The sequence below is a fragment of the Sphingobium sp. MP9-4 genome (assembly GCF_005281675.1).
GTDB classification, from domain to species: domain Bacteria; phylum Pseudomonadota; class Alphaproteobacteria; order Sphingomonadales; family Sphingomonadaceae; genus Sphingobium; species Sphingobium yanoikuyae.
The window spans coordinates 1-115343 of the sequence record NZ_LUFI01000104.1 but is presented as its reverse complement, the minus strand read 5'-3'; the positions used below and the strand labels follow the sequence as shown (position 1 = coordinate 115343).

81 protein-coding genes, 1 tRNA gene and 1 pseudogene (1 of these 83 running past the window's edge) are annotated in these 115343 nt (G+C 65.9%); 32 read left to right on the top strand and 51 right to left on the bottom strand.

The window, feature by feature from the left end; genetic code table 11:
• Both A0U87_RS25675 and A0U87_RS25670 read left to right on the top strand, forming a co-directional pair.
• Positions 1-1374: the 3' portion of a peptidase gene (locus A0U87_RS25675; protein ID WP_048937427.1), read on the top strand. It extends 126 nt beyond the left edge of the window; the window shows 1374 of its 1500 coding nt (coding positions 127-1500); its start codon lies off the left edge, out of view; it ends in the stop codon at positions 1372-1374.
• A complete protein-coding gene (locus tag A0U87_RS25670) occupies positions 1371-2423 on the top strand; it encodes a HoxN/HupN/NixA family nickel/cobalt transporter (RefSeq protein ID WP_037508315.1) in 1053 nt (350 codons plus the stop codon). The genes A0U87_RS25675 and A0U87_RS25670 overlap by 4 nt, the downstream gene beginning before the upstream one ends.
• A gap of 51 nt (positions 2424-2474) precedes the next feature.
• On the opposite strand, the gene A0U87_RS25665 is transcribed toward A0U87_RS25670, so the two are convergent.
• The 4 genes from A0U87_RS25665 to A0U87_RS25650 are packed head-to-tail and all read right to left on the bottom strand — an operon-like array spanning position 2475 to position 9049.
• A complete protein-coding gene (locus A0U87_RS25665) occupies positions 2475-3221 on the bottom strand; it encodes an SDR family NAD(P)-dependent oxidoreductase (RefSeq protein WP_010339677.1) in 747 nt (248 codons plus the stop codon).
• A gap of 39 nt (positions 3222-3260) precedes the next feature.
• Positions 3261-4667 (bottom strand): efflux transporter outer membrane subunit, encoded by a 1407-nt coding sequence (locus tag A0U87_RS25660; protein WP_122928356.1) that lies wholly within the window; start codon positions 4665-4667, stop codon positions 3261-3263.
• On the bottom strand, positions 4657-5862 hold the full coding sequence (locus A0U87_RS25655; protein ID WP_048937425.1) for an efflux RND transporter periplasmic adaptor subunit: 1206 nt from the start codon (positions 5860-5862) through the stop codon (positions 4657-4659). The genes A0U87_RS25660 and A0U87_RS25655 overlap by 11 nt, the downstream gene beginning before the upstream one ends.
• Positions 5855-9049 carry an efflux RND transporter permease subunit gene (locus A0U87_RS25650; protein WP_048937424.1) on the bottom strand — a complete coding sequence of 1065 codons (3195 nt, stop codon included), beginning with the start codon at positions 9047-9049 and terminating at the stop codon, positions 5855-5857. Before A0U87_RS25650 ends, A0U87_RS25655 begins: the two co-directional genes overlap by 8 nt.
• A gap of 329 nt (positions 9050-9378) precedes the next feature.
• Here A0U87_RS25650 and A0U87_RS25645 point away from each other — a divergent pair, with 329 nt between their 5' ends.
• Positions 9379-10275, top strand: a complete 897-nt coding sequence (locus tag A0U87_RS25645) for a LysR substrate-binding domain-containing protein (RefSeq protein ID WP_048937423.1) — start codon at positions 9379-9381, stop codon at positions 10273-10275.
• 6 nt (positions 10276-10281) lie between these two features.
• Here A0U87_RS25645 and A0U87_RS25640 read toward each other — a convergent pair whose 3' ends face one another.
• From A0U87_RS25640 to A0U87_RS25600, 9 genes are all read right to left on the bottom strand, one after another.
• Positions 10282-13485 (bottom strand): amidohydrolase family protein, encoded by a 3204-nt coding sequence (locus A0U87_RS25640; RefSeq protein ID WP_048937422.1) that lies wholly within the window; start codon positions 13483-13485, stop codon positions 10282-10284.
• An 83-nt stretch (positions 13486-13568) separates the two neighbouring features.
• Positions 13569-15812 carry a TonB-dependent receptor gene (locus A0U87_RS25635; RefSeq protein WP_048937421.1) on the bottom strand — a complete coding sequence of 748 codons (2244 nt, stop codon included), beginning with the start codon at positions 15810-15812 and terminating at the stop codon, positions 13569-13571.
• Between the two features lie 64 nt (positions 15813-15876).
• Entirely contained in the window at positions 15877-17562 is a 1686-nt protein-coding gene (locus tag A0U87_RS25630; protein ID WP_048937420.1) for an amidohydrolase, read from the bottom strand.
• On the bottom strand, positions 17559-18191 hold the full coding sequence (locus A0U87_RS25625) for an FMN-binding negative transcriptional regulator (RefSeq protein ID WP_048937419.1): 633 nt from the start codon (positions 18189-18191) through the stop codon (positions 17559-17561). The genes A0U87_RS25630 and A0U87_RS25625 overlap by 4 nt, the downstream gene beginning before the upstream one ends.
• 67 nt (positions 18192-18258) lie before the next feature.
• Positions 18259-19731, bottom strand: coding sequence for a PLP-dependent aminotransferase family protein (locus A0U87_RS25620; RefSeq protein WP_048937418.1), 1473 nt, complete (start codon positions 19729-19731; stop codon positions 18259-18261).
• 11 nt (positions 19732-19742) lie between these two features.
• Complete coding sequence (locus A0U87_RS25615) at positions 19743-20615, bottom strand: ROK family protein (protein WP_048937417.1); 873 nt, start codon at positions 20613-20615, stop codon at positions 19743-19745.
• Positions 20616-20619: 4 nt separating this feature from the next.
• On the bottom strand, positions 20620-21744 hold the full coding sequence (locus A0U87_RS25610; RefSeq protein ID WP_048937416.1) for a membrane dipeptidase: 1125 nt from the start codon (positions 21742-21744) through the stop codon (positions 20620-20622).
• Complete coding sequence (locus tag A0U87_RS25605; protein WP_048937415.1) at positions 21741-23105, bottom strand: amidohydrolase family protein; 1365 nt, start codon at positions 23103-23105, stop codon at positions 21741-21743. The genes A0U87_RS25610 and A0U87_RS25605 overlap by 4 nt, the downstream gene beginning before the upstream one ends.
• Before the next feature lie 9 nt (positions 23106-23114).
• Positions 23115-25277: a penicillin acylase family protein gene (locus tag A0U87_RS25600; RefSeq protein WP_048937414.1), complete on the bottom strand. Its 2163-nt coding sequence runs from the start codon at positions 25275-25277 to the stop codon at positions 23115-23117.
• A gap of 66 nt (positions 25278-25343) precedes the next feature.
• Here A0U87_RS25600 and A0U87_RS25595 point away from each other — a divergent pair, with 66 nt between their 5' ends.
• From A0U87_RS25595 to A0U87_RS25565, 7 genes are all read left to right on the top strand, one after another.
• Positions 25344-26621: an amidohydrolase family protein gene (locus A0U87_RS25595; protein ID WP_122928834.1), complete on the top strand. Its 1278-nt coding sequence runs from the start codon at positions 25344-25346 to the stop codon at positions 26619-26621.
• Positions 26618-27943, top strand: coding sequence for a peptide MFS transporter (locus tag A0U87_RS25590; protein ID WP_137406123.1), 1326 nt, complete (start codon positions 26618-26620; stop codon positions 27941-27943). The genes A0U87_RS25595 and A0U87_RS25590 overlap by 4 nt, the downstream gene beginning before the upstream one ends.
• A gap of 96 nt (positions 27944-28039) precedes the next feature.
• Positions 28040-30232, top strand: coding sequence for a hypothetical protein (locus A0U87_RS25585; protein ID WP_234415719.1), 2193 nt, complete (start codon positions 28040-28042; stop codon positions 30230-30232).
• 61 nt (positions 30233-30293) lie between these two features.
• Complete coding sequence (locus tag A0U87_RS25580) at positions 30294-30608, top strand: hypothetical protein (RefSeq protein ID WP_004208507.1); 315 nt, start codon at positions 30294-30296, stop codon at positions 30606-30608.
• 106 nt (positions 30609-30714) lie between these two features.
• Positions 30715-30984, top strand: a complete 270-nt coding sequence (locus A0U87_RS25575) for a hypothetical protein (protein WP_048937411.1) — start codon at positions 30715-30717, stop codon at positions 30982-30984.
• 14 nt (positions 30985-30998) lie between these two features.
• Positions 30999-32177 carry a YcaO-like family protein gene (locus tag A0U87_RS25570; protein ID WP_048937410.1) on the top strand — a complete coding sequence of 393 codons (1179 nt, stop codon included), beginning with the start codon at positions 30999-31001 and terminating at the stop codon, positions 32175-32177.
• The gene (locus tag A0U87_RS25565; RefSeq protein ID WP_048937409.1) at positions 32174-32866 is read left to right on the top strand and encodes a TfuA-like protein; all 693 of its coding nucleotides are present in this window, start codon (positions 32174-32176) and stop codon (positions 32864-32866) included. The genes A0U87_RS25570 and A0U87_RS25565 overlap by 4 nt, the downstream gene beginning before the upstream one ends.
• On the opposite strand, the gene A0U87_RS25560 is transcribed toward A0U87_RS25565, so the two are convergent.
• The 8 genes from A0U87_RS25560 to araD1 all read right to left on the bottom strand — a co-directional run bounded on the left by A0U87_RS25560 (position 32853) and on the right by araD1 (position 46340).
• Positions 32853-34877, bottom strand: coding sequence for a trifolitoxin synthesis, TfuA (locus A0U87_RS25560; RefSeq protein WP_122928353.1), 2025 nt, complete (start codon positions 34875-34877; stop codon positions 32853-32855). The genes A0U87_RS25565 and A0U87_RS25560 overlap by 14 nt on opposite strands.
• A 117-nt stretch (positions 34878-34994) precedes the next feature.
• Positions 34995-37025, bottom strand: a complete 2031-nt coding sequence (locus A0U87_RS25555) for a discoidin domain-containing protein (protein ID WP_048937408.1) — start codon at positions 37023-37025, stop codon at positions 34995-34997.
• A 121-nt stretch (positions 37026-37146) separates the two neighbouring features.
• The gene (locus tag A0U87_RS25550) at positions 37147-39975 is read right to left on the bottom strand and encodes a TonB-dependent receptor (RefSeq protein ID WP_010338082.1); all 2829 of its coding nucleotides are present in this window, start codon (positions 39973-39975) and stop codon (positions 37147-37149) included.
• Between the two features lie 259 nt (positions 39976-40234).
• Complete coding sequence (locus A0U87_RS25545) at positions 40235-41668, bottom strand: glycoside hydrolase family 43 protein (protein WP_048937407.1); 1434 nt, start codon at positions 41666-41668, stop codon at positions 40235-40237.
• Between the two features lie 52 nt (positions 41669-41720).
• On the bottom strand, positions 41721-42749 hold the full coding sequence (locus tag A0U87_RS25540) for an arabinan endo-1,5-alpha-L-arabinosidase (RefSeq protein WP_048937406.1): 1029 nt from the start codon (positions 42747-42749) through the stop codon (positions 41721-41723).
• A gap of 82 nt (positions 42750-42831) precedes the next feature.
• Positions 42832-44397 carry an alpha-L-arabinofuranosidase C-terminal domain-containing protein gene (locus A0U87_RS25535; protein ID WP_048937405.1) on the bottom strand — a complete coding sequence of 522 codons (1566 nt, stop codon included), beginning with the start codon at positions 44395-44397 and terminating at the stop codon, positions 42832-42834.
• A 19-nt stretch (positions 44398-44416) separates the two neighbouring features.
• Positions 44417-45343: a Gfo/Idh/MocA family oxidoreductase gene (locus A0U87_RS25530; protein ID WP_048937404.1), complete on the bottom strand. Its 927-nt coding sequence runs from the start codon at positions 45341-45343 to the stop codon at positions 44417-44419.
• A gap of 4 nt (positions 45344-45347) precedes the next feature.
• Positions 45348-46340 (bottom strand): AraD1 family protein, encoded by a 993-nt coding sequence (gene araD1, locus A0U87_RS25525; RefSeq protein ID WP_137406122.1) that lies wholly within the window; start codon positions 46338-46340, stop codon positions 45348-45350.
• A 231-nt stretch (positions 46341-46571) separates the two neighbouring features.
• On the opposite strand from araD1, the gene A0U87_RS25520 reads away from it, so the two are divergent.
• On the top strand, positions 46572-47339 hold the full coding sequence (locus tag A0U87_RS25520; RefSeq protein WP_010338088.1) for a FadR/GntR family transcriptional regulator: 768 nt from the start codon (positions 46572-46574) through the stop codon (positions 47337-47339).
• 97 nt (positions 47340-47436) lie between these two features.
• Here A0U87_RS25520 and A0U87_RS25515 read toward each other — a convergent pair whose 3' ends face one another.
• Entirely contained in the window at positions 47437-48741 is a 1305-nt protein-coding gene (locus A0U87_RS25515; RefSeq protein ID WP_004208494.1) for a sugar MFS transporter, read from the bottom strand.
• Positions 48742-48866: 125 nt separating this feature from the next.
• On the opposite strand from A0U87_RS25515, the gene A0U87_RS25510 reads away from it, so the two are divergent.
• Both A0U87_RS25510 and A0U87_RS25505 read left to right on the top strand, forming a co-directional pair.
• Positions 48867-50015, top strand: coding sequence for an aldose epimerase family protein (locus A0U87_RS25510; protein ID WP_048937403.1), 1149 nt, complete (start codon positions 48867-48869; stop codon positions 50013-50015).
• Position 50016: 1 nt separating this feature from the next.
• On the top strand, positions 50017-50877 hold the full coding sequence (locus A0U87_RS25505; protein ID WP_137406121.1) for an SMP-30/gluconolactonase/LRE family protein: 861 nt from the start codon (positions 50017-50019) through the stop codon (positions 50875-50877).
• A gap of 253 nt (positions 50878-51130) precedes the next feature.
• Here the strand turns inward: A0U87_RS25505 and A0U87_RS25500 are convergent, their stop codons facing one another.
• The 5 genes from A0U87_RS25500 to A0U87_RS25480 form a co-directional block, all read right to left on the bottom strand.
• Positions 51131-52531: a HAMP domain-containing sensor histidine kinase gene (locus A0U87_RS25500; RefSeq protein ID WP_048937401.1), complete on the bottom strand. Its 1401-nt coding sequence runs from the start codon at positions 52529-52531 to the stop codon at positions 51131-51133.
• Positions 52524-53210: a response regulator transcription factor gene (locus tag A0U87_RS25495; protein WP_004208490.1), complete on the bottom strand. Its 687-nt coding sequence runs from the start codon at positions 53208-53210 to the stop codon at positions 52524-52526. Before A0U87_RS25495 ends, A0U87_RS25500 begins: the two co-directional genes overlap by 8 nt.
• Positions 53211-53222: 12 nt before the next feature.
• Positions 53223-53627 (bottom strand): PDZ domain-containing protein, encoded by a 405-nt coding sequence (locus A0U87_RS25490; RefSeq protein ID WP_010338093.1) that lies wholly within the window; start codon positions 53625-53627, stop codon positions 53223-53225.
• A 64-nt stretch (positions 53628-53691) separates the two neighbouring features.
• Positions 53692-57021: a glycosyltransferase gene (locus A0U87_RS25485; RefSeq protein WP_048937400.1), complete on the bottom strand. Its 3330-nt coding sequence runs from the start codon at positions 57019-57021 to the stop codon at positions 53692-53694.
• A 104-nt stretch (positions 57022-57125) separates the two neighbouring features.
• On the bottom strand, positions 57126-57377 hold the full coding sequence (locus A0U87_RS25480; protein ID WP_048937399.1) for a hypothetical protein: 252 nt from the start codon (positions 57375-57377) through the stop codon (positions 57126-57128).
• A gap of 227 nt (positions 57378-57604) precedes the next feature.
• On the opposite strand from A0U87_RS25480, the gene A0U87_RS25475 reads away from it, so the two are divergent.
• A complete protein-coding gene (locus A0U87_RS25475; protein ID WP_048937398.1) occupies positions 57605-59503 on the top strand; it encodes a potassium transporter Kup in 1899 nt (632 codons plus the stop codon).
• 113 nt (positions 59504-59616) lie between these two features.
• On the opposite strand, the gene A0U87_RS25470 is transcribed toward A0U87_RS25475, so the two are convergent.
• From A0U87_RS25470 to kdpF, 6 genes are read right to left on the bottom strand one after another with little or no spacing between them, the layout of a single operon-like run.
• Complete coding sequence (locus A0U87_RS25470; protein WP_004208485.1) at positions 59617-60312, bottom strand: response regulator transcription factor; 696 nt, start codon at positions 60310-60312, stop codon at positions 59617-59619.
• Entirely contained in the window at positions 60309-62969 is a 2661-nt protein-coding gene (locus tag A0U87_RS25465) for a sensor histidine kinase KdpD (RefSeq protein WP_048937397.1), read from the bottom strand. Before A0U87_RS25465 ends, A0U87_RS25470 begins: the two co-directional genes overlap by 4 nt.
• The gene (kdpC, locus tag A0U87_RS25460; protein WP_048937396.1) at positions 62966-63556 is read right to left on the bottom strand and encodes a potassium-transporting ATPase subunit KdpC; all 591 of its coding nucleotides are present in this window, start codon (positions 63554-63556) and stop codon (positions 62966-62968) included. Before kdpC ends, A0U87_RS25465 begins: the two co-directional genes overlap by 4 nt.
• Before the next feature lie 14 nt (positions 63557-63570).
• The gene (kdpB, locus tag A0U87_RS25455) at positions 63571-65607 is read right to left on the bottom strand and encodes a potassium-transporting ATPase subunit KdpB (protein WP_048937395.1); all 2037 of its coding nucleotides are present in this window, start codon (positions 65605-65607) and stop codon (positions 63571-63573) included.
• 12 nt (positions 65608-65619) lie between these two features.
• Positions 65620-67323, bottom strand: a complete 1704-nt coding sequence (kdpA, locus tag A0U87_RS25450; protein ID WP_137406120.1) for a potassium-transporting ATPase subunit KdpA — start codon at positions 67321-67323, stop codon at positions 65620-65622.
• 12 nt (positions 67324-67335) lie between these two features.
• A complete protein-coding gene (kdpF, locus tag A0U87_RS25445) occupies positions 67336-67425 on the bottom strand; it encodes a K(+)-transporting ATPase subunit F (RefSeq protein ID WP_048937393.1) in 90 nt (29 codons plus the stop codon).
• Positions 67426-67920: 495 nt separating this feature from the next.
• Between kdpF and A0U87_RS26395 the strand changes: the two genes are divergently transcribed.
• Together A0U87_RS26395 and A0U87_RS25440 are read left to right on the top strand one after the other, a co-directional pair.
• Positions 67921-68088, top strand: a complete 168-nt coding sequence (locus A0U87_RS26395) for a hypothetical protein (RefSeq protein WP_164488896.1) — start codon at positions 67921-67923, stop codon at positions 68086-68088.
• 123 nt (positions 68089-68211) lie between these two features.
• Positions 68212-68805, top strand: coding sequence for a nitroreductase family protein (locus A0U87_RS25440; RefSeq protein WP_048937454.1), 594 nt, complete (start codon positions 68212-68214; stop codon positions 68803-68805).
• Positions 68806-68845: 40 nt separating this feature from the next.
• Here the strand turns inward: A0U87_RS25440 and A0U87_RS25435 are convergent, their stop codons facing one another.
• The 16 genes from A0U87_RS25435 to hflK all read right to left on the bottom strand — a co-directional run bounded on the left by A0U87_RS25435 (position 68846) and on the right by hflK (position 96015).
• Positions 68846-70252, bottom strand: coding sequence for a TolC family protein (locus A0U87_RS25435; protein WP_048937391.1), 1407 nt, complete (start codon positions 70250-70252; stop codon positions 68846-68848).
• 11 nt (positions 70253-70263) lie between these two features.
• Positions 70264-73452, bottom strand: coding sequence for a multidrug efflux RND transporter permease subunit (locus A0U87_RS25430; protein WP_048937390.1), 3189 nt, complete (start codon positions 73450-73452; stop codon positions 70264-70266).
• 199 nt (positions 73453-73651) lie between these two features.
• The gene (locus A0U87_RS25425; protein ID WP_137406119.1) at positions 73652-74914 is read right to left on the bottom strand and encodes an efflux RND transporter periplasmic adaptor subunit; all 1263 of its coding nucleotides are present in this window, start codon (positions 74912-74914) and stop codon (positions 73652-73654) included.
• A 3-nt stretch (positions 74915-74917) separates the two neighbouring features.
• Positions 74918-75331, bottom strand: a complete 414-nt coding sequence (locus A0U87_RS25420; protein ID WP_048937388.1) for a hypothetical protein — start codon at positions 75329-75331, stop codon at positions 74918-74920.
• Positions 75332-75719: 388 nt separating this feature from the next.
• Positions 75720-76331, bottom strand: coding sequence for a TetR/AcrR family transcriptional regulator (locus A0U87_RS25415; protein ID WP_026109006.1), 612 nt, complete (start codon positions 76329-76331; stop codon positions 75720-75722).
• An 89-nt stretch (positions 76332-76420) separates the two neighbouring features.
• Positions 76421-76494, bottom strand: a tRNA-Gln gene (locus tag A0U87_RS25410).
• A 243-nt stretch (positions 76495-76737) separates the two neighbouring features.
• Complete coding sequence (gene rpoC, locus A0U87_RS25405) at positions 76738-80994, bottom strand: DNA-directed RNA polymerase subunit beta' (protein ID WP_004208472.1); 4257 nt, start codon at positions 80992-80994, stop codon at positions 76738-76740.
• 79 nt (positions 80995-81073) lie between these two features.
• Positions 81074-85231, bottom strand: a complete 4158-nt coding sequence (gene rpoB / locus A0U87_RS25400) for a DNA-directed RNA polymerase subunit beta (protein WP_004208471.1) — start codon at positions 85229-85231, stop codon at positions 81074-81076.
• A gap of 306 nt (positions 85232-85537) precedes the next feature.
• A complete protein-coding gene (locus A0U87_RS25395; protein WP_048939299.1) occupies positions 85538-86881 on the bottom strand; it encodes an aminotransferase class V-fold PLP-dependent enzyme in 1344 nt (447 codons plus the stop codon).
• Positions 86882-86953: 72 nt separating this feature from the next.
• Positions 86954-88339 (bottom strand): cell wall hydrolase, encoded by a 1386-nt coding sequence (locus A0U87_RS25390; RefSeq protein ID WP_048939298.1) that lies wholly within the window; start codon positions 88337-88339, stop codon positions 86954-86956.
• Between the two features lie 19 nt (positions 88340-88358).
• The gene (gene cysK / locus A0U87_RS25385; protein ID WP_048939297.1) at positions 88359-89276 is read right to left on the bottom strand and encodes a cysteine synthase A; all 918 of its coding nucleotides are present in this window, start codon (positions 89274-89276) and stop codon (positions 88359-88361) included.
• Positions 89273-90577 carry an MFS transporter gene (locus A0U87_RS25380; RefSeq protein ID WP_137406118.1) on the bottom strand — a complete coding sequence of 435 codons (1305 nt, stop codon included), beginning with the start codon at positions 90575-90577 and terminating at the stop codon, positions 89273-89275. Before A0U87_RS25380 ends, cysK begins: the two co-directional genes overlap by 4 nt.
• An 85-nt stretch (positions 90578-90662) precedes the next feature.
• The gene (locus A0U87_RS25375) at positions 90663-92294 is read right to left on the bottom strand and encodes a helicase HerA-like domain-containing protein (RefSeq protein ID WP_137406117.1); all 1632 of its coding nucleotides are present in this window, start codon (positions 92292-92294) and stop codon (positions 90663-90665) included.
• A 117-nt stretch (positions 92295-92411) separates the two neighbouring features.
• The gene (locus tag A0U87_RS25370) at positions 92412-93920 is read right to left on the bottom strand and encodes a Do family serine endopeptidase (RefSeq protein ID WP_017500403.1); all 1509 of its coding nucleotides are present in this window, start codon (positions 93918-93920) and stop codon (positions 92412-92414) included.
• A 128-nt stretch (positions 93921-94048) separates the two neighbouring features.
• Complete coding sequence (locus A0U87_RS25365) at positions 94049-94888, bottom strand: protease modulator HflC (protein WP_004208464.1); 840 nt, start codon at positions 94886-94888, stop codon at positions 94049-94051.
• Positions 94885-96015, bottom strand: coding sequence for an FtsH protease activity modulator HflK (gene hflK / locus A0U87_RS25360; protein WP_170978473.1), 1131 nt, complete (start codon positions 96013-96015; stop codon positions 94885-94887). The genes A0U87_RS25365 and hflK overlap by 4 nt, the downstream gene beginning before the upstream one ends.
• A gap of 73 nt (positions 96016-96088) precedes the next feature.
• On the opposite strand from hflK, the gene A0U87_RS25355 reads away from it, so the two are divergent.
• Complete coding sequence (locus A0U87_RS25355) at positions 96089-97054, top strand: Mrp/NBP35 family ATP-binding protein (RefSeq protein WP_048939294.1); 966 nt, start codon at positions 96089-96091, stop codon at positions 97052-97054.
• On the opposite strand, the gene A0U87_RS25350 is transcribed toward A0U87_RS25355, so the two are convergent.
• Together A0U87_RS25350 and A0U87_RS25345 are read right to left on the bottom strand one after the other, a co-directional pair.
• The gene (locus A0U87_RS25350) at positions 97055-97513 is read right to left on the bottom strand and encodes a GNAT family N-acetyltransferase (protein ID WP_048939293.1); all 459 of its coding nucleotides are present in this window, start codon (positions 97511-97513) and stop codon (positions 97055-97057) included. It abuts the gene before it with no gap.
• Positions 97514-97562: 49 nt separating this feature from the next.
• Positions 97563-98240 carry a hypothetical protein gene (locus A0U87_RS25345; RefSeq protein WP_048939292.1) on the bottom strand — a complete coding sequence of 226 codons (678 nt, stop codon included), beginning with the start codon at positions 98238-98240 and terminating at the stop codon, positions 97563-97565.
• 162 nt (positions 98241-98402) lie between these two features.
• Between A0U87_RS25345 and A0U87_RS25340 the strand changes: the two genes are divergently transcribed.
• The 15 genes and pseudogenes from A0U87_RS25340 to A0U87_RS25270 all read left to right on the top strand — a co-directional run.
• On the top strand, positions 98403-98837 hold the full coding sequence (locus tag A0U87_RS25340; RefSeq protein ID WP_017500408.1) for a CoA-binding protein: 435 nt from the start codon (positions 98403-98405) through the stop codon (positions 98835-98837).
• Positions 98838-98876: 39 nt separating this feature from the next.
• The gene (locus A0U87_RS25335) at positions 98877-101156 is read left to right on the top strand and encodes a molybdopterin cofactor-binding domain-containing protein (protein WP_137406116.1); all 2280 of its coding nucleotides are present in this window, start codon (positions 98877-98879) and stop codon (positions 101154-101156) included.
• Complete coding sequence (gene hemH, locus A0U87_RS25330) at positions 101156-102163, top strand: ferrochelatase (RefSeq protein ID WP_048937658.1); 1008 nt, start codon at positions 101156-101158, stop codon at positions 102161-102163. Before A0U87_RS25335 ends, hemH begins: the two co-directional genes overlap by 1 nt.
• 19 nt (positions 102164-102182) lie before the next feature.
• Entirely contained in the window at positions 102183-102905 is a 723-nt protein-coding gene (gene phbB / locus A0U87_RS25325; RefSeq protein ID WP_004208456.1) for an acetoacetyl-CoA reductase, read from the top strand.
• Positions 102905-103195, top strand: a complete 291-nt coding sequence (locus A0U87_RS25320) for a ribbon-helix-helix domain-containing protein (RefSeq protein WP_048937657.1) — start codon at positions 102905-102907, stop codon at positions 103193-103195. The genes phbB and A0U87_RS25320 overlap by 1 nt, the downstream gene beginning before the upstream one ends.
• 147 nt (positions 103196-103342) lie before the next feature.
• Positions 103343-104110, top strand: coding sequence for an energy transducer TonB (locus tag A0U87_RS25315; RefSeq protein ID WP_048937656.1), 768 nt, complete (start codon positions 103343-103345; stop codon positions 104108-104110).
• Between the two features lie 83 nt (positions 104111-104193).
• Entirely contained in the window at positions 104194-104877 is a 684-nt protein-coding gene (locus A0U87_RS25310; protein WP_010335919.1) for a Fe2+-dependent dioxygenase, read from the top strand.
• A 282-nt stretch (positions 104878-105159) separates the two neighbouring features.
• The gene (locus tag A0U87_RS25305) at positions 105160-106794 is read left to right on the top strand and encodes a TldD/PmbA family protein (RefSeq protein ID WP_048937655.1); all 1635 of its coding nucleotides are present in this window, start codon (positions 105160-105162) and stop codon (positions 106792-106794) included.
• A 20-nt stretch (positions 106795-106814) separates the two neighbouring features.
• Positions 106815-108149 carry a TldD/PmbA family protein gene (locus tag A0U87_RS25300; protein ID WP_010335921.1) on the top strand — a complete coding sequence of 445 codons (1335 nt, stop codon included), beginning with the start codon at positions 106815-106817 and terminating at the stop codon, positions 108147-108149.
• A gap of 167 nt (positions 108150-108316) precedes the next feature.
• A complete protein-coding gene (locus tag A0U87_RS25295; RefSeq protein WP_048937671.1) occupies positions 108317-109012 on the top strand; it encodes a DUF4159 domain-containing protein in 696 nt (231 codons plus the stop codon).
• A gap of 168 nt (positions 109013-109180) precedes the next feature.
• Positions 109181-110170: a MoxR family ATPase gene (locus A0U87_RS25290; protein ID WP_048937654.1), complete on the top strand. Its 990-nt coding sequence runs from the start codon at positions 109181-109183 to the stop codon at positions 110168-110170.
• Positions 110171-110185: 15 nt separating this feature from the next.
• Entirely contained in the window at positions 110186-111079 is an 894-nt protein-coding gene (locus A0U87_RS25285; protein WP_048937653.1) for a DUF58 domain-containing protein, read from the top strand.
• Positions 111076-112239, top strand: a complete 1164-nt coding sequence (locus tag A0U87_RS25280) for a BatA domain-containing protein (protein ID WP_137406115.1) — start codon at positions 111076-111078, stop codon at positions 112237-112239. The genes A0U87_RS25285 and A0U87_RS25280 overlap by 4 nt, the downstream gene beginning before the upstream one ends.
• Positions 112236-114335, top strand: coding sequence for a DUF4175 family protein (locus tag A0U87_RS25275; protein WP_048937651.1), 2100 nt, complete (start codon positions 112236-112238; stop codon positions 114333-114335). The genes A0U87_RS25280 and A0U87_RS25275 overlap by 4 nt, the downstream gene beginning before the upstream one ends.
• Positions 114332-115343 (top strand): annotated as a pseudogene (locus A0U87_RS25270) (carboxypeptidase regulatory-like domain-containing protein); the annotation flags it as partial. The gene A0U87_RS25275 and the pseudogene A0U87_RS25270, both read left to right, overlap by 4 nt.

The window sequence follows — 115343 nt, the reverse complement described above, 5'->3', positions numbered from 1 at the left end:
CAGCTTGGGGGGCTTACGCCCCTCAAGCTGTCGGCTGAAAGGGCGGGGATGTTGCCCGACGCCATGATGCTGTCCGCCGCCCGGATCGAGATGATGGCGGGGTGGCCCGTATTGCGGGTGACGCCCGCGCTCGATCCGACGCGCACCATTCCCCAGATGCGAGTATCCGCTGGCACCCATGACTGGGCGTCGGGGAAAGCGGTCGAGCAGGTCGATCCGCAAAATATCCACAGGATCGCGCGCGAATTCGGACGCAACAGCGCCATTGCCGGCCCGGTCGGGCAGGTCGCCCAGACGGAGATGGACCAGTGGACGGTCCAGACCTTCCGCCGCAATGCGCCGCTCTACCGTGTCGATTACGCCGATGCGGCCGGGACGCAGGCCTATGTCTCGGGCAAGAGCGGGGAAGTGGTGCAGCTCACCACCCGTTTCCAGCGCTTCTGGGGCTGGCTCGGCGCGGTGCCGCACTGGCTCTATCCCACGATCCTGCGGCAGGATGGCGCGCTGTGGAGCCAGGTCGTCATCTGGACCTCGCTGATCGGCTGCTTCCTCACGATCACGGGCCTGTGGGTCGGCATCGCCCGGCTGCGCCGTCGCCGCGACGGCAGCATCGGATCGCCCTATCGCGGCCTGTGGTGGTGGCATCATATGGCCGGGCTGTTCTTCGGCATCCTGACGCTGACCTGGGTGGCGAGCGGGCTGCTGTCGATGAACCCCTGGGGGCTGCTCGACAGCGAGGCGATGATGACGGAGCGCCAGCGGTTGAACGGCGACTTCGCCTGGGGCGATGCGCGCCGGGCGATCGCGGCGCTGCCCGCCTTGCCGACGGGTATCGTCCGGCTGGAGGTAGTGCCTGTTGCCGGTGCCATCCATCTGGTGGCGATCGATCGCGCTGGCAAGGCGCAGCGTTTCGACGCTGCTGGCCGGCTTGCCGCTTTGTCCGAAGCGGGGTTGCGCGCGGCGCTCCAGGATGGCTCGCCGATCGGCTCGATCGTCCTGCTGCGCCAGGAGGATGCCTATTATTACGGTCACAAGGCTAGCGTCGCCCTGCCGGTATGGCGCGTCATCCTGGCCGATGACCAGGCGACACGCCTCTATGTCGATCCCGCGTCCGGCCGTCTGATCCGCGCCTTCGACCGCAATGGCCGGGCCTTCCGCTGGATGCAGGACGGGCTGCACCGGCTCGACTTCCCGCTGCTGCGCACCCGTCCCTGGTGGGATCTGATCGTCCTGCCGCTGCTCGCCATGGTCACGCTCGTTTGCGGGACGGGGACGTGGATGGGCCTTTCCAAGCTGCGGCGCGATCTGCGCCGCGTCCGCAATCGCCGGCGGCGCGCCCGCGCCCTACGGCCCCTGATCGGAGAAACCGCATGACCGCCACCCCTTTGCAGGCGTCGCTTCGGCGACGCAGCGTGCCGCTGATCGCGGCGCTCGTCCTTGCCAATCTGGCCGTCTGGGGCTGGGCCTTCGCCCTGTTCGGCGACCGGCCGGTGATGATGGGCACGGCCCTGCTCGCCTGGGGCCTTGGCCTGCGCCATGCGGTCGATGCCGATCATATCGCCGCGATCGATAATGTGACGCGCAAGCTGATGCAGGATGGTCAGCGGCCGCTGACCGTGGGCCTGTGGTTCGCGATCGGCCATAGCGCGATCGTGCTGATCGCCGCGCTGGGCCTTGCCTATGCGGTCAGTGCGCTGGCCGGGCTGGAGCGGTTCCGCGCTGCCGGCGGCGTGGTGGCGACGCTGATTTCCGCCACCTTCCTGTTCGCTATCGCGATCATGAATCTGGTGATCCTGCGCCAGGTCTGGGTCACCTTCCGTCGGGTGCAGGCGGGCGGCACATATGTCGAGGCGGATCTCGACATGCTGACCGGCGGGCGCGGGCCGCTGTCGCGCCTGTTTCGTCCGGTCTTCCGCCTGATCTCGCGCCCCTGGCAGATGGCGCCGCTCGGCTTCCTCTTTGGCCTCGGCTTCGACACCGCGACCGAAGTGGCGATATTGGGCCTCTCCGCCGCGCAGGCGAGTGACGGCTTTGCGCTCGGCCCGGTGCTGGTTCTGCCCCTGCTGTTCGCGGCGGGCATGGCGCTGGTCGATACGGTCGACGGCATGCTGATGATGGGCGCCTATCAATGGGCGTTCGTGAAGCCGCTGCGCAAGCTCTACTACAACATCGTCATCACCGCCCTGTCGGCGGCCGTGGCGATCGGCATCGGCACGATCGAGACGCTGGCGCTGCTGGGCGACAAGCTGGGCCTCTCCGGCGGCATCTGGGACGTTGCCGCCACGCTGGGCGAGCATTTCAATGATCTGGGCTTCGCGATCATCGGCCTGTTCATCGCCTGCTGGATCGCCAGCGCGCTCTTCTATCGCTGGAAGGGCTATGACGCGATCGAACTGACCCCGGCGGGCGAGGTGCGGGCTTAGCCTATTCCGTTCGGGCTGAGCTTCGGTTTCGCCCAGCCCGAACGGCAGTTTTTACCCCTCGCGCGCGACCTGGAAGCCGGCGAAGGACTGGCTGACCGGCATCAGTTCCAGCGTGTTGATGTTGAGATGCGCCGGCTGGTTCGCGACCCAGAGCAGGGTGGCGGCGATATCCTCCGCCGTCATCGGATTGGCATTGCCATAGAGGGTGTCGGACGCCTGCTGGCTGCCGGTGCGGATCAGCGTGAATTCGGTCTCGACCATGCCCGGCTCGATCGAGGTGACGCGCACGCCGGTGCCGTGCAGGTCCGACCGCAGGCCGAGCGAGAATTGGCGCACGAACGCCTTGGTGCCGCCATAGACATTGCCGCCGGTGTAGGGATAGGTCGCCGCGACCGAACTCAGATTGATGATCCCGCCCTTGCGCGCGACGAGGCCCGGCAACAGCTTGTGGGTGACGGTGACGAGGCCGGTGATGTTGGTCTCGATCATCTGCTGCCACTGGGCGAGGTCGGCCGACTGGGCCGGCGCAGTGCCGAGCGCCAGGCCGGCATTGTTGACCAGCATGTCGATCGCGCGGAAGGCTTCGGGCAGGCTGGCCAGCGCCGCATCGATCGCGGCTTCATCGCGCATGTCGAACACCAGCGGGCAGAAGGCGTCACCGATTTCGGCGGCCAGCTTTTCCAGCCGATCGGCGCGACGGCCGGTGCCGATCACCTGCCAGCCATCGGCGGCAAAGGCGCGGACGGCGGCTTCGCCGATGCCGGCGGTCGCGCCGGTGATGAGGACGGTCTTGGTCATGGGGCGCTCCTGTCTTTTGTCGTCAGCCCAATAGCGAGATCAGGCGGCCCCGCCCAGCGCCTTCACCAGCGCGACGCTGGCGCGCATCCGCTGGGTCTGAGCGATCAGCACCGCGCGCTGGGCGTCAAGCGCGTCGGTCTGGGCCGTCACCACCTCCAGATAGTCCGACGCGCCATCGCGATAGCGGGTCAGTGCCAGATCGCTGGTGCGCTGCGCGGCGTCGGCGGCGCTGCGCTGATGGCCGATCTGGTCGGACAGGTGATGATTGGCGGCAACCGCATCCTCGACCTGGCGGAAGGCGGTCAGCACCGTGTCGCGATAGCCGGCAGCCAGTTCCTCATACTCCGCGCGCGACATCTTCACCTGCGCGCGGCGCTTGCCGCCGTCGAACAGGTTGAGCAGCGCCGATGCTGGACCAAGGCCCCAGAAGCTGTTGGGGGTGGAGAACAGGTCGCCATGGGTGGTTTCCCAGCCGCCGGTCAGGCCCAGCGTCAGCGTCGGGAAGAAGGCCGCCTTGGCGACGCCGATGCGCGCATTGGCGGCGAACATGCGCCGTTCGGCCGCCGCGATGTCGGGCCGGCGTTCCAGCAGTTGCGAGGGCGCGCCGGTCGGCACGTCCGGCGCGGCGAGCGGCTGGGTGCGGGCGGCGATGCTGAAGTCCGACGCGATCGCGCCGACCAGCGCGGCGATCTCATGCTCGGTCGCGGCGCGTTCATTGGCGATGGCGGAGATGTCCGCCTTCGCATTGTCCAGCACCGTCTTGGCGCGATTGACGTCGATGCCCGACGACACGCCGCCCTTGTGGCGCCGGTCGGTCAGGTCATAGGCCTTGCCGAAGGCTTCGACCGTCTGGTGCAGCAGTTCCGCCTGTGCATCCAGCCCGCGCAGCCGCGCATAGGCGTCGGCGACCGCCGCCTGCAGGCTGAGCCTGGCGGAGGCGAGATCGGCATTGCTGGCGTCGGCATCGGCCCGCGCCGCCTTCACGCTGTTGCGGATGCGGCCCCACAGGTCGAGCTCATAGTCGAGGCTGCCGCCTACCACATAGTCATTATAGGTAACGGCGCTGCCATTGCCCTGGAATCGGTTGCCCGACACGCGGCGGCGGCTGGCATCGGCGCCGGCACTGATTTGCGGGAACAGGTCGGCATTTTCCACCCGTGCGGCGGCGCGCGCCTGGTCGTAGCGGGCCAGCGCGGCGGCCAAAGTCGGGCTGGCCTGCTCGGCGCGGGTTTCCAGATCATTGAGGACGGGATCGTTGAACGCCTCCCACCAATTGCCGCGCGGTGTGGCATCGGCCGGCTGGGCGGCGGTCCAGCCCGCCACTTCCTTATATTCGGCGGGGGCGCTCGTCTGGGGCGGCTGATAGGCCGGCGCCATCGAACAGCCGGCCAGCAAGACCGCCGCCAATGTCACGCCTGCGCCGCCGATCCGGCGGTCAGCGCGCATGCGTCGCACCCTTTCCGCCGGCGGGCGCCGACGCCTGCACCTTCACCATGTCGCCGGTGCGGATCGCATCGGGAGGGGTGTCGACGATCCGGTCATTGGGGCTGAGGCCGCTGGCGATCTGCACCGTGGCGCCCTCGTCACGGGCGATGGCGACCGGCTTCATGGTGATGCGATTGTCCGCACCCACCACGGCGACGCTGGGGCCGTTGTTGCTGTAGAGGATCGCGCTGCCCGGCAGGGTCATGCCATTGCCTTGGCCGGCGCCGACCTTGAAGCTGACCTGGGCGAAGGCACCCGGCTTCAATGCGCCGTCGGGATTTTCCGCCTGCAGCTGGACCAGCACGGCGCCCGACTGCGCATCGACCGCGCCTGAACTGCTGGTCAGGGTCGCGTTGAAGCTGCGGCCGGGATATTCGGGCAGGGTCAGGGTCGCGCCCATGCCCGGCCGGACCGAGGCGGAATAGCCCTGTGGCACGCGGACATAGATGCGCATGCGATGGACGTCGGACACGGTGAACAAAGGCTGGGCGGCGGCATTGCCGGACACCACCAGTGCGCCGATCTGGGCCGAACGGCTGGTGACGACGCCGTCGAATGGCGCGGCGAGGCGGGTGAAGCCCTGCTGGGCCTTCAGTCGCTTGACGTTGGCGAGCGCCGCGTTGGAGACGGCGGTGCGGGCGGCAAGATCGCCGGCCTTCTCGTCGGCTTCCTGGCGCGAGACGGCGTCCTGCGCCAGCATCGCGCTCCAGCGCTTCGAGGTGGTTTCGGCGAGGCGCTGGTTGGCGAGCGCGGTCTGATAATCGGCCTGCGCGGCGGCGACCTGCTGGTCGAGGTCTGGCGCGTCGAGCACGGCGAGCGGCTGGCCCGCGCGCACCCGGTCGCCGATATCGGCCAGCCAGCGGCGGACATAGCCATTGGTGCGGGCATAGATGGCGGCGCTGTTATAGGCCTGCACATTGCCGGGCAGGACCAGGTCATTGCCCTCGCCATTCACCGTCGGCTTGACCACCGCGACGGTCGGCACCGATGCGTCGGCGGCGGTTTCGCGCAGTTCGTTGGTGGCGCTGATGCGCGAGGCGACGCCCACGCCGACCACGACGAGCGCGACAACGGCCGCGCCGATGCCGATCTTCTTCAGCGTGCCGCTGTCGGGGCCGGCCTGCTCGGGATTTTCGATGCTGTTATGGTCAGACATGGCTCGGCTGCATTTCCATGTTGTTGGCCTTCGCAGCCTTGCGGCCGTGGACGAAGGCGAAGACGGTGGGGACGAAGAAGAGGGTGGCGATGGTGGCGCAGATCAGGCCGCCGACGACGGCGCGGCCCAGCGGGGCATTTTGTTCGCCGCCTTCGCCCAGGCCCAGGGCCATCGGACCCATGCCGATGATCATGGCGAGCGCGGTCATCAGCACCGGGCGGAAGCGGACCATGCCGGCCTCCAGCGCAGCCTTGGTCGCGTCGCCCAGTTCAGCGAGCCGTTCGCGGGCGAAGCTGACGACCAGGATGGAGTTGGCGGTCGCCACGCCCATGCACATGATCGCGCCGGTCAGTGCCGGCACCGACAGGGTGGTGCCGGTCATGAACAGCATCCAGATGATGCCGGCCAGCGCCGCGGGCAGGGCGGTGATGATGACGAACGGGTCGACCCAGCTCTGGAAGTTGACGACGATCAGCAGGTAGATGAGCACGATCGCACCGGCGAGGCCGAAGCCAAGGCCCGAGAAGGCGGTGTTCATCGTCGCATATTGGCCGCGAATGGTGATGGTGGCGCCCTTGGGCTCCTCCGCCTTCAGCGACTTGATCGCCCGGTCGATGTCGCCCGCCACCGCGCCCAGGTCACGGCCCTGCGTGGTGGCGAAGATGTCGAGCACCGGTGCGATATTATAGTGCGACACGACCGGCACGGTGTTGGAGCGGACGATGGTCGCCAGGCCGCCCAGCGGCTGAACCGCGCTGGCGCCCGCACCCGACACCGGGACGTTGGACAGGTCGCTCATCGACCCGACCAGATATTCGGGCGCCTGCGCGACGACCGGATATTGGACGCCATTCTGCGGGTTCACGAAGAAGACCGGTGCGGTCTGCGAGGTGCCGGCCAGCGAGCTGGCAAGGCTGGTGGTCACGTCCCGTTCGGTCAGGCCATATTGGCCGACGCGGGAGCGATCGACATCGACATCCAGCTGCGGCGCACGTCCGGGCTGCTGGATGCGGGCGTCGGCCAGGCCCGGAATGGTGGTGATCTTCGCCAGCAGCTTCTGCGCATAGGCGCGGTTCGCCTCCGCATCCTTGCCCGCGATCTGGATGTCGATCGGCGCGGGCGCGCCAAAGTTCAGGATCTGGCTGGTGATGTCGGCGGGCAGGAAGGCGAAGGTCGTGCCGGGGAAGCGGCGCGGCAGTTCACGGCGCAGCTGCGAGACGAACTCGTCGGTCGGGCGATGGCCCTTGTTGAGCGCGATCAGCATGTCGCCGTCCTGCGGACCGATGGTGCCGCTGTTGTTGTAGACGGTGTTGATGGAGCTGACCGGCAGGCCGATATTGTCGGTGATCGATCCCAGCTGGTCGGCCGGGATGATCTTGCGCACTTCGCGTCCGATCTGGTCGAAGCGGGCGGCCGTATCCTCGATCCGGGCGCCGACCGGCACGCGGATATGCATGGCGATCTGGCCGGAATCGACCGAGGGGAAGAAGTTGCTGCCCAGGAACGGCAGCAGGCCGAAGGACAGCACCACGACGGCCATGAAGCCGATCAGGAAGGGCTTGCGGGCGCCCAGCGCGCGGTGCAGCATCCCGACATAGGAGGTGCGGACCTTCTCGAACCGATATTCGAAGCCGCGCTGGAAGCGGACGAACGGGTTCCTGGACGTCGCGGTGCCGGCCAGATGCTCGTCCTCGTCACCGACATGGTGCGGTTTCAGCAGATACATCGCCATGGTCGGCACCAGCGTGCGCGACAGGATGAACGACGCGATCATCGCGAACACCACCGACAGCGCCATCGGCACGAACAGGAAGCCGGCGACGCCGGGCAGGAAGAACATCGGCACGAACACGATGCAGATGCAGAGCAGCGAGACGAAGGCCGGCGTCACGATCTGTGCCGCGCCGTCCAGGATCGCCTCGATCACGCCCTTGCCCTGTTCCAGGTGCCAGTTGATATTCTCGATCGTCACGGTCGCGTCGTCGACCAGGATGCCGACCGCCAGCGCGAGGCCGCCCAGCGTCATGACGTTGAGGGTCTGGCCGAACATTGCCAGCGCCGCGATCGCCGCCAGAATGGCGAGCGGGATCGACAGCGCGATGATGACGGTCGAGCGCCAGCTGCCCAGGAACAGCAGGATCATCAGCGAGGTGAGCGCTGCGGCGATCGCGCCTTCATGGATGACGCCCTCGACCGCGGCCTTCACGAACAGCGACTGGTCGCCGATCGGCAGGATCTTGAGCGTGTCGGGCAGGGTAGCCGAAATCTTCGGCAGCGCCTGCTTCACCCCGTCGACGATGGCGAGGGTGGAGGTGCTGCCGTTTTTCAGCACGGTCAGCAGCGCGGAACGGCTGCCTTCCACATGGACGATATTCTGCTGCGGACCGGCGCCGTCGCGGACATAGGCGACGTCGCGCATGTAGATGGTCGCGCCGTTCACCACCTTGACCGGCAGGTCGTTGAGCGCGGCGATCGATTCCGGCGCATTGTTCAGGCGGACGCTATATTGGGTCGCGCCGATCTTGACGAAGCCGGCCGGGTTGATCTGGTTCTGCGCGGCGATGGCGTTGCCGACATCCTGCGCCGACAGCCCCTTGGACTGGAGCGCCAGCGGGTTGAGGTCGATCTGCACCTGGCGCTGCTTGCCGCCCGAGGGGAAGGGCATGGCGAGGCCGGGGATGGTCACCAGCTGCGGCCGGATCTGGTTCTGGCCAAGGTCGAACAATTGCTGTTCCGACAGGCCCTTGCCCGACAGCGCGAGCTGCAGGATCGGCACGGTCGATGCGCTGTAGTTCAGGATCAGCGGCGGGGTGACGCCCGGCGGCATCTGGCGCAGCACGGTTTGCGAGATCGACGTCACCTGCGCGGTGGCGGTGCGGATGTCGGCGCCGGGCTGGAAATAGATCTTGATGACGCCAATGCCCTGCAGCGACTGGCTTTCAATATGTTCGATGTCGTTGACCGTGGTGGTCAGCACGCGCTCATAGGGGCCGACGATGCGGCCCGACATGTCCTCGGGCGACAGGCCGGCATATTGGAAGGCGACCGCGATCACCGGGATGCGGATATTGGGGAACATGTCGACCGGGGTGCGCGCGGCGGACAGGATGCCCACGATCGCGATCAGGATCGCCATGACAATGAAGGTCAGCGGGCGATGCAGGGCAACCTTGACGATACCGATCATTCACGACTCCCGGCGCATCTCCCGGCGGAACGATGCCGGGGTGCGAAAATTTGGCGCCTCTCCAGAAGGAATGCCCTTATTTTACGGGTTCTGCAGCCGGGTTGCCAGAGCGGCATGGCGGCATGAGCCTATGAACGGCATTCATGAATGTGACGGCAATCCGCTGGTCGGCCGCAATATGACACGCGCAGCGGGATCGGGGGCGAATCCGCGCACAATGCCATGGGACGATGAGGACCACCGCCACATCCGCGATGGGCCATGCGCCCTTGGACATTCTGCGTCTAATATATAATATGGCATAATCGATATTTCTGACGAATGGATCAATGGATCTCCGCCATCTCCGCTATTTCCTGACTGTTGCCGAGGAAATGCATTTCGGCCGGGCCGCGCTGCGCCTGGGCATATCGCAACCGCCGCTCAGCCAGCAGATCAGGGCGCTGGAGGAGGAACTGGGCGTGCGCCTGTTCGACCGCACTAGCCGCCGTGTCCGCCTGACCGAAGCGGGGCGGCTGTTCGAGCCGGAGGCGCGGGCGACATTGGTGCAGGCGGATCGCGCCAGCCAGACCGCGCGCCGGGCGCAGCGTGGCGAGATCGGCCATCTGGGTCTGGGCTTCACCGCGTCCGGCCCGTTCGTGCCGCAGATCGCCAGCGCCCTCTATCGCTTTCGCCAGACCTATCCGCAGGTCGAACTGATCCTGCGCGAACAGGGGCGCGACGAGCAGATCGAGAATGTGCGCAACCATCAGCTCGACATCGGCCTGGTGCGCGACTTCCTGCCGCCGGTCCTGCCCGAGGACATGGTGTCGCACTGCCTGTTGACCGAGGATATGCTGCTGGCGCTGCGCGACGATCATCCGCTGGCATTGCGCAAAGAAGATCCCAGCATCACCGATCTCGCCGGCGAGCCGCTGGTCCTCTATGGCGCGCCCAATGGTGCGGGCTTTACCGAGCATTTCTTCGCCCAGTGCGAGGCGGCGGGGTTCGTGCCGCGGATCGCGCATGAGGCGCGCAGCCTGGCGACCTTGCTGGGCCTCGTCTCCGCCGGGTTCGGCCCGACCGTGATCGCGCGGTCGATGGCCCGGCTGCATGTCGACAATGTCGTCAACCGCCGCTTCACCTCGCCCGTCACCAGTTCGCTATGGATGATCCACCATCGCACCCTGTCGCCCCCGGCCGAGGCGTTCCGTGCGACCGTGCTGGAGGACAGCCCGACGCGCTGACATGGCTCAGGGCGTCGGGGTGGCACCATCCTGCGCGAACCAGGGTTCGGCCAGTCTGGCTGGCGTCGGCCAGATTTCGTCCAACGTCGCGGGATCATAGAGCCGGCCATTCTTCATGACGGCGCCGATCTTCTGCGCATTGGCGATGTCGGCCAGCGGGTCGGCGTCCAGGATCAGCAGGTCGGCAAACTTGCCCGGCTCCAGGCTGCCGACATCGTCGCTATGGCCGATCACCTCGGCCGACCCGATCGTCGCAGCCTTCAGCGCCTCCATCGGCGTCGCGCCGCCAGCGGCAAAGGCCTGCAATTCCCACTGATAGCCCAGCCCCTGGATCTCGCCATGGCTGCCAAGGCCGACGAGGCCGCCGGCGCGCTGGATCTTCACCGCGTCGGCCGCGATCTGCTGCCAGCTCTGCGCTTCGGGCGGCATCCAGTGGCGGTTGCGCAGCTTGTCGCTGACGATGCCGGCCGGCACGAAATGGGTCCATTTCGCATCATCCTGTGGCCGCTTGTTGATGATGAAGTCGAACAGCGCCGGGGTGGTGCCATAGGCGACGAGGATGGTCGGCGTGTAGCTGGTGCGGCTCTGCGCGAACAGGCGGACGATATCCTCGCGCAGCGGCGATACCGGGATGCTGTGCTCATTGCCGGAAAAGCCGTCGATCGCGTGGGTCAGGTTCAGCACCATGTCGCTCGCGCCTTCGGTCGTGGGCATCATGCCCAGTTCCGCCGCTGCCTCGACCATGAACTGGCGTTGGGCGCGGTCGCCGATCATGTAGCTCTTGATATTGCGGGTGCGATAATGGTCGCGATAGCGGGTGAGGACGTCGACCGCATCCTGCTTGCTGTGGATTTCCGCGTTCACGAACACGCCCGGCCCGGTCGACCAGGCGCGCGGCCCCCGCATCATGCCGGCATCGATCATGTCCTGATAGGCGAAGATGTCGGTGGTGAAGGGCTGCGGGTCGAGCGCCGACGTGACACCGAAGGCGAGGTTTGCGGCAAAGTCCCAATGGCCGCGTTCCTGGATGCCGCGCCGTATCTCGAACCAATGGGCATGGGTGTCGACGAAGCCGGGGACGATATATTTGCCGCTCACATCGCGGATCGTCGCGCCCTGTGGCACGGCGACCGATCCGCTGGCGCCGACCGCGACGATGCGATTGTCGGTGATGACGATGTCGGCATTGCGGATCACATCCTGCCCGCCCGCCATCGGCATGACGGTCGCGCCGCGCAGCACGACGCTGCCGCGGGGCACATCGCGCGGCAGTTCGACCGGCAATGCGAAGCTCTGCGCCACCGCCTCGGCCGTGCCCGGCGCAGCAGACAGCGCCTGAACGGTCGGCAACCGGCGGAAGGTCGATCCGACCGACCAGGTGACGGTCGCGCCCCTGTCGGCCCAGTCGATGAAATCGGCGCCGACCCGTGTCAGCTTGCGTCGCGCCACCGCCGGCGTGTCGAGATTGACGGTCGCCGGCTCGCCGCCATTGGCCGGCGGGATATCGACCAGATAGGCCTGGCTGAACGACTTGATGAGTGCGCGTCTGCCGTCCGGGCTGATCCGCACATCCTCGACCGGCGCCGGGCCGGGGAAATATTGGCCCAGCCCATGGGCCAGCACGCGCAACAGTGGCTGCGGATCGCCCCCCGCCAGCGGCACCGATGACAAGCCGCCGGCGCCGTAGAAATAGAGGGTGTCACTTTCGCCGCCGAACTGCGGCTGGCGCGCACCCATGGCATGGGCGACCAGCCGCGCTGCGCCGCCGCCGACGGGCATGCGGATGATGTCGGTCGGGCGCGCGGGATCGATCTCCGACGCGGTGCGCAGCCGGTCATACTGGTTCGCGCGCAACGCCACCAAGCCCTTGCCATCGGGGGTAAAGACGGGCTGGCTGTAAAAGGCCGGGACCTGGGTCAGCCGACGCGCCGTGCCGCCCGTCGCCGGGATCGTCCAGACATGGCCGCCTTCCTTGGCGGTCCAGCTGACATAGGCGATGCTCTTGCCATCGGGCGACCAGCTCGGCTGGAAGGCATCGGCCGCGACAAGGCGTTTGGGTGTCATGTTCGCTGTCAGCTTCTGGACATACAGCCCGCCCAGAGCGGTGAAGGCGACGCTGCCGCCGTCGGGCGACTGGCGCGGCGCCTGCACCACGCGGACGCGCACCGGCCCGGTCTCTTCCGTCTGCCGCACGCGGGTCAGCGGGCCGAGGCCCAGTTGCACCGGCGCGGTGAAGGGGATGTCGCTGATCTTGCCCGATGCAATGTCGAGCCGCCTGATCCCGCCGCCGACGCTCATTAGCATCGCCTTGTCACCCGGCAGGAAGCTGAAGCGCGGTAGCAGGTCGGCATAATAGCCGCCATCCTGGCCGTCCCGGTCGATCGGGAAGGCGATCCATTTGTCCTCGCCGGTCTCCAGATTGCGGAGCCTGAGACCGTCCTTCTGGCCCTGCCGGCTGGCATAGGCGAGCAGCTTGCCATCATGCGACAGCGCCGGGCGCATCGCGCCCCCGGCCGACTGGATGATCGTCTCGTCCTGTCCGCTCTTGAGGTCGCGGCGCGCGATCGACCAGTTGGGCAGGTCATTCTCGGTCCAGGTATGGCCGCGCTTGGTCGCATAATAGAGATAGCGGCCATCGGGCGCCGCGACCGCGCCCATGGCGTTCATCTTCGCGTCCCAATTGTCGGGCGATCCCGCCTTGGTGATCTGGATGCCGCTGCCGCCATCGCGATCATACATGAACAGCTCGAACGCCAGGATCGAATGGACCGTGCGCGAGACATAGACATAGCGGCCATCGGGCGACCAGGCCGGCGAGGAATAGATGGCGAGCGACTGGTCCTGCGACAGCTGTTTTAGGCCGGTGCCATCGGCATTGGCGATCCAGAGATTGGTGACGCCCGACCGGTCGGAAAGGAAGGCAAACTGCTTTCCGTCGGGCGAGAAGACCGGATTGCGCTCGAACGCCATGCCGGTCAGCAGCGGCCGCGCCGCGCCCCCGCCTGCGTCCAGCGCATAGATGTCGCCCAGCAGGTCGAACAGGATCGTCTTGCCGTCCGGCGACATGTCCGGCTGCATCCAGGTTGCCTCATGCGCGTCATAGCGCAGCGTCCGGGTGGGCGTCAGGCTCAGCCCCTTGCTGTCCTGCGCCAGCGCGGGATGGGCACAAAGCAGGGACGCACCCAGCAGCAGGGAGGCAAGAGAACGCATTGCGGCCTTTCGGTCAGAAGCTAGGAAGGCAGATAGGGAACGGGGCCGCAACCTTGCGGATGCGGCCCCGTTCTTCAAGGCGGTTAGAGGCTCCAGTCGGCACGCAGGCCGATGGTGCGCGGCCGGATGATCGAGCCCTGCGGCGTCGCCGCATCGTTCGCGAACGGGGCGTTCAGCACGCCATATTTGTCGAACACATTGTTGGCGAAGGCCATCAGCCGGACCTTCTCGCCCAGGCTGACCGAGGCGCGCAGGTCGAACACGTTGAAGTCGCCACGGCGCGAGACATCGTCGAAGCTGGTCGGCGCCGACGAGAGGTAGCGGTGCGCGATGTCGAAGCTGGGGGCGCCGGTCACATCGGCGAAGCTGAGCGTCAGATTATTGGCGATCGACCATTTGGACGAGCCCGGCAGCGTCGTGCCCTTGGCATAGCCGCCCAGCCCCGCGACGTCGAACGGATAGGGCAGGAATTCGGTCAGTTCCGCATCCTGCCAGGTGACGTTGGTGGTGAAGTGGACGATCTTGTTGACATTCACCGTGCCGGAAAATTCCACGCCGTTGACGCGCGCGCCGCCGGCATTGACGACATAGGAATAATAGGACGGGCCGGGGCCGAAGAGGCGCGCCTGGATATTGTTCCAGTCGAGATGGAAGCCGGTCAGGTCGATGGCGAAGCGGCCGTCGGGCGTCTGCGCCTTCACGCCGATTTCGTAATTCTTGACCTTGTCGCTCTCATAGGCCTCCGGAATGCTGGGCAGCAGGCCGGCATTGGGGTTGATGCCGCCGACGCGATAGCCCTGCGAATAGGTGGCATAGACCATGACATCCTTCGACGGGCGCCAGGCGATCGTCGCCTTGGGCAAGAAGCCGTCTTCCTTCTGGTTGACGCTGCCGCTGCTGTCGGTCGGCGTGTAGCCGCCTTCATAGCCGCCCAGCGCACCGGCCTGGTTCAGCACGTCGGCCTTGGCGGTGGTGTCATAATAGCGACCGCCCAGCGTGATCTCGATCTGCTCCACCGGCTTGTAGGACAGTTCGCCGAACACGCCGAAATCCTCGTTCGTGCTCTTGGTGAAATAGCCATAGAGGCGGTCGCCGGGCGTCAGCTGCGCGCCGGAATAGCCCCCGAACAGATCGGGATTGGCGTCGATATAGTCGGCGGCACCGGCCTGGAAAATCTGGTCATAGCTGTTCTTCTTGGCCTGCAAATAGCTGACGCCGACCAGCCATTTGAACGGACCGTCGCCGGCCGAGGCGAGGCGGGCCTCAACCGTCTTGATGAGCGCATCGGCCTCGCCCAGCGAATAGGCCGCACCATTGCCGGTGGTGACGCCGGTCACATAGGCATAGGGGTAGGAGAAGATGGTGGTGTTGGTCTTCTTGGTGATCGACCCCAGCACCGTCAGATTGGCGATGTCGCTCACTTCTTGGTCCAGCCGCAGGCTGTTCATCCAGAATTTCGTCTTCTGGGTTTCGGCGCGCGGCAGGTTGCGGACATAGGGGTTTGGCAGGTCGAGATAGGTCTGGTCGTCCAGCTTGCTGTCCTGCCAGCTCGACAGATAGGTGACCTTGGTCGTCTCGCCCAGATTGGCGACGATCGATCCGCGCAGGCCGCGGGTGCGATAATCGTTCGAGCCGTTCACGCCGATGCCGGGATTGTCGAGATAGCCCGCGTCCGACCGCTGCAGCGCGACCAGGCGCAGCGCCAGCTGATCGGCGACCAGCGGGATGTTGATCATCGCCTTGGCGGCATAATTGAGTTCGCCCGAGGCATTCTTGGTGGTGCCGACCAGGCCCGATGCGGCGGCGTCGACCTTGGACGGATCGGCGACATTGGCGACATAGTTGACCAAGCCGCCCAGCGTCGAGGAGCCGAACAGCGTGCCCTGCGGCCCGCGCAGCACTTCCACGCGCTGCAGGTCGAACGTGTCGACGTCGGGGATGCCGATCGGGAAGCCCGGCTCCACCACCGGCACTTCGTTGAGATAATAGCCGACCGTGGTCTGGCCCTGCTCATGATAGGTGGTGGCGGCGACGCCGCGGATCACGACTTCGGAAATGCCGGGCTGGTAATCGTTGAACACCACGCCGGGCAGGCGGACGATATAGTCCGACAGGCTGTTGGCGTTCATCTTCTTGAGCTGCTCGCCGGTGACGGCGCTGATCGGCAGGGCGACCTGGCGGATATCCTCGTCGCGCTTGCCGGCGGTGACGATGATCGTCTCGCTGTCGCTGGCGGCCGGGGCCTGGGCAAGGGCGGTGCCGGACAAGATGGTCGCGGCCGCCATGGCGGTGAAACTCACAGTCTTGAGATGCGTCAGTCTGTTCATTGTCATTCCCCTTATGATGTGAGAACCGGCCTTGTTCCGGCCGGCTTTCTCCCTTGCTCTGTTGTTAGATGTCGCTCCCTTCGCCAAAGCGCTGGCGACCGCCGACGATCGTGCGCAGCACCTTGGTCGCGCCAATCTTCGCCGGATCGATCGCGAACAGATCGGCGTCCAGCACCGCGAAATCGGCCAGCATGCCGGGCTTCAGCAGGCCCATCCGGTCGTCGCTGAAACCGGCAAAGGCGTTGGTCGCGGTATAGGCATGCAGCGCCTGGAGCATGCTGATCTTCTGCTCGGGCAGCCAGCCGCCAGGGTTTGCGCCGTCGATCGTCTGGCGCAGCACGGCGGCGGCGACCCCGGTCAGCGGATCGAGCGGCGCCACCGGCCAGTCCGATCCGAAGGCGACCTTCGCCCCGGCGTCGAGCAGCGACTTGAACGCATAGGTGCCCTTCAGCCGCTCGGCGCCGACACGCTGGATCGCCCATCGTCCATCGTCGATCGCATGATAGGGCTGGACCGATGCAATGACCTGCTGCTGCGCGAAGCGCGGGATCGCGGCCGGCGCCAGATGCTGGGCATGTTCGATGCGGAAACGGCGGTCGCGCTTGCCATTCTTCGCGGCGGCGGCGGCAAAGATGTCCAGCGCCTCGTCATTCGCCTTGTCGCCGATGCCGTGGATGGTGATCTGCAGGCCAGCCGCATCCGCATCGTTGGTCCATTGCTGGACATCGGCGCGCTTGTGGATCGGGAAGCCTTTATTGTCGGGCGCGTCGTCATAGGGGCGATAGAACATCGCCGTGCGCGACCCCAGCGATCCATCATATTGCAGCTTCAGTCCGCCCCAGCGGACCCAGTCGTCGCCGCGCCCTTCAGCCTCGATCAGCGCCTTGAGCTTCGCCCAGTCCTGCAGGTGCACGAAGGAATAGAAGCGCATGTCGGTCTCGCCCTTGGCACGCAGGCGGCGCAGCGTGTCATGGGTGATCCAGTCCAGTTCGGTGGTGTGGACCTGCACCACGCCCTTGGACAGGCCATGGGCGATGCCCTGGCGCGCGGCATCCTCCTTGTCGGCGTCGGTCGGCGCGGGGATGGCGCGCTTGACCAGGTCCATCGCCGCATCCTTCAGGATGCCGGTCGGGTTCCCATCCTTGTCGCGCACGATCATGCCGCCGGCTACATCGGGGGTGTCGCGGTCGATCCCGGCCAGTTTCAGCGCCAGCGAATTGAGCGCCAGCATGTGCAGGTCCAGTCGCTGCACCGCGACCGGGGTATGGGGCGTCACCGGGTCCATCCAGCTGCGGTCGGGCAATTCGCCGCCCCATAGCTCCGCGTCCCAGCTGCCGCCCTGCAACCATTGGCCGGGCTTCAGGCTCTTGGCCGCCTCGCCGACGATGCGGGCAAATTCCTGCGGGCTCTTCGCCTCGCGCAGATTGGGCTGGCTCAGCAGATAGGAACCGGTGAGGAAATGGGTGTGCGCGTCGGTGAAGCCGGGCATGACGAAGGCGCCGCCCAGATCGATGATACGGGTGGTCTTGCTCGACTGCGCCTTGACCGCCGCCGCGCCGATCGCGGCGATGCGTCCGTGGGCGATGCCGATCGCCGATCGCGCCGTCGGCATGCCCTCGCCGGTCCAGACCGTCGCATTGACATAGGCGGTGTCGAGCACCTGTCCCTTCGCCCACAGGCTGCTGCTCAATGCCAGTCCGGCCAGGCCGGTCGCACCCCCGGCCAGCATCTCGCGTCGGCTGAACATCATTGCTCTGCTCCCTCGTGGCTGGTTTCGTCCAGCCGGTCCTCATTGTAGATCTGCATCCAGTCGCGCAGGCCGCCGGGGGCCAGGCTGCCGACAATCTCGTTGATGCCCTGGCGGCTTTCGTCGCGGCCCAGCTTGAACCGGCCATCGATCGCGCGGACATGGGCACGAAAGCCGATAATATGCTTCATCATCGGTTCCAGCCGCGCGCCGGCGTCATCGATATGCCAGGGGGCGACGCGGCCCGCCTCCATCCGGTCGGTCAGCGTCTCGATCGACTCGCGCGTCGCTTCCGGCAACAGCTCGACATCGACGGTCAGCACCGCCATCGCATAGTTCCAGGTCGGCACCCATGTCGGGTTCGACTGCATTTCGGGTGAGATATAGCCCTGCGGCCCGTTCACCAGCACGGTGGCGCGGGGCGCCGCGCGCAGTTGCGCGACCTGCGGGTTGGACAGGGCAAAATGGCCCAGCAACGACACCAGCGCACCGTCCGCGTCGCATTCGGCCAGCAGCGGCAGCGGCGTCGCGCCGAAGCCGGCCTCGCTATGGGAGACGATCCAGCAGAGCGGATGGTCGCCGATCAGGGTGACGATGTCGTCCGGGGAGCGGGGCGCATATTTCATATGCATGACACTGCGCCGGCATTGGACCCGCCCGAAACATCCAATTCGGGAAAGTGAAGGGGTCCAAGTAAGATCAGGGTTCGGCGCAGCGGCGCAGCGCCTGCAACACCTCTTTCGCCTCCTCCTCGGTCAGGCTGGCAAAGCCGATGCGCAGCCCCCGCTCGGTCCCTTCCTCGGCCGCATAGCTGTGCGAGGAGGCGAAGCTGAGGCCGATCTCGGGTGCTCGCGCTTCCAGCCGGTCGAGCGCCGCCATGTCCTTGAACTGCAACCAGAAGGCGAGGCCGCCATCGGGCAGGCGATAGTCGATCAACCTGTCCATTTCGCTGTCAAGATTGCGCGCGAAGGCATCGCGCCGCCGGGCGTAGATCTGCGCGGTCTTGCGCACATGGCGCCGCACCTCGCCGCTCTCCAGCAGTTCGGCGGCGGCCTCCTCCGTCACGGTATTGCCCATGCCGTCGATCAGCGAGATCTGATAGGCCAGCGCGTCGACGACCTTGGGCGCGGCGGCGATGTAACCGATGCGCAAAGCCGGCACGAGCAGCTTGGACATCGACCCGGCATAGATCACCCGCGCCGGGGCGTAGCTCGCCATCGGCAGCAGCGGCTGCGCGCCGAAGTGGAACTCATGGTCATAATCATCCTCGATGATCGCGAAGGCGAATTGCCGCGCCAGCTCCAGCAGGCGCAGCCGCCGCTCGGGCCGCATCGACACGGTGGTCGGAAACTGGTGATGCGGCGTCACGAAGATGGCGCGGACGCGATGCTTGCGGCAGGCGCGTTCGACATCGGCGACGTCGACCCCGTCCTCGTCCAGCCCGACCGTGACGATCTTGGCGCCGCAGGCACGGAAGGCGGCGACGGCCGGCTCATAGGTCAGCCGTTCGACCAGCACCGCGTCGCCCGGCCGGATCAGGATGCGCGCGGTCAGGAACACGCCCATCTGGCTGCCGCGGGTGATGCAGATATTCTCAGCGCTGACCATCAGCCCGCGCTGGCGCCGCAACATGCTGGCGATCTCCTGTCGCAGCCGTGGCGACCCGCGCGGGTCGCGATAGTGAAGCGCATTGGCGCGCGAGGCCCCCTCCGCCGCCTTGCGATAGGCGCGGGCGAGGAGGTCGGCGGGAAACAGGCGTCCGTCGGCGACGCCCTCGTCCAGCTTGCGCCATTTGCCCGCCGGGATGGCGATCAGCCGGTCGGGTGCGGCCAGGAAGGGATATTCGGTTTCGTCCGGCTGGCGGGTGTCGGGGGCGATCGGCGGGGCAGGGGCATCGTCGCTGCTGGGCAGGGAGGTCGACACGATCGTGCCGCGCGTGCCTGCGCTCACCAGCCAGCCCTGCGCGATCAGTTCCTCATAGGCGGTGACGATGGTCTTGCGATTGACCTCCAGCGCGGCGGCGAGTTCCCGGCTGCTTGGCAGGAACTCGCCGGGCAACAGCCGGCCGCGCTCGATCTCGTGAATCAGCCCATGGGCGATCTGCATGTAGCGCGGGCTGTCCGGCGCGATCCGCACCCGTTCCTTGAGCGGCAGGGTCCAGGGGCGCAACATCCGCGTGGCGATCAGCGCCGCGATGCCGCCAGGGCCATGTCGGCAAGGGCGATCGTTCCGAGCGGCCCGGCGCGGTCGCCCAGTGCCGGGTGGGCGACATAGTCGTCCATCGATGCGATCGTCGCAGCCGCGCCATAGGCCGCCAGGCTGGCGGTCAGTCCATCGCGGATCAATGGCATCAACTGGGGCTGGCCCATGGCGACCCCACCGCCGATCAGGATACGCTGGGGCAGGCTGGTCAGCGCCAGATTATGGCACATTGCCGCCAGTGCATGGGCGACGAACGACCATTGCGGATCATCAGCGGACACGTCGCGTCCGCGTTGGCCGGTCCGCGCCTCGATCGCGGGACCATTGGCCAGTCCCTCCAGGCAATCGCGATGGAAGGGGCAATTGCCTGCAAAATCGTCGCCGGCGGCGCGCGGCACGCGCATATGCCCGGCCTCGCTATGGCCCAGTCCGCGCACGGGCATGCCGGACACGATGCTGCCCACGCCGATGCCGGTGCCGACCGTGACATAGGCCCAACTGGTCAACCCCTGCGCCGCGCCCCAGCGACCCTCGGCCAGCGCTGCACCATTGACGTCGGTATCGACCATGAAGGGGCGTCCGGCCGCGAGGTGGGTGATGTCCGTTCCGCTCCAGCCAGGCTTGGGCGTGCTGACGATCGAGCCGAAGCTGGCCGACGCCGGATCAAGATCAAGCGGTCCGAAGCTGCCGAGGCCCAGCGCTGCGAAATCCCATCCGGCCAATGTCGCGGCCACCGCTGACAGGGTCTCGGCAGGCGTGGTGGTCGGAATTTCCACCTGCGCCTGGATATCGTCCGGCCCGGTGCCCAGGATGCAGATGCACTTGGTGCCGCCCAGTTCTACGCCTGCCAGCATTGGTTCATGCTCCCCAGATCATCTCGGCATAGGCAAGGAAATTGCCGCCCAATATCTTCTCGATGCGGGCCGTCGAATAGCCTTTGGCGCGCAGCAGCCCAACGAGCTTGCGGAACTGGTCCGGGCCGCGCAGGTCGACGACGAAGGGATAGGTGTCGGATCGTTCGCCCTTGGCGCTGATCCCGGCGGCCTGGCGCGCGGCGATTTCCTTGGCCAGCACCGCCTCATAGGCCTTCAGGTCGTCGATCTGCGTCACCGTGCCGTCGGTGCCAATGCCGACATGATCCTCGCCGCACAGCTTCACCGCATGGTCGATATGGGCGACGACATGCTCGGCGCGGGCATGGCCAGACAGGTCGAGGAAGGGCATGAAATAGATGCCGATGAAGCCGCCGCGATCGGCGACCAGCTTGAGTTCCGCATCGGTCTTGTTGCGCGGCAGGTTGGTGACGGCGCGGCAGCCGGTATGGTTGATCGAGATCGGCTGTTTGGAAATGCGTGCCGCCTCCAGGCAGGTCTGCTCGCCGCTGTGGGACAGGTCGACCATCACCCGCTGCGCATTGCAGCGCGCGACAACCTCGCGCCCGAACGGGGTGAGGCCGCGATTGCCCGGCGCCATCGACCCGTCGCCCAGTTGGTTGGCGGGGTTGTAGGTCAGCTGGAAGATGCGCACGCCCAGATTGGCGAAAATATCGACCCGGCTGGCATCCTGGCCCATCATCGCGCCATTCTGGAATCCGTAGATCAGGCCCACTTTCCCTTCCGCCTTGGCGCGGCTTATGTCGGCGGCGGTCAGGATCTTCATCAGGTCGCGGCTGTTGGCACGTATCTGCGCATCAGTCTCCGCTACCTCGCGCACGCTCTGGACGAACGGGTCATCCGATCCGGAGACATAGCCAATGGTGATGTTGACGGCAGTCAAGCCGGACGCATGGGCTTCCGCCAGCACGCGCGGGCTGAACTGCGGGACCAGTGAATCGGCGGGCTGGTTGGGATCGCCCAGGCCACCGAGCGCATTGATGACGATCATGTCCTTGATCGGATCGGCCTCCACGCCTGCCGCGCGCGCGCCGCTGGCCGCCAGCATCGCGGCCGACACGCCCATGAAATTCCGCCGATCCAGCTTCATTCGTCGTCCCCCATCTCGTCCTTGGTCACCGGCACATAGGCGTTGCGGGCATAGGCCTTGCCGCGCTTCACCACCGTCTCGATCGTCTGGATATTGGCGATGTCGGCGACCGGATCGCCTTTGAGCACCACGAAATTGGCGAGCTTGCCCGGTTCGATCGAGCCCATTTCATTGCCCTGCCCGGCCGCCTGCGCGCCGACCAGCGTGGCGGACCGGATCACCTCGACCGGCGGCATGCCGACATTGCGGGCAAGGAAGAGCAGTTCCTCATGAACGGCGGGCCACTGATCCTCGACCTCACCGACGAAATCGGTGCCGGTGGAGATGGGGACGCCCATCTTCCACGCCTGACGGGTGAGGCGGGTGGTGAGGTCGCCGGTGCAGCGCAGCGGCTTCGCCTTGGGATCGGCCTTGCGCTTGGCCTCATATTTCACGAACAGCGCGCCGGTCGCGTCGAGGATCGTGCCCTGTTTCAGCATCGCGCGGAACAGGTCGGCCATCACCGGGTCATCATCGCCCGGCGCCAGCAGATTTTCATGCACCGGCGTCCGGTCTTCATACGCCGCCAGCATCACCGGCTCGCGCTGATAGGCGAGATAGCAGACATGGCTGATCGCGTCCGGCCCGGCGGCGATCACGTCGGCCGGGCGGGTGGGGAAGACCGAACTATGCGCCCAGACCAGCATATGCTGGCGATGGGCGGCGGCGGTCACGGCTTTGACCTGCCGCGGAGTGAGGTCGGCATAGACCTTGATCGCGCTGGCCGATGTGCCACGCGCCAGGGTGATGGCTTCCTTGAGGTCGGTCCTGTCGTCGATCGCCTGCATCCAGGGCGCGGTGCCCGGCGTCACCCCTTGGCTGGCGGCGGCGACACGCGGATCGGCGAAGAAGGGGCGGCCGGCCATGATCGCGGCATAATAGATGTCGGGCGCAGGGATCTCGGCCATGCGCGCCTCGCGCGCCAGTTCGCCGACCGAGCGCAGATCGTCGGCCATGTCGCGCACCGCCGTCACCCCGCCATAGAGATTGCGGCGCAGCATCGCCTTGGCCTGCACGGCATTGGGCGGGGTTGCCATATGGACATGGCTGTCGATCAGGCCGGGGATGACATAGCGGCCGGCCAGATCGACCTGCTTCGCGCCGGCGACATCGGCGGCGGGCAGGCCGCCATGCGGCGCCAGCGCGACGATCCGGTCGCCGCGCACCAGCATGTCCTGATTGCCGCGCGGCGCCGCGCCGGTGCCGTCGATGATGGTGGCGCCGCTATAGAGTATCACTTCCTCGGCCGGTTTGGGCGGCTGGGCAAAAGCGGCGAAGGGCAGGGCGCAGGCGATCAGGGCGGCAAGGCGGGCAGTTTTCATCATCTGTCCTTATTCGCCGGGCCGGTAGGTGCGGACGGCATGGGCCTTGATATCTTCGGGGTAGAAATAGACCGGGCGCAGATCGCCCTTGGCATAGAGGTCGACCTGATCGGCGAAATGGGGCGAGTGGGGATCGCCGCTCTCGCCCCCGGCGCTGACCGCGCGGGCGACGACCTTCGGCCCGAATTCGACCGCCGCGACGAAGCTGTTGCCCTTGGTGCCATAATAGCGCTTCGTCCCCGGATAGCGCGCCGCGCCGAAGGCGGCGAGCGATCCCCATTGCGACGAGGCGAAGGGAATGGGCGTGCTGGGCTTGGCATCGTCGAACGTCTGGACGATCGCGCCGTCATTGCGCTGGTAGCGGTTGATCTCGCCCCAGGGCACGGCGATGCTGCCGAAATCGGTGGTCAGCCGCTCGACCGCCTCGCGCAGTGCCGCGAGCTTCTGCGCGTCGGTCGCGCGGGTCGCCATATAGTCGATGGTGGACAGGCCCGCCTCCTTGGCGGCCGGGGCCACCGCCTTCCACAGTGCCTCGCCCCAGAAGACCGCGAGCGAAGTCTCCGTCGAAGTCAGGCTCCATTTATAATCCCAGCCGCGCAGGCTCTGCACCGCATCGGCCAGCGCCGGATCGGGCGCCCTGTCCTGGGCCGCGATCAGGCCCGGAACCAGCCGCGCGAAGCCGGTCAGATAGGGATCATAGGCCGCGCCGATCAGGCTATCGAGGGTGAAATGCTCATTGGCCGACAGCACGATCTGCGCATGGGGGCCGCGCGGATTTTCGCCGGCCTGGTCCATGTAGCGGGGAAAGGCCGCGCGCTGTGGGCTATCCGCGCCGGCGGCCGTCCAGGGCCAGTTATTGGTGTTCATCGCCCAGCCGCCCTTCGGGTTCACCGCCTGGGGCAGGCTGGACAGGTCATGCAGGCCGCGCCAGTCGGTCGCCGGATCGCTGCCGTCCACGGGCTTCGTATAATCGAAGCGATCGTCGCGGATCGGCACGAATTGCGGGTGGAGATAGGCGATCTCGCCCCTGTCGTCGGCCAGCAGCGTGTTGTTGCTGCTGTTCGCCTTATTCTCCGCGACCTTGAGGAAGCTCGCATAATCGCTGGTCTTGGTGCGCAGATAGCTTTGTTCCAGCGCCGGCACCGGCTTGTTCATCAGCGCGAAGGCGATCCACTTGTCGCCTTCGGTCCGCACGATCGGGCCATGATGGGTGGAGTAGCCGGTGAAGGCGCGCTGGGCGAGCTTGCCGTCCGGCGTGCGGTAGGAAATGGCGATGGTCTTTTCGGTGACCGGCCGCAATTCCTTGCCATAGCGGTAGAAGAGGCGATCGCCCTGCGGCACGATCGTCTCGGCAAATTCGTCGACATTGTCGATGCCGCTCGACGTGTGCATCCAGCCGATATGGCGGTTGAAGCCCTGATAGATGAAGAACTGGCCCCAGGTGACCGCGCCATAGGCGTCCAGCCCTTCGTCGCTGCTCATCTGCAGTTCGGACCGGAAGAAGAAGCTGGTGTGCGGGTTGATCATCAACAGCGCATGGCCGCCTTCCGTCCGGGACGGCGCGATGGCAAAGCCGTTCGACCCCTGCGGCTCGCGATAGGCCAGGCCCTGTTCCAGCATGGTCAGCGCCACCGGCTTCTTCTCGTAAAAGGCCTGTAGCTGGGTCAGCGGCACCCGCTCGATATCGCCGCCGATGCTGCCTTCGGTGAAGCTCAGTGCCATCCACGGCTCGAACCGGGTGATGACGCGCGGCTTCACCATCGGATGGGTCGAGAGATAATAATTCAGGCCATCGGCCCAGGCCTGCATCAGCTTCTTGAGCCAGGCCGGGCTGCGGGCATAGTCGGCCTGCAGCCGGGCAGGATCGATGAACAGGCGCTGGCGCAGATCCTGCCAGATCGCCTTTTCGCCCTCGGCTTCGGCGAGGCGGCCCAAGTTGACCAGATAATTGGTCTCGATCCGGTTGAAGTCGTCTTCGGCCTGGGCATAGACCATGCCGAACACGGCGTCGGCATCGGTTGCGCCATGGACATGGGCGATGCCCCACTGGTCGCGGGTGATGGTGACCTTGGCCGGCGAGAGCGCGGTCGGCGATTGGGCAAGGGCAGGGCAGGCGGCAAGAGCGACCAATGCCCCCGCAAGGGAGGTGGCGCGCGGCAGGAATTTCGTCATAGAGAGGGGGAGTAATGAAGGGGGCGGGGCGGCGCAAGCAGCCTCCCGTCAAGGGGGATGATATCGATGCACAGGCTTTTGATCCTGCTGGCCTTTCTGTTCGTCGCGCCGATGCCGGCGGGGGCGGAGCAGGCCGCGCCGGCGCTCTATCTGCTGCGCCCCGATGCCGTGTTCGACGGCGCGACGTCGCATCGCGGATGGGCGGTGCTGGTGCGCGGCAACCGGATCGAGGCGGCCGGACCGGGGATCGCGGTGCCGGCTGGGGCAAGGGTGATCGGCCTGCCCGGCAAGACCCTGCTCCCCGGCTTGATCGAGGGCCATTCGCACCTCTTCCTGCACCCCTATAACGAGACAAGCTGGGACGATCAGGTGCTGCACGAGCCGCTGGCGCTGCGCACCGTGCGGGCCACGGTGTCGGCGCGGGCGACGCTGATGGCGGGCTTCACCACCGTGCGCGATCTGGGCACCGAAGGGGCTGGCTATGCCGATGTCGGCCTCAAGCAGGCGATCGAGCAGGATATCGTCGCCGGGCCGCGCATGCTGGTCGCGACCCGCGCGCTGGTGGCACCGGGCGCTTATGGCCCGCGTGGCTTCGAGCCGGGCGTCGTCGTGCCGTTGGGCGCGGAGGAAGCCGGCGGTCCCGATCTGGTGACGGCGGTGCGGCGACAGATCGCGGCCGGCGCCGATGTCGTGAAACTCTATGCCGACTATCGCTGGGGCAAGGGCGAGCCGAGCCGGCCGACCTTCACCCAGGCGGAAATGGCAGCGGCAGTGGAGGCTGCGCACAGCGCCGGGCGCAAGGTCGCGGCCCATGCCGCCACCGACGAGGGGATGCGCCGGGCGATCCTGGCCGGGGTCGACACGATCGAGCATGGCTATGAGGGGAGCGCCGCGACCTTCGCGCTGATGAAGGCGCATGGCGTCGGCTATTGCCCGACCCTGGCGGCGTCCGATGCCACAGCGCGCTATCGCGGCTGGACCGGCACGGAACCGGCGCCGGCAGCGGTCGTCCAGGCGCGCCAGGCCTTTGCCCGCGCGCGGGTGGAGGGCGTCACCCTCTGCCTGGGCGGCGATGTCGGCGTGTTCGCCCATGGCGACAATGCCCGCGAGGCGGAGCTGATGGCGGCCGCCGGCATGGCGCCCCGCGACGTGCTGGTCGCGGCGACCAGCGGCAATGCGGCACTGTTCGGCATTGCCGACCGGCTGGGCGCGGTGAAGCCGGGCCTGCTCGCCGATCTGGTCGCGGTCGAGGGCGATCCGACCCGTAGCATCGACGCATTGCGCCAGGTCGGCTTCGTGATGAAGGACGGCGTCATCTACAAGGGGCCGGGCGCGCAGCCATGAGCCAGGGCGATCACGCGTTCCTGGGTCATCCGCGGGGCCTCGCCTATCTGCTGTTCACCGAAGCGTGGGAGCGTTTCTCCTATTATGGCATGCAGTCGCTGCTGGCCCTCTATCTGGTCAAGCATCTGCTGCAGCCGGGGCAGGCCGACGGCCTGCTCTTCTTCGATGCCTTTCGCCAGCTTTATGGCGGGCTGGACGGCCAGCCGCTCGCCTCCGCCATTGTCGGCACCTATTTCGCCAGCGTCTATGTGACGCCGATCCTGGGCGGGCTGGTCGCGGACCGGCTGCTGGGCCGGCATCGCACGGTGCTGCTGGGTGCATTGACGATGATGGCGGGCCATTTCCTGATGGCGGTCCAGGCCGCCTTCCTGCCCGCGCTCGGCTTGCTGGTGCTGGGCAGCGGCCTGTTCAAGGGCAATCTAGCCAGCCAGATCGGCGCGCTCTATCGCCATGATGACCCGCGTCGCGATGGCGCGTTCCAGCTTTATTATCTGGGGATCAATATCGGCCTGATCGCCGCGCCGCTGGTGATCGGCACGCTGGCGGAAACGCGCGGCTGGCATGTCGGCTTTGCCGTCGCCGGGGTTGGCATGGTGATCGCCACGATCATCTATCTCGCCGGACGCAGGCATCTGCCGGTTGACGATTATCGCGCCAGATCGAACGGGCGCGGGCGCATGACCGGGCAGGATCTGCGTGGCCTGCTGGGCATCGTCCTGCTGATCCCGCTGCTGGCGGTGGCGCTGTTGCCCAACAATCAGATATTCAACGCCTATCTGATCTGGGGCGACGCGCATCTGGAGCTGACGTTGGGCGGGCTGCGCGTGCCGACGAGCTGGCTCATCACCCTCGATGCGGGGCTGGGCCTGGCGATCCTTGCCGGCCTGCCTTTCGTCTATCGCCGTTATGCGCGCCACCGGCCCGAACCCGGCGATCTTGCCAAGCTGACGATCGGGTCGCTCTTTGCGACGGGGGGCATGCTCTGCCTGGCACTGGGATCGGCGCTGGCGGGTGCGGACGGCAGAACGGGGCTTGGCTGGGCGATCACCTTCCATCTGCTCAACGGCATCGGTTTTGCCCATATATTGCCGGTCAGCCTGGCGCTGTTCACCCGCGCCGCGCCGCCGCGTCAGGCCGGGCTGGCGATCGGCCTCTATTATCTCGTCTTCTTCCTGGGCAATATCCTGGTCGGCTGGGTGGGGGGCTTCTACGCCCGCATGCCGGCCACTGCCTTCTGGCTGCTGCATGCCGGGATCGCTGCGGGATGTGGCGCGATTTTCCTGATATTGACGCTACGGAAAGCGATTTTTCGGTCGGATTGACGCTTTTTTCACGTTCGACCAACACCTGGCCTCACACTGACCATGTCATTCCCGATCCTGCGAGCGCGGGCATCCGACGCGCGCCGACAGGAGGGAATGATGACTGCCGATTTCGATCCCGCCGATTTTGACGGCGACAGCGCGCTCGATACCGACATGGCCGGTTTCGACATCGACCCCAAGCTGCGGCCGGTGCGGCACCTGCCGCTGTTGGTGCAGGCCAGCGGCCGCTACAATTTCGTGCGCTCGCCGCGCTTCCCGATGCCGCGCGCGCTGCCCGGTGCGGTCGATCGCTTCGACGATGATATCAATGCGCTGACGCTCTATACGCGCGAGGAACTGCGGCTGGACGTCGATGGCCGCTATCCGCAGATGACGGTCAGCGGCACGCGCGCCGGCCCGCTGGGGCCGGTGGTCAGCTGGGTTGCGGCGCTGACCCGGACCGGTGCCAATCATTATAGCGGCCAGATCTGGTTCAAGGATGGTCAGGTCGGCGCCATCCCCCATACCCAGATCAGCCTCAAGGTGACGAAGAGCCTGCTCGCCGCCCAGCGCAAGGTCGAGGCGACCTTCAGCGGCGGTGGCGCGGCGAGCTTCGTGCGCACCTATCAGTTCAGCTCTGCAAGCTTCCGTCCGGCCGAGTTCGAATATGACACGGTGGCCGGCGCGACCCGCGTGACGGAGATCGGCACGCACGATCATCCCAATCATCCCGCGACCATGGCCAGCGAGACGCTGAGCCTTGACACCGTCTATCGGCGGGCGGGATTCAACGTCAGCGACGCGCCCGGCAATGGCGCCATCCCGCTCGGTGCGGCCGGCGCCGATCAGCGCTGGACCGACCAGGAAATGCATGACGCGATGCAGATCTACTGGTCGCGCTTTGCCGACAAGCCGCAATGGTCGTTGTGGGTGCTGTTCGCCTCGCTCCATGTGCAGGGCAGCAGCCTGGGCGGCATCATGTTCGACGATATCGGGTCGAACCATCGCCAGGGGACGGCCATCTTCACCGACGCTTTCATCGCCCATCCGCCGGCGGGCGATGCCGATCCCGACGCCTGGGTGCGGCGGATGCGCTTCTGGACGGCCGCGCATGAGGTCGGCCACGCCTTCAACCTGGCGCATAGCTGGCAGAAGTCGCTGGGCACGCCCTGGATTCCGCTGGCCGACGATCCCGAAGCGCGCAGCTTCATGAACTATCCCTATGCGGTGGCGGGCGGCCAGGCGGCCTTCTTTGCCGATTTCGACTTCCGCTTTTCCGATCCCGAACTGCTGTTCATGCGCCATGGCCCCGAACGCTTCGTGCAGATGGGCAATGCCGACTGGTTCGACCAGCATGGCTTCTCGCAGGTGGCGTTGGACCCCAATGAGGAGTTCGGCCTGACTCTGTCTGTCAATGCCCGCGACAATCGCCTACCCTATCTGTTGCCGCCGGTGGTCGAGATGGCACTGGTCAACCGCAGCGGCCGGCCCAAGCTGGCATCGGCGGCGCGCCTGTCGGAACGGGCAGGCCTGACCCTGATCATCAGCAAGGATGGCCGGCCCGCGCGCCAATGGTCGCCCTATTCGCGCCATTGCGGCGAGAGCCTGGAAATCATTCTGGGTCAGGGTGAGGCGCTCTATGACAGCGTGCTGGTCGGCGCTGGCCGCAATGGCTGGGACATGGCCGAACCGGGCCGTTACACCATCCAGGCGATGCTGGTCGTCGATGGCCGGGCCGTCATCTCCAACGCGCTGGAGGTGAAGGTGGAGCCGCCCGAAAGCCGCGAGGAAGAGCGGCTGGCGCAGGATATCTTCACCCCGGAAGTCGGCCAGGTGCTGGCCGTCAACGGCACGCGCGGCGTCCAATCGGCGGTCGATGCGCTGAGGGCGGCCACGCGGATGCGCCAGCATCCGCTCGCGCGCCAGGCGGCGGTCGCGCTCGCCGGCCCGTTGGCCGACGAATATAAGCTGCTGCAGGTGGATGAGCGGGCACGGCCCGGTGAGACCCCTGCTGCGGCCGCCCGCCGCATCGAGGTTTATGACGCCGATCTCAAGGAAGCACGCCACCTGCTGGCGATCGCGACCGAGGGCAGCGCCGATGCCGCCGTCAATGCCGTTGGCCATACCCGGTTCCTGCGCGAGGCAGGCAAGCTGGCTCGCGCGCTGGATGGCGGGGTTGCCCCGGCGCTGCGTCAGACGGGGCTGGGCTTCGACGCGGTTCGGGCGGGCGATGTCATCGGCGGCTTCAACCTGGGCCAGGACATGCAGCGCATGCTGGCCCTCAAGGCGAACGGCCTCAGTATCTGATCCATGCAGGCGCATCGCCTGTCATGGCGGTGCGCCCCATTATTCCGAAAGGGGACCAACAATGTCGGAATTTCGCAAAATCACCATCGCACTCGAACAGGGATTCAAGGATGACAGCGTCCGTATCTCGATCGGCGATAGGCTGGTGCATTGGCTCGACCATGTGAAGACCCGCGCCAAGATCGGCGTCGCCCACACGCTGGAACTCAGCCTGCCGGCCGGCAATGATCCGGTGCAGGTGGAATTGCCGAGCAAGGATGTGCGCATCTCGATCGAACCGGGGATGGGCGAGGCATGCTATTGGGGCGTGTCGGTCAGCCCGAACGGCAAGGCCATGTATGTGAAGCGCTCAGTCGAACCCTTCGCTTATGTCTGATATGCTCCGTGCGGCGTTGATAGGGGTTTCCCTTATTGTCCTCGCCCTGCTTGTCATTACGGTCCCGCAACCTACTTTTGATCCGTCACGAACTATGGGGGTATATATGGCTGAATCCTACGACTCCGACGCCAATTATGTCATCAAGCTGACCGACCCGGCCGATCCGGCCAAGGTCGTTGGCTATGCCTTTGTCGAGCAGGTCCATTATCTGGCCGCCGATGATGACGGCGATGATGCCAAGGCGGCGATCGCTGGCGTGGCCGGACTGTTCACCGATGGTCCGGTTCTGGACGCGGTCGCCCTGCCGGGGCAGCAGCGCGCCACCCGCGCCTATTTTGCCGAGATCGGGTCGGGCAAGGCCGACTTCGCCTGAGGCCGATCGCGCCCATGAAGATGTTCCGGCGCGGGGCGCATCGCTCCCGCCGTCCTGCCGACACCCTCGCACGGATCGCGCCTGCGGCTCGTGCGCTGGGCGTCACGCGGCTGGCCGATGTGACCGGCCTCGACCGCATCGGCATCCCTGTATTCCAGGCGGTCCGTCCCCTGTCACTGTCGCTGTCGGTGTCGCAGGGCAAGGGCGCCACGCCTGATGCCGCGCGTGTCTCCGCGCTGATGGAAGCGATCGAACTGCATCACGCCGAAACCTGTCCCGCCAGCAGCCACAGTTGTGCCGATGCCGGCGAAGCCCGGCTCTGGAGCCAGATGGCACGGGCCGACAAGCAGGGCGCTTCCTTCGATCCGGTACGACCACGCGGCTGGGTCGAGGCGATCGACCTGCTGAGCGGCCGGCCCATGCGGATACCCCATGGGCTGGTGACGATGGATTTCACCGTGCCGGCCGAACCCGATCTGTGGCCCAACAGCAATGGGCTGGCATCCGGCAACACCCCGGCCGAGGCGCGCTGTTCGGCGCTGTGCGAACTGATCGAGCGCGAGGATCATGCCCGCTGGCTGGAACGGGGACTGCGCGCGCGCCGGGCGAGCGCGATCGATCTGGACAGCGTGACCGACCGGCTGGGCCGCAGCCTGATCGCGCGAGTGCGGCGCGCGGGCCTGTCGCTATCCTTGTGGGACATGACCGGTCCGATCGGCGCGGCGGTGATCGGCTGCGCGATCACGGAACGCGGTGCCGTCCGCAGCGTGCAATTGCCGCCGGCAATGGGGGCGGGATGCCATCCCGATGCCGGCGTCGCACTCGCTCGCGCCATTTGCGAGGCGGCGCAGACCCGTGCCGCGCTGATCGCCGGTGCGCGCGACGATATCGATCCGGCGCGCTATCGCGATGCCGGGCAGCAGCGGCAGGGCTTCCTGTTGGCGATGCTCGATTTCGCGCCGGCAACCCGACCCTGGTCGGCGGTGCCCTCCGTGGCGCATGACGGGGCGGAGGATGATCTGGCCTGGCTGCTCGATCGCTGTGCGATGGTGGGGGCAGGGCCGGTCGCCTGTCATGACCTGACCCGGCCCGACCTCGGCATCGATGTGGTGAAGCTGCTGGTGCCGGCCTTTGGCGATCATGATCGGCCATCGCGCACAGGCACGATGCAAGCGGCGATGGAGCCGGCATGAGTCTGCATGCGATTGTCTTTGCCGGGCCGAGCCTGGGCGGTTCCGTGATGGCCTTGCCCGATGGTGTCGAGTTGCGCGGGCCGGCGCGGCGCGGCGACATGCTGCGCGCCGCGATCGAACGACCGGCCGCGATCGGCCTGATCGACGGACTGTTCGAAACCACGCCATCGGTCTGGCACAAGGAAATCATCCAGGTGATGGCCGAGGGGATCGCCGTCTATGGCGCGGCCAGCCTGGGCGCATTGCGCGCGGCGGAACTGGCGCCGTTCGGCATGGTGGGCATCGGCGCGATCGCGCAGGCTTACAGGACGGGGCAGATCGAGCGGGACGATGCGGTGATGGTCAGCCATGCGCCGGCGGAATTGGGACATCGCGCGATGACGCTGGCGCTGGTCGATGCCGAGCATGCGATCGCGCAGGCGGAGATGGCGGCAGGCGACCGCGCACTGCTGCTGCGGCTGGCGCGGCGGATGAATTTCCGCGATCGCAGCTGGGCGCTGATCGGCGACGCCTTCCGCCAGGCGACCGGGCGCGACCTGCCACCGATCGATCAGGGGCTTAGCCTCAAGCGCAAGGATGCGGAGCTGTTGCTGTGGACGATTGCTGGCCCGGTGGCCGTGCCGCATGTCGCGCCGCCGCCGCAAAGCTTCTTCCTGCGCAGCCTGCGCGCGGAGATCAGCGCGGCGTGATGCGCAATCCGGCCTGTTCCAGCCCGGTTAGGAACAGGCTGCGTTCGGCCGGCCCCTGCAGCGGCAGGAACTGGATCATGGTGTCGACCAGATCGGCGTCGCGGGCTGGAGCATCGCCTTGCCACAGGCTGGCGAAACGCTGGCGCAGTTCGTCGATCACCGGGGCGGCCTGCTTCGCGCCGCCCAGCATGCCCAGATTGGCGCCCCGCACCGCCAGATAATGGATCGATCGATTGCGGCCGATCTCGAACTGGGTTTCCGCTGCCTCATGCTCGCCCGACAGGGCGTAGAGCACGGCCAGATCGGAAAAATATTCGTCCGACGGAAAGGGGTTCAGTTCGAAGGCGCGGGCGATCAGGCGCTGCGCTTCCTTCATCTCGCCCAGATGGACGAGGCCGAAGCCGATCTCGTTGATGCCGTCGGCGTGAAAGGGCGTCAGGTCGAGCGCGGTCATGAAGCCCTGCATCGCCTGCTTCATGTCGCCGCGCCGCAAATAGCACCAGGCGAGGCGCGACTGCACGCCGCCATGGGTGGGTTCCAGCGCGACCGCGCGGGTGCAGAGGTCGAAGGCGCGGGCGCGCAGCGGCGCGGCATCATGGCCCGCCATCAACTGCATGAAATCGGTGTTGTAGAGGCGCGCCAGTTGCAGATAGGCGTTGGTCAGGCGCGGCTCCAGCAGGATCGCGCGTTCCAGCAGGTCGGCGCCTTCCTGCACCTCGGCCAGGTTGGCGGCGGCCAATATCTTGGCGCGGGCGGTGAAATAGAGCGGATAGGCGTCCGACCCGCTGGGCACACGTCCTTCCATCAGCTTGCCGACATCGCGTTCGACCACCGGCAGGATGGCGCCAGCGATCCGGGCGACCAGATCGTCGATCGCGGCGAGCAATTCGCCCTGGCGCACGGTCAACTGGCGCGTCCAGACCAGGAAGCCGCTGTCGATCCGCGTCATGCGCAGATTGATGCGCCAGCCGTCGCCATCAGCGCGGACCGACCCGTCCAGCGCATAGCTGGCGATCGAGGCGGGGGCGGCCGCCTTCATCCGCTCGGCCGATGGCGCGTCGACTGACAGGATGCGCAGGTCGCGCATGCCACCCAGGGCGGTCTGCAGATCGTCATGGCAAATGCTGGTGAGCAGGGCGCCGTCCGGGCCGCTATCGCCGATCAGCCTGAAAGGGGCGATCACCAGGATCGGCGGCTCGACATTGGCCTGCGGGATTGTGGCGACAGCGGGCGCGGCGGTCGCGCGCGGGGCGGGAGCGATGACCGATCCGACCGTCGTCAGTTCGCGCAGCAGTCTTTCGGTGTCGGGCGACACGCGGGCATCCAGATCGCGTTGCAGCCCGGTCTCCAACTGGCGGTAGCGGCGGTGGAGCGCGACATGGTCGCCGGCCTTCTGGTCGAGCGCCATGCCGAGCCGGGCGATCCGTTCATCGCCGGTGTCGAGCCGCTGCAACTGGGTCAGGATCGCCCGGCGCAGGTCGAGCAGATCGTCCTGGCCATTGCGCTCGACAGCGTGCAGCACATCCTGGACGATGCGCTCGCGCCAGCGTTGCCGTTCGATCATCAGCCAGTCGTCGAAGCTGCGATCCAGTCCCTCCAGCCCGTCCAGTATCGCGCTACCCGCGCCATCCAGGATACGGGCCAGTCCGTTCAGGTCGTTGGCGGCGGCGCAGGCCAGTATCTCGCCCAGGTCGCTGGAAAAGCCACCCTCTGCCAGATGCAGGTCACGCCGTTCGATTTGGATGAGCGGGGCGGCCGGATGCGCACGCAGGTCGGTCAGTGCCTGGCGCAGGCTGGCGCGGGCCTGCACCTCGCCCCGGTCGCTCCACAACAGGCCGACCAGCCGGTCGCGGCTGGCGCGGCGATCGGGCTCCAGCGCAAGATGGGCAAGCAGGGCACAGGCCTTGCGGCTGCGCGGGCTATGGTCGCGTCCGTCCGCCTCGTCGATCAGGCGGAAATCGCCGAGCAATCGAAAGCGAAACCGAAGCTCGCCAGCCGCTGTCACCATCATGCCCTTTATTGCTGGCGGCCTGCAGTGCCGGGCCGCCGATCGATCCGCCCTAACACAGCTTGCTGAACAGGGCGACGGTCCGTTTAGGCTGCGTCACGATCGAGGGCCATAGCCAATTCAGCGGTCGAACAGCTTGATCTCCGCCAGCCGGATCGCCTTGCCCTGGGGCTGGCGCATCAGCACCCGCCACTGGCGCGCGGCGCGGCCGGCAAAGCGCAGGTCGGTCACGCCATTGGCGAGCGGCGCGCCCTTGGGCGTCGCGACATCGCGCCATTGGCCATCGACCATGGCCTGCAGGCGATAGGATTGCGGCACGGCAAACTGCTTGCCGTCGGCGAAGAAGGCGAGTTCGGCGCGGCCGATGGACACCGGTTTGCCCAGGTCGATGGCATACCATTGGTTGGCCTCTCCGGGCGCGGAGGACCAGCCATTGGGCAGTTCGGGGAAGAACCAGGTGCGGCCGTCGATCGCGTCATGGACATTTTCGGGGTCGGTGTTGCTGGATGCGCTGCCGATCGGGAACTGGCCGCGCACCAGTTGCACGGCGCGGTTGATCGGCCGGGCGACCGGCGCATTGGCGACGCGCGCCACCGGCAGCTCGATCCGGCCCAATGTCTCGCGCCGGGCGACTTCCTTGCCGTCGACCTCGACCGACAGGCCCTTGCCCCGGCCATAATGGCTGCCGTCCGCGTCCCAGGTCACGGCGATGCGATGGCCATGATAGGGCACGTCCTGCGCCCGGAACCAGGCCAGCGCCTGCGGATCGCCGGCGTCGGGCAGCAGCGGGTTCACCTCCAGCACGTCGTCGACGCGGGGGCGGATGCCGACCAGACCGCCCAGGATCAGGTCATTATAGCCCGAATGGAAATAATGATGGCTGCGATCGAGGCCGACGATCGGCTTGCCGGTTTCGGGATGATAATCCTCCTCCAGATCGAGCCGGTTCCCCTGATAATGGAGCGCGGTATATTGGCGCAGCAGGCGCATATAGTCGCTGCGGGTCACCGGGCCCTGCTGGGCATGATGATCGAGCAGATTGGCCATGGCGATCAGCACCTGGGTCGTCTGATAGGGCCAGATCGGGCCGTTCCACTGGCATTCCGGTGCATCGCCCAGATAGCGATATTGCCGCATATAATATTCGTAATTCGCTTCGACCGTGCGCATGCCCGCCTTGCCGGCGAGCGAGGCGGGGTCGAGCAGATGCGCCCAGGCGCCGGCATATTTGGCGTCGTCCGGGACCAGGTCGAACATCCAGGGGAGGTAGCCGACCAGTTCGCGATTGCGGATCGGATCCCAATATTTGACGTGCGGATTCTTGCGGCTCTCGTGCCGGTCGATGAAATGGTCGAGCTTCTCGCTCCACAGGTCGGCAAGGACATGGTCCTTCAGCGCCTGTGCCCGCGCCTCATATTCCTGCGCCATGGCGGTGTCGCCGGCCATGGTCGCCATCTTCGCCAGCGCGCGGGCATTGGCATACATGTAGCTGTTGACCGAGGGGCGGAAGGCGTCGCCACCGCGGAAGCCGTCCTTGCCGCCCGAAGCGTCGATCGAGGAGACGGTATATTCGGTCGCGTCGAGCAGCGGCTCGACGAAATAGAGCCCCTTGTCGAAGTCGAACTTCTCGTCCCACAGGCGGTAGATATGGCGCATCACCGGCAGATGTTCGAGCACGCCCGCCTTGTCGCCATCGATCAGGTAACGGCCCCAGACCGAGTCCGCCATATAGTCGGTGAAGTGGCGGTCATTGCCGCCGCGATACATGAAGCGGATATAGTCGTCGGCAAAGCGCCGGTCGTTCAGCCAGCGCCCTTCGGCCAGATGAAAGCCGGTCGCGTCGTTGAGGCTGGCATAGGGATGGCGCTGCCAGTCGACATCGTCGAAAAATTCGGTGGTGATATACCCTTCTTCGCCCAGGTCGCGCTGATGCCCGCGATAGAGCTGCCAGCGATAATAATAGACGGCGTCGATCTTGGGGTCGGCGGATTCGAAGAAGGGGATGCGATCCTGATACCAGGGCGCGTCATTGCCGAAGCGCTGCACCGCGATCGCATGGGTATCGAGGCCGGCGGAGCGGGGAGGGGGAGAGGCGGCGCCCATGCCGATCATGGCAGCCCCTGCCAGCAGAAGCATCCTCATCGCGCGCATCGTCCGTCTCCCTGTATCCTGAAACAAATATGGCGGCCGTTCCGGGGAGTTGGAGAGGGTTCCCGGAACGACCGCCATGAAAATGGGGCGCAGCGAGGAGACGCCACGCCCCATCGGGCACTCAGTCAAACTTGAAGCGAACACCCAGAGCGAAGGTCCGATCAATCAGCAGCGTGCTGGAGTTGAACTCCGTCGGATTGCCGACATCGCCGAACTTGTAATAGTTCTGCTGCTTCGCCTTGGTGATGTTCACCGCGTCGAAAGTGACGCCGATATCGTCATTGACGTTCCAGGTCAGCTGGAAGTCCAGGCTCTTTTCGGGCGCGCGCCACATGCCGATCGGGTTGGCGAAGGAGCGGCCTTCATTGTTGTTCAGGAAGCCCTTGCGCCAGATGTAGGACAGGCGGGCACCGACCGGGCCGCTGTCATAGGCCAGCGTGGCGTTATAGGACAGCTTCGACACGCCGAAGAAGGCCGACTTGGCGGTGCCGGTGATCTCACCTTCATTGTTGACGACCGGGATCGTCTGTTCGGAATCCAGGATCGTCGCGCTGCCGGTGAAGCCCAGGCCATCGAGGATCGACGGCAGATAGGACGGGAAGTAGGTGAGACCCAGTTCCACACCCTTGAGCGTGCCGTTCGAGGCGTTTTCAGGCCGGGTGATGTTGAAATATTCGGTATAGGTTTCGTTGCGCGGCAGATAGTTGTTCGGGATGAACTCACGCACGGTCAGCGGCACAACCAGACCGTCGATCTTGCGACGGAAAGCGGTCGCATAGATGGCGCTGTTGCGTTCGAAATACCATTCGATCGCAAGGTCCATATTCTTCGAATGGGTCGCACGCAGATTGGCGTTGCCCGACGAACCCGAGCCAAAGCCGATGCGGGAGAGATCGCCCGTCAGCGCCAGATTGGGGTTGAGATCGCCAAAGGCCGGACGGCGCAGCGTTTCGCCATAGTTGAAGCGGATGCGCAGATTGTCGGTCAGATTATAGCGCGCGGTGAAGGACGGCAGGAACTTTTCCGAACCGGTCGACACGGTGGTGCGCGCGAAATTATTGCCGCGGTCGAAATAGTCGTACAGCGTGTCGATCGCAACGAAGCGCACGCCAGCCTGAAGCTGCAGCGGGCGACCGAAGATTTCGACTTCACCATCAGCCATGACATAGGCGGCCAGATTGGTTTCGTTGATGCCGAACACATGGCCGAAAGTCATTTCGTCCGACAGCAACAGGCCGGGGGCTACGGAACGATAGAGGCTGCGGACAGCATCCTTGTCCATGCTGCGCGGGTCAGCCAGCACCCAGCTGGTCGGGATGTCGGCGCGTCCGTCGAAGAAGCCGCTGTTGGTGAAGGGAGTGCCCTGGCTGAAGGCCGCCAGTGTCATGCCCGGCAGGCCGCCGGCGCCCTGATCGCGGACGTAGGAATCGGCATTGCGATCATCGAAGCGGAAGCCGGCCTTGATGCGACGCAGGAAGCCTTCATCCCACTTATATTCGCCGTCCAGCATCATGGTCAGGGCGCTGCCGGTGTTCTTGGTGCCGCTGTCGAACAGGTTGCCGACGGTCCACTGGCTTGCATCGGTCAGCACGCCCTGATTGGCGAAGCTGTAGGCAGGCAGGCCGCCACCGGCGTTGAAATCGACGTCGATGTCGAGCGGGCCGCGATCGGTACGGATAGCGAAGAAGGAGGTTTCGTTCTTGCTGTCCTGATAGGCGATGTCGGCGACGATCTTGCCGCGCTCACCCACGTCCCACTTGGCGTTCAGCGCATAGACATAGCTGTCTGTCTTGTTGGTCGCCATGTCGCCGCTGTTGAAGCCGGCGACCGCGCCCATCTGGCGCGACTTGATGATGTTGGTGCCATCATAGAGTTCAAAGCTGTTGGCCACGTCGGCGGGCAGGTTGCCCCACCAGTCGGCAAAGCTGAAGTGCAGGCTGTTGAAGGTTTCCCCACGGAAGCCGGTGTAGAACACCTCGGCGGTGTAAACCGAACTGTCATTGGGCGCCCACTGGAGCGCAGCGTTGACCGACGGACGCTCGCGCTTGCCGTAGAGGTCGGAGGCGATGACGGCGTCACGCGAGAGATAATAGGGCGTTTCGACGCCGTTGATGTTGAGTGTCGAACCCGGTGCGGTCGGCAGGCCGGCGTCGAGGCCCGGCGTCCAGTTCTCGTTGGTCGCGCCAGGGAAGATACGCTGCAGCGGGGTCAGGCCCGAACCTTCGGGCGGATTCTCGGTGGCGAAGGGCACCATGGCGCCGGCCTGGAGATTCTGGTTACGATAATGGGCACGGGTGTAGCTGCCGTTGATCAGGAAGCCGATGTCGCCGATGCCGGTTTCCCAGCGATCGCTGACCAGCAGAGCGACGTTCGGATTGAACTTGTCCGCCAGCTCCGAATAGACGCCGCGCGCCAGGCCGGAAATGGTGAAGCCATCGAAGTCGAGCGGGCGACGGGTCTGGACGTCGATCTGGCCGGCAAGGCCGGTTTCGAGCTGGTCGGCCGAACGCGTCTTGTAGACATCGACCTGCTTCACGAGGTTGGCCGAGATGTCTTGCAGGGCGAAGGACGTGCCGGCGGCAGTGAAGATGTTGCGGCCGTTAAGGGTGGTCAACGGGTCGGTCAGGCCGCGAATGGTGATGGTCGCCGCTTCGCCGCCGGCGCGGTCGGTAACCTGGATGCCGGTTACGCGCTGAAGCGCTTCGACGACATTATTGTCAGGCAATTTGCCGACGTCTTCGGACACGATCGAATCGACGATCTGGGTCGATTCCTTGCGGACGTTCAGGGCGCCGACGATCGACGCGCGCACGCCGGTGACGACGATATCTTCGGTCGGTGCTTCCTGAGTAACGGTCTGCGGAGCGGCGTCGGTCTGCGCGAAGGCGGCGCCCGACAGGGTCAGCGCGACAAGCGACGCAGAACAGAGTGCGATCGGCCGGATAGCCATTTTCAAGTCCTCCCCAAGGGGCTGGCCCGTTGCCATGCCCACGAATTACTCGGACTAATTATTTCCACATGCTGAGAAGCGCAAGTGAAATATTGGGTCGGGGTTGCGCTACGTGGCACCCATGTTGCAAATTTGCCGCAGCGATTCTGGCCCGGTTTTTCGGGCGTTTCAGGCCATAAAAGGCCGAAAGGCCATGGGCTTGCGCGGCTTTTGGCGGCGCGAGCCCATGGCCCTATTTGTCAGACTCGGCGAGTCGCGTTCAGTCGGCGTACCATTGCGTGCGCGGGTCCTTGCTGCGCGCGAGGCCGATGCGCCCGTCGATTGCGGCGAGATGCTTGCCGGCGACGGCGATGGTCGCGAAGCGGACCGTACCCTGGGCCGCATCCTCGAACCGGACGAACTGGCTGCGCAGCGCGAAATCGGCGCTGCGATCATCCTTCATCAGGCTGACCGTGCCGTCCTTGGCCGCGACCAGATAATGATCGGGCAGCAGGATGGGGGAGAGCATCACGCTCTTCGCGCCGGCGCGGCCGGGCGACTGGCGGAACTGGGTCTGGGCGAGCGCGGGATTGCCCGCGATCAGCTCCGTGCCCTGATGGGCCAGCAGCGCCTTGGGATCGGCAGCCGAGACGAACCGTTCCGGCATCGCGCCATTGCCCACGGGCACGCCGAAGTCCGGGGTGCCGTCGGCCTGGAAATAGAGGCGCTGGACGCGGGTGTGGCGGTCCGGGTTGAACAGCGGGTCGCCCTGGATCGCCTCATAGTCGCGGCCATGATAGACGAGGATGTCGCGGCCCTTCTCGTCCACGGTGAAGCTGTTGTGGCCGGGGCCATAGACGCTGGTTTCGGTGCAGGTCTTGAACACCGGCTGGGGCGACTTGGTCCAGCTCTTAGGATCGAGCAGGTCGGCATTCTCGTCGGCGGTCAGCATGCCCAGGCAATAGCGCGCGTCGGTGGCGCTGGCCGAATAGGTCATGAACAGGCGACCATTGCGATGCAGGACGGCGGGGGCTTCGGCCACCTTGTAGCCGCGCACTTCCCAGTCGAGCGTGGGCACGGTCAGGCGGGTCGCCTTGCCGGCCAGATTCAGTGGCGATTCCAGCTTGGCGATGTAAAGGTTGCTGTTGGTGTTGATGCCCGGTTCCTTCTGGGCCCAGGCGAAATAGCGCACGCCCTTGTGGACGAAGCTGGTGGAATCGAGGTTGAAACTGTCCCAGGGGGCCTGGAATTCGCCCAGTACGCTCCATTTGCCGGTCATCGGATCGGCGCCGTCGCATACCACGGCATAGGTGCGGATGCGGAACACGTCGTCGCCGCCGCCGCTCGGGCCGGCGGCGAAATACATGTACCATTTGCCGTCGATCTGGTGGAGTTCGGGCGCCCAGATGAAGCCGGAGCGCGGGCCGCTTGCCTCATGGCGCCACAGCACCGCCTCCTCGGCGGTGGCAAGGCCGGCCAGCGTCTTGGAGCGGCGCAGCACCAGACGGTCATATTCGGGCACCGATCCGGTCATGTAATAATAGCCGTCATCATGCAGGAAGACCTGCGCGTCGGCGCGCTGCTTGACCAGCGGATTGACCGGAACCGGGGCGGCAACGGCCGGAGCGGCGGCACCGGCGCGCGCGGCGATCGGCGCGGCCGACAAGGCGGCAGTGCTGGCAAGGAAGCCACGGCGGGACAGGGCGAAATTCATTCTTCTCTCTCCTGATGCCGCGGCGGGACGCGGCGATAGTCAGACAATTGGATCAATAATCGGCAACGGGCCAGCCGTCAGCCCCCCAGCGCACCGGCGCAATGCGCAGGGTCGGGGCGCCGTTCGCCTGTTTGTCATAGGCATGGTAGACGACATAGTCCTTGCCATCGCGATCATGCAGCCAGCCGGCATGGCCGGGGCCGCGGAAGCGCTGCTGTTCCTGCAGGTCGGCGCGCAGGAAGATGCTGCCGCCGCCTTCCATCAGCGGGCTGCCGTCCTTGCCTAGATAGGGACCGGTGATGTCCTTGGAGCGGCCCATCACGGTGTAATAGGTGCTGTTCACGCCCTTGCAGCAATAGTCATAGCTGACCATCAGCCAATAATAGCCGCCATGATCGACGATGAAGGGCGCTTCCACCGGCGCCGGGCCGCCGGCGGGGGCCGGGCGACGCGCGATCGAATAGGGCTTGGCCTTGGGATCCTTGGGCTTGCCGGTCCTGGGATCCAGCTCGAACAGCTTGATACCGGTCCAGAAGCTGCCGAGGCTCAGCCAGTGGCGGCCATCGCGGTCGATGATGAAATTGGGATCGATCGCGTTATAATCATCCTCCCTGGTCGACATGACGACCAGCCCCTCGTCGCGCCAGCCGAAATTCTTCGCCTTGGGGTCGAGTGTCGGGCTGGTGGCAAGGCCGATGGCCGAGCGGTTCGAACCGAAGGTCGAAACCGAATAATAGAGGCGATAGCGGCCGTTCACATAGGAAATGTCGGGCGCCCACATGCCGTTGCTGCCGGGGATCGCCTGCTTGGCCCAGTCGGGCAGGGCGGTGAAGACGGGCTTGCCGGCGGTCCAGTGGACAAGGTCGGGCGAGGTCCGCGTCTCGATCAGCCGGTCGCCATGGCCGGTGCTGAAGACATGATAGGTGCCGCCTTCGCGGATGATGACCGGATCATGGGTGGGGACGAGGTCGCCGGTCAGCCGGTCGTTGAGCGTGGTGGCGGTCGGCGCAGTCGGTGCCTGCGCGATCGCGCTGCCGGCCAGCAGGGCAAGGCTTGCCAAGGTGATGATGGTCTGCCGCATCTGCCGGCCTCTCCCCAAATTATCGAAAACGAAAAATGGGCGGGCAGCCCCGAAGAGCCGCCCACCCAGTTGGCGAAAAGCCTTATTGCAGTTCGAGCACGACCACCGACTTGGGCGGCAGCGCGACGGTCAGCGTGCCGCCGCTGACCTGTGCGCCGGTGAAGGCGACGGGCTTGACGGTTTCGGGCGCGTCGAACGTGTTGTGCGAATTGATCGCCGACGCCGTCAGGATACGACCGGTGACGCCGCTGGCGCTCAGGCCATCGAGCTTCACGGTGACGGTGTTGGTCTGGTTCGGGTCGAGGTTCGACAGGCCGACATGGACCTTGCCGTCCTTGCCCTTGACCGCCGAGCCGCTGACCGCCGGCATCGTGTACTGATCCTTCGCATACCAGGGCGACTGGATGTCGATCGGCAGCACGGTGGCGTCCTGCCAGGGCTTGTACATCTCGAAGACATGATAGGTGGGCGTCAGCACCATCTTCTTGCCGTCGGTCAGGATCATCGCCTGCAGCACGTTCACCATCTGCGCGATCGCGGTCATGCGGACGCGGTCGGCATGCTTGGCGAAGATGTCGAGATGGATCGAGGCGATCAGCGCGTCGCGCAGCGTATTCTGCTGGCGCAGGAAGCCGGGATGCGTGCCCGGATCCTGGGCATACCAGCTGCCCCATTCGTCGACCGCCAGGAAGACGCGCTTCTTGGGATCGTACTTGTCCATGATCGCGCTGTGCTTGGTGATCAGCTCGTCCATGTGCATCGCGCCGTTGAGTGCGTCGGCCCAGCCATTTTCGTCGAAATCGACGGCGGGTGCGCGCGGCGGCCAGCCACCGGCGGGGTGGACATAATAATGGAGCGAGACGCCATCGAGCTTGTCGCCCGCGACGCGCATCATGGTTTCGGTCCAGTTATAGTCGTCGACATTGGCGCCGGCGGCGACCTTCATGATCTTGGTGCCGGCGGGCGCCTTGACGAACGTGGCGTAACGACGGGTTTCGTCGGCGGCGAATTCGGGGCGCATGTTGCCACCGCAACCCCACAGCTCGTTGCCGATGCCGAAATAGGGAACGGCCCAGGGTTCCTTATGGCCGTTCTTGGCGCGCAGTTCGGCAAGGCTGCCGGCGGGCGCGGTCATATATTCGACCCATTCGGCCATTTCCTGCGGCGTGCCATTGCCGACATTGCCGGCGATATAGGCTTCGGCGCCGACCTGGCGCAGCAGCTCGAAAAATTCGTGCGTGCCGACGGTGTTGGGTTCGGTCACGCCGCCCCAATGGGTGTTGACCTTGACCGGGCGGTCCTTCTTGGGGCCGATGCCCTCACGCCAGTGATATTCGTCGGCGAAGCAGCCGCCGGGCCAGCGGATCACCGGCACCGACAGGTTGCGCAGTGCGGCGACGACGTCGTTGCGGAAGCCGTTGGTGTTGGGGATGGACTTGTCGTTGCCGACCCACAGGCCGCCATAGATGCCATTGCCCAGATGCTCGGCAAACTGGGTGAAGACGCGCTTGTCATAGACGGCGCCGGGCTGGTCGGCATGGATCGTCGCCGTGGTCGGCTTGCCGCCGGTCTGGGCGTGCGCGGCCGGGGCGAGCGCGGTGGCGCACAGCAGCAGCGCGGCCGTGGTACGGCGCAGGGCTTTCAACATTCCTCTCTCCTCTCGAATGTCAGTCGTGAAATGCGTCGGTGGTTTCCCGCTTGCCGCGCAGGAAGGCGTCGGCGACCAGGCGCAGCGGGTCGGTGTCGACATCGCTGCGGCCACCGCGGATCAATGTGGCGAAGCGGCTGTAGAGGCCGGCATATTCGATATCCTCGCCATGTTCGGTGCCGCTGGGCAGCGACAGCACGGCGCCGCCATGGCTGAGCTTCAAGGGGCCGGCATCGGTTTCGACGATGATGTCCCAGCTTTGCGGGCCGGTCTGGCGCCAGTCGAGATCCATGTGGATTTCGGCGCCGGCGGTGTCGCGGAACAGGATGTCGGCGGCGATCGGCGCTGCGCGGTTTTCCGGCAGCACCAGGGTCGCGTCCTTCAGGAAGAAGGGGCGCGGCAGGATATGGGTCGCGATCGACAGGGCGTTGATGCCGGGGTCGAACACGCCCAGGCCGCCGGGCTGCCAGATCCAGGCCTGGCCCGGATGCCAGACGCGGACATCTTCACGCCAGATGATCGACACCTTGTCGATCCGCCGTTCGGCAAGCCAGGCGCGGGCCGGGGCGACGCCGGCGGCAAAGCGCGAATGCCAGGCCGCGAACAGGCTGGCCCCGACCTTGTCGGCACGGGCGCTGAGCGCGGCCACTTCAGCCAGGGTCGCGCCGGGCGGCTTTTCCAGGAAGACATGGATGCCCTTGGCCAGGGCCTGCGCCGCCAGGTCGTAACGGACCTGGGGCGGGGTGCAGAGCGCGACCGCATCGACGGCCGGACCCTGTTCCAGCAATTCGTCCAGGCTGGCATGGTGCGGCACGTCGTCCAGCCCGGCGTCATGCGGGCTGACCGTCGCGGCAAGACTGAATGCGCTGTTCCCACGGATGGCGGGGACATGCTGGTCGCGTGCAATCTTGCCGATGCCGATGATCGCGATGCGGATCGGGTCCATCGCTTCAGAGCGCCTGTACGGTCACTTCGACAGGTTCGGCACGCTTGAGCGCATTGCGCACCGGCAGGGTGAACGGCGCGGCGATGATTTCGAACACATCACCTTCCTGCGTCTGCACGCCGTCGCTGAAGGACAGGGTGGCGGTGCCGAAGAAATGGACATGGACGTCGCCGGGGCGGCGGAACAGGTCATATTTGAAATGATGATGTTCCAGGTTGGCGAAGCTGTGCGACATATTGCCTTCGCCCGACAGGAACGGCTTTTCCCAGATGGTCTGGCCGTCGCGCAGGATGCGGCTGGTACCCTCGATATGTTCGGGCGGGGTGCCGGCCAGCAGTTCCGGGCCAAGCGAAGCCTGGCGCAGCTTGGAGTGGGCGAGCCACAGATAATTGTGGCGCTCGGTCACATGGTCGCTGAACTCGTTGGCGAGCGCGAGGCCGAGGCGATAGGGCATGCCGTCGGGGCCGATGATGTAGATGCCGGCGATTTCCGGTTCCTCGCCGCCATCCTTGGCAAAGGCTGGCATGGTGAGCGGGTCGGTCGGGCCGACGAGCTGCGAGCCGTCACCCTTGTAGAACCATTCGGGCTGCTGGCCGGTCTGGCCAGCGGCGGGCTTGCCGCCCTCCAGCCCTTCCAGGAACATGCGCATCGAATCGGTCTGCTTTTCGACGGCGGCCGCTTCGCGGTGCATCTTGTCGCGACCCTCGGCCGAGCCGAGATGGGTGAGGCCGGTGCCGGTCAGCTGGATATGGGCGCCATCCTCATGGTCGATCGGGGCGAGCAGTTCGCCGGCCTCGAAAGCGACACCGATGTTGACAGCATCACCCTTGCCCGCGGCGGCGACCGCTTCGGCCAGGCTGATCTTGCGGTCGATGGCATGCAGCGCGAGCGCGCGGATGCTGTCGAAACCGGGAACGAAATGGGCGGTTTCACCTTCGGCCGCGATCACGGACCGGACGCCGTTTTCGGCGCGGTGCTGCAACAGACGCAATGTCATGAAAAACTCTCCTCCCGCGCGCCGATCCATGGCGCTGGTATTGGCTAGACAATCCCGCTTTGCGCCAAGCTGGCGCGCTGCCTGGAAAGGTCGGGCAATCAGCCGAATGGCGGCCGCCTTTTCCCTTTCCATCCCTTAATTACTCCGACATATTACAGGAAGATGGTAATGGCAATGATTGTCTTTTAAGAAGAGCCATGCCTGATGAGGGGCAGGCCGAGAGGAGCGTGAATGGAACAGGGGAAGCCGCCCGGAAATGGGGCAGGGGCGGACAATGGCGGAGGGGCGGCCAAGCCGACGCGCGGCCCCGGTCGCCGGCTGCATGGCGCGATCGCGCACAAGCTGGGCATGGCGATCTTGTCCGGCCAATATCAGCCCGGCGACACGCTGTCGGGCGAAGTCGCCTTTGCCGAGGAACTGGAAGTATCGCGCAGCGCCTATCGCGAGGCGATCCAGGTGCTGACCGCCAAGGGGCTGGTCGAAAGCCGGCCCAAGGCGGGCACCCGCGTGCTGCCGCGCAATCGCTGGAACCTGCTGGACCCTGAAGTGCTGGCCTGGGCCTTTGCCGGCGAACCCGACATCCAGTTCGTGCGCGACCTGTTCGAGCTGCGCGCCATCGTCGAGCCGGCAGCAGCGCGGCTGGCGGCGATGCGGCGCGACAAGGAGGATCTGCGCATCATGAAGGATGCGCTGACCGCGATGCGCCGCCATACGCTGGCGACCGAGGCAGGGCGCGCGGCCGACCGCGATTTCCACAATGCGATCCTGAACGCGACGCGCAATGATGCCTTGCTGACGCTGACTGCCAGCATCGGCGCGGCGGTCAACTGGACCACCCAGTTCAAGCAGCGCGCCCGCGCCCTGCCGCGCAACCCGATTCCCGACCATGTCCGCGTCTATGACGCGATCGCGGCGGGCGATCCGGTCGCGGCGGCCGAGGCGATGGGTGTGCTGGTCGACCTGGCGCTGGAGGATACGGCGAGCACGATGGGGCGCTGAGGGGAGGCGCCGTAGGCGCCTAGCAAAACAACCCAAACAGAAAAGGCCGGGGTGGCGATCCACCCCGGCCTTTTCTGTTTGGGTCCAAGCCTGACGTTTAGTGCAGTTCCGGCTCCGGCAGCGCCTGCGTCGTCTTCGATCCCCACAGGGCGTAGAAGAGGACATAGAGTTCGCAGGCGGCGGTCAGCAGGAAGCTGGTCTGCAGGCCATAATGGTCGGCCATCCAGCCCTGCACCACGACCAGTGCGCCACCGGCGATTGCCATCACCAGCAGGCCCGAACCTTCTTCGGTCAGCGGGCCGAGGCCCTTGATGCCGAGGGTGAAGATGGTCGGGAACATGATCGAGTGGAACAGGCCGACCAGGATCAGCGACCACATGGCGACCGGGCCGGTGGTGAAGACGGTGACCATCATCACGATGAAGGCACCGACCGAGAAGGCGGCGAGGACATGGCCCGCGTCGAACTTTTGCATGATCGCCGAACCGGCGAAGCGGCCGACCATCATGCCGCCCCACAGCAGCGACAGATAATTGCCGGCCTGCTCATGGGTCAGGTTGGCGATGGTCGGCTGGCTGACGAAATTGACGAACAGGTTGGCGACGCCGATTTCCGCGATCAGATAGATGAAGATCGCCGGGATGCCGAACACCAGGTTGCGGTGCGACCAGAGCGAATGCTTCTTGCGCTCTTCCTTGGCCAGGCGCGAGGTCGCGCTGCCCATGGCGGGCAGGGGGAAGCGGGCGATGACGAAGGCTAGCACCACCAGCACGATCGCGACCAGCACATAAGGCAGGATCACCGACTGGGCGTCGGCCAGGCGTTCGGCCTGGGTCAGGACGACTTCGCCCTGCGCCGTGCCGGCCTTCGACCGGCCGAGGATCAGATAGGCGCCGAACATCGGGGCCAGCATCGTGCCGGCCGAGTTCATCGCCTGCACCAGGTTGAGGCGCGACGAGGCGGTTTCCGGTTTGCCGACGACCGCGACATAGGGGTTGGCGGCGACCTGCAGCAGGGTGATGCCGCTAGCGATCACGAACAGCATGACCAGGGTCACGCCATAGGAGGGGATCGACGCGGCGACCGTCATGCCCAGCGCGCCGGCAGCCATGATCAGCAGGCCGATCACCAGCGACTTCTGATAGCCGACCCGCTCGATCAGCTTGGCCGAGGGAATCGAGGCGACGAAATAGGCGATGAACCAGACCGATTCGATCAAGGTCGTCTGGGTATAGCTCAGCTCGAACACGCTGCGCAGATGCGGCAGCAGCGTGTTGTTGATGACGGTGATGAAGCCCCACATGAAGAAGAGGCTGGCCAGCAGCGCGAGCGCGGGCCCATAACGCGTGCCGGGGTTATGCGTTGCGACCGGCGCAGCGCCTGAGGAAATCGGTCCTGCCATTCATCCTTCTCCAGTGCAGTTCCACTAGCTGACGAGACCGATCTAGGGTTGCGTCCGCTTATTTTGTCGGAGTATATCCCCCGTAACCGCCCGTCAATGGGCGTAGGTTTCACGAGAGGAAGTCCATGCGAAAGGTCGTCGATTTGAAAACAGCGCTGTCATACGCACTGGCCCTGTCGCTCGCAAGCGGCACGGCGATGGCGGCGGATGCCAGCCGTGCCCCGGCCGGCAAGCTGGCGGACGGCACCGCGATCGAGACGATCACGCTGAGCAACAGCCATGGCGTGTCGGCCAAGATCCTGAGCTATGGCGCGACGCTCCAGTCGCTGTCCGGCCCGGATAAGGACGGCAAGAGCGCCGATGTGCTGCTCGGCTATGACGATCTGGCCGGCTATGTCGACCATCCCAACTTTTTCGGCGTGACCGTAGGCCGCTATGCCAACCGCATCGCCGGCGGCAAGTTCAGCCTTGATGGCAAGGCCTATCAGCTGCCGCTCAACGACAAGGTCAATTCGCTGCATGGCGGCGGCAAGGGCTTCGACAAGCAGGTGTGGAAGGTCGTGTCGGTCAAGAGCGGCCCGGTCGCGACGCTGATACTGTCGCTGGTCAGCCCCGATGGCGATTCGGGCTATCCCGGCAAGCTGGACGTCACCGTCACCTACACGCTGGATGAGAGTGGCAATCTGGGCATTGCGTTCGACGCGAAGACCGACAAGCCGACCATCGTCAACATGACCAACCATGCGATCTTCGACCTGGGCGGCGAAGGCTCGACCGACGGCGCGCTGGGCCATGTGCTGACGATTCCGGCCAAGGCCTATACCCCGGTCGATGCCAACCTGATCCCGACCGGCGAACTGAAGCCGGTGGAAGGCGGCGTGTTCGACTTCCGCAATGGTCGCCGCGTTGCCGACGGCATTCGCGATGGCCATGATGCGCAGATCATCGCGGGCCGCGGCTATGACCATAATTTCGCGCTCGACAAGGGGCTGACCAAGATGCCGGGCCTGGCCGCGCGTCTGGAAGATCCGGCATCGGGCCGCGTCCTCGAAGTGCTGACCACCGAGCCGGGCGTACAATTCTATACCGGCAATTTCCTGGACGGCACCTTCATCGGCAAGAACAGCCATGTGTATCGCATGGGTGACGGCATCGCGCTGGAACCGCAGAAATTCCCCGACTCGCCCAATCAGCCGAGCTTCGTTTCGGCGCGGGTCGATCCGGGCAAGCCCTATCATCACCAGATGGTCTATCGCCTGTCGGTGAAGCGCTGACATGACCGCCTGGCGCAAGATCGAACGCGGCGATATCCGCGACACGCTGGGGGAGGGGACGCTCTGGTCCGCCCGTGAAAATGCCATCTATTGGGTCGATATCCTCGCCCCGGCGCTCAACCGCCTGTCGCTCGACGATGGCCAGGTGTCGCGCTGGGCCATGCCCGAACCGCTTGGCTGGGTGGCCGAGCGGGCGCAGGGCGGCTTCATCGGTGGTTTCCAGAGCGGCTTTGCCAGCTTCACGCTGGACCCGCTGGCGATCACCCCGATCCATGATCCCGAACCGCATCTGCCCGGCAATCGCATGAACGATGGCAAGGCGGACAAGGATGGCCGCATCTGGTGCGGCACGATGGACATGGCCGAAGGGCAGGATGTCGGCGCGCTCTATCGCCTCGATCCCGATGGTTCGGTCACAGTGATGGACGATGGCTATCGCGTGCCCAACGGCCCGGCCTTCTCGGCCTGCGGCGAGTATCTCTATCATAGCGATACCGGCCGCCGGATCATGTATCGCTTCTGCCGCGGCCCGGACGGAACGATTCACGATCGCCAGCCCTTCATCACCTTCACCGAAGCCGATGGCCATCCCGATGGCATGACGGTGGATGCCGAAGGCTATTTGTGGGTGGCCCATTGGGGCGGTTCGCGGATCAGCCGCTTTTCGCCCGAGGGTAAGCTCGATCGGGCGATCGAACTGCCAGCCAAGCAAGTGACCAACATCACCTTCGCCGGTCCCGACCTCGACCGCATGTTCGTCAGCTCGGCCGCGATCGGCCTGCCCGAATCCGACTATGACGGCGCCTTTTTCGAGGTGGAATGCGGTGTGAAGGGCCTGCCGACCAATCTCTACGGCGGCTGATACAAGCCGACCGACAGAAAATAAGCCGCCGGCCTGCAAGGGCTTGGCGGCTTTTTTCATGTCCTGCGACGAGCCGTGGCAAATCGCTGTTGCAACCCCTGCGGCTACGCGCTAATGCGCAGGACAACGTTGTCACTCCCCTCTCCAAAAGGGTGGCAATGCTTCATCCCGGTCGATGGCCGGCGACTGCACGCGCTACGCTGTCGGCCGGGATGTGCCTTTCCCCTGAAATCGCTGGAAAATCGGGCGCTGCTCAGGCGGGGCGGCGCAGGCGCAATGTCGCGCGCAGGCCGGGTGCGGCATCGCCCAGCAGCAGTGCGCCATGATGCAGCCGTGCCACGGCCTCGACCAGCGACAGGCCCAGCCCCGATCCGGGCTTGGTGCGCGACGGGTCGAGTCGGCCGAAGCGTTTCATCGCCGCCTCATGCTGGTCGGCGGGAATGCCCGGCCCATTGTCGCTGACACTGATGCTGAGCGCGTCGCTATCCATCGCGGCTTCAAGCGCGATGCTGTCGCCGCCCTCGGCATATTTCAGCGCATTCTCGACCAGATTGGCGATCGCCTGGCTCACCAGTTCGCGGTGGAGCGGGAAGGCGAGGCCGGCGGGGGCGGCGACATGGAGGGTGAAGCCGCTATCCTCGATCAGCGGGCCATAGACTTCGGCCAGATCCTTCAGCAGTTCGGCGATGGGCGTGTCGCGCATCCGGTCGCTGCCGAAGCCTGCCTCGGTACGGCTGATGAGCAGGGCGGTCGAGAGCATCCCCTGAAGCGTCTGCGCCTCGCGATGGACCTTTTCCAGCGCGTCGAGCGCCTGGTCGTCGCGGGTCTGGGTGCTGGCCTGCTCGACCACCGAGAGCAGGCGGGTGACGGGGGATTTCAGATCATGGGCCAGGCCATCGGTCATCATCCGCAACTGGCTGACCAGCGCGTCGATGCGCTCCAGCATGGCGTTGATCGACAGGCCCAGCCGATCGAAGGCGTCGCCGCTGCCGTCAGTGGCGACCCGGCGATGGAAGGCGCCGACGGCGACCGCATTGGCGGTGTCGGCGATCGCGGAGATCTGGCGTGCCAGCACCCGGCCGAGCAGGATGGCGATGATGAGGGTGAGCAGCAGGCTCATCAGGAAGGCGATGGTCAGCGCCTCCTCATAGATGCGGGTCAGTTGCAGGCTGTGGGACGTGACGATGCCGGCGAGCAGGCGGCCGCCATCGGGCAGGCGGGATGTGCTGACGCCGATCGGCTCGGGCTGTTCGCCGCCGATGCGATACAGCTCGATCGTGCGCCAGGGGGTATTGTCGGGAATTGTCGTCGGCCAGGCGCCCAGATTGCCGGCGACGATCCGGCCCTGCGCATCGGTCAGCAACAGCACGATGCGTTCGCTGCGCACGGTGGGCAGGCGCCGTTCGATATCCTGCCGCAGCCCGGCCGCGCCGCGCTCCCGCGCGACCCGCAGCAATTCGTCGCGCAGGTCATGGACGGCATCGCGGTCGGCGGCGACGACGGTGCGCTGGCTCGCCTGCTGCACGAACAACAGCACGCCGCCGGTCACCAGGAACTGGCAGAGGAAGGCGAGCCCGACGAAACGGCCGATGGTCGACCGGGCAAAGCCGCGCCAGCCGGTCGCAGCCCCGGCCCGCGCCTCCACCTCAGCCATCGAGGCCCAGGCGATAGCCCATGCCACGCACCGTATGCAGCAGCGGCCGGTCCGATACGTCGTCCAGCTTGCGGCGCAGGCGGCTGATATGCACGTCGATCACATTGGTGCCGGGGTCGAAATGATAGTCCCACACGCCTTCCAGCAACATGGTGCGGGTGACGACCTGGTCGGGGTGGCGCAGGAAGAATTCGAGCAGGCGAAATTCGCGCGGTTGCAGGTCGATCGCCTTGCCGGCGCGCTTCACCCGGCGGGCGAGCAGGTCCATGTCGAGATCGTCATAGCGCAGGCTGGTGACGACCGCGGCATTGCCGCCGGCCTTGCGCAGCAGCAACTGCACCCGCGCGAGCAGTTCGGCAAAGGCGAAGGGCTTGGTCAGATAATCGTCGGAGCCGCTGGTGAGCCCCTCGACCCGGTCCTCGGGCGTCCCGAGCGCGGAAAGGAAGATGACCGGGGTTTCGATGCTGGCGGCACGCAGCGCCTTCAGCATCGCCATGCCGTCCATCGCCGGCATCATCCGGTCTAGGATGATCGCGCCATAGCTGCCGTCGCTGGCGAGGAACAGGCCGTCACGGCCATTATCCGCCTGATCGACGGTAAAGCCCGCCTCGGTCATGCCCTTGACGATATAGGCGGCGGTGGCGGCATCATCCTCCACCACCAGAATCTTGTGGCTCATGCGCGCGGCCCCCTAATCTGGCGAACGGTCGAGCGCCACCATGCGGACGGCATCCTGATGCCGCAAGCCCAATATGAGATGGGCGTTGCCATGCTGGCTGAGATAGGCATTGGCCTGGTCCAGCGAGGCGATCGGCGTGCCGTCGATACGGATGAGGTCGTCGCCCACGGCGATGCCGGCGCGGGCTGCCGGGCCGCTCGATTCCATGCTGGTGACGACAAGGCCGGTGCCGGCCGGCTCGGCATTTTCCAGCGTCAGCCCCGGCAGCAATTGGGCGCTGGCGCCCGACACGCTGCCATGATCCTCCGCATCGCGGCGGACGTGCAGGAAGAAGGCGCCGCTCATCAACGCCGCACACAGCGCCAGGCCGATCAGCAGGCGGCTGGTTGCGGTCTTGTCTATGCGCGGGGCCTCCATGTTCCTGGCCATGTCCTGAGCTGTGTTTGCGGGTAGAATGGGCGAGGCGGGGTTACGTGTCATGTTACACTTTGTTCATGCCTGGGGCCGCCGCAGCCGGCGTGACCGAGACGCGACCCGACCGCTCCAGCTTGCCCCATCCCACGACCCAGCCGCCAATGGCCGATGCGATCGCGCGCACCACCACCCAATACATGATCTGACGATAGACGAAGCGCTGGGCAACCAGCAGATGGGCGGGGTAGCGCACCTTGTTGCCGTCGAGCCGATAGGCCATCCAGCCGCAGGCAATATCGATGCCGGTGAACACCAGCCAGTAGAGCGCCATGGTCGCGACGTCGCCGCTGGTCTGGGCCCAGCCATGCTGCTGCACGCGCAGGATCGTCCCGGCGATCGACAGCAGCAGCGCCAGATCGATCAGCGGCGAGATGGCGGCAAAGACGATCTGGAACAGCCAGGCCTGCGGCATACCGACCAGCGCGAGGCCGGTCGGCTTGCGGCTGCGCAGGATGGCGGCATGTTTCCACAGGCATTGCAGCGTGCCGAAGGCCCAGCGATAGCGCTGCTTCGACAATGCCCTGAAGCTTTCAGGCGCCTCGGTCCAGGCGACCGCCTCGGGATCGAAGGTGACGCGCCAGCCGGCGCGCTGGATCGCGATGGTCAGATCCTGATCCTCGGCCAGCGTGTCTTCGGGATAGCCGCCGACCGCATCCAGCGCCGTCCGGCGCCAGGCACCGACGGCGCCGGGCACCACGGTCATGGCGTCGAAGCCGGCGAGCGCGCGCCGCTCCAGATTCTGCGCGGTGATATATTCCAGCGCCTGCCAGCGGGTGACGAGATTGACCCGGTTGCCGACACGGGCGTCACCGGCCACCGCGCCGATCGCCGGATCGGCGAACCAGCGCGCCAGCCGCGCGATCGTGAGCGGCTCGAACTGGGTGTCGGCGTCGAGCGCGATCAATATCTCGCCGGTGGCATCCTTGAGGGCGCGGTTAAGCGCCGCCGCCTTGCCGCCATTCTGCAAGGTCAGCAGGGTGACGCGCGGATCGTCGGCAAAGGCGCGGGTGACGATGGCGCTGGTCTCGTCCTTCGACCCGTCGTCGGCGACGATCAGCTGCAATGCGGGATAGTCGCTGGCCAGCACACGGCGCACCGATGCCTCGATCACCCGCGCCTCATTATAGGCAGGGATGATGACCGAGACGGTCGGCTGATAGACCAGCGGGGCCGGGCGATCACGCCGGGTCTGGAACCAGGCGAGGAAGGTCATCAGCAGCGCGCGGGCGATGCCGAGCGAGATGGCGACATAGAAGATCCAGCCGAGCAGGGCCGAGATGACGGCCAAGGTGATGAACATGCCGACATCGACGCGCACGGCGGTCAGGTCGCCGGCACGGACCGGCGGCATTGCTGCTTCGCGCGACAGGCCGGCAAGGCGCGACACCGGTACGAAGCGATAGCCTTCCTTCTGCAAGGTGGTGATGATCTGCGGCAGGGCGGCGACCGTCTGTGAGCGTTCGCCGCCACCGTCGTGCAGCAGGATGATATTCCCGGACCGTTCGGCATCGGCGGCATGGACCTGATCGATCACCTGGCGGACGATCGTATCGGTGCCGGGCCGCTGCCAGTCATTGGGATCGACGTGCAGGCCGACGACGGTATAGCCCGCCTTCTGCGCGGCCAGTGCCGGACCCAGTTCGTCCGCCGTGGTCGGTTCGGCGTCGCCGAAATAGGGGGCGCGGAACAGCTTCATGCTGCGCCCGGTATAGGCCTGGACCAGCCGCTGGGTGGCGTTGAGTTCGAGGCGCGTGCTCTCGTCCGACCAGGTGGCGAGATTGGGATGGCTGTAGCTATGGTTGCCGATCTCGTCGCCGTCGGCGACGATCCGCTGCAACAGGCCGGGATGCTCCAGCGCATTTTCGCCGATGACGAAGAAGGTACCGGGCACATGATGCTGTTCCAGCACCGCCAGGATCTTGGGCGTCCAGGTCGCGTCCGGGCCGTCGTCAAAGGTCAGCGCCAGCATCTTGGGTTGGGCGCCGCCGGTCCGCCGCACCTGATAGGGGGTGGGCAGGACATGATAGGTTTCGCGCAGGATCGTCCCCTGCGGGCCAAAGGCGATCGAGCGGCTGCCGTCGGTCGGCGTGGCGGTGATGCGCAATATCTCGCCCGATCCCTCGACATCGGTGTCGAGCTTGCTCGCGACCTGGCGCAGGTCGGGCCGGCTGCCGTTGCGGAAGGCGGTGAGATCGGACCAGATGCCCGGATCCTCGCTGCCCAGCCGCCACAGCGCTACGCCCTGGATGCCCAGACGGCGCAGCGCCTGCAGCTCGTTCCAGCTGGCGGCGGCGTCGAGCATCCAGACCTGATGGCGATGGCCGTCATCATCATAGGCGAAGCCGGCATTGCCGCTGGCGGGGTCGAAGCTGACCGGGGCGTCGCTGTCATGGGCGGCGAGCCAGGCTTCGTCGAGCGACAGGGCATCGGCGCCGCCATCATGCCAGTCATAGCCATAGCTGCCGAGCGCGACGATGATGCGATCGCGGCCGACGCGGCGGCTGGCATCCTCGACCGCGCGGGCGAACCAGTCCTGCGCCGCGATCGGGCCGGGCGTGCCGCCCTGCCAGTGCTGGTCATAGGCCATGAAGATGACATGGTCGGCGATCTGGCCGAGGCGGGCGAGCGGCCATTCCTCGCCGGCGGGGGCGGTCACCGCCAGCTTGGCGCGGGCGGGCAGGTCGCTGCGCAACTGACGCAGGAAATGGAGATAGGCGGGCAGCGCGCCGGACGGCAGCGATTCAAAGTCCATCACCAGCCCGGCATCATGATGCGCCGCGACCGAGGCGGCGAGCCGCTGGGCGAGCTGGCGGCTGGCGGCCGGATTGGCGAGCAGGCGGGCGGTGCCGGCGCCGTTCCAGCCATGGGCGTCGAGATTTTGGACCATCGGCAGCAGCTTGGGCGGTCGGCCCATGCTGGCGATCATCTGGTCCAGGCGCGGGTCGGCATGGAATCGGGGCGCGGGATCGCTGCCCGGCACGGTCACAAGGGCGGGCACGACCCAGTCGAGCTGGCCGACATGACGGCGCAGCGAGGCGATGCTGCTTTCGTCATCGGGGACATAGAAGCCGACATTGAGCGGACGGGCCTGTGCGACATGGCCGGGCCAGCGCGGCAGCCATTTGGACAGGTCATGGCGCAGCCGCGACATGCCGGTCAGATGCGCGGCGCGTGGCTGGGGCAAAGGCAGCGCCAGATCGCCTTCCGACGGGACGGCGATCAGCGTCGTCGCAAAGGCAATGGTGGCGGCGATGATGGCGCACAGCAGGGCGGCGAGGGCGCGCCGCGCCCAGATGCCGCGCCGGCCGGTGGGATCGAAGAAAATGGGTCTGGTCATGGCCTGTGGTCCGCGCGTCGCTACTCCTCTGCGACGATGACGCGGCAATAGGCCGGCCCGGCTTCCCGCCGGATGATCCCATCATGAAATCTTGGTCATGAACCTTATCGCGCGGTCCAGCGATCAGCGAGGCGCACCGGCTTCCACAGGTCGGGGCCCATCAACAGCAGCGCCATCCCGCCGCTGGCACAAAGAAAGGCCAGCGCGGCGAGCGACAATTGGCCGATGGTGACCGCTGGATGGCCATGGGCGAGCGCAGCCAGGGCGCGCCCTTCGGGCCAGAGCGTGGCCAGCAAGGCTAGGCCGAGCAGGCGCAGGCCGATCTTCAGGGTCCAGCGGGGACGCCAATCTTGCATCGCATGCCGCCTCCGTTGCGGCGGCATCGCAATTAAGCGGACGGGCATAGGGATGCGAGACAGGGAACCGGCAGATTGCGTAGGGATTTCATAGCATTTGAGGCGCATACGGGCCGTCCGGGCCGGAATCATATACGAATCCTATGCCGGGGAGGGCAGACCCCTATGGTTTTCAAATGGCCTTTCATGGCATGGCGGCCCGATAGAAAGACGAAGGGCACGCATAGATGACTGAACAGGGGGATCCGGCCGCAGGCCAGGATCGCACGCCGCATGGCCGACCGGCTGCGCTTGCGCTCGGTGCGCTGGGCGTGGTGTTCGGCGACATCGGCACCTCGCCGCTCTATGCGCTCAAGGAAAGCTTCGTCGGCCATCACCCGCTGACGGTCGATCCGCTGCATATCTATGGCGTCCTCTCGCTGATCTTCTGGACGATGACGCTGATCGTCACCGTCAAATATGTGTTCATCGTCATGCGCGCCGATAATGATGGCGAAGGCGGCAGCATGGCGCTGCTGGCACTGATCGGCCGGCGGCTGGGCGAGACCCGCTGGACCCCGGCGATCGCGATGCTGGGGGTGCTGGCGACCGCGCTCTTTTATGGCGACGCGATCATTACGCCGGCCATTTCGGTGCTCTCGGCGGTCGAGGGCCTGACCATCGTGCAGGCGAGCCTGGCAGATATGGTGCTGCCGATCGCGATCCTGATCCTGATCGCACTATTCCTGATCCAGCGCTTCGGCACGGCGATGGTCGGCATGGCCTTTGGCCCGATCATGGCGATCTATTTCATCACGCTCGCCGCGCTCGGCATCGCCAATATCGTGCAGCACCCCGAAATCATCGGCATCGTCAATCCGCTCTGGGCGATCCGCTTCTTCGCGATCGACCCCAGGCTCGCCTTCCTGGCGCTCGGCTCGGTCGTGCTGGCGGTGACCGGGGCGGAGGCGCTCTATGCCGATATGGGCCATTTCGGGCGCAAGGCGATCAGCATCGCCTGGCTCTATGCCGCCTTCCCCTGCCTGATGCTCAACTATCTGGGGCAGGGGGCGCTGCTGCTCGACAATCCGGCGGCGGCACAGAATCCCTTCTTCCTGATGGCGCCGGACTGGGCGCGTCTGCCGCTGGTGATCCTGGCCACCATGGCGACGATCATCGCCAGCCAGGCGGTGATCTCGGGCGCATTCTCGGTTACGCAGCAGGCGGTGCAGCTGGGCTTCCTGCCGCGCCTGCGCATCCTGCACACCAGCGCTTCGGCGGCGGGGCAAATCTATGTGCCGCTGATCAACTGGCTGCTGCTGATCTTCGTCATCCTGCTGGTGCTGGGCTTTGGCAACAGCAGCAATTTGGCGGCCGCCTATGGCATCGCAGTGACCGGCACGATGGTCATCACCGCCTGCATGCTGGGCGTGCTGACCTTCAGCGTATGGCGCTGGCCACTGCCGGCGGCGGCGGGCGTCACCGGCCTGTTCCTGATCATCGACGGCGCCTATTTCGCGTCGAACGTGACCAAGATCCCCGATGGCGGATGGTTCCCGCTGCTGGTCGCGGCGGTGGTCTTCACCGTGCTGACCACCTGGGCGACCGGGCGGCGGATCATGCGCCATTATCTGCGCGAAGGGGCGATGGAGCTGGACCTGTTCGTGCGATCGACGCTGGCTTCGCTCAAACGCGTGCCGGGGACGGCGATCTTCCTCTCCTCCACCACCGACGGCGTGCCGCCGGCGCTGCTGCACAATGTGAAGCATAACAAGGTGCTGCACGAACGGGTCATCATCCTGACCGTGCGCACCCAGGGCGTGCCGCATCTGCCGTTGCAGGGGCGCACGACGGTGGAGGATCATGGATCGGGTTTCTACCGGCTGATCCTGCGCCATGGCTTCATGGAGGATGTGGATATTCCGGCGGCGATGAAGTCGGTCCATGACTGTGGCGGGCCGATCAGCGTCAAGGACACCAGCTATTTCCTCAGCCGCCAGACGCTGATTCCGTCGGAACGGCCGGGCATGGCGATGTGGCGCGAAAAGCTGTTCGCCTGGATGATCCGCAATGCCGAAAGCCCGATGGCCTTCTTCAACCTGCCGACCAACCGCGTGGTCGAGCTGGGGTCGCAGATCGAGATCTAAGGCTTTCCTCGTTGCCGTCATCCTGACGAAAGTCAGAATCCATTCGGCGCTATGGCTGTGAGGAAGCTTTGAATGGATCCCGGATCAAGTCCGGGATGACGTTCGGAGAGAAGTCAGTCTGCGCCCTGTTTCAGGCGGTAGCCGATCCCCAGTTCGTTGCTGATGATCTGGGGGCGTTGCGGGTCAGCCTCCAGCTTCTGACGCAGGCCGCGCACCAGCACGCGCAGATATTCGACATGATGGGCATGTTCGTTGGGCCAGACATGGTCCATGATCTGCTTGTGGGTGATGACCCGGCCGGGAAAGCGCGCCAGCTGCTCCAGCACGCCATATTCCTTGGGCGTCAGATGCACCTCGACCCCGCCCTTCGTGACGATATGGGCGACTAGGTCGATCGTCAGGTCGCCGGCCGTCACCTTGGTCGATCCGCCGTCGCGCGTCATCCGGTTGCGCAGCGCCACCCGCACGCGGGCAAGCAGTTCGTCGGTATCGAACGGCTTGGTCAGATAATCGTCGGCGCCCAGGTCCAGCGCGGCGACCTTCTCATCGGTGGCGTCACGCGCCGACACGATGATCAGCGTCGTGTCGCTTTCCTTCTTGATGATCGGCACCAGCTCCAGCCCGTCGCGATCGGGCAGGCCCAGGTCCAGCAGGGTGATGTCGGGCCGCTCGCTGCGCAGCTTGTCCAGTGCTTCGCGCGCGGTCTGCGCCTCGATCGTGGCATAATCGGCGCGGGCGAGGGCGGCCTGGATCAGCCGGCGGATCTGCGGTTCGTCGTCGACGATCAGCAGGCTGTGGCGCGGCTTCATGCGATGTCCTTTTCCATGATGTCGGTGAGGATGAGGGATTGGGGAATATGCAGGGTGAAACAGGCGCCGGGCGGGTCGGCAACGGTGCGCGCCGATACGGTAAGGCCCATCGCCTCGGCAAAGGCCTTGACGATGGCGAGGCCCAGGCCGGTACCGGTCTTCGACCGGTCAGATCCTTCCAGCCGGGTGAAGGTGTCGAACACCCGCGCTTCCATGCCGGCCGGAATGCCCGGCCCCTGGTCGATCACCGACAGGCTGATGGCGTCGGGTTCGCGCAGGCTGCGCACGGTCACCGGCGTGCCGGGATCGCCATAGCGGCCGGCATTGTCGAGCAGGTTGATGAGGATATGGTGCAGCAGCACCGGATCGACCCGGACCAGCGGGATGTCGGGCGGGATCTGCACGTCGAGCTGGCGATCGGCCAGCGCGCTGCGGCTGTCATGGGCGGCGCTGGCGACCGCATCGAACAGGTCGGTCGCCTCCGCCCGCATCGGCAATGCGCCGGCCTCCACCCGCGCCATGTCAAGCAGATTGGCGACGAAGCGGGACAGGCGCTGGGCCTCGCCATCCAGCGTATCGATCAGCTCGGGCGAGGGATGGGTGCGCAGCTCGCGCGTGGCCGAAATGATGGTGGTGAGCGGCGTGCGCAGATCATGGCTGACCGAGGAGAGCAGGGCGGAGCGCAACCGGTCGCGCTCGCGAATCTGCCCGGCTTCGAGCATCGCCTCCTCCAGCGCCATGCGGTCGAGCGCGATCGCGGCCTGGTCGATCAGGCTCATCAGCAGCGGGAACTGATCGGATCGGACCGGTTCGCCGGCATCCTCGCGCGCGAGGCCGATCACGGCCAGCACTGCGTCCTTGGCGGTCACGGGCAGGAACAGCCAGTCCGACGCGGTGAGGGTGGAGGAGCCGCGCCCGGCCGGCTCGCCATGCTCCATCGCCCAGCGGGCGGCGGCGCGCTCGATCTCGTCCAGCCGGTCCTCGGGCGGATAGGCAGCGCGCAATTGCGGCCCTTCATCCGACGGGATCATCAGCACGGTGCGCACGTCGAACAGCCGGGCGATCTCGGCGCAGATGGCGTGGCGGATTTCCTCCAGGCTGGGCGAGGCGGTGAGTTGGCGCGAGAAGCCGGCCAGCGTCGCATTCTGCCGGGCGCTGGACTGGGCAAGGACCGACTGGGCGTGCATCCGCGCGGCAAACTGACTGGTGACCACCGCCACCCCCAGGAAGACGAGGATGGAGATGACATTTTCCGGATTGCTGACGGTCAGCGTGCCCGTGGGCGGCAGGAAGAAGAAATTATAGGCAAGGCTGGACGCCAGGCCGGTGGCAAGACCCGTGCGCAGGCCATGACTGGCCGCCGCGAACATCACCGGCACCAGATAGAGAAGGGCGATATTGCCGAGGTCGATCACCTCCAGCATCAGCCGGCCGAGCAGGGTCATGCCGATCACTGCCAGCATCGACCAGACATAGCCGATCGGATCGCCCCAATGGCCGCTGCTGGCGGTGCGGGGGCGCGGCGCGCTTTCCTCGCCGGGCATGACATGGACGGCGACCGGGCCGATGTCGCGCACCAGCCGGTCAACCACCGACCCATGGCGCAGCTCGAACCACCAGCTGCGTGCCGACTTGCCGATCACGATCTGGGTGGCGCGCGCGTCGGCGGCGAAACTGCGCAGCCCGTCGGCGACGCTGGGGGCGGGGATGGAGGCGGTCTCGGCGCCGAGACGGGAGGCAAGGGCAAGCGTATCGGCCAGACGCTGCCGGTCCTCGTCCGACAACTGCGGCCCACGCGGGGTTTCGATATGGATGGCGGTCCAGGGGGCGCGCAGCGCATCGGCCAGCCGCTTGGCGGAACGGACCAGGCCGGCGGCGCTCGGCTGTTCGCTCACCGCCACGATCACCCGCTCGCCGGCGGCGAAGCTGCCCGCCAGCGCATGGGCGCGGACATAGTCGAGCATCTGGGCATCGACCGCCTGGGCGGCGCGGCGCAGCGCCAGTTCGCGCAGGGCGGTCAGGTTCGACTTGGAAAAGAAATGGTTGAGGGCGCGGCTGGCTTCCTGCGGGATATAGACCTTGCCGTCCTTCAGCCGCTCGATCAGCTCGTCGGGCGGAATGTCCACCACTTCGATCTCGGCATGTTCCAGGATCGAATCGGGCACCGTCTCACGCACGCGGACGCGGGTGAAGGAGGCGACGACGTCGTTGAGGCTCTCGACATGCTGGATGTTGATCGTCGAATAGACGTCGATGCCGGCGGCCAGCAATTCCTCGACATCCTGATAGCGTTTGGGGTGGCGACTGCCCGGCGCATTGCTGTGTGCCAGTTCGTCGACCAGCGCCAGCTGCGGATGGCGCGCCAGGATCGCGTCGATGTCCATCTCGCCCAGGCTGTGGCCCTGATGGTCGACGGTGCGGCGGGGGATGATCTCATGGCCATGGACCAGCGCTTCGGTCTCGCGCCGGCCATGGGTCTCCACCACGCCGACGACGACATCGACGCCTGCCTCGCGCCGCTGCCGTCCTTCGGTCAGCATCTCCCATGTCTTGCCCACCCCCGGTGCGGCGCCGAGAAAGACCTTCAGGCGGCCACGGCCTTCCTGCGCGGCTGCGCGCAGGAAGGCTTCTGGATCAGGGCGATGCTGTTCGTTCACTTGGTCCGTTTAGCGTCAATTGCATCCAGCCGTCGATTGAGATCGAACAGATTGACGCGGGGTTCGCCGATGAAGCCCAGCAGGGGCTGCTCGACGCTCTGTTCTACCAGGCTGCGGACGCGCGCCGCATCGATCCCGCGCGCGGCGGCGACGCGATCGACCTGATAAAAAGCTGCCTCGGGGCTGATATGGGGGTCAAGCCCCGAGGCAGAGGTGGTCACCAGATCGGACGGAACAAAACGACCAGGTGTAGCAGCTTGAAGAGTCTCGACGTCGGTCTTGACGCGGTCGGCCAGCGCCTGGCTGGTCGGACCATAGTTGGAGCCGGAGGAGGCAAGGCCGTCATAGCCCTTGCCCGCCGCCGACGGACGGCTGTGGAAATAGATGTCCGAGGTGAAGGCCTGACCAATGATGGTCGAACCGACGACCTTGCCCTGATCCTCGACCAGGCTGCCATTGGTCTGGGACGGGAACACCGCCTGGCCGATGCCGGTCAGCGCCAGTGGATAGGCAATGCCCAGCAGCAGGGCGAAGAGCAAAGTCATGGTCAGGGCCGGACGCAGGGCGGATTTGAAATCGATAAACATGGGTTTGTCCTTCCTCAGGCGAGGCCGAGGCCGTTGACGGCAAGGTCGATCAGCTTGATCCCGGCGAACGGCGCGATCAGGCCACCCAGGCCATAGATTGCGAGGTTGCGGGCCAGCAGCGGACCGGCGCCGATCGGGCGATAGGTCACGCCCTTGAGCGCCAGCGGCACCAGACAGGGAATGATCAGCGCGTTGAAAATGATCGCCGACAGGATCGCGCTTTCCGGCGTGGCCAGCCCCATGACGTTGAGGATGCCAAGGCCCGGATAGAGCGCGACGAACATGGCCGGGATGATCGCGAAATATTTGGCCACGTCATTGGCGACCGAGAAGGTCGTGAGCGCGCCGCGCGTCATCAGCAACTGCTTGCCCAGGCCCACCACCTCGATCAGCTTGGTCGGATCGCTGTCCAGGTCGACCATGTTGCCGGCTTCGCGGGCGGCCTGGGTGCCGGTGTTCATGGCGACGCCGACATCGGCCTGCGCCAGGGCAGGGGCGTCGTTGGTGCCGTCGCCGCACATCGCGACCAGGCGGCCGCCCTGCTGTTCCTTGCGGATCAGGGCCAGCTTGTCCTCCGGCGTTGCCTGCGCCAGGAAGTCGTCGACCCCGGCCTCGGCCGCGATGCTGGCGGCGGTCAGCGGGTTGTCGCCGGTGATCATCACCGTGCGGATGCCCATCTGGCGCAGTTCACCGAACCGTTCCCGGATGCCCGCCTTGACGATATCCTTGAGGAAGATCGCGCCCAGCAGCTTGCCGTCCTTGGCCACCGCCAGCGGGGTGCCGCCGGCACGGGCGATCTCGTCGGTGATGCGGCGCAGTTCGTTGGCGACCGGGGTGGAACCCAGGCCCGGATTGGCCTTCAGCACCGAATCCACTGCCCCCTTCTGGATCGTCGATCCATCAATGGTGACGCCGGAAATCCGGGTCTGTGCGGTGAAGGGAATGATCTCCGCATTGGCGGGCAGGGCATCTACCGACTGGTTGAAGCCTTCGCGGGCCAGCAGCACGATCGAACGGCCCTCGGGCGTCTCGTCGGCCAGGCTGGCGAGCAGCGCGGCTTGTGCGAGCTGGGCCGGGGTGGCACCGCCGACCGGACGGAATTCGGTCGCCTGACGATCACCCACGGTGATGGTGCCGGTCTTGTCCAGCAGCAGCACGTCGATGTCGCCTGCCGCCTCGACCGCGCGGCCCGACTTGGCGAGCACGTTGAAGCGCACCAGACGGTCCATGCCGGCAATGCCGATCGCCGACAGAAGGGCGGCGATGGTGGTCGGGATCAGGGTGATCAGCAGGGCCGCCAGGATCGCCACCGGAATGGCGCCGCCGGCATAGCTGGCGAAGCTGGGGATGGTGCCGACCGCGATCAGGAAGATGATGGTCAGGCCCACCAGCAACAGGGTGAGGGCGATCTCGTTCGGCGTCTTCTGCCGCTCGGCACCCTCGACCAGCGCGATCATGCGATCGAGAAAGCCCTGGCCGGGATTGACGGTGACGCGGACGCGGATCTCGTCGGAAATGACGCGGGTGCCCGCCGTCACGGCCGAACGGTCGCCGCCCGCCTCGCGGATCACCGGCGCGGATTCGCCGGTGATGGCCGCTTCGTTGACGGAGGCGACGCCGGAGACGACCTCGCCGTCGGACGGGATCAGGTCGCCGGTCTGGACCAGCACCACGTCGCCCAGCTTCAGCGCGCTGGCGGCGACATTTTCATAGCTTTCGCCATGGCCCTTCAGCCGCTTGGCGGTCAGGTCCGCCTTGGTCGCGCGCAGCGAGGCGGCCTGCGCCTTGCCACGGCCTTCGGCCAGCGCCTCGGCAAAGGTGCCGAAGAGGACCGTGAGCCAGAGCCAGATCACCAACTGCAGCTTGAAGCCGACGGCCAGGCTGTCCTGCCCGACAAGGAGCAGGACGGTCAGCAGGACCGCGACGATCGCGGTGGTGAACATCACCGGGTTGCGGATCAGTTCCTTGGGATTGAGTTTGCGGAAGGCGTCTCGACAAGCCGGGACGATCAGGTCCGCCGTGAAGAGCGATTTTTGTTCGGACCGAGCCATGTGCATGGATCCTTAGAAAAGCTGGCCACGGATCATCGCGAGATGATCGGCGATGGGGCCAAGGGCGAGGCTGGGCAGGAAGGTCAGGCCGCCCACGATCAGCACGATGCCGACCAGCAGACCGGTCCACAGTGCCCCGGTGGTGGGGAAGCTGCCGGCGGTTTCGGGCGTATATTTCTTCGCGGCCAAGCTGCCTGCGATGGCCAGCATGGGAATGATGATGAAGAAGCGGCCGATCCACATCGCGACGCCCAGCATCCCGTTATAGAAGGGACTGTTGGCCGACAGGCCGGCAAAGGCCGAGCCATTGTTGCCGACGGCGCTGGTGAAGGCGTAGAGGATTTCGCTGAAGCCATGCGGTCCCTTGTTGAGCGGCCCGGCCAGGCCCGCGTCGGTGACGCTGGCGATGGCGGTGAAGCCCAGGATGATCAAAGGCAGCACGGCAATGGCGAGCACGGCCAGCTTGACTTCGCGGCTCTCGATCTTCTTGCCGACATATTCCGGCGTGCGGCCGACCATCAGGCCCGCGACGAACACGGCCAGGATGGCGAACAGCAGGAAGCCGTAGATGCCTGCGCCGACGCCGCCGATGACGACTTCGCCCAGCTGAATGTTGAACAGCGGGATCATGCCGCCCAGTGCGGTGAAGCTGTCATGCATGGCGTTGACCGCGCCGCAGCTTGCCGCCGTGGTGACGACTGCGAACAGGGAGGAGGCAGCCATGCCGAAGCGGACTTCCTTGCCTTCCATATTGCCACCGGCGACGCCCAGATTGTGGAGCACCGGATTGCCGGCCGCTTCCTGCCAATAGGTGACGGTGACGCCGGCGAGGAAGATCACCAGCATGGCGGCGAGGATGGCCCAGCCCTGGCGCGGATTGCCGACGGCCTTGCCGAAGGTCCAGGTGAGGCCGAAGCCGATCACGAAGATCGACAGCATCTGCACCAGATTGGTCAGCGCGGTCGGGTTCTCGAAGGGATGGGCGCTGTTGGCGTTGAAGAAGCCGCCACCATTGGTGCCCAGCATCTTGATCGCTTCCTGGCTGGCGACGGGGCCGAGCGCCAGGGTCTGCTTCACGCCTTCCAGCGTGGTCACGTCGACCGACCCGGCCAGCGTCTGCGGTACGCCGCTCGCGATCAGGAACAGGGCATAGACGATGCAGATCGGCAGCAGCAGATAGAGGGTCACGCGGGTGACATCCGCCCAGAAATTGCCGATCGTCGATGCGCTGCGCCGGGCAAAGCCGCGGAACAGGGCGAAGGCGAGGGCAATGCCGGTGGCGGCCGACAGGAAGTTGTGGATGGTGAGGCCCAGCATCTGGCTGAGGTTCGACATGGTCGACTCGCCCGAATAGCTTTGCCAGTTGGTGTTGGTGGTGAAGCTGACCGCCGTGTTGAAGGCGAGGTCGCTGCTGGTGCCGGCAAAGCCCTGCGGGTTGAGCGGCAGCAGCCCCTGCAGGCGCAGCACCGCATAGGTGAAGAACAGCAGCGCGACGTTGAAGAGCAGCATGTGAACTGCGTAGCGGCGCCAGCTCTGTTCGGCGTCCGGATCGATCCCCGACAAGCGGTGGAAGCCCCGTTCGATCGGGCCGAACACGGCGTGAAGCGGCGTGCGGCGGCCCTCATAAAGGGCGAAAAGCCACAGGCCCATCGGCTTGGTCAGCGCCAGCAAGATGCCGACAAAGGCTGCGATCAGCAGCCATCCCTGGAAGGTCATGTACGGCCCCCCTTAAAAGCGTTCGGGCCGTGCGAGCACGGCAACGAGATAGACGAGAAGCCCGGCGGCGTTGATCGCCGCGAGCCAGAGGTCGATGGTCATGGCATCCCTCCTTCAGGCGTCGCCGCACAGCCGGACATAGCCGAGGCTAGCCGCCGTGAGCGCCAGGATGATGCCGATCCACAAGAGATCCTGCATGGGGGTAACTCCCGCATCACGCCCGCCGCGGGAGGCGGACAGGGTCGTTAGCGAGCGCCCGATTAGGCCCCTCTTCCGTTTGAATGCGAGACGCGGGGCGGGGCGGCCGCATAGTATTTGCGTATGATTTTTCAGCAGGCCTGAGAGCCTGTCTGGAAATGTGCGGAAGAGCGCATTTTCGATACGGCACCGGCCCGCACCCCCACCCGACCGCCCAGACATAGTACCCTGATGGGTGGTCGGGTGGGGGTGCGGGCCGGTGCGGATGCGCCGGAGGCGCATTTCCAAACAGACTCCAAGACGGATAGCTTTTCTACCGCGACGGCCAGCATTGCTTGGGGGACGATTCTCTATACCATCGGTAGATAAGCCGCCCGAGTCGGCAGAGAGGACGCATATATGGCCTATCAGGATCAGGACGGACCGTTGACGCGCCTGCGCGATCGGCTGGCGCAGGCCCTTTTCAGGGAACCTGCCGTCGTGCTGTTCGAGCGCGATGCCGATGACCGTAGCGCGCCCATGTCGCGTAGCGATCGCGAACGCCAGCCGCAGGATGCCTGCGCCTGATCGGGGAAACCCTGTGTTTCCAGGGCGAAAGTCCAACGCCTCTTCGCAGCGGCGGAACATCCGCTAGATAGATTTCCAACAGCATGGCGCGCCGATCGCGTCATCGCCTTGAAGGAGATCCAGATGGCCACCAGCCCGCGCGAAGTTACCCGTCCCGTCGATCCGCTGATCCTGGAGCGCTGGTCGCCCCGCGCCTTTGACGGCTCCGCGATCCCCCAGGCAGATATCGACACGCTGTTCGATGCCGCCCGCTGGGCGCCTTCGGCCTTCAACTACCAGCCCTGGCGCTTCCTCTATGCCCATCGCGACAGCGCCGACTGGGCGCGCTTCCTCGACCTGCTCTTTCCGTTCAACCAGGGCTGGGTGCAGCATGCCGGGGCGCTGGTCTTCGTCATTTCCGACACGCTGATGGCGGCGCAGGGATCGGAAGACTACAAGCCTTCGCACAGCCACAGCTTCGATGCGGGCGCCGCCTGGGCGACGCTGGCGCTGCAGGCGACGCGGCTTGGCTATCATACCCATGCGATGACCGGCGTCGATTTCGACAAGGCCCGCGCCGAACTGGCGGTGCCGGATCGTTTCCGGATCGAGGCGGCGATCGCGATCGGGCGGCAGGGCGACAAGGCGAGCCTGCCCGAAGCGCTGCAGGCGCGCGAGGCGCCGAGCGGTCGGCACGAGATCGAGACATTCGCCCATCAGGGCAATTTCATCGTCTGAAAAAAAGGGCGGCGTTTTTTGAAACGCCGCCCTTTCTGTATCAGGTCGTGGTCCAGCCGCCGCCCAAAGCGCGGAACAGGTCCACCTGGGCAAAGGCGACCGAGCGGTTGGCGGTCGCCAGGTCCGCGTCGGCCGAAGCCTGGGTGCGTAGCGCATCCAGCACGGTCAGGAAGTCGATCTGCCCCTCGCGCTGGCGCGCCAGGCTGATCCGTGCAGCCCGAGCCGCCTCGTCCCGCGCCGATTGCAGCGTCGCCCGCCGCTCCAGCGCATTGGCGTAGGTGGACAGCGCCGTCTCGGTTTCCTCCAGCGCCTGCAGCACCGTGCCGTCAAAGGCGGCAAGCGATCCGTCGCCATCCGCCTTTGCCGCCGCGATCTTTGCCCGATTGGCTTCCTGATTGGGGAAGGCCCAACTGATCAGCGGCCCCAGCAGGAAGTTGAGCGGTCCGGCGCCAAACAGATTGCCGCCGCCGACCGCCGTGGTGCCGATCGATCCGCCCAGCGTGATGCGCGGATAGAGGTCGGCGGTGGCCACGCCGACCCGCGCTGTGTCGGCCGCCAGCCGCCGTTCGGCCGCGCGCACGTCCGGCCGCCGCGCCAGCAGTGCCTGGCCGTCGCCGACCGGGATCGGCTGTGTCACATTCGGTGTCACGGTCGCGTTCTGGACGGACGCGGGCAACTCCTGCGGCGTCCGGCCGGTCAGCGTCGCCAGCCGGAACAGGGCGGCATTGCGATCGGCGACCAGATTGGGGATCAACGCCTGCTGCTGTTCGCGCAGTGTCGTCACTCGGATAACATCCAGCCGGTCGGACCGGCCGGCGTCGAAGCGGGCGCTGGTGATGCGGATCGACTTGTCGAGCAGGTCGACCGTTTCCTTCGCGACGGCAAGCCGCTGGGCCGAGGCGGTGGCGTCGACATAGGCGCGCACCGTATCGGCGACGACGGCAACCCGGACCGCATCGGCATCGGCCTGGGCCGCGCCGACATCGCCGCGCGCGGCCTCTATGCTGCGCTTCACCCGGCCGAACAGGTCGACCTCATAGGCGACGTCCAGCCCCATATCGACGGTCCAGTTTTCCCGGTCCATGCCGGGCAGGGTCTGGGCCTGCGACACCCGGCCATAGGTCGGGGAGCCGCTGATATTGGTGCTAGGCAGCCGGTCGGACCGGGCGCCGCGCAACTGGGCGCGGGCACGTTCCAGTCGGGCGACGGCGACGCGGATGTCGGTATTGGCCTTCAGCGCATCGCCGACCAGCCCGTCGAGCAGCGGGTCGTTATAGAGCCGCCACCAATGGTCGTCGGCGGCGCTCTGGGCGACCGCCGGGTTCGCTGCCCCGATGAAGGGGGCGGCCGCCGTGGTCGGGGTGGCGGGGGCCTTGTAATCCGGCCCGGCGGCGCAGGCCGTCAGGGCACTGGCGCCGAGCAACAGGGCAATCAGGTTCCTTGTCATGGCTTTTGTCCTCATTCAGCCGGCTGCAATGCAGCGGCATCATCGGCTTCCGGGCGCCGGCGGCGGGCGAAACGATCGCCCAGCGCACGGCACACGACATAGAAGGTGGGGGTGAAGAGCAGGCCGAAGGCCGTCACGCCGGTCATGCCGAAGAAGACCGCCGTGCCCAGCGCCTGGCGCAGTTCCGCACCGGCTCCGTTGGCGATCACCAGCGGCACCGCCCCCAGGATGAAGGCGAAGCTGGTCATCAGGATCGGGCGCAGACGGGTCTGGGCAGCCTGGACGGCGGCTTCGACCGGGCTCAGCCCCTGTTCCTCTTCCGCCTGCTTGGCGAATTCGACCACCAGGATGGCGTTCTTCGCCGCGAGCGCGATCAGCACGACCAGACCGATCTGCGTCAGGATGTTGTTGTCCATCCCGCGCAGGTTCACGCCCAGCATGGCCGCGAACAGGCACATCGGCACGATCAGGATGATCGACAGCGGCAAGGTCAGGCTTTCATATTGCGCCGCCAGCACCAGGAAGACGAAGAAGACCGCCATGCCGAAGACGATGCCTGCGGTATTGCCGGCACTGATCTGCTGATAGGCAACGCCGGTCCATTCGCTGGCATAGCCGGCAGGGGCGGCGTCGGCGAGCTTCTCCATCGTGCTCAGCGACTGGCCCGACGAATAGCCCGGTGCCGTGTCGCCATCGATTTCCACCGCGGGCAGCAGATTGTAGCGGACCACGCGATAGGGGCCGGTCTTGTCGCGGAAGGTGGAGACCGAACCGATCGGCACCATCTGGCCGCTGTTCGACCGGGTCTTCAGGTTGGCGATGTCGGCCACGGTGCCGCGATGTTCGGCATCGGCCTGGGCGGTCACGCGATAGGTGCGACCGAGCAGGTTGAAGTCGTTGACGAAGGCAGAGCCGAGATAGACCTGCATCGCTTCGAACACGCGCTCGGGCGGCACACCCAGCAGGTCGGCCTTGCGGCGATCGACATCCGCGAAGATGCGGGGGGTGCCGACGTCGAACAGGGTGTAGACCTGTGCCAGGCTTGGGCTCTGATTGGCCTTGCCGATCAGTTCGCCGGCGACCTTGTTGAGTTCCGCATAGCCGCGATCCTCCCGGTCCTCCAGCATCAGGCGATAACCACCGGCCGAGCCAATGCCCTGGATCAGCGGCGGCGGCACCAGCAGGATGCGCGCCTTGTCATAGCCCGCAACCGCCTTGTTCGCCTGATCCATGATGCCAGTATAGGTGGCGCCTTCCGCCTTGCGCTCGGCAAAGCTCTTGAACGGGAAGTAGATCGCCGCGCTGTTGGGCGCCTGCGTCTGCGAGGGGCCGTGGAAGCCGGCGAACATCACCGCACCGCGCAGCCCCTTGATCGGCAGGATCTTCGCCGCGACCTCGCGCGTCACCTTGTCGGTGCGCTCCAGCGATGCGCCCGAGGGCAGCTGGACGACGGCCAGGAAATAACCCTGATCCTGCGCCGGGATGAAGCCGCCGGGCGTCACCCAGAACAGGGCGATGGTGGCGGCGATCAGGCCGGCATAGGTCAGCAGCATCTTCTTGGGCCGGGCGACGAGGAAGCGGGTGAGGCGCGCATAGCCCGCGCTCATCCGATCAAAGCCCTGGTTGAAGCGATCCGCCGCCTTGGCCGCGACCTGGCGCCAGCGCGGCGCATTGTCGAGATCATGGGCGCCATGCTTGGGCTTCAGCAGCAGGGCGGCTGCAGCCGGCGACAAGGTGAGCGAAAGGATCAGCGAGATGACCGTCGCGGTCGAGATGGTGACCGCGAACTGCTGGTAGAAGGCACCGGAAATGCCGGTGATGAACAGGGTTGGCACGAACACGGCGCACAGCACCAGCACGATCGCGATCAGCGCGGTCGACACTTCGTCCATCGACACGCGCGCCGCCTGCAGCGGGCTCATGCCATTTTCGATATTGCGTTCGACATTCTCCACCACGACGATCGCGTCGTCGACGACGATGCCGATCGCCAGCACAAGGCCGAACAGCGACAGGTTATTGAGCGAATAGCCCACTGCCGCCAGCATCGTGGCCGTGCCGATCAGCGAGACCGGGATCGCGATGATCGGGATGACCGCCGCGCGCCAGTTCTGCAGGAAGATGAGGATGACGAGGACAACCAGGATCACCGCTTCGAACAGCGTGTGATAGACGGCGTCGATCGACTGACTGATAAATTCGGTGGGGTTGTAGATGATGCTATATTCCAGGCCCTTGGGGAAGCGCTTGGACAGTTGCTCCATCTCCGCCTTGACCTTCTCCGCCGCGTCGAGCGCGTTGGAGCCGGGGCGCTGCATCGTCGCGATGACGACCGTCGGCTTGTTCGACAGATAGGTGTTGGTGCCATAATCCTGCGCGCCCAGTTCAACGCGGGCGACATCGCGCACGCGCACCTGGTGGCCATCGGCGTCCGAACGGATCACGATGTCGGAAAACTGATCGGGCGTGGTCAGGCGGCCCTGCATCTCGACGCCAAGCTGGAAAGCCTCGCCCCGGTCATAGGGCGGCTGGCCGATCGAGCCGGCCGATACCTGGACATTCTGTGCCCGCAGGGCGGAGACGATCTCTCCGGCGGTCAGGTCCAGCGCGGCGGCACGATCGGGATCGATCCAGATGCGCATCGCATAGTCGCGCGAACCGAACAGCTGCACGTCGCCCACGCCGTCCAGCCGGGCGAGCCGGTCGCGCACCTGGGTCAGGGCATAGTTGGAGATATAGTCGCGGTCATAGGTGCCGTCGGGTGACTGCAGGTTCACGACCATCAGGAATTCGGGCGTGGTCTTGCGGGTCACGACGCCCAGCCGCTGCACCTCTTCGGGCAGGCGGGGGATGGCGACGGCGACGCGGTTCTGCACCAGAACCTGCGCGGCATCCAGGTCGGTGCCGATCTTGAAGGTAACGGTGATGACGACCTTGCCATCGCCGGTCGACTGGCTGCTCTGATAGAGCATGTCGTCGACGCCGTTGATTTCCTGTTCGATCGGCGCGGCCACGGTCGACGCGACCGTTTCGGCCGATGCGCCGGGATATTGGGCGGACACGGTGACCGTGGGCGGCACGATGTCGGGATATTGGGACACCGGCAGGCCGATAAAGGCGAGCGCACCGACCACGGTGATGACCACCGCGATGACGGCGGCGAAGATCGGCCGGTCGATGAAGAAACGGGAGAAACGCATCGGATCGTCCTTTGCGAAAGGCGAAAGGGATACCGCGCGATCCGGCTAGGCCGGATCACGGGCAGGGAATATCAGGTCGACCTCTCATTCCGTTCGCCCTGAGCTTGTCGAAGGGCCCGGCTGAGCGAAGCGAAGCCACTTCGCCTGCGGCTCAGTGGAAGGCTTCGACTTCGCTCAGCCCGAACGGAGGAGAGGGCAATTACCGGGCGAAGGTGGCCTGGGCGGCGACCGGGGCGGCGCTGTCGACCGGCGTGACGGGCGCCGGGGTCGGGGTGATCCGGGCCGGCTTCACCGCAACCTTGGCACCGGGCATCGCTGCCTGGAGATTGGTCACGATCACCCGGTCCTTGGGATCGAGGCCGCTGCGGATGATGCGCAGCCCGTCGACGATCGGGCCAAGCTCGACCGGCTTCACCGCGACGCTGTCCTCCTTGTCCACCACCAGCACGGTCTTGCGTGCCTGGTCGGACTGGATCGCCTCGTCCGGGACCAGCAGGGCATTGGCCTTGCCGCCATTGGCCAGGCGCATATTGCCGAACAGGCCGGGGGTCAGGAAATTGCCCGGATTGTCGAAGACTGCGCGAATGCGGATCGTGCCCGACCGGGGATCGAGCCCATTGTCGGTGAAGTCCAGGCGGCCCTTGTGGTTATAGTCCGCCTCATCCTGCAACCGCACCTCGACCGCGCCGCCATTCTCCTTGTCGCGCTGCGACTTGAGATAGAGCGCTTCGGAGGCGTCGAAGTTGAAATAGATCGGATCGAGCTTGTTGACCGTGGTCAGCAGCGACGCGGTGCTGCCTTCTCCGCCCGAGACCAGATTGCCGATGTCGACGCGGCGATCCGACACGCGGCCGGAGATCGGGGCGCGGACCTGGGTGAATTCTACATCCAGTGCCCGGCTGCGTTCGCGGGCCTGCGCGGCGGCCAGGGCGGCCTGTGCCGCCTGCAGACGCGAGCGGAGCGAGTCCACTTCGCTCGCCGACACGGCTTCGTCGCCGGTCAGCCGCTGGACGCGGCCATAATCATTCTGGGCCAGCAGCAGCTCGCTTCGGGCGGACGCGACGCTGGCGCGCGCTTCGGCCAGGGCGGCCTGGAAAGGACGCTGGTCGATGGTGAAGAGCAACTGCCCCTGACGGACGAAATCGCCGTCGCGGAAGTGGATGGCGGTCACCGCGCCCGATACGCGGGGGCGGATCTCGACCGTCTGGCTGGGGGCGAAGCGGCCGACATAATCATCCCACTGCGTCACGCTGCGGGCGAGCGGCGCGGAAACGCCGACCGCCGCCAGCGGGGCGGCCGCGGCCTGGGCGGACGGGCGGTCGACCAGCTTCCAGCCGATGCCGAACAGGGCGATGAGGGCGATGGCAGCGATGCCGCAATGCTTGCGCGACCAGCGGTTGCCCGGTGGCGCGTGAACGTCCGACGCGCTGCCGTCGGCTGTGATCTTGGTGAACTGGTTCATGGATTAGCTCCGGGGGGCGCGGGCGGTGCGGCCCGCGCTGATGGTGGCGAGCAGCAATTCGAGCTGCGCGGTGGAAAAGCCGGCCGCGCGGAAGGCGGCGAGGGCGGAAAGCGACACGGCATAGCCCTTGTGCCAAGCCTCGACGGCCAGGCGGCGCAGTGCCTCCAGCCGTTCGCTGGCCAGGGTGGGGCTATGTTCCTCGCCCCAGATCCACTTGCGCAGACGGGCGAAAGAACCGGGGCCGCGCAGCGAGCGCAAGCCGTCGGTGCGGGCAAGGTCGACGATCTGCCATTCCTGGGCGGAAAAGCTGGTTGCCTGGGCCTCAACACTGATGGCGGGTACGGCGGGAGTGGGGCGGGTGGCGCCGACCGCCATCTGCGGACCGGCAAGTGCCTGGGCGAAATCAAGGAAAGCCAAGGCTTGTTCCTTCCTGCGATCTGAAGCGGGCGCACGGCTCCACGCGGAAAAGCGCGGATCGCGTCCCGAAAAACTCGCCCGAAGATGCGGGCATGCGTCCTTGCGGCGCGAACGGCACAAACCGTCGCGAAGAGGGCGCAAAGATGATGAATCAGGAGGAACCCGTTACCGGGAAACCGCCCCTTTGGGTGACGCTATCGTCGACAGCGCCGATGGTGGAATTGCTGCATGATGACCTCCCTGGGCTACACACCCAGCATCATTGTGTACCGTATGGTATATATTAACGGGGGCTGTCCCGTCAACCGTCTTTTTGTACCGGGAGGTATTTTATTTGCAGTGCGGCAATTTCAAGACCCGCATCGCTGCAAAAGCGAAATAAATTCCGCTATTTGCTCGGCCACATGGTGAGGGTGGTGTCGATCAGCTGCTCCAGCCGATCGCGCGGAACACCGGCACCGGCCTGAACGGCCATGCCCTGGATCACGGTCGAGAGATAACAGGCGAGCGCCTGGGGCTCGACTCCGGCGGGCAGGTCGCCCTCTGCCTGGGCGCGTTCGAACCGGTCGAGCAGGGCGCGGTCGGACGAGGCACGGCGGGCCAGCACTTCGTCGCGGATACATTCGGAATGGGCGGTGCCACCGACCGAACTGATGACGCCCATGCACCCCTGGGGATCTTTGTTGCCGGTCTGGATCGCCAGCGATCCGCGCAGCATGCGCTCGGCCACGGCCTTGGCGGTCGGTGCCTCCAGCGACGACTTCACATAGCAGAGCTTGTCGCGCTCATAGAGGTCGAGGGCCTTGCGGAATAGGGCTTCCTTGTTGCCGAAACAGGCATAGAGGCTGGGCTTGGTGATGCCCATCGCCTCGGTCAGTTCCGCCAGCGATGCGCCTTCATAGCCGCGCCGCCAGAAGACCTGAAGCGCAGCCGCCAGGGCTTCCTCGGGATCGAACTCCCGCGGGCGGCCCCTGCCACTCTGTGTTGCCGTGATTTCCATACCGACCGGTATATAGGGATGATGGCCGCCTACGTCCATAGGGCGTGCAACATCATCGCTGGTCAGTTTTTATCTGATGGGGGAATATTTGGATGCCCGACAAGGATTCGAACCTTGATTGACGGAGTCAGAGTCCGCTCTCTTACCATTAGAGGATCGGGCATCATCAGCAGGGCTTGCCCCGCTTGGGAGGCCGCAGATAGGCGGGGATTCAGAGTCGGTCAAGCGCTTTGTGCAGCCTTTCCGCAGTTTTTTGTCGATCCTTCTGATCGCCGACCGGCTGCCTTTACCGGACAAAGAAAAGCCCGCCGGATCATCGCTGATCCGGCGGGCAATATGTCGGTCTCTCTCAAAACCGGGCTGGGAGCCGCTCCCCATGTAGGAAGCGGCTCCCGCCTTTTCAAAGTCAGTCCATGTCCTGCGTGGTGAAATCATCACCCTGCACGGCACCCAGCGGATCGTCGCCGATCGCGGCTTCCGGACCCTGGGCCAGTTCGGCCGCATGTTCCTCGGCCGCGCTCTTCGGCGCGATCAGGTCGACCTGAGCCGAAGCGCGCAGCGCGGCCCGCATCGCCGCGTCACGCGACGAGGCGGCAACGCGCAGGCGGTTCATGCCGGCACCGGTGCCCGCCGGGATGAGGCGGCCGACGATGACGTTTTCCTTCAGGCCAACCAGCGTGTCCTTCTTGCCCTGGACCGCCGCTTCCGTGAGGACGCGGGTGGTTTCCTGGAAGGACGCCGCCGAGATGAACGAACGGGTCTGCAGCGAGGCCTTGGTGATGCCGAGCAGCACCGGCTTGCCGGCAGCGGGGGCGAAGCCCGGCTGCAGCTTGCTGTTGATCTCGTCCATTTCCTCGCGGTCGACCTGCTCGCCCACCAGCAGGGTGGTGTCGCCGGACTCGATGATCTCGACCTTCTGCAGCATCTGACGAACGATCGTCTCGATGTGCTTGTCGTTGATCTTCACGCCCTGCAAGCGATAGACTTCCTGGATTTCGGCGACCAGATATTCGGCCAGCGGCTCGATGCCGAGCACTTCCAGAATGTCGTGCGGATCGGGCGAACCACCGATCAGGTTGTCGCCACGCTTCACGTAGTCGCCTTCCTGAACGTCGATCACCTTGCTCTTGGGGATCAGATATTCGACCGGCTCGCCGCCATCCTCGGGATTGATGGCGATCTTGCGCTTCGCCTTGTAATCCTTGAGGAACTGCACGCGGCCCGAGACCTTGGCAATGATGGCATTGTCCTTGGGCTTGCGGGCTTCGAACAACTCGGCAACGCGCGGCAGACCACCGGTGATGTCGCGGGTCTTGGCCGCTTCACGGCTGACACGCGCCAGCACGTCACCGGCCTGAACCTCTGCACCATCGTCGACCGACAGGGTCGCACCGACCGCCAGCATGTAGCGGGCGGCTTCACCGCTATTGTCGTCCATCAGGGTCAGACGCGGACGCAGATCTTCCTTCGTCCGGGCGGCACCACGATGCTCGATGACAACGCGCTGTGCGATGCCGGTGGCTTCGTCGGTCTGTTCGGTCAGCGTCTTGTTGTCGATCAGGTCGACATACTTAACGATACCCGGCTTTTCCGTGATCACCGGCATGGTGAACGGATCCCACTCGGCGAAGCGATCGCCCTTCTTCACGGCATCGCCATCTGCGAACAGGATGGTGGCACCATAAGGCAGGCGGTGCGTTTCGCGTTCGCGACCTTCGCTGTCGATGATCGCGACTTCGCCGTTACGGGCCAGCGACAGGCGACGGCCATTCTTGTCGGTGATGGTCGGCATGTCGCGCAGCTCGATCGTGCCGTCCGACAGGGCTTCCAGGTTCGACGTTTCGTTGAAGTTCGCCGCGCCGCCGATGTGGAAGGTACGCATGGTCAGCTGCGTGCCCGGTTCACCGATGGACTGTGCCGCGATGACGCCGACCGCCTCACCGATGTTCACCGGCGTACCACGGGCGAGGTCACGGCCGTAGCACTTGCCGCAAACGCCCATCCGGCTTTCGCAGATCAGCGGGCTGCGGATCTTCACGGCCTGCGTGCCGATCGCCTCGATCTGGGTGATCATGGCTTCGTCCAGCAGGGTGCCGATCGGGATGATGACGGTGCCATCCTTGCTGTCGACGATATCCTGCGCCGTGGTACGGCCCAGAATGCGCTCGCCCAGCGAGGCGATGACCGAACCACCCTGTACGATGGCCTTCATCTCCAGCGCCTTTTCGGTGCCGCAATCATCCTCGACGATGGTGCAGTCCTGCGACACGTCGACCAGACGGCGGGTCAGGTAACCCGAGTTTGCCGTCTTGAGCGCGGTGTCGGCCAGACCCTTACGGGCACCGTGGGTCGAGTTGAAATATTCAAGAACGGTCAGACCTTCCTTGAAGTTCGAGATGATCGGCGTTTCGATGATCTCGCCCGACGGCTTGGCCATCAGGCCGCGCATGCCGGCCAGCTGCTTCATCTGGGCCTGCGAACCACGGGCACCCGAGTGCGCCATCATGTAGATCGAGTTGATCGGCGCCAGACGGCCGGTCTTGGGATCCTTGGGCTGGGCACGGATCTCGTCCATCATGGCGTTCGCGACCTGGTCGCCGCAACGGCTCCAGGCGTCGATCACCTTGTTGTACTTTTCCTGCTGCGTGATCAGACCGTCCTGATACTGCTGCTCATAATCCGCCACCAGTGCCTTGGTCTCGTCGACCATCGTCACCTTGCTGTCGGGGATGACCATGTCGTCCTTGCCGAAGCTGATGCCGGCCTGGAACGCGTGGCGGAAGCCCAGCGACATGATGGCGTCGGCGAACAGCACCGTGTCCTTCTGGCCGGTGTGACGATAGACCTGGTCGATGACGTCACCGATTTCCTTCTTGGTCAGAAGGCGGTTGACGACGTCGAAGGGCACCTTGTGCGACTTGGGCAGGCATTCGCCCAGCAGCATGCGACCCGGCGTGGTCTCGAAGCGCTTCATATACTGCTGACCATTTTCGTCGGTCTGCGGCACGCGGCTGATGATCTTCGAGTGCAGGGTGACCGCCTTGGCATAGAGGGCCTGATGGACCTCCTGCATGTCGGACAGCAGCATGCCTTCGCCCGGCTCGCCTTCGCGTTCCATCGACAGGTAATAGATACCCAGGACCATGTCCTGCGAGGGAACGATGATCGGCTTGCCGTTGGCGGGCGACAGGATGTTGTTGGTCGACATCATCAGCACGCGCGCTTCCAGCTGGGCTTCCAGCGAGAGCGGAACGTGGACGGCCATCTGGTCACCGTCGAAGTCGGCGTTGAAGGCCGAGCAGACGAGCGGGTGCAGCTGGATCGCCTTGCCTTCGATCAGCACGGGCTCGAACGCCTGGATGCCGAGGCGGTGGAGCGTCGGCGCGCGGTTCAGCATGACCGGGTGCTCGCGAATGACTTCGTCGAGGATGTCCCAGACTTCCTTGCGCTCCTTCTCGACCCACTTTTTCGCCTGCTTCAGGGTCATGGACAGACCCTTGGCGTCGAGGCGGGCGTAGATGAAGGGCTTGAACAGTTCGAGCGCCATCTTCTTGGGCAGGCCGCACTGATGCAGCTTGAGTTCCGGACCGGTCACGATGACCGAACGACCCGAATAGTCGACGCGCTTGCCGAGCAGGTTCTGACGGAAGCGGCCCTGCTTGCCCTTGAGCATGTCGGACAGCGACTTGAGCGGACGCTTGTTGGCACCGGTGATGACACGGCCGCGACGGCCGTTATCGAACAGGGCGTCAACGGCTTCCTGCAGCATGCGCTTTTCGTTGCGGACGATGATGTCCGGCGCGCGCAGCTCCATCAGGCGCTTCAGGCGGTTGTTGCGGTTGATGACGCGGCGATACAGATCGTTGAGATCCGAGGTCGCGAAGCGGCCGCCGTCCAGCGGCACCAGCGGGCGCAGTTCCGGCGGGATGACCGGCACGACGTCCAGGATCATCCATTCGGGGCGGTTGCCCGATTCCAGGAAGCTCTCGACGACCTTCAGGCGCTTGATGATCTTCTTGGGCTTCAGTTCCGACTTGGTGACAGCCAGCTCGTCCAGCAGCGCCTGCTTCTCGCCTTCCAGGTCGAGATCCATCAGCATCTGCTTGACGGCTTCGGCGCCGATGCCGGCCGAGAAGGCGTCCTCGCCATATTCATCCTGCGCGTCGAGCAGTTCGTCCTCGGTCAGCAGCTGATACTTCTCCAGCGGGGTCAGGCCCGGCTCGGTGACGATATAGCTTTCGAAATAGAGGACGCGCTCAAGCTGCTTGAGCTGCATGTCGAGCAGCAGGCCGATGCGCGAGGGCAGCGACTTCAGGAACCAGATGTGGGCAACCGGTGCGGCCAGTTCGATATGGCCCATGCGCTCGCGGCGGACCTTCGACACGGTCACTTCCACGCCGCACTTTTCGCAGACGATGCCCTTGTACTTCATGCGCTTGTACTTGCCGCACAGGCACTCATAGTCCTTGATCGGACCAAAGATGCGGGCGCAGAACAGGCCGTCACGCTCGGGCTTGAACGTGCGATAGTTGATGGTTTCCGGCTTCTTGATTTCGCCGAAGGACCAGCTGCGGATGCGCTCCGGGGAGGCGAGGCCAATCTGGATCTGGTCGAAGGTTTCCGGCTTCTGGATCGGATTGGCGAAGTTCGTCAGTTCGTTCATATCTCAAGTCCCTCTAGAGGGTGTAATTTTCGGGCGAAGCAGGGGAGGGGGCGCTGCCGGAGCAGCGCCCGCGCATCCCTTATTCCGCCGCAGCCGCCATGCCGTCGTCGTCAATCTCGTCCATCGCGGCGAGTTCGACGTTGAGGCCCAGCGAACGCATTTCCTTGACCAGCACGTTGAAGCTTTCGGGAATGCCGGCCTCGAACGTGTCGTCGCCCTTGACGATCGCCTCATAGACCTTGGTGCGGCCGACCACGTCGTCCGACTTCACCGTCAGCATTTCCTGCAGCGTGTAGGCGGCGCCATAAGCCTGGAGCGCCCACACTTCCATTTCACCAAAGCGCTGGCCACCGAACTGCGCCTTACCGCCCAGCGGCTGCTGGGTGACGAGCGAGTAGGGGCCGATGGAACGTGCGTGGATCTTGTCGTCGACCAGGTGATGCAGCTTCAGGACATACTTGTAGCCAACGGTCACCTTGCGGTCGAACACGTCGCCGGTACGGCCGTCGAACAGCGAAACCTGACCGGATTCGTCCAGGCCTGCCAGCTTCAGCATCGCCGACACGTCGGATTCGACGGCACCGTCGAACACCGGCGTGGCCATCGGCACGCCTGCACGGACATTCTGCGCCAGCTCGACGATCTGCTCGGGGCTGCGTGCCTCGATTTCGGCGACATAATTGTCGCCATAGATCGTCTTGAGCAGTTCCTTCACCGCCTCGGGGGGCTGGCCCGCCTCGGGGTTCGGATTGGCTTCACGCCATGCATCCAGAGCCTGGCCGATCTGGGCGCCCAGGCCGCGTGCGGCCCAGCCCAGATGGGTTTCGAAGATCTGACCGACGTTCATGCGCGACGGCACGCCCAGCGGGTTCAGCACGAAGTCGACGGGGGTGCCGTCTTCCAGGAAGGGCATGTCTTCGGCCGGCAGGATGCGGCTGATGATACCCTTGTTACCGTGACGGCCGGCCATCTTGTCGCCCGGCTGCAGCTTGCGCTTCACCGCGACGAACACCTTGACCATCTTCAGCACGCCCGGCGGCAGCTCGTCGCCGCGCTGCAGCTTGTCGACGCGATCCTCGAACTTCTCGACGATCAGCTTCACCGCTTCGTCATACTGCGCCTTAACGGCTTCGATGCCGGTCTGACGGACATCGTCCTCGACCGCGAACTTCCACCATTCGTGACGCTCGACTTCGCCCAGCAGAGCCTCGTCGATCACAACGCCCTTCTTGACGCCCTTGGGCGCGGCAGTGGCGGTCTGGCCGATCAGCATTTCCTGCAGACGGTTGAAGGTCGCACGGTTGAGGATGCCGCGTTCGTCTTCACGGTCCTTGGCGAGACGGTCGATTTCCTCCCGCTCGATCGCCATGGCGCGTTCGTCCTTGTCGATGCCGTGACGGTTGAACACGCGGACTTCGACGACGGTACCGGCAACGCCCGGCGGCAGGCGCAGGGACGTGTCGCGCACGTCGCTTGCCTTCTCACCGAAGATCGCGCGGAGCAGCTTTTCTTCCGGGGTCATCGGCGATTCACCCTTGGGGGTGATCTTGCCGACCAGGATGTCGCCCGGCTCCACTTCGGCGCCGATGTACACGATGCCAGCCTCGTCGAGGTTGCGCAGCGCTTCTTCACCGACATTCGGAATGTCGCGGGTGATATCTTCCGGACCCAGCTTGGTGTCGCGGGCCATGACCTCGAACTCCTCGATATGGATCGAGGTGAAGACGTCATCCTTCACGATCCGCTCGGAGATCAGGATGGAGTCTTCGTAGTTGTAGCCGTTCCAGGGCATGAACGCGACAAGCACGTTGCGGCCCAGCGCCAGCTCGCCGAACTCGGTCGACGGGCCGTCGGCGATGACGTCGCCGGCCTGCACCAGTTCGCCCACCTTCACCAGCGGACGCTGGTTGATGCAGGTGTCCTGGTTGGAGCGCTGGAACTTCTGCAGCGTGTAGATGTCGACGCCCGACTGGCCGGGTTCGACATCGCCGGTGGCGCGGATCACGATACGGGTCGCGTCGACCTGGTCGATGATGCCGGCGCGCTTGGCAGCGATCGCCGCGCCCGAGTCACGGGCCACGGTGCCTTCCATGCCGGTACCGACGAACGGCGCCTCGGCACGGACCAGCGGCACCGCCTGACGCTGCATGTTAGATCCCATGAGGGCGCGGTTGGCGTCGTCATTTTCCAGGAACGGAATGAGCGAGGCCGCGACCGACACCAGCTGCTTGGGGCTGACGTCCATCAGGGTGATGTTGTCGCGCGGCGCCATCAGGAATTCGCCGGCTTCACGGGCGGAGATCAGGTCTTCCGCCAGCGTGCCGTCGGCATTGGTTTCGGCGTTGGCCTGCGCGATCGTGTGCTTGGCCTCTTCCATCGCCGACAGATAGACGACGTCGTTGGTCACCTTGCCGTCGATCACCTTGCGATACGGCGTTTCGATGAAGCCGTACTTGTTCACGCGGCTGAAGGTGGCCAGCGAGTTGATCAGACCGATGTTCGGGCCTTCGGGCGTTTCAATCGGGCAGATACGGCCATAATGGGTCGGGTGAACGTCGCGGACTTCGAAGCCGGCGCGCTCACGGGTCAGACCACCCGGCCCAAGGGCCGACACGCGGCGCTTGTGGGTGACTTCCGACAGCGGGTTGGTCTGGTCCATGAACTGCGACAGCTGCGAGCTGCCGAAGAATTCACGCACCGCGGCCACGGCAGGCTTCGCGTTGATCAGGTCGTTCGGCATCACGGTCGACACGTCGACCGAGCTCATGCGTTCCTTGACTGCACGTTCCATGCGCAGAAGGCCGACGCGATACTGGTTTTCCAGCAGTTCGCCGACCGAGCGGACGCGACGGTTGCCGAGATTGTCGATATCGTCGATCTCGCCCTTGCCGTCCTTCAGGTTCACCAGTTCCTTGACGACGGCCAGGATGTCCTCGACGCGCAGGGTGGTGACGGTGTCCTCGGCATCCAGGTCGAGGCGCATGTTCATCTTCACGCGGCCGACCGCAGAGAGGTCATAGCGTTCCGGATCGAAGAACAGGCCGGCGAACAGCGCTTCGGCGGTTTCCTTCGTCGGCGGCTCGCCGGGGCGCATGACGCGATAGATGTCGCTCAGGGCCTGGTCGCGTTCTTCGGCCTTGTCGGCCTTGAGCGTATTGCGGATCCAGGGGCCGGTGGTGACATGGTCGATGTCCAGCAGTTCCAGGCGGTCGATGCCCGCCTTGTCCAGCTTTTCGAGGTTTTCGGGGCTGACTTCGTCGCCGGCCTCGATGTAGATTTCGCCGGTCTTCTCGTTGATCAGGTCATAGGCGCTGTAGCGGCCATAGACTTCCTCGGTCGGGATCAGCAGGGTGGCCAGGCCATCCTTCTCCGCCTTGTTGGCAGCGCGCGGGCTGATCTTGTGGCCGGCGGCGAACACGACTTCGCCCGACTTGGCGTCGACGATGTCGAACGCGGGCTTCAGGCCGCGCCAGGCTTCGGCGGTGTAGGGGATCTGCCAGCCGCCTTCGCCACGGACGAAGGTCACCTTGTTGTAGAACTGGCCCAGGATTTCCTCGGCGGTGAGGCCGAGCGCGTACAGCAGCGCGGTGACCGGCAGCTTGCGCTTGCGGTCGATACGCACGTTGACGATGTCCTTGGCGTCGAACTCGAAGTCGAGCCACGAACCACGGTAGGGAATGACGCGGGCAGCGAACAGATATTTGCCCGACGAATGGGTCTTGCCACGGTCATGATCGAACAGGACGCCCGGCGAACGGTGCATCTGCGACACGATGACGCGCTCGGTGCCGTTGACGATGAAGGTGCCGTTCTGCGTCATGAGCGGCATGTCGCCCATGTACACGTCCTGCTCCTTGATATCGAGGACCGAACGGGTTTCGGTGTCGGCATCGACCTCGAACACGATCAGGCGCAGGGTGACGCGCATCGGCGCGGCATAGGTGATGCCACGCTGGCGGCATTCCTCGACGTCGAACTTCGGGTCTTCCAGTTCATAATGGACGAAGTCCATTTCGGCGGTGCCGGCGAAGTCGCGGATCGGGAAGACGCTGCGCAGGGTCTTTTCCAGGCCCGACACATAGCCGATCGCCGGGTTGGAACGGAGGAACTGTTCGTAGCTCTCCCTTTGAACTTCGATCAGGTTCGGCATCTGCACCACTTCGTGGATGTCGCCGAACACCTTGCGGATGCGCTTCTTCGCGCCGGTGTTGATCGTTGGGAGAGCCTTGGTCGCCATGCGGTTCCTGCCTGTCGTCTGTTCGTCGTGTTTTTCCGCATTGCAGCGGAAATTCAGTCCGGATGCTCTGGAATCCGGGGTGATTCGCACCCCATATTCCACGCAAAAAAGTGCGGGCCGGGACTGTCCGATCCGCACTGTCAGCGTCTTGTTGCCCGCCAAACTCGCCCAATTCCGCCGGTTTCGTGCGCTATGCGAACCGGACCCCGAGCGATGAGGGGGACGGACCGTCCCATCCGGGGAGGACAGGAACGAACCGATTTCGAGCCGCCCATATAGGAAAAGGGGGCGGCTTTGTGAAGGGGGTCAGGTGAAGAGATGCCGCTCCGCCCTGATCGCCGCGACCAGCCGATCCAGTTCGGCGCTGCTGTTGAACAGGGCAGGCGTCACGCGCAGCACCGGTCCGGATGCGAGCCCGGCCTTGGCCACCACCAGCAGGCGATATTTGTCGAGGAACAGCTTGGCGGCCTGTTTGGCGCCATCCGGCCCCTTCATGCCGGGCAGGCGGAAACCGGTGACGGCGCCGAAGCGGTCGGCCTCCTGCGGCACCAATATCTCCAGTCCGGCGATGTCGCGGACCCGCTCGACCCAATAGTCGCGCAGCCGGACGAGATGGCGATATTTGGCCTCCAGTCCGATCGCATCCTGCACCGCGATGGCGCGCGGGATGGTCAGGCGGGCGGCGAAGTCGACCGTGCCGGTCGGGATGCGCGCGCGGATATCTTCCGGCCCATGGATGCGGTTGCCGAGCCAGGGGGAAATGTCCTGCAGCCGGTCCTTGCGGATATAGATGCCGCCGGTGCCGAGCGGCGCGGCCAGCCATTTGTGCAGCGAGAAGCCGATGAAGTCGGCGCCGGTGTCCTCGACCGTGAAGGGCAGGTGACCGACCGCCTGGGCGCTGTCCAGGATCACGTCGACGCCGCGCGCCTTGGCCATGGCGACGATCGCCTTGACCGGGGGCACCAGCCCGTTGCGATTGGACAAATGGGTGAGCAGCAGCAGCTTCGCGCGCGGCGTTTCCTTCAAGATCCTGTCATAGGCCGCCAGGATATTCGCTTCCGTATGCGGCTCGGGCAGGCTGAAGCGGACAATGCGGGCGCCCCGGCTCTGCTCCAGATAGTCGCAGGCATATTGCATCTCGTCATAGTCGACATCGGCGTAGATTACGGCGTCACCGGCCTTGAGCAGCGCATAATTGGCGATCAGCGCATAGAGCGCCTCGGTGCCGCCGCCCGACAGCGCGATCTCCTCGGTCTGCGCGCCGAGCAGCTTTGCCACGGCCGTGCGCGACCGGTCCAGCTCGGCGTCGCGCGGATGGCCGGGCGCGGCATTGCGCAGGAACAGCGAATTGTTGCGGTTCACCCATTGCGAATAGGCGCGATAGCTGGCCGCCACCGGCCGGGTCATCACCCCATAATAGGCCGCGTCGAAGGTCGCGAAATCCCGCTCCACGTCATAGAGGGGCAGCAGTGCGCGCTGTGCCGCCTCGAAATCCGCCATGTCGCCGGCGAAGCGGAAGGGGGCCTCGTCGGGCCAGCCATCTGACGGTCCGGTCGTGGCCGCAACCGCGCCATCCAGCCCCAGGCTGACACCGAAAGTGACACCCAGTGCGCCGCCTGCCCGTCCGATAAAGCCCCGCCGCGTAACCATCTTGCCCCCGATGAATGTCGTTATTTTATACCATAACGTAATGACGCGCGAAATCCGCCAGCGCCGTCCGCATCAGGAGCCGGATGGCGTTACAGGTGTCACCTTCGGTGTCACGATCGGCGGCGTGGCGGGTGGGGCCGGTGCAATCTTGACCGTCTCGAACCGCTCCTTGCGCCGCACCCCGTCCAGCGAGGGCGCGACGGCGGCCGCGGGCGGCGGCGCTGGCGTCGCGGTCGGCACGCGCTGGCGCATGCATTCGGCCTTGCTCGGGCGGGGGAACTGGCTGCAGTTCCACAGTGCGCGCTGCAATCCGTTGCCGACATAATGGATATAGGCGAAGCTCATCGCCTCAAGCTGGGCGTCGTTGAGCGGCAGGCCGGTCGGGACGGCGCCGCCGCGCCAGCCCATGATCCGGCATTCGGGCCGGCCGGCACAGAAGGTCTCGGCCAGCGCGGGCCAGCTTTCCGGCGGGCTGCTGCGATTGAGTTCGACCAGGAAGCTGCGTCCGCCCGGTGCGATCGCGATCAGTCGGACGCCGCCGATCGTCTTGCCCAGTGAGTCCGATCCGATGGCGCGTTCCGGCCTGGCGGCCAGCGCGTCGGCGGCTTCGGTCGCCAGCACCGGCGGCATGCCCGGAAGACCGCTGCCCGGCAGGCCCTGATGCGCGGCGGACAGGCGGGCGATGCGGGCGATTAGCGGTTCGCCACCGGCTTCGCCCAGGCGGAAGGCAGGCGGCGTGCCCCACCAGCCGCGCCAGCGAAAGAACAGATGCGTGCCGACCGCGGTGATCTTGTCCAGACTGCCGCTCCAATAGGGCACGACCCAGTCGGTATGATAATGGGTGGCATAGCCGACCGCCTTGAACACCTTGCCGGCCAGCGCGCCGCGGGCAATCTCCCGCGCCCGTGCCCAGGCGCCGATGGATGGCGTGCGGGCCAGTGCGCCGTCGCAGGTGAAGGTGAACTGGCAGCCGGTGGTCCGTTCCTGCCCCTGGAACACCACGCCGCAGACCGTCTTGGGGAAGGCCGGGTGGCGCACGCGATTGAGCACGACCTGTGCCACCGCCTGCTCGCCGACCGCATCGTCGCCCGCTTCGTAAAGCTGGGCCGCCGCCAGGCAGTCCGTGGCGCGGGCAAGGTCGCTTTCCGATCCGCGGAACAGGAACGGTCGGGCCGATGGATTGGGATCGCGCGAAAAGGGGATCTGGGCGTTGAGGTCGCGGGCCTGCTCGGGGCCGAGTGCAAAAACTTTGACGGGTTCGACCGCGGGCGGTGGCGTTGTGGGGCGGCGCAAACGGGCGGCCGCTACAGCCGCCAGCCGGCGGCCCTGCGCCGCCTCGTCGCCAGCGCGCGGCCGGCTTTCCCAGCCGGCCACCGCCATGGGCAGACCGACGAACAGCAACAGCCATATCAGCCACATCGCGCGATGTGGCCGGTCAGGGAAAGTGCCGTCGGTCATGCCCTAGGCTTTGTGCCGTTTATTCGGGCAGGAAGTCGGGCACCGAGAGATAGCGTTCGCCGGTGTCATAATTGAAGCCCAGAACGCGGCTGCCCGCGGGCAGTTCCTTCAGCTTCTGCGCGATCGCGGCGAGCGTGGCGCCCGACGAGATGCCGACCAGCATGCCTTCCTGGCTGGCGGCGCGACGTGCATAGTCCTTCGCATCGGCCGGATCGACCTGGATCACGCCATCGAGAATCTGGGTGTGCAGGTTCGCCGGGATGAAACCGGCGCCAATGCCCTGGATCGGGTGCGGGCCGGGCTGGCCGCCGCTGATGACCGGCGACAGGGTCGGCTCGACCGCATAGACCTTAAGGTTCGGCCACTGCTTCTTCAGCACCTCGGCGGTGCCGGTGATATGGCCGCCCGTGCCCACGCCGCTGATCAGCACGTCGATCGGCGCGTCGGCGAAATCGGTGATGATTTCCTGCGCGGTGGTGCGGACATGCACGTCGATATTGGCGGGATTCTCGAACTGCTGCGGCATCCAGCTATCGGGCGTCTGCGACACCAGTTCCAGCGCCCGTTCGATCGCGCCCTTCATGCCCTTTTCGCGCGGGGTCAGGTCGAAACTGGCGCCATAGGCCAGCATCAGCCGGCGGCGTTCGATCGACATGCTCTCGGGCATGACCAGGATCAGCTTGTAACCCTTGACCGCGGCCACCATGGCCAGGCCCACGCCGGTATTGCCCGACGTTGGCTCGATGATGGTGCCGCCCGGCTTCAGGTCGCCCGATGCCTCGGCCGCCTCGATCATGGCCAGCGCGATGCGGTCCTTGATCGACCCGCCGGGGTTCGACCGTTCCGACTTGATCCACACTTCAGCGTCCCCGAACAGCCGGTTGACCCGGACATGGGGGGTATTGCCGATGGTATCGAGAATAGTGGCAGCTTTCATTGGGCCGTCTCCTGGCTGATGTCCGCCTCCCTTAAGTCGGGTGGGTCGAAAGTGCGTGCAAGGCGCAGTTCGGGAAAGAGCCGCGCCCAGAATATCGTGACGAGAATGGCGCCCACGCCACCCCCGATGACCGCAGCGATAGGCCCAACGAGCGCTGCAAGGAAGCCCGATTCCGCTTCGCCCAGTTCATTGGAGGCGGAAATGGTCAGTTGCGACAGGCTGGAGACGCGGCCGCGCATCGCATCGGGCGTGTGCAACTGCACCAGCGACTGGCGCACGAACACCGACACCATGTCGGCGCCGCCCAGCACGATCAGTGCTGCGATGCCGGCCTCCACCGCGATGTCGCGCGGCAGGAAGGCGGTGCAACCAAACGCGATCGTGGCCAGGCCGAACAGGATGACCGCCGCCAGCATCTTGAGGCCGACCTGCGTCTTCATCGGCCGGAAGGAGAACCAGAGCGCGGTCAGCGCCGCGCCGATCCCCGGCGCGATCGCCAGATGACCATAGCCGGTCGACCCGACATGCAGGATGTCGCGGGCATAGACGGGCAGCAGCGCGGTCGCACCGGCCAGCAATACCGCGAACAGGTCCAGCGTGATCGTCGCCAGCACCAGCCGATTGCTCTTGAGATAGGTGAAGCCGTCGATCATCTGGCGGATCGGATGGCGGCCCTGCTGGCGCGGCGGCTGGGGCACCGGCCCGATCATCATCATCGATATGAGGCCGACGCCGAACAAGGCCGCCGACAGTGCATAGGCGGCCCAGGGCTCGATCGCATAGGCATAGCCGCCCACCGCCTTGCCGAGGATGTCGCCGGTCTGCCAGGCGACCGACGACAGGGCGATGGCGGTCGGCAGCACGGCGGGCGGCACCAGATTGGGCGCCAATGCCCCATAGGCCGGCCCGTTGAACGCGCGGGCGATGCCGACGATGACCGCGATGCCAAATATCAGCGACAGGCTGACCCAGCCCTCATAGGTGGCAAAGGCCAGCACGGCTGCGGCGAGCATCAACAGCGCCAGCGTCAGCCGGGTGATGATCCGCCGGTCGAAATGATCGGCCACCCAGCCGGTCACCGGCGTCAGGAAGAAGAGCGGCAGGAACTGCGCCAGGCCGATGAGGCCAAGCTGCGCCGATGCCTCGCCCGTGCTCATCGTCTCCCGCGCGACATTATAGGCCTGCCAGGCAAGCAGGATCATCATGCTGTACTGCGCCAGCGTGGCGCAGAAACGGCCGACCAGATAGGCGCGGAAATTGCCGAAATGGAGCGGGTGGGGTGCAGCAGCCGAGGAAGACATGGCCGCGCTCTAGCCTTATCCCGTGGCGGATAGCAACGGGCCGGACATAATCGACCGGCCCGTTGTCCATGTTACTGGCCCATCCTTATTTGAACAGGCTGCCCAATATGCCGCGCACCAGCTGGCCGGCGATGCCGCCGCCCGACGATTTGCGGCTTGATCCGCCGAACACGGCGCGGCCCAGTTCATTGGCGACCTGACGGCCTACCGAAGACGCCGCTGAGCGGGTGGCGGACTGCACCGCCTTGTCGAGACTGCTGGGCTTGGCCGCCTCGCGCGCGGCGGCGGCGTCACGCCGGGCCTGCTCCTTCAACTCCTGTTCGCGCTGCTTGGCCTCGACCTTGGCCTGGGCGGCGGCGGCCTTGTCGGCCTCGACCTTAGCCTTGGCAGCCTGCGCAGCGGCAACGGCGGCCTCGCCGCGCGCGGCCAGGATTTCCTCGGCGGATTCACGGTTGACCGCATTGTCATATTTGCCGTCGCAGGGCGAGATCGACTGGATGATCGCCCGCTCCTTGGCATCGACCGGACCCAGGCGTGAACGGGGCGGGGCGATCAGCGTGCGCTGGACCACGCCGGGCGCGCCATCTTCCTGCAACAGCGATACCAGCGCTTCACCGGTCTCGAGTTCGGTGATCGCGGTTTCGATGTCGAGATCGGGGTTGATGCGGAAGGTGTCGGCCGCTGCCTTGATCGCCTTCTGGTCGCGCGGGGTGAAGGCGCGCAGCGCATGCTGCACCCGGTTGCCGAGCTGGCCGGCAATGGCTTCGGGAATGTCGATCGGGTTCTGGGTGACGAAATAGACGCCCACGCCCTTGGAACGGATCAGGCGCACCACCTGCTCGATCTTGTCCTGCAATGCCGCCGGCGCGTCGTCGAACAGCAGATGGGCCTCGTCGAAGAAGAAGACCAGCACCGGCTTTTCGGGGTCGCCCACTTCGGGCAGCGTCTCGAACAATTCGCTCAGCAGCCAGAGCAGGAAGGTGGCGTAGAGCTTCGGGCTCTGCATCAGCTTGTCGGCGGCAAGCACGTTCACATAGCCGCGCCCCTTGTCGTCCACCTTCAGGAAGTCGTGGATGTCGAGCGCGGGCTCGCCGAAGAAATGGTCGCCGCCCTGGGTTTCGAGCTGGAGCAACTGGCGCTGGATCGCGCCGACGCTGGCCTTGGTCACATTGCCGAAGCGGGCCGACAGCGTATCGGCATTTTCCGCGCAATAGGCGAGCATGGCCTGCAGATCGCCCAGGTCGAGCAGCAGCAGCCCTTCCTCATCGGCATATTTGAAGGCGATGTTGAGCACGCCTTCCTGCGTGTCGTTAAGGCCCATCAGCCGGGCCAGCAGCAGCGGTCCCATCTCGCTGACCGTGGTGCGGATCGCATGGCCCTGTTCGCCGTAGAGATCCCAGAAGATCGCGGGATTGTCGGCATAGCTGTAATCGGCGATGCCGATTTCCTTGGCGCGCGATACCAGCTTGTCGGCATTTTTGGCGGTCGGCGAACCGGCCATCGAAATGCCCGACAGGTCGCCCTTCACATCGGCCACGAACACCGGGACGCCAAGCGCCGAGAAGCTTTCGGCAATGCCCTGCAACGTCACCGTCTTGCCGGTGCCGGTCGCACCGGCGATCAGGCCGTGGCGATTGGCCCGGCGCAGGTTCAGATATTGGGGGATGCCGCCGTCCTTTTCGGGCGCGCCCAGACCAAGGAAGATGCCGTCGCTCATGGGCTTATGCTCCTCAAAAACGGGTCGGGCCGCGCCCGCCGGACTGTCTGCTCCTTCTTAGAAGGGAGGCAGGCAATCCGGCAAGCGCGGCCCGTAACGATTGTCGCTTTCGCTGACTTACTTGTCGCGCAGGCGGATGGGCAGGAACAACGGCGCCTGGCCGCGACGCAGCACCTGCAGCAGGATGGCGTTGCGACCCTGGGCCGACACCGCCTTCACCTGTGCATCCAGATCCGCCTGGGTCAGCACCGGCCGGTTATTGGCCGACAGGATCACGTCGCCGCGACGCAGGCCCTTGGCGCCGGCGTCGGTCGATCCGTCGACTGCGGTGATGACGATGCCGCGGGTGTCGCCGGCAACGCCCAGCTGGCGGGTGATGCTGGGGGTCAGCGGGATGGCGGAGATGCCCAGCGACTTCTGGGCCGCCTGGGTGTCGCTGCCCTGGTCGCCCTGCTGGCTGAAATCATCATCCTGCTGCTGGGCGAAATTATTGAGCTCGTCTTCACTCGGGCGCTCGCCCACGACCGCGTTCAGGGTCATGCGCTGGCCGTTGCGCAGCAGCACGATCGGCACGCTCGACCCGATCTTGCTGTTGGCGACGATCGACGACAGATTCTGGTCCGGCGTCACTTCCTGACCGGCGACGCTGACGATCACGTCGCCTGCCTTGATGCCGGCCTTTTCGGCGCCCTTGCCAGGCTCGACGCCCTGCACGAACTCGCCGCGATTCTTCGCGAGGCCCAGCGAGTCCGCCATATCCTCGCCCAGCGGGCTGATCTGCACGCCCAGATAGCCGCGCTTGATGCTTTGGCCCTGGCGCAGCGTGTCGACAATCGGCGCTGCCTGTTCCGAGGGGATGGCGAAGCCGATGCCGACATTGCCGCCCGAGGGCGACAGGATCTGGCTGTTGATGCCGATCACGTTGCCGCGCATGTCGAACATCGGGCCGCCGCTATTGCCTTGGTTGATCGATGCGTCGGTCTGGATGAACTTGTCATAGGTGCCACCGGTGCCGCGATGCACGGCAGAGATGATGCCGGCGGTCACGGTGCCCGACAGGGCGAAGGGGTTGCCGATCGCGACGACCCAGTCACCCACGCGCGCCTTGGTGCTGTCGCCGAACTTGACGAAGGGCAGGGGCTTCTTCGCGTCGATCTTCAGCACCGCAAGGTCGGTTGCGGGATCGCGGCCGACCAGCTTGGCGGGATATTCTTCCTTATTGGTCATGGTGACCGTGATGCTGTCGACGCTGGCGCCTTCCGCACCGGCCGACACGACGTGATTATTGGTCACGATATAGCCATCGGCCGAGATCAGGAAGCCCGAGCCAAGCGACTGGGCCTGGCGGGTCTGCGGCTTGCCGCCGCCACCCTGGCCGAACAGGTCGCCAAAGGGCGTGCCGGCGAAGGGATTCTGCACGGTGACGCGCTGCTTGGTCGAGATGTTGACCACGGCCGGCTGCAGCTTTTCGACCATGTCGGCCAGGCTGGCGGGTGCGCCGGCGGGGGCAGCGGCCTGCAGGCCTTCATTCTGGGCGGTCTGCGCGCCGACATTGGAACTGGTCGTGACGGCGATGGCGGTGCCGCCGAGCAGCAGGGCGCCGGTGATGGCATAAGCGTAACGCACTCGTGACGGTCCTCTTCAGAAATTCGGGAGCGGGAAGGGCGGGACTCTCGGGGAGCCTTATCGATGCGCCGCCCTGCCTTAACCGATATTGAATGACACTGGTTCCGTAATGATCCTGAAACCTGCTGTTAGCGGCCCTGGAACTGCTTCAGGAACTCATTGTCCTTCGACAATACCATCGTCGTGCCGCCCGCCCGATCCGGGGCGAAGGTATAACGATAGGCCTGCATGGCGCGATAGAAGTCATAGAAATTCGCGTCCTTGCCAAAGCTTTCCGCATAGATGCGGGCGGCATTGGCGTCGGCCTCGGCGCGAATGATCTGTGCCTGCTTCAGGCCCTGGGCGCGGATCGTCAGCGCTTCTTGCTGGCGCGCGGTGCGCATGCGGGTGAAGGCGCTTTCCAGCGGCGTGCCATCGGGCAGGTCGGCGCGCTTGATCCGCACGTCGACGATCTCGGCGCCATATTGGCGCGCGACCCGGTCAAGCCCGGCCTCGATATTCTGCATCACCTGGCCGCGTTCGGGGCTGAGCAGCGCGGCGAAAGGCCGCTTGCCCAATTCGTTGCGCAGCGCCGAACCCAGGATCGGGCGCAGGGCGTCCGACACCTTTTCCTCGCTGCCGGCCGAAATATACATGCGTAGCGGATCGACGATGCGATAGCGGGCAAAGGCATCGACCTGCAGGCGCAACTGATCGGTCGAAAGCACCTGCTGGCGCTCCATCTCGACCGAGAGCACGCGCTTGTCGATCCAGACGATCTGGTCGAAGAAGGGCACGCGCAGGATGACGCCGGCGCCGGTCTTGCCGAAATCCTCGTTCGGACGATAGCGGTTGATGATCTGCTTGGGCTCGCCGAAGCGGACGATCACGCCCTGCCGGGTTTCCGGCACGATGGTGACGGTGCTGCCGACCAGGATCAGCAGGATGATCGCGCCGATGGCGAGGGCGATGGGATTGCGCAAGCTCACTGGCCTTCCTCCGTCGCATTGGCAGCCGACTGGGGTGTCCCCTGGGCGCGCCGCTTGAGTTCGGGAAGGGGCAGGAAGGGGGTGACGTTGCCGCTTTCGACGATCGTCTTGTCGACGGTGGACAGGACGCCCTCCATGGTTTCGTAATACATGCGCCGGCGGGTCACGTCGGGTGCCAGCCGATATTGTTCATAGACCTTGTCGAAGGCTGCGGCTTCGCCCTGCGCCTTGGCCGTGACCTGCTGTGCGGCGGCACGGGCCTCGTTCAGATAGGTCTGGGCGGTCTGCTGCGCGGCCGACACTTCCTTGAAGGCATCGTTGACGGCAGCCGGCGGGTCGGCCTGCTTGATCGCCACGCCCTGGACGCGGATGCCCGACTTGTAGCCGTCGAGAATCTCCTGCATCCGCTGTTCGACCTGCTGCTCGATCTCGGTGCGCCCCGCGCCCAGCGCATCGTCCAGGCTGACGCTGGCGACCACCGAACGCATCGCGCTTTCCGCCACTTCGCGGATCGATGCGTCCGGGTCGGCCAACTGGAACAGATAGAGTTCGGGATTGCGGATGTTCCAGCGCACCGAATAGGCCAGGTCGACGATATTCTGGTCGCCGGTCAGCACCAGATTTTCGCTCTCCGCGCTGGCCGAGCCGATGTCGATCGTGCGGATTTCCTCGACATCGACCGTGCGCACCGCCTCGAACGGGGCGGGCAGGGTCAGGCTGATGCCGGGCGAGAGGGTGCGGCTATATTTGCCGAGCAGGGTGACGACGCCGCGTTCCTGCGGGCCGACCCGGTGGAAACTGGTCAGCACCAGCCACAGGACGACGACAATGCCGACGGCGATCGGCCACAGCGCCCGGCCGTTCGCGCGCGGCGGCAGGCTACCGAAGCCGCCGCCCTGGCCAAAGCTTTCGCGGCTCTTGCGCAGCAATTCCTCGATTGCGGAGGGGGATTTGCCGCCGGCCGGCTTGCCGGGCTGGGTCCAGGGATTGCGCGGGCCATCACTGCCCCCGCCGGACCCGTTCTTGCCCGGTCCGTCATTGCCCTCAGGCCCGTCACCCTTGCCGCCCCAGGGACCCTGGGCCATGGCGCTCGCGATGCCGGGCATCCACCCGAATAATCTTCTCATGTCATCTCTATAGGAATGGCTGCACGCGAAAAACAGTGCCCTTAACGACGATTATTGCCTAGAGGGCCCAGTCATGACCGATATCGATGATTTTGCCGCCCGCCTGAAGACGCTGACCGATGGCCGTGCCAGCGCGCCGCGGGTGAAGGATGGCGTCATGACCCTGGCGCTCGACGTGGGCGGTCTGGCGCCCGAACGGCGCGATGCCGTGGCGGCCGCCATCCGCGAGGGCGGCCTGATGCTGCCGGGTGTCACCGACGTGCGCATTGCCATGACCGCCGAGCGACGCGCGCCGCGCATCATCGCCGTGGCGTCGGGCAAGGGCGGGGTGGGCAAGTCGACCCTGTCGGCCAATCTCGCCATCGCTTTGTCGCGGCTGGGTCACAAGGTCGGTCTGGTCGATGCCGACATCTACGGCCCGTCGCAGGCCCGCCTGCTCGCCAGCGAGGACCAGAAGCCGCAGGCGCGCGAGAAGCGCCTGTTCCCGGTCGAAAGCCCGCTCGGCATTCCGATGCTGTCGATGGCGCATCTGGTCGATCCGGGCAAGGCGCTGGCCTGGCGCGGGCCGATGGTCGGCAATGCGCTGGGGCAGTTGATCGACGCCGACTGGGGCGACACCGACCTGCTGGTCATCGACCTGCCGCCGGGCACTGGCGACATTCAGTTGACCATGCTCCAGAAGCACAAGCCGGTCGGCGCCGTCATCGTCTCGACGCCGCAGGATCTGGCACTGATGGACGCGACCCGCGCCATCAGCCTGTTCGAACAGGCGCAGGTGCCGATGATCGGACTGGTCGAGAATATGGCCGGCTATGCCTGCCCGCATTGTGGCGAAGTGTCCGATCCGTTCGGCTGCGGTGGCGCGGAAGCGGCGGCGGGCGAGCTTGGCCTGTCCTTCATCGGCCGCATTCCGCTGGCGATCGACATTCGCAAGCGCTCCGACGCGGGTGATCCGCCGGCGGCCGGCGAAGGGCCGCATGCCGATGCCTTCCGCGCCGTCGCCGAAAAGGTCGCGGCCTGGCTGGCAAAGGCCGCCTGATCAGAGGCCGAGGTGCAGGAACTGGTTGAAGGCGCTCGCGCGATAATCGCCGAACGCCTCGCCATTGCCGAAGCCGTGCCGGCGATAGAGCGTCAGCGCCGGATCGAAGGCGGGGCCGCTGCCGGTTTCCAGGCTGAGGCGGGTCATGCCGCGCTGCCGTGCCTGCCCGATGATATGGCGCAGCAGCGCTGCAGCCACGCCCCGGCGCAGATGATCGGGATGGGTGCGCATCGATTTGAGTTCGCCCTGGCCGCCGCCCAGATCGCGCAGCGCGGCGACGCCGGCGATGCTGTCGCCATCCCAGGCGGTCCAGACGCAAATGCCTGGCTGCTGCAATCCTGACAGGTCGAGCGCGAAGACGCTTTCTGGCGGCGATTCCGCCTGCATGCCAGCCAGATGGATGGCCAATAGCGCGCGGGTCGGTGCGCCGCTCAGATCGTCTTTGCGAATATCGAACATGGGCAGGGTCTAGCCGTGGCGCGTGCGGTGCGCCACGACCAAGTCCGGCTTATTTGACGTTGATCTCCAGCGACGGGTCGACCATCGACCGACGCGGTGCTGGCCGGGCGGCCGGCAGCGGCGCAGCGCGGGGTGCGGGCGTATAGCTGGCGGGGATCGGTGCCGGCTGGCCCAGCATGGGCGCGGGGCGGCGCGGCGGCGCCAGCGCGATCTCATTCTGGGTGAAGGCCTGCAGTTCCCGGCCGGCCGGGATGATCGCCGTCTTGCCGGTGATGAAGCCTGCGAACACGCCGGCTGCGATCACGCCGCCGATGGTCGCAGCGGTATTGCCCTCGCCCTCCTGGCGGAAGCTGCCCTTGATCGGGATGCGGCGCCCGGCCACTTCGATATAGCGCAGTTCGATATTCATCTTGCCCGATTTGCCGAACGCGCCCTTGCCGGTCAGCCAGGTCACTTCGCCTACGGCGCGGGCGTTCATCGGGATGACGACATAGCCATCGACCATCACCGGATCGGCGACCGACAGGTCGAACATCGACCCTTCCTTGGCGGTTTTGCTGGACAATTCGCTGTTCATGCGCAGCATGATGGCGGTGTTGGCGGGCAGGACCATGGCCGGACTGGCCTCGGGCGGCTGCATGACGGGCAGCGGCGCATCGGCCTGTGCCAGCAATGGCTGGGCAGTCGCGGACATGATGGCAAGCGCGGTAATGACGACAGACTTCATCTCAGACCCCCTGAATACGGCCCGTCCCCACCGGCCGGCGCGAATCGCGCATTGCCGGGCCTAGCCGGACGCTGCTTAGGAATTGGTTAGGAGCGGCGTGCGCCAGGCCCCTTGTTCGCGCCTTCGCCCTGCCCATATCGGGACCAGAACAGGAGGACCGCCATGCCGCTCACCGCCGCGCAGGATATTGCCGATCTGCTCAACGAAACCCGGACGATCGCGCTGGTCGGCATTTCCGATCGCCCCGACCGGCCGAGCTACAGCGTGATGAAGACGCTGCAGGATCATGGCTATCGCGTGCTGCCGGTCAATCCGCAGATCGCCGGCGAACATGTCCATGGCGAATTCGTCTGGGATCGGCTGTCGGACATCGGCGTGCGGATCGACATGGTCGACATCTTCCGGCGCAGCGAGGCCGCGGGCGAGGTGGTGGACCAGGCGATCGCCGCCGGCGCCAAGTCGGTCTGGATGCAATTGGGGGTGATCGATGCCGATGCCGCGGCGCGGGCCGAAGCGGCGGGGCTCAAGGTCGTGATGGACTATTGCCCTGCGATCGAGATCCGGCGGCTTGGCCTTGCGCCGATCGCGGCGGATTAGCCCTAGGCAGCACGGCCCAGCGTCTCTATCAGCAAGGCCATGGCGCGGGCACCGTTGAAACGACGCAAAGACAGAGGTTTGAGCGACAGAGGTGTGAGCCGTCGCACGCTACTGGTCGGTGGTGGCGCGGCAGCGGGACTGGTTCTGGCCTGGGCGGCCTGGCCGCGCAGCTATCGGCCCAATCTCAATGTCGGGCCGGGCGAGCAGGTTTTCGACGCCTTCCTCAAGATCGATCGGGCCGGGCAGGTGATCGCCATCGTGCCGCAGACCGAAATGGGGCAGGGGGTGACCACCATCCTGCCGCAGATTTTGGCGGACGAACTTGGCGCCGACTGGCGCACCGTCGCGGTGCAGAGCGCGCCGATCAGCCCGCTCTATGCCAACGGCCTGCTGGCGCGTGACTGGCTGGCAAGCGACTGGACCCGCGTGGCGGGCGATGCCGGCAGCTGGGCGATCGACCAATATGCGATGCGCAGCGGGCTGATGCTGACCGGGGCGGGCACGTCGGTGCCGATGTTCCATGACGCCTATCGTAGGGCGGGTGCGGCAGCGCGCGTGCTGCTGTGCAAGGCAGCGGCGGCGCGCTGGGGCTTGCCCTGGGAAAGCTGCGACATCCAGAATGGCATCATCACCGACGGGGCCGAGCGCAAGCTGCGGCTGGGCGATGTTGTGGAGGATGCCGCCGGTTTCACCCTGCCCCACATCCTGCCCTATCGTCAGGGCAATGACGGCCGGCTGACCGGGCAGGATCTGCCGCGGCTCGACACCCCGTCCAAGATCGACGGCAGCCATAATTTCGCCGCCGACATCCGTCTGCCCGACATGGTCTTCGCCTCGATCCGGCAGGGGCCGATCGGCGACGCCGTGCTGAAGGATGCGCGCGATGCCGAGGCGCAGAAGGTCACCGGCTTCCTGAAACTGGTCCGCACAGAGCGATGGATCGCGGCGGTCGGCACCAACTGGTGGGCGGCGAACCGGGCGCTCGACCTGATCGATCCCAGCTTCACCCTGCGCGGCACGCCGGTCGACAGCGGCCGCATCGATGCAGCGCTGGAGGATGCCTTTTCCGGGGATGCCGGCCGGCGTCTCTATGTGCAGGGTGATCTGCTGCCGGTGTTCGAGAAGGCGACGATCCTGGCCAGCGAATATCAGGTGGATCCCGGCCTGCATCTGGCGCTGGAGCCGATGTGCGCGACGGCACGGGTGACGGAGGAGGGCGCCGAGGTCTGGATGGCGACGCAGGCGCCCGCGCTGGCCCGCGCCGCGATCGCCGATGCGCTGGGCCTGTCAGACAGTGCGGTGACGCTCTATCCACTTCATGCCGGCGGCGCGACCGGACGGCATATGGATTGGGAGGCGGGCGTGCAGGCGGCGCTGATCGCGCGCGATGTCGGTCGTCCGGTGCAACTGCTCTGGTCGCGGCTGGAGGATGTGATTCAGGATCGGCCGGGCGCGCCGGCCCATGCCCGCATGGCGGCAAAGCTGGGCCGTGGTGGCATGGTCGAAGGCTGGCTGGCCAAGGTGGCGGCTCCCTGCGCCATGACCCAGACCTGGTCGCGCATCGCTCATGGCAAGCTGTCGCATGAGGCCGCCGCCGAAGCGGGTGACAAGGCGACCCGGCTGGCGGTGGCCGGCATGGTGCCGCCCTATGCCATTCCGAACTGGGCGGTGGATCATTATCCCGCTGACGTTGGCCTGCCACTCGGCTTCATGCGCGGCAATGCGCATCTCCATGGCGCCTTCTTCACCGAATGCTTCCTTGACGAACTCGCCCATCTGGCGGGGATCGAGGCGATGTCGTTCCGCATCCAGATGCTGGGCGGCAATCCGCGCCTTGCCCATTGTCTTTCCACGGCGGCCGCGATGGGAGGCTGGCAGGGGGGCATTGCCGGTAGCGGGCAGGGGATCGCCGCGCATATGATGAACGGCGCCTATGCCGCCGTGATGGTCGAGGCGGGGATCGAGGGCAGCAAGCTCAGCGTCCGGCGGATGGTCGCGGCGGTGGATTGCGGCGATCAGGTCAATCCCGATATCGCGCGGCAGCAGATAGAAAGCGGGCTGATCCATGGCTTGGCGCTCGCGATGGGGGCGTCGGTGCCCTACGCCGGTGGCATGCCGACGCGCGCGATGCTGGGGCGGATGAACCTGCCGCGGCTGGGCGACATAGGAGAGATCAGCGTGGAGCTGATCCGCAGCACGGCCGATCCGGCCGGCGTCACCGATCTTGGCGCACCGCTTGCCGCGCCGGCGATCGCCAATGCGCTCTTCACCGTCACCGGGCAGCGATTCCGCAGCCTGCCGATCATGGGAAATGGCTGATGCCTGACAGCGAAGTTGACACTCGCACGCCATCGCGCGTCGGCGTGCTGCTGATCAATCTCGGCACACCCGACGCGCCCGATGCCACATCGGTGCGCCGTTATTTGGCGGAATTCCTGTCCGACCCGCGCGTGGTGGAAATTCCGCAGATCATCTGGCAACCAATCCTGCGCGGCGCGGTGCTGACGACGCGGCCGAAAAAGTCGGCCCATGCCTATCAGCAGGTGTGGATGCCCGGCGGATCGCCGCTGGCGGTCTATACCCGCGAGACGGCGGAGGCGTTGCAGCAGGCGATGGGGCCGGACCTGATCGTCGACTGGGCGATGCGCTATGGCAATCCGTCGATCGCCAGCCGGCTCCAGGCGATGACGGCGCAGGGGTGCGACCGCATCCTGCTGGCGCCGCTCTATCCCCAATATTCCGGCGCGACCACCGCGACCGCGCTGGACAAGGCCTTTGCCGCGCTGGCCGACATGCGGCTGCAGCCGGCGATCCGCACCCTGCCGCCTTATTATGCCGATCCCGACTATATCGCCGCGTTGAAGGCGTCGATCGACGGCCATCTGGCGCAGCTCGACTTCAGGCCCGATGCGCTGCTCGCCAGTTTCCATGGCATGCCGGAACGGACGCTGAAACTGGGCGACCCCTATTATCACCAGTCGGTGGAGACAGTCCGGCTGCTCGATGCGGCGATGGACCTGCCCGTCCATATGAGCTTCCAGTCGCGTTTCGGCCGGGCCAAATGGCTGGAACCGGAGACCGAAGCGACGCTCACCAGATTGGTGAAGGAAGGTGTCCGGAACATTGCTGTCGTGACACCCGGATTTTCGGCAGATTGTCTGGAAACCCTAGAGGAAATCGGGCTTCGCGCGAAAGAAGTTTTTTTAGCGGAAGGTGGCGAAAAATTTGCCTTTTTGCCCTGTCTAAACGCATCCCCCGAAGCTATCACCCTCTACCAGCGGCTGGTCGGCCGCGAGCTTTCAGGATGGGTGGACCAGAGGGTCTAGCACAGGAGAGGACAGGCGCATGTCGAGAGTAGCGATCGTGACCGGCGGAACCCGCGGTATCGGGGAAGCCATCAGCCTGGCACTCAAGGAAATGGGATATACGGTTGCCGCCAACTATGCCGGCAACGAGGAAAAGGCCAAGGCCTTCACCGACGCCACCGGCATTGCCAGCTTCAAATGGGACGTCGGCGATCATCAGGCCTGCCTGGACGGTTGTGCTGCGGTGGCGGAAGCGCTCGGCCCGGTCGACATCGTCGTCAACAATGCGGGCATCACCCGTGACGGCGTGCTAGCCAAGATGAGCTTCGACGACTGGAACGAAGTCATGCGCATCAACCTTGGCGGTTGCTTCAACATGGCCAAGGCGACCTTTGGCGGCATGCGTGAGCGCGGCTGGGGCCGGATCGTCAATATCGGTTCGATCAACGGCCAGGCCGGCCAATATGGCCAGGTCAATTATGCCGCCGCCAAGTCGGGCATCCATGGCTTCACCAAGGCGCTGGCGCAGGAAGGCGCCAAATATGGCGTCACCGTCAATGCGATCGCGCCCGGCTATATCGACACCGACATGGTCGCCGCCGTGCCGGCACCGGTGCTGGAAAAGATCGTCGCCAAGATCCCGGTCGGCCGTCTGGGTCAGGCGCATGAGATCGCCCGTGGCGTCGCCTTCTTCTGCAGCGACGAAGGCGGCTTCGTGACCGGCAGCACGCTGTCGATCAACGGCGGCCAGCACATGTATTGATGGCCAAGGGCGACGCTTCCGATGGCGCAGCCGCGTCCGGGGCGTCGCCCTTTGCCCCTCCGGTCAAGCGCAGCGTGACCATTGCCGGGCACCAGACCGCGATCAGCCTGGAGCCGATTTTCTGGCAGGCGCTGCGTGAAGCGGCTGCCGAGGCCGAATTGCCGATCAATGCGCTGATCGCCCGGATCGACGTGACGCGGATGGCGGCCGACGATCCCCCCAATCTGGCCAGCGCGATCCGCTGCTGGCTCTTTGCCCGCGTCCGGACACAGGATTTTCCGCAAGGCTGAGCGTCTCCCGCCTCTTTCCCTTATTGCTATAGCGTTTCTTCCGCACTTCTGCGCCGGGGCGAAATAGGCTAGGGCGCTGCGAATGAAATTGATTCGCATTATGGTCCGCTGTATCGCGGACCTAGGCTGACGGACGGAGGACGGGCAATGCTGCAGGCGGCACAGGGCAGGGCGGAGGTCTATGCGACCGATTTCGCCGATGTCGGTGACGATCGTCCGATGCCCGTTGCCAGCGGGCGTGCCATCGCTGTTCCAGCCGAACGCTATGGCGCCCGGCGCGGTCCGAACCTGCCCGCCATTGCCGCCATCCTGGTCGTGCATGCGCTGCTGATCGGCGCGCTGATCCAGGTGCGCAATCATGTCGTCCGGGCCGAAGAGGCGAAGCTGACGGTGGTGAACCTGTCGCCACCCCCGCCACCGCCCGCCGCCGAAGCGCCCCCGCCGCCGCCATCCCAGCCGCAGGTCGTGGCGCCGCCGCCGATCGTCCAGACGCCGGTGCCGCCGGTGCAGATCGCTACCACGCCCGATCCGGTCCCCGCGCCATCGCCGGTCGCGGTGTCGGCCCCGCCATCGCCGCCGGCACCTGCCGCGCCGGTCATGGCTGCTGCGGCGCCCTCGGTCGTGCAGGCCGGCGATATCGGCGCGCAGATGGTGTCGGGCAAGCCGCCCCGCTATCCGATCGACAGCCGGCGCAAGCGCGAGCAGGGCACGGTCGTGCTGGCGCTGGTGGTCGGCACCGACGGTGGCGTCGAGAGCATCGGCATCGCCCGCAGCAGCGGCTTCGCGCGACTGGATGATGCCGCGCGCGATGCGGTCAAGCATTGGCGCTGGCGCCCGATCGTCCGTGACGGTCAGGCCGTGCGGGTGAAGGGCGTGGTCGAAATCCCCTTCGTCATCCGCACCGACAAGGCCTGACAAACAGGGCCTGACAGACAGCGCCTCACCGGCGCGCCTCGCCCGACCGCAGGCCCAGGCCATCCCGCCCCGGAGTATCCTTCATGCTGATCGTCATTCCCGACCTGATCGATGCCGCCGGCGTCGCCCACATCCGCGCGCTGATCGATGCGGCGCAATGGGTCGATGGCAATGTCACCTCCGGCCATCAGTCGGCGCTCGCCAAGCGCAACCTGCAATTGCCCGAAAGCGCGCCGGAAGCGCGCCAGGCGGGGCAGATGATCCTCGATGCACTCGGTCGATCGCCCCTGTTCATCGCCGCAGCGCTGCCGCTCAAGATCTTTCCGCCTCTGTTCAACAGCTATGCCGGCGGGCAGGCGTTCGGCACCCATGTCGACAATGCCGTGCGCATCCAGGCCGGCACCGGCTTTCGTGTCCGGTCCGACCTGTCGATCACCGTGTTTCTGGAAGAGCCGGAAAGCTATGAGGGTGGCGAACTGACGATCGAGACTAATTTCGGCGTGCAGCAGGTGAAGTTGCCGGCGGGGCAGGCGGTGCTCTATCCCTCCTCCTCGCTGCATCGGGTCGAACCGGTGACGCAGGGCCGGCGCGTCGCCAGCTTCTTCTGGATGCAGTCGATGATCCGCGACGACGCCGCGCGCCAGATGCTGTTCGATCTCGACAGTTCGATCCAGCAACTGGCGCTCGATCGCGGCCATGACGATGCGCAGGTGATCCGCCTGACCGGCGTCTATCATAATCTGCTGCGCCGCTGGGCCGACGCCTGAGCCTGCTGCCCGTTTTGACTATCGCTAACTGACTGGCAATTATAGCGAATCTATAGCCGTCACGCCGCGCGTGCGGATGCTGGCTCGCCGCACATGTCGTTCGTCGGCGCTGGTTGCCCTTTGGTCGAAACCCCGCATGCCACGCCCTGTCGCCCGGAAAAGCCGTTTGACCTCATCTGTCCGGCTCGCAATGATCCGCGCCATTCACGCGGGGGGTGCCAAGGGGGTGGCCTTCGCGACAAGACAGACCCGCGATCTGCGGGCATTCCAGTGGAGGCTATCTTGCATAGACGCGACTTCCTGGCCTTTGGCACCATGGGTGTCGGCGGGCTTGTCCTGCCGTCCTTTTTCGGCAAGGTCATTGCAGCAGAGGATCTGAACAGCGCGCTCGATGTCGGCTTCAAGAAGGGGCTGGCCGACGCCGCGATGAACGCGGCCAAGAGCGCCGGCGCCAGCTATTGTGACGTGCGCGTCGGCCGCTATCTGCGCCAGTTCGTCATCACCCGCGAAAAGAATGTCGAGAATATCGTCAACACCGAATCCACCGGTGTCGGCATCCGCGTTCTCGCCAATGGCGCCTGGGGCTTTGCCGCCACCAATGAGCTGAGCAAGGAAGCGGTCGCCAAGGCTGCGCAGCAGGCAGTCGCCATCGCCAAGGCCAATGCGCCGCAGCAGAGCGCGCCGGTCCAGCTCGCCCCGGTCAAGGGCGCGGGCGAGGTCAGCTGGAAGACGCCGATCGTCAAGAACAGCATGGCCGTGCCGATCAAGGACAAGGTCGACCTGCTGATGGGCGTGAACGCCGCCGCGATGGAAGCGGGCGCCGACTTCGTCAATTCGATCCTGTTCCTGGTCAATGAGCAGAAATATTTCGCCAGCACCGATGGCAGCTATATCGACCAGGATGTCCACCGCATCTGGGCACCGATGACGGTCACTGCGGTCGACAAGACCAGCGGCAAGTTCCGCACGCGTGAGGGGCTGTCCTCGCCGATGGGCCTGGGCTTCGAATATCTCGACGGCGCCGCCAGCGGCAAGACCATGCTGCCCAATGGCGTCACCGTCTATGGCAACAGCTATGACATGAAGGAAGACGCGATCGCCGCCGCCAAGCAGGCGCGCGCGAAGCTCAAGGCGCCGTCGGTCAAGCCGGGCAAATATGACCTGGTGCTCGACCCGTCGCACACCTGGCTGACCATCCACGAATCCGTCGGCCATCCGCTCGAACTGGACCGCGTGCTGGGCTATGAAGCCAATTATGCCGGCACCAGCTTCGCCACGATGGACAAGCTGCAGGCCCATTTCCAATATGGCAGCGACAAGGTGAACATCGTCGCCGACAAGGTCCAGCCCGGCAGCCTGGGCGCCGTCGCCTATGATGACGAAGGCGTGAAGACCAAGAAGTGGGATCTGATCCGCGACGGCAAGCTGGTCGGCTATCAGGCAATCCGTGACCAGGCCCATATCGAAGGCAAGAAGGAATCGGACGGCTGCGCCTATGCCGACAGCTGGTCCAATGTGCAGTTCCAGCGCATGGCCAATGTCAGCCTGGAACCGGGCAAGACCAAGCAGAGTGTCGCGGACATGATTTCCGGTGTCGAGGACGGCATCTACATCATTGGCGACGGCAGCTTCTCGATCGACCAGCAGCGCTACAACGCCCAGTTTGGCGGCCAGCTCTTCTACGAGATCAAGAACGGCAAGATTACCCAGCAGATCGAGGATGTCGCCTACCAGATCCGCACCCCGGAATTCTGGAATGCCTGCGTCGGCGTCTGCGACCAGAGCGACTATCGCCTGGGTGGCTCCTTCTTCGACGGCAAGGGCCAGCCGGCCCAGGTCTCCGCCGTGTCGCACGGGTCTTCGACCGCGCGCTTCAACGGTATCAACGTCATCAACACCGCGCGTTCGCTCGGCTGATCGCTTAGGGAGACAGAAAAATGAGCATCCTTACCGAAGCGCAGGCCAAGGCCATCCTGACCAAGGTCGTCGCCCTGTCGAAGGCCGACGAGTGCACCGCGCAACTAACCGGCAAGATCCAGGGCAATATCCGCTTTGCCCGCAACGACGTGTCGACCGCGGGCCTCACCGACGATATCGAACTGGCGGTCCAGGTCGCCTATGGCAAGAAGGTCGGCACCGCCACCATCAACCAGTTTGACGACGCCTCGCTGGAACGGGTGGTGCGCCGGGCCGAAACGCTGGCCAATCTGGCCCCGGACAATCCGGAATTCATGCCGGCGGTGGACAGGCAGGCTTACAAGGCCAGCCCGACCTTCGCTCAGTCGACCGCCGACATTACGCCCGAATATCGCGCCCAGGTGGCGTCGACCTCGATCACCGCCTGCAAGTCGCAGAAGCTGATCGCGGCCGGCTATCTGGAGGATAATCAGAGCTTCGTCGCGATCGCCAACAGCAAGGGCAATTTCGGCTATCAGCGCTCGACCATGCTGGATTATACCTGCACCGTCCGGACCGAGGATGGCCGGGGTTCCGGCTGGGTCGGCACCGACACGCAGGACGCCACCCGCTTCAAAGCGGACAGCGATATCCAGATCGCGATGCGCAAGGCATCGGCCTCGTCCGAGGCGAAGGCGCTGGAGCCGGGCAAATATACCGTGATCCTGGAACCGATGGCGGCCGCCGGCCTGATCGGCTTCATGTTCTATTTCTTCGGCGCGCGCGAGGCGGACGAGGGCCGCAGCTTCCTGTCGAAGAAGGGCGGCGGCAACAAGCTGGGCGAACAGGTGTTCGGGCCGCAGGTCAATTTCTACACCGACCCATGGGATCCGGTCGCGCCCTGCCTGCCCTGGGACGATGATGGCCTCGCGCGCCAGCGCGTCGACATGGTCAAGGACGGCAAGGTCACCAACCTTAACTACAGCCGCTACTGGGCGAGCAAGCAGGGCAAGCCTGCGATCGGTCAGATGGGCAATATATTGATGACCGGCGGCACCAAGACCACCGCCGACCTGGTCCGCTCGACCGAGCGCGGCGTGCTCGTCACCCGCACCTGGTATATCCGCATGGTCGACCCGCAGACCGTGCTGCTGACCGGCCTGACCCGCGACGGCACCTTCTATGTCGAGAACGGCCAGATTAAATATCCGATCAAGAATTTCCGGTTCAACGAAAGCCCGGTGATCATGCTCAACAATGTCGAAGAGCTGGGTCGCCCGGTCCGCGTGCCGCCGGACGAAGTGTCGATGAATATCGTCGTGCCGCCGATGAAGCTGCGCGACTTCACCTTCACCTCGCTGTCGGACGCGGTGTGACGGTTTGAGCTGTGCATGATCCTCCCCTGTGAAGGGGAGGGGGACCATTGCGAAGCAATGGTGGGGGGGTGTCACCCTATCGATAGCGGGACACCCCTCCGTCTGGCTTCGCCAGCCACCTCCCCTTCCAGGGGAGGATCATGCAAATCCCTATGTGATTGGATGTGATGACACGCGGCGAGTTTCTTCGGTTGATGGCGGGCGGTCTGGCTGGCGCAATGCTGGCCCGTCCGCTTGCCGCCGCGGGAGGCTATGATTTCTGGTTCACGCGGCTGCGCTATGACTCGGGCGACTGGGATGTCGACCAGCGCATGCCGTCCAACCTCATCACCTCGCTGATCGATTATACGACGCTGCGGGTCGATCCGAAGGAGCATGCCATCGCCCTTTCGGACCCGAAGATGCTGACCGCGCCCTTCTGCTACATGGCGGGGCACAAGCTGGTCGAATTTTCGGAGGCCGAGCGGCGCAATTTCGAGCGCTATGTCCGCAATGGCGGCTTCGTCCTGGTGGATGATTGCAACCATGACATAGACGGCCTGTTCGCCCGCTCGTTCGAGGCGCAGATGGCCAAGATTTTCGGCCCCAAAGGCTTGAAGACGCTGCCAAAGACCCATCCGGTCTATCGCAGCTTCTTCAAGTTCGACGGGCCGCCCAATACCGCGCTGGAGCTGAATGGCTGGGGCGACGATCTGGTCCATGATTATCTCAAGGGTATAGAGGTCAATGGCCGCCTGGGCGTTCTCTACAGCAACAAGGATTATGGCTGCGAGTGGGACTATGACTGGCGCAACAAGCGCTTCCTGGCCGAGGATAATACCAAGTTCGCGGTCAATATCGTGATGTATGCGCTGTCGTCGTGACGGTGGCGTCATCATTCCTCCCCTGTGAAGGGGAGGGGGACCGGCGAAGCCGGTGGAGGGGTGTGAAGCTATCGTGAGGGGGCCCCCCCTCCGTCAGGCCTGCGGCCTGCCACCTCCCCTTGCAGGGGAGGAATTTGGTGGCCGAAAGCCGACAATAAGGAAACAGGAATGACCGATATCAGCGAAGCGGAAATCCAGCAGAAACTGGCGCGCCTGGGCGAATTGCGCGCGGCGATCGGCCAGGCGATCGTGGGGCAGGGGGCCGTGGTCGAGCAGTTGCTGATCGGCCTGCTCGCCGGCGGCCATTGCCTGCTCGAAGGGGTGCCGGGCCTGGGCAAGACATTGCTGGTCCGCTCGCTCGGCGAGGCGCTGAAGCTCGACTTCCGCCGGGTACAGTTCACTCCCGACCTGATGCCCAGTGACATTCTCGGCACCGAATTGCTGGAGGAGGATCATGGCACCGGCCATCGCAGCTTCCGCTTCCAGAAGGGGCCGGTCTTCACCAACCTGCTGCTCGCCGACGAACTCAACCGCACCCCACCCAAGACCCAGGCGGCGCTGCTGGAGGCGATGCAGGAACGGACCGTCAGCTATGGCGGCACCACCTATCAGCTGCCATCGCCCTTCTTCGTGCTGGCGACGCAGAACCCGCTGGAACAGGCCGGCACCTATCCGCTGCCTGAGGCGCAGCTGGACCGCTTCCTCCTCCATGTCCGCGTCGATTATCCGACCGAGCAGGAAGAGCATGACATTCTCGCCCAGACCACCGGCGCCAAGCCGGGCGCGGTGCCGGCGGTGATGCAGGGCGAGGAGGTGCTGGCGCTGCAGAAGCTGGTGCGCGACGTGCATTTCGGCGAGGATCTGCTGCGCTGGGTGACGCGGATCGTGCGCGCCAGCCGTCCCGGCGAGGGCGCGCCGGACGAGATCCGCAAATATGTGAAATGGGGCGCGGGGCCACGTGCCGGCCAGTCGCTGATCCTGGCGGCCAAGGCGCGTGCGCTGCTGCAGGGCCGTCTGGCGGCGACGCGCGAGGATATCGTCGCGCTGGCCGGGCCGGTGATGCGCCACCGCCTGCTGCTGTCCTTCGCCGCCGAAGCCGAAGGGAAGAGCGCCGACGATGTCGTCGCCGCGCTCGTCCGCGCCGTGCCGCTCGGCTGATCCGGACACAACGCCATGGCCGATTTCATTCCCCCAGATGTGCGCAGCCGGCTCAAAAGCCTGCGCCTGCTCACGCGCCGGGCGGTGGGATCGCATGGGCTGGGCCTGCATCACAGCCATAGCCGGGGAGCGGGCCTGGAGTTCGCGCAATATCGTGCCTATGAGCCGGGCGACGAGCTGCGCCAGATCGACTGGAAACTCTATGCCCGGTCGGACAAATTCTTCGTCCGCGAGGCCGAACGGGAAAGCCCGGTCGCGGTCTGGATATTGACCGATGCCAGCGCCTCGATGGGGCAGGCGGACGCCGGTCGCCCCGATTATGGCCGTCTAGATGCGGCCAAGGGGATTGCTGCCAGCATCGCCGAACTGGCGATGCAGCAGGGCGATCGTTTCGGCTGGATGGCGCTGTCCGACGCTGGGCTGCGGCTGTTGCCGCCCGCCACCGGCCTGCGCCAGCGCGACCGGCTGCTGCTCGACATGCTCCCGCTACGGGCCGAAGGGGGCTTTGCCGTCGAAGCGCAATTGGGGCCGGTCTGGGAACGGATCGGCGCGCATGATCTGGTGATTTTGCTCAGCGATTGTTTTGAGCCGGGCGCGATCGATCTGGTCGAGAAGCTGTCGGCGGCCGGGCGCGAGGTTCTGGTGATCGAGATGCTGACCGTGGGTGAACGCGATTTCCCGTTCGACGGCGGCTATCGCTTCCGCGACTCGGAAACCGGCGAGGAACTGCTGGGCGACGGCGCCGCGCTGCGCGCCGAATTTCTGCGCCGCTTCGGCGAGGCGCGGGCGGAGTTGCATGCGCGTCTCGATGCGGTCGGCATCCGCCGTGCGACCCATGTGCTGGACGAGCCGATCGATATGCCGCTGCGCCGCCTGTTCGGCGCCCATGACGCGGCCGAATATTCATGACGCCCGCCTTGCTGCTCCCCGCCGCGCTGGCCGGCCTGCTGGCGCTGCTGATCCCGCTCGCGATCCATATCGCCCGGCGCAGCGAGCAATTGCCGACCGATTTCGCCGCGCTGCGCTGGCTGCGGCAGAAGCCCAAGCCCCGGTCCCGGCTACGGTTCGACGAATGGCTGTTGCTCGCCCTGCGCCTCGCCCTGCTGGCGCTGGTCGTGCTGTGGCTGGCCCATCCGGTGCTGTTCGGCGCGGCGAGCAAGCAGGCTTATGTGGCGCTGACGCCCGGCGTCGATCCGGCGGCGGTGGATGACAAGGCGCTGGCCGAGGGCAGGGCACATTGGCTGGCGCCCGGCTATCCCCGCGTCGAACCGGGCAAGCCGATCACGGCCGAAGCCATCCCGCTCGGCAGTCTGATGCGCCAGCTGGACGCGGACCTGCCGCAGGGCGCGCCGCTCACCATCATCGTGCCGCAGATGATCCAGGGCGCCGATGCGGAGCGGCCGCGCCTGTCGCGCAAGGTCGACTGGCGCATCGTCCCCGGCGCGATGCCGGCGGGCAAGCCGATGCCGGTGAAGGTGCCGTCGATCGCGATCCGCGCCGACGCGGGCCATGCTGCCGGAGTGCGTTACCTCAATGCCGCTGCACTTGCCTGGCAACCCGCAGGCAAGCCGGCCGATGTCGACAGCGGCCCGCTCAACGCCGCACTGCCGCCGTCGGACAAGATCTTGTTCTGGATGAGCGCGGGCAGTCTGCCGGAAGCGCTGCAGGGGTGGATTGCGCAGGGCGGGCAGGCGATCGTCGCATCCGATGCGCTGCTGCCCCAGGGCACGACGCTCGCACCCCTGTGGCAGGATGATCTTGCCCGGCCGCTGGTGGAGGTCATGCCGATCGGCAAGGGCCGCCTGCTCCGCTTCACCCGCCCATTACAGCCGGCACAGATGCCACAATTGCTGGAGGCCGACTTCCCCGCCCGTCTGCGCGCGCTGATCCAGCAGCCCAGCATGGCGTCGCAGCGTGCCGATGCCGCCGCCTATGCGCCACTCACCGGCGGACGCGCCTATCCGCAACCGCCGGCCGAGCTGCGCCCTTGGCTGGCGCTGCTGATCGCGGCGCTGCTGCTGGTCGAACGCTGGTTCGCCACCAGCCGCAACCGGGCGATCGCGCCATGAGCGCCGATGCCCTGCTCTCGACCTGGCTGACGCCCAGCCGCCGGCGCGCGCGGCTCGACACGCTGTTGCTCGGCCTGCCGATCCTGCTGCTGGCGAGTGCGCTGGTCTGGCGCTTGACCGGACTTGTGCCGGCCGCAATCCTGCTGCTGCTCGGCGCCGGCCTGCTCGGCGCCCTCATCATCCGTCGCGCCCGGCGCTTCGACCAGGCCTGGCTGGTCCGCCGCCTCGACGCCAGCCGCGCCGATCTGGAGGATAGCAGCGCGCTGATCTTCGCCGATCCGCAGGGCTTGGGGCCGCTGCAGCGGCTGCAACGATCCCGCCTTGACCAGCGGCTAGGGCAGGGCGTGCCGCAGGATCTGGCGCCGGACTGGTCGCGCCGCGCGATCTTGGCACTCTGGACCGTGGCCCTGCTCGGCATCGTGGCCCTGCTGTTCTGGCCGCGCGGTAGCGACAAACCCGTCGTGCTGGCACCCGCTGCCGAGGGCATCGCCGCAAAGCCCGGTATCCCGCGTCTGGTCGCCCAGAATATGCGCATCATTCCGCCCGCTTATACCGGCCTGCCGCTGCGCGACGAGGCGAAGCTCGATGCGCGCGCGCCGCTCGGGTCACGGCTCGAATGGACCTTCCGCTTCGACCCGCAGGCAAGCGCGCCCGCGCTGCTGCCGCTGGGCGGGGCGGGCATTGCGCTGCGCCGCGATGGCGATCACTGGATCGCCAGCCGCACGCTCGATGCCTCCTTCCTCTATCGCGTCGACCCGGCATCCGGGCGCGGCCCGCTGCCGCCGCTGCACCGGATCGATGGCGTCGCCGATGCGCTGCCGCAGGTGAAGCTGATCGCGCCCGCCGCCAGCCTCAATATGGTGGCGCCGGGCCAGCGTAGCTGGACGCCCGTCTTCGCCGCGACCGACGATTATGGCGTTGCCGCCACCGCCCGGCTGCGCATCACTTTGGCGATCGGCGAGGGGGAGAATATCCGCTTCACCGAACGCGAGATTGCCGTGTCCGGCTCCGGCCCGGCGCGCGACCGGCGCTTTGCCCCGAGCCTCGATTTCGGCGCGCTTGGCTTTTCGGCCGGTGGCGACATGGTGGTGCAGATCATCGTGCGCGACAATCGCGCGCCATCGCCGCAGGAGGTGCGCGGCCCCAGCGTCATCTTGCGCTGGCCCGCGGCCAAGGCCCCCGAGAGCGGCGGCCTGCAGGGCATGGTCAACACCACCTTGCCGGCCTATTTCCGCAGCCAGCGCCAGATCATCATCGATGCCGAGGCGCTGCTGAAGCGCAAGCGCAGCCTGTCGGCCGACAAATATCTGTCGCAATCCAACGGCATCGGCAACGACCAGAAAATCCTGCGCGGCCGCTACAGCCAGTTTCTGGGTGGCGAGAGCGAAGGCGAGCCCAGCCTGCCGACCGCCGATGCGGATGGCCATGGCGAGGGGGACGGCCACGACCATGGTCCGCCGGTCGCGGCGCCCAATGTCTTTGGCGAGAAGGAGGATGTGCTCGCCGAATTCGGCCATCCGCACGATGAATCGCCTGCCTCCAGCCTGGACCCGGAAACCCGCGCGATCCTGAAACAGGCGGTCGATGAAATGTGGCAGTCGGAAATGCAGTTGAAGCAGGGCCGACCGGACCTGGCCCTGCCGTTCGCCTACAAGGCGCTGCGCTTCATCAAGGAAGTGCAGCAGGCGACCCGCATCTTCCTGTCGCGCGTCGGCCCGGAACTGCCGCCGATCGATCCCGCCCGGCGCATGAGCGGCAAGCGCGAGGGGATTGCCGGCAATTTCGAGCCGCTGGTCGCGCTCGAGGGCGATGATGGCCCGGCTGCAGCCGCCTGGCGTGGGCTGGCGCAGGGGCCGGTGTCGCTCGGCGCGCTGGAGGGCTGGGCGCGGACCAACGCCGCGCGCCTGCCCGATCCGCTGGCATTGAGCGGCGCGATCGACGCCGTGCGGCGCGATCCGGGCTGCGCTTCCTGTCGCGACAAGCTGCGCGCGCAATTGTGGATGGCGATGGAGCGGCCGCAGGGCGGCGTGGCGCGGCGGCGGCCTTCCGACGCTGCCGGCGCGCGCTATCTCGGCGCGATCGGGGGACGACCATGAACGCGCAGTTCATCACCGCGCTGCTCCTCGGCGCGGCCGTGCTGGTCGGCTGGGCAAGGCTGCTGCTGTGGCAGCGTTCGGCCGGTAATCTTGGCGCACGGCCCTGGCGCCTCGCGGCCCTGCTGTTGCTCCAGCCGGTCGTCGCGCTGCTCCTCTATTTCGGCCTGTTTCCACCCGCGCTGCCGGTGGCAGGCGGCACGCTGACCGTCGCGACCCAGGGCAGTTCGCGCTTCGCCTCGGCCGGCAAGGGCGCGCATCTGGTCGCGCTGCCCGAAGCGCCGGAGGTGGCGGGCGCGCAGGCGGTGCCGGATCTGGCGACCGCGCTCCGCCGCTATCCCGACATGCGCCGCCTCGTCATCCTGGGGCAGGGCCTCGTCGCCCGCGACCGCGATGCGGCTAAGGGGCTCGCGATCGATTATACGCCGCCGGCCGCCGCCGCAGGACTGATCGCGCTAGCCCGGCCTGACCGGATCGCGCCGGGCGCAACCTTCGCCGTGGGTGGACAGGTGGCCGGCCTCTCCAAGGCGCAGGTCGAACTGCTCGATCCCGCCGGGCGCGTCACTGATGCTGCCGCTGTGGATGCCGATGGCCGCTTCAACCTGATCGGGACCGCGCGCGCCGCCGGCACCGCCGAATTCACCCTGCGCCTGCGCCGTGCCGATGGCGGGCTGGTCGAACAGACGGTGGTGCCGCTGCGGATCGAGGGCGATGCCGCGCCGCGTCTGCTGATCCTAGCCGGCGCGCCGGGGCCGGAGGTCAAATATCTGCGCCGCTGGGCGATCGACGCTGGCTATGCCGTCACCGTCAACATGAGCGCGGGCGGCGGCATTGCGCTGGGCGACGCACCGGTGGCGATCAATGCCGCCAGCCTGCGTCGCTATGACCTGCTGGTCGCCGATGACCGCGCCTGGGCCGGTCTGGGCGGCGGACGCGGCGCGGTGCTGGAAGCGGTGCGCGGCGGCATGGGCCTGCTGCTACGCGGCAGCGGCCCGGCCGACGGCGCGCTGC

What these genes read in the sequence shown, in the direction of transcription:
- A0U87_RS25550 (WP_010338082.1), bottom strand. Translation starts at nt 39,975, where the DNA reads ATGGCTATCCGGCCGATCGCACTCTGTTCTGCGTCGCTTGTCGCGCTG.
- rpoB (WP_004208471.1), bottom strand. Translation starts at nt 85,231, where the DNA reads ATGGCGACCAAGGCTCTCCCAACGATCAACACCGGCGCGAAGAAGCGC.
- A0U87_RS25530 (WP_048937404.1), bottom strand. Translation starts at nt 45,343, where the DNA reads ATGGACCCGATCCGCATCGCGATCATCGGCATCGGCAAGATTGCACGC.
- A0U87_RS25345 (WP_048939292.1), bottom strand. Translation starts at nt 98,240, where the DNA reads ATGAAGTCTGTCGTCATTACCGCGCTTGCCATCATGTCCGCGACTGCC.
- A0U87_RS25470 (WP_004208485.1), bottom strand. Translation starts at nt 60,312, where the DNA reads ATGAAGCCGCGCCACAGCCTGCTGATCGTCGACGACGAACCGCAGATC.
- A0U87_RS25570 (WP_048937410.1), top strand. Translation starts at nt 30,999, where the DNA reads ATGAAGATGTTCCGGCGCGGGGCGCATCGCTCCCGCCGTCCTGCCGAC.
- phbB (WP_004208456.1), top strand. Translation starts at nt 102,183, where the DNA reads ATGTCGAGAGTAGCGATCGTGACCGGCGGAACCCGCGGTATCGGGGAA.
- A0U87_RS25510 (WP_048937403.1), top strand. Translation starts at nt 48,867, where the DNA reads ATGCGAAAGGTCGTCGATTTGAAAACAGCGCTGTCATACGCACTGGCC.
- A0U87_RS25630 (WP_048937420.1), bottom strand. Translation starts at nt 17,562, where the DNA reads ATGATGTTCAGCCGACGCGAGATGCTGGCCGGGGGTGCGACCGGCCTG.
- A0U87_RS25430 (WP_048937390.1), bottom strand. Translation starts at nt 73,452, where the DNA reads ATGCGTTTCTCCCGTTTCTTCATCGACCGGCCGATCTTCGCCGCCGTC.
- A0U87_RS25295 (WP_048937671.1), top strand. Translation starts at nt 108,317, where the DNA reads ATGACACGCGGCGAGTTTCTTCGGTTGATGGCGGGCGGTCTGGCTGGC.
- A0U87_RS25300 (WP_010335921.1), top strand. Translation starts at nt 106,815, where the DNA reads ATGAGCATCCTTACCGAAGCGCAGGCCAAGGCCATCCTGACCAAGGTC.
- A0U87_RS25375 (WP_137406117.1), bottom strand. Translation starts at nt 92,294, where the DNA reads ATGAGCGACGGCATCTTCCTTGGTCTGGGCGCGCCCGAAAAGGACGGC.
- A0U87_RS25380 (WP_137406118.1), bottom strand. Translation starts at nt 90,577, where the DNA reads ATGTCTTCCTCGGCTGCTGCACCCCACCCGCTCCATTTCGGCAATTTC.
- A0U87_RS25640 (WP_048937422.1), bottom strand. Translation starts at nt 13,485, where the DNA reads ATGCGTTCTCTTGCCTCCCTGCTGCTGGGTGCGTCCCTGCTTTGTGCC.
- A0U87_RS25585 (WP_234415719.1), top strand. Translation starts at nt 28,040, where the DNA reads ATGATGACTGCCGATTTCGATCCCGCCGATTTTGACGGCGACAGCGCG.
- A0U87_RS25595 (WP_122928834.1), top strand. Translation starts at nt 25,344, where the DNA reads ATGCACAGGCTTTTGATCCTGCTGGCCTTTCTGTTCGTCGCGCCGATG.
- A0U87_RS25555 (WP_048937408.1), bottom strand. Translation starts at nt 37,025, where the DNA reads ATGCGCGCGATGAGGATGCTTCTGCTGGCAGGGGCTGCCATGATCGGC.
- A0U87_RS25480 (WP_048937399.1), bottom strand. Translation starts at nt 57,377, where the DNA reads ATGCAAGATTGGCGTCCCCGCTGGACCCTGAAGATCGGCCTGCGCCTG.
- A0U87_RS25280 (WP_137406115.1), top strand. Translation starts at nt 111,076, where the DNA reads ATGACGCCCGCCTTGCTGCTCCCCGCCGCGCTGGCCGGCCTGCTGGCG.
- A0U87_RS25650 (WP_048937424.1), bottom strand. Translation starts at nt 9,049, where the DNA reads ATGATCGGTATCGTCAAGGTTGCCCTGCATCGCCCGCTGACCTTCATT.
- A0U87_RS25500 (WP_048937401.1), bottom strand. Translation starts at nt 52,531, where the DNA reads ATGGCTGAGGTGGAGGCGCGGGCCGGGGCTGCGACCGGCTGGCGCGGC.
- A0U87_RS25515 (WP_004208494.1), bottom strand. Translation starts at nt 48,741, where the DNA reads ATGGCAGGACCGATTTCCTCAGGCGCTGCGCCGGTCGCAACGCATAAC.
- A0U87_RS25645 (WP_048937423.1), top strand. Translation starts at nt 9,379, where the DNA reads ATGGATCTCCGCCATCTCCGCTATTTCCTGACTGTTGCCGAGGAAATG.
- A0U87_RS25600 (WP_048937414.1), bottom strand. Translation starts at nt 25,277, where the DNA reads ATGACGAAATTCCTGCCGCGCGCCACCTCCCTTGCGGGGGCATTGGTC.
- A0U87_RS25315 (WP_048937656.1), top strand. Translation starts at nt 103,343, where the DNA reads ATGCTGCAGGCGGCACAGGGCAGGGCGGAGGTCTATGCGACCGATTTC.
- A0U87_RS25620 (WP_048937418.1), bottom strand. Translation starts at nt 19,731, where the DNA reads ATGTTGCGCCCCTGGACCCTGCCGCTCAAGGAACGGGTGCGGATCGCG.
- kdpC (WP_048937396.1), bottom strand. Translation starts at nt 63,556, where the DNA reads ATGTTTATCGATTTCAAATCCGCCCTGCGTCCGGCCCTGACCATGACT.
- A0U87_RS25290 (WP_048937654.1), top strand. Translation starts at nt 109,181, where the DNA reads ATGACCGATATCAGCGAAGCGGAAATCCAGCAGAAACTGGCGCGCCTG.
- A0U87_RS25415 (WP_026109006.1), bottom strand. Translation starts at nt 76,331, where the DNA reads ATGGAAATCACGGCAACACAGAGTGGCAGGGGCCGCCCGCGGGAGTTC.
- rpoC (WP_004208472.1), bottom strand. Translation starts at nt 80,994, where the DNA reads ATGAACGAACTGACGAACTTCGCCAATCCGATCCAGAAGCCGGAAACC.
- hemH (WP_048937658.1), top strand. Translation starts at nt 101,156, where the DNA reads ATGCCTGACAGCGAAGTTGACACTCGCACGCCATCGCGCGTCGGCGTG.
- araD1 (WP_137406122.1), bottom strand. Translation starts at nt 46,340, where the DNA reads ATGACATTGCGTCTGTTGCAGCACCGCGCCGAAAACGGCGTCCGGTCC.
- A0U87_RS25440 (WP_048937454.1), top strand. Translation starts at nt 68,212, where the DNA reads ATGGCCACCAGCCCGCGCGAAGTTACCCGTCCCGTCGATCCGCTGATC.
- A0U87_RS25560 (WP_122928353.1), bottom strand. Translation starts at nt 34,877, where the DNA reads ATGATGGTGACAGCGGCTGGCGAGCTTCGGTTTCGCTTTCGATTGCTC.
- A0U87_RS25285 (WP_048937653.1), top strand. Translation starts at nt 110,186, where the DNA reads ATGGCCGATTTCATTCCCCCAGATGTGCGCAGCCGGCTCAAAAGCCTG.
- A0U87_RS25670 (WP_037508315.1), top strand. Translation starts at nt 1,371, where the DNA reads ATGACCGCCACCCCTTTGCAGGCGTCGCTTCGGCGACGCAGCGTGCCG.
- A0U87_RS25350 (WP_048939293.1), bottom strand. Translation starts at nt 97,513, where the DNA reads ATGTTCGATATTCGCAAAGACGATCTGAGCGGCGCACCGACCCGCGCG.
- A0U87_RS25660 (WP_122928356.1), bottom strand. Translation starts at nt 4,667, where the DNA reads ATGCGCGCTGACCGCCGGATCGGCGGCGCAGGCGTGACATTGGCGGCG.
- A0U87_RS25545 (WP_048937407.1), bottom strand. Translation starts at nt 41,668, where the DNA reads ATGAATTTCGCCCTGTCCCGCCGTGGCTTCCTTGCCAGCACTGCCGCC.
- A0U87_RS25320 (WP_048937657.1), top strand. Translation starts at nt 102,905, where the DNA reads ATGGCCAAGGGCGACGCTTCCGATGGCGCAGCCGCGTCCGGGGCGTCG.
- A0U87_RS25665 (WP_010339677.1), bottom strand. Translation starts at nt 3,221, where the DNA reads ATGACCAAGACCGTCCTCATCACCGGCGCGACCGCCGGCATCGGCGAA.
- A0U87_RS25505 (WP_137406121.1), top strand. Translation starts at nt 50,017, where the DNA reads ATGACCGCCTGGCGCAAGATCGAACGCGGCGATATCCGCGACACGCTG.
- A0U87_RS25575 (WP_048937411.1), top strand. Translation starts at nt 30,715, where the DNA reads ATGGCTGAATCCTACGACTCCGACGCCAATTATGTCATCAAGCTGACC.
- kdpA (WP_137406120.1), bottom strand. Translation starts at nt 67,323, where the DNA reads ATGACCTTCCAGGGATGGCTGCTGATCGCAGCCTTTGTCGGCATCTTG.
- A0U87_RS25475 (WP_048937398.1), top strand. Translation starts at nt 57,605, where the DNA reads ATGACTGAACAGGGGGATCCGGCCGCAGGCCAGGATCGCACGCCGCAT.
- A0U87_RS25390 (WP_048939298.1), bottom strand. Translation starts at nt 88,339, where the DNA reads ATGACCGACGGCACTTTCCCTGACCGGCCACATCGCGCGATGTGGCTG.
- A0U87_RS25395 (WP_048939299.1), bottom strand. Translation starts at nt 86,881, where the DNA reads ATGGTTACGCGGCGGGGCTTTATCGGACGGGCAGGCGGCGCACTGGGT.
- A0U87_RS25435 (WP_048937391.1), bottom strand. Translation starts at nt 70,252, where the DNA reads ATGACAAGGAACCTGATTGCCCTGTTGCTCGGCGCCAGTGCCCTGACG.
- A0U87_RS25590 (WP_137406123.1), top strand. Translation starts at nt 26,618, where the DNA reads ATGAGCCAGGGCGATCACGCGTTCCTGGGTCATCCGCGGGGCCTCGCC.
- cysK (WP_048939297.1), bottom strand. Translation starts at nt 89,276, where the DNA reads ATGAAAGCTGCCACTATTCTCGATACCATCGGCAATACCCCCCATGTC.
- A0U87_RS25535 (WP_048937405.1), bottom strand. Translation starts at nt 44,397, where the DNA reads ATGTTGAAAGCCCTGCGCCGTACCACGGCCGCGCTGCTGCTGTGCGCC.
- A0U87_RS25340 (WP_017500408.1), top strand. Translation starts at nt 98,403, where the DNA reads ATGCCGCTCACCGCCGCGCAGGATATTGCCGATCTGCTCAACGAAACC.
- kdpF (WP_048937393.1), bottom strand. Translation starts at nt 67,425, where the DNA reads ATGACCATCGACCTCTGGCTCGCGGCGATCAACGCCGCCGGGCTTCTC.
- hflK (WP_170978473.1), bottom strand. Translation starts at nt 96,015, where the DNA reads ATGAGAAGATTATTCGGGTGGATGCCCGGCATCGCGAGCGCCATGGCC.
- A0U87_RS25540 (WP_048937406.1), bottom strand. Translation starts at nt 42,749, where the DNA reads ATGCGGCAGACCATCATCACCTTGGCAAGCCTTGCCCTGCTGGCCGGC.
- kdpB (WP_048937395.1), bottom strand. Translation starts at nt 65,607, where the DNA reads ATGGCTCGGTCCGAACAAAAATCGCTCTTCACGGCGGACCTGATCGTC.
- A0U87_RS25485 (WP_048937400.1), bottom strand. Translation starts at nt 57,021, where the DNA reads ATGACCAGACCCATTTTCTTCGATCCCACCGGCCGGCGCGGCATCTGG.
- A0U87_RS25610 (WP_048937416.1), bottom strand. Translation starts at nt 21,744, where the DNA reads ATGAAGCTGGATCGGCGGAATTTCATGGGCGTGTCGGCCGCGATGCTG.
- A0U87_RS25310 (WP_010335919.1), top strand. Translation starts at nt 104,194, where the DNA reads ATGCTGATCGTCATTCCCGACCTGATCGATGCCGCCGGCGTCGCCCAC.
- A0U87_RS25580 (WP_004208507.1), top strand. Translation starts at nt 30,294, where the DNA reads ATGTCGGAATTTCGCAAAATCACCATCGCACTCGAACAGGGATTCAAG.
- A0U87_RS25655 (WP_048937425.1), bottom strand. Translation starts at nt 5,862, where the DNA reads ATGTCTGACCATAACAGCATCGAAAATCCCGAGCAGGCCGGCCCCGAC.
- A0U87_RS25490 (WP_010338093.1), bottom strand. Translation starts at nt 53,627, where the DNA reads ATGGAGGCCCCGCGCATAGACAAGACCGCAACCAGCCGCCTGCTGATC.
- A0U87_RS25425 (WP_137406119.1), bottom strand. Translation starts at nt 74,914, where the DNA reads ATGAACCAGTTCACCAAGATCACAGCCGACGGCAGCGCGTCGGACGTT.
- A0U87_RS25495 (WP_004208490.1), bottom strand. Translation starts at nt 53,210, where the DNA reads ATGAGCCACAAGATTCTGGTGGTGGAGGATGATGCCGCCACCGCCGCC.
- A0U87_RS25625 (WP_048937419.1), bottom strand. Translation starts at nt 18,191, where the DNA reads ATGCATATGAAATATGCGCCCCGCTCCCCGGACGACATCGTCACCCTG.
- A0U87_RS25565 (WP_048937409.1), top strand. Translation starts at nt 32,174, where the DNA reads ATGAGTCTGCATGCGATTGTCTTTGCCGGGCCGAGCCTGGGCGGTTCC.
- A0U87_RS25355 (WP_048939294.1), top strand. Translation starts at nt 96,089, where the DNA reads ATGACCGATATCGATGATTTTGCCGCCCGCCTGAAGACGCTGACCGAT.
- A0U87_RS25615 (WP_048937417.1), bottom strand. Translation starts at nt 20,615, where the DNA reads ATGCTGGCAGGCGTAGAACTGGGCGGCACCAAGTGCATCTGCATCCTG.
- A0U87_RS25275 (WP_048937651.1), top strand. Translation starts at nt 112,236, where the DNA reads ATGAGCGCCGATGCCCTGCTCTCGACCTGGCTGACGCCCAGCCGCCGG.
- A0U87_RS25335 (WP_137406116.1), top strand. Translation starts at nt 98,877, where the DNA reads ATGGCGCGGGCACCGTTGAAACGACGCAAAGACAGAGGTTTGAGCGAC.
- A0U87_RS25520 (WP_010338088.1), top strand. Translation starts at nt 46,572, where the DNA reads ATGGAACAGGGGAAGCCGCCCGGAAATGGGGCAGGGGCGGACAATGGC.
- A0U87_RS25605 (WP_048937415.1), bottom strand. Translation starts at nt 23,105, where the DNA reads ATGAAAACTGCCCGCCTTGCCGCCCTGATCGCCTGCGCCCTGCCCTTC.
- A0U87_RS25635 (WP_048937421.1), bottom strand. Translation starts at nt 15,812, where the DNA reads ATGAACAGACTGACGCATCTCAAGACTGTGAGTTTCACCGCCATGGCG.
- A0U87_RS26395 (WP_164488896.1), top strand. Translation starts at nt 67,921, where the DNA reads ATGGCCTATCAGGATCAGGACGGACCGTTGACGCGCCTGCGCGATCGG.